Below are 113,710 nucleotides of genomic sequence, written 5' to 3' on the forward strand. Positions count from 1 at the left end.
AAAGTTACGGCGGTCCATAGCGGCAGGGAAACGCCCGGTCCCATCCCGAACCCGGAAGCTAAGCCTGCCAGCGCCGATGATACTACCCACACGGGTGGAAAAGTAGGACACCGCCGAACACACATTAGAAATCGCCCCCCACGTATTCGTGGGGGGCGATTTCCATTTCGCATCGGAATTCGAATACCTGACGCGAATTGTCGGTCATTCCGGCCGGCACGTAAACTCGCGTCGAGAGCAACGGCGGAAGGCAGACGTGGGCGAGGACAAGCAGGGCGGGCGCGACGAGCGTCGCCCGCGGCGGACGTCGAACCCGGGCGGACCGCGGCGTTCCAGCGGCCAGCGCGGCGCCGGCCGGACTTCCGGCCCCGGTCGCGCCAGGCCGGCGCAGCCCCGGACCGGCAACGACGACGCCAGGTCCGACGCCCCGCCGATCCCGCCCGAGATCGAGGCCAAGCAGCTGGCCCCGGAGATCCGCGGCGAATTGACCACGCTGGACCGGTTCACCGCTGACGCGGTGGCCAGGCATCTCGTGGCCGCGGGGGAACTCCTCGAGGAGGATCCGCAGGCAGCGCTCGCCCATGCGCGGGCCGCGCGAGCCCGCTCCGGACGCATCGCCGCGGTGCGAGAGGCGGTCGGGATCGCCGCCTACTACTGCGGGGACTGGGCGCAGGCACTGGCCGAACTGCGGGCCGCGCGGCGGATGGGCAGCAAGTCGCCGCTGCTGGCGCTGATCGCCGACTGCGAACGCGGAGTCGGACGGCCCGAGCGCGCGATCGAACTCGCCCGCAGCCCCGAGGCCGAGCAGCTGACCGGTGACGACGCCGACGAGTTGAAGATGGTGGTGGCCGGAGCCCGCGCCGATCTCGGCCAGCTCGAACAAGCGCTCGCCATCCTGGCCTCGCCGCCGCTGGATCCCACGCGGCGCGGCCCGACGGCGGCCCGGCTGTTCTACGCCTACGCCGAGACCCTGCTCGCCCTCGACCGCAGGGACGACGCGCTGCAGTGGTTCCTGCGCGCCGCGGCCGCCGACCTCGAAGGCGTCACCGACGCCGAGGACCGTGTGACGGAACTCAGCTGACGTGACGACCCTTGGCGCCCAACACGACTGCTTGCTGCTCGACCTCGATGGCACGGTCTTCCGCGGTCATGAACCGACCGTCGGGGCGGTCGACACCCTCGGGGCCATCGGCGCGCGGGTCCTCTACGTCACCAACAACGCGTCGCGCAGCCCGGCCGACGTCGCCGGACACCTCGAGCAACTCGGTTTCCGCGCCGGTCCCGCCGATGTGGTCACCAGCGCCCAGAGCGCGGCCGGCTTGTTGGCCGATCAACTCGACCCCGGCGCCCGGGTGCTCGTCGTCGGCACCGACGCGCTGGCCGACGAGGTGGGGCTGGTCGGCCTGCGGCCCGTCCGCCTCTTCTCCGACGACCCCGTCGCCGTGGTGCAGGGCCACAACCCCCAGACCGCGTGGCCCGACCTCGCGGAGGCGGCGCTCGCGCTACGGGCCGGCGCGCTGTGGGTCGCGGCCAACGTCGACCTGACGCTGCCCTCGGAGCGGGGACTGCTGCCGGGGAACGGATCGATGGTCGCGGCGCTGCGGGCGGCCACCGCCCGTGAGCCACAGGTGGCCGGTAAGCCGCAACCCACACTGATGTCGAATGCCCTGAGTCGCGGCGACTTCCGCACCCCGCTGGTCGTCGGCGACCGGCTCGACACCGACATCGCGGGGGCCACCGCCGCGGCGCTGCCGAGCCTGCTCGTCCTCACCGGCGTCAGCACCGCCGACGACACGCTGCGCGCGGTCCCCGAGGAACGGCCCGACTACATCGGGGCGGATCTACGGGCCCTCGACGCGCCCGCGGAACAGTTGCGCGTCGGGCCCCACGCGGCGTGGGACGTCGAGGTGTGCGACGGGGAGGTCACCGTCTCGGCCACCGGCGCGGACGGCGACGAGCTGTCGGTGCTGCGCGCGACCGCCCACGCGGTCTGGCAGGCGGGAGTGGGCCGCGGTTTCGCAGTCCGCGCGGGTGACGACACCGCCGCCGCCGCACTGCGGCGCTGGTCGCTGCTCACCGCGCCGATCGACTAGCGTGAAGCCCGATGAGCATCCAGCCCGAGCAACTCCGTGACGAGGTAGCGGCGCTGCTCGCCGATCTTCCCGCCCCGGACAGCGGCGATGAGTTGGCGGCCGGCGACATCGACATGATCGCCGCGCGGTTGGAGGAAGCCCACGATCTGCTGGTGCGGGCACTGGCAGCGGTCGAGAAGGGCTGACGGCGGTGACGCGGCGGGCACGCGTCGACGCCGAACTGGTACGGCGCGGACTCGCGCGCTCGAGGCAGCAGGCCGCCGAGCTCATCGGGGCGGGACGCGTGAGCGTGGACGGGATGCCCGCGGCCAAACCCGCGACCGCCGTGGCGGTCACCGCCCACATCGTGGTCCAGGCGGCCGACGAACGCACCTGGGTGTCGCGCGGGGCGCACAAACTCCTCGGGGCGCTGGACGCATTCGGGGTGGACGTCGACGGACGCCGCTGTCTGGACGCCGGCGCATCGACCGGCGGATTCACCGAGGTGCTGCTCGACCGTGGCGCGCGCGAGGTGGTGGCCGTCGACGTCGGCTACGGCCAGTTGGCCTGGTCGCTGCGCTCCGATGCGCGGGTGGTGGTGATCGAACGCACCAACGTGCGCGACCTCACCGCGGAGGCGATCGGCGGTCCGGTCGAGTTGATCGTGGCCGACCTGTCCTTCATCTCGCTGGCCACCGTGCTGCCCGCGCTGATCGCATGCGCGTCACCGGACGCGGATATCGTTCCCATGGTGAAGCCGCAGTTCGAGGTCGGCCGCGAGCGCGTCGGCGCGGGCGGGGTGGTGTCGGACCCGGCGCTGCGCGCCGACGCGGTGCACAGCGTGGCCGGCCGGGCGGCCGGCATGGGCTGGCAGACGGTCGGGGTGACGGCCAGCCCGCTGCCGGGGCCATCGGGCAATGTGGAGTACTTCTTGTGGCTGCGGGCCCGCACCGATGCCGGCCTCCGCGGTGACGACCTCGAGCACGCGGTGCACCGCGCCGTGACGGAAGGACCGCAATGACGTCTGAGCGCACCATCCTGCTTGTGGTCCACACGGGCCGGGACGACGCCACCGATGTCGCCCGCAGGGTGCAGAAGATGTGCGGGGAGCGCAAGGTCGGGCTGCGCGTGCTGGCCGCCGAGGCCGTCGACCGTGGCCCGGTGCACCTGTCCCCGGACGACATGCGCGCGATCGGCGTCGACATCGAGGTGGTCGACGCCGACGAACGCGCCGCCGAGGGCTGCGAGCTGGTGCTGGTGCTCGGCGGCGACGGCACGTTCCTGCGCGCCGCCGAACTGGCCCGCAACGTCGAGATCCCCGTGCTCGGCGTCAATCTCGGCCGCATCGGCTTCCTCGCCGAAGCCGAGGCCGAAGCCATCGACAGCGTGCTCGAACACGTCCTCAACCGCGACTACCGCGTCGAGGAGCGCATGACCCTCGACGTCGTGGTCCGCGCGGAGGGCCGCATCCTCACCCGCGGCTGGGCGCTGAACGAGGCCAGCCTGGAGAAGGGGCCGCGACTCGGGGTGCTCGGCGTGGTCGTCGAGGTCGACGGCCGACCCGTCTCGGCGTTCGGCTGCGACGGGGTGCTGGTGTCCACACCGACCGGGTCGACGGCCTACGCGTTCTCCGCGGGCGGGCCGGTGCTGTGGCCGGACCTCGAAGCGATCCTGGTGGTGCCGAACAACGCCCACGCCCTGTTCGCCCGGCCGATGGTCACCAGCCCGGACGCCGCGATCGCGATCGAGATCGAGGGGCGGGGTCACGATGCGCTGGTGTTCTGCGACGGGCGTCGCGAGATGGTGGTGCCCGCCGGCGGCCGGCTCGAGGTGACCCGCTGCGGAACGCCGCTGAAGTGGGTGCGGCTGGACAGCGCGCCGTTCACCGACCGGCTGGTGCGCAAGTTCCGGCTCCCGGTCACCGGATGGCGGGGGCAGTAACCGCTCGTGCTGTCGGAGATCCGCATTGCCTCGCTGGGTGCCATCAGCAGCGCCACCGCCGAGTTCGACCGCGGCCTGACCGTGCTCACCGGCGAGACCGGCACCGGTAAGACCATGGTCGTCACCGGGCTGCACCTGCTCGGCGGCGCGCGCGCCGACGCCACCCGGGTGCGCTCGGGTGCCGAGCGTGCGGTCGTCGAAGGCCGATTTCTGACCACCGATCTCGGCGATGGCGTGGCCGGGCGCGTCGACGACCTCCTCGAGACCTCCGGCGCCGACCGCGACGACGACGGCAGCATCATCGCCGCCCGCTCGGTCAGCCGGGACGGCCCGTCGCGGGCGTATCTGGGTGGACGCAGCGTGCCGGCGAAATCACTGAGCACCTTCACCAACGAGCTGCTGACCCTGCACGGCCAGAACGACCAGTTGCGGCTGATGCGCCCGGACGAGCAGCGCGCCGCGCTCGACCGGTTCGCCGGGGTGGACAAGCCGATGGCCCGGTATCGCGCCGCTCGTGACCAGTGGCTCACGGCGCGCCGCGACCTGGCCGACCGCCGGCAACGCGAACGGGAGCTGGCCCAGGAGGCCGACCGGCTGAAGTTCGCGCTCACCGAGATCGAGGCCGTCGATCCGGTGCCGGGCGAGGACGACGCGCTGGTCGACGACATCCGCCGGCTGTCCGAACTCGACGCGCTGCGCGAGTCCGCGCAAAGCGCCCGGTCGGCGCTGAGCGGGGAGGACGAGGACCTGGCCGCCGAATCGGTGTCGGCGGCCGACGCCGTGGCGCATGCGAAGTCGGCGCTCGAGAGCACCGACGACACGACCCTGCGCAGCCTGGCCGCCCAGCTCGCCGAGGCGCTGGCGGTGATCGGCGACGTCGCCGGGGAACTGGGCGACTACCTGGGAGCGCTGCCCACCGACGCGAGCACGCTGGAGACCAAGCTGGCCCGTCAGGCCGAGCTGCGCACGCTGACCCGCAAGTACGCCGCGGACGTCGACGGTGTCCTGGACTGGGCCCGGCAGTCCCGGGAACGGCTCGAACAACTCGACGTCTCCGAAGAGGCGCTGGCCGGGCTGGAACGCCGGGTGGCCGAGCTGCAGGCCCACGTGGTGGCCGCGGCGGCCGAGCTGACCAAGGCCAGGGCCAAAGCGGCCAAGGGGCTGGCCAAGGCGGTGACCGCGGAGCTCTCCGGGCTGGCGATGGCCGGCGCCGAGTTCACGGTCGGCATCGCGCCGATGGCGGTCCGCGCCGACGACTCCGCGCCGCTCACCCTGGCCGACGGCACGGTCGTGCACGCCGGCCACGACGGTGTCGATGCCGTCGACTTCGGATTCGCCGCCCACCGCGGCACCGACGTGCTGCCGTTGTCGAAGAGCGCCTCGGGCGGTGAGCTGTCCCGGGTGATGCTGGCCATCGAGGTGGTGCTCGCCGCCTCGGCGGAGGGCACCACGATGGTGTTCGACGAGGTCGACGCCGGTGTGGGTGGACGCGCCGCGGTGCAGATCGGCCGACGGCTGGCGCGGCTGGCGCGCACCCATCAGGTGATCGTGGTGACCCATCTGCCGCAGGTCGCCGCCTACGCCGACGTTCACCTCGTGGTCGACAGCGGCGGGCAGACCCGGAGCAAGGCGAGCACCGTGCGCCGCCTCGACGACGACGAACGCGTAGCCGAACTGGCGCGGATGCTGGCCGGACTCGGGGAGTCCGACAGCGGACGTGCGCACGCGCGCGAACTCCTCGACGCCGCGGCGGCCGATCGGACGGCGCCCGGCTGACGCTGTTACTGATGTGACAGAAGCGAACTTGTGAGGCCATTGTTACGGCGCGCCTCCACCTCTACTTGAGGGTTGGCCGACAATATGGCGGCATGAAGATGTCAGCGCTGCTCACCCGTAATGCCAGTTCACGGCCGGGAATCACCGGCACTGCCCGCGTGGACCGCGACATCGACCGCCTGCTGCGCCGGATCGGGCCCGGTGACATCGTCGTCATCGACGCCCTCGACCTCGACCGCATCACCGCCGACGCGCTGGTCGAGGCGCGCGTCGCCGGTGTGGTCAACGCCTCGCCCTCGATCTCCGGGCGCTACCCGAATCTGGGGCCGGAGGTGCTGGTCGCCAACGGCATCGCGCTGATCGACGAGACCGGGCCCGAGGCGTTCAAGAAGATCAAGGACGGGCACCGGGTGCGGCTGCACAACGGCGGCGTCTACTCTGGGGACCGGCGCCTGATCGCGGGTACCGAGCGCACCGACCACGAGATCCACGAGCTGATGCACGAGGCCAAGAGCGGCTTGGTGGCACATCTCGAAGCGTTCGCGGGCAACACCATCGAGTTCATCCGCAGCGAGAGCCCGCTGCTCATCGACGGTATCGGCATCCCCGACATCGACGTCGATCTCAACCGCAGGCACGTGGTGATCGTCGCGGAGGAACCGAGCGCCGCCGACGACCTCAAGGCGCTCAAACCGTTCATCAAGGAGTACCAGCCGGTGCTGGTCGGGGTCGGCACCGGCGCGGACATCCTGCGCAAGGCGGGGTACCGTCCGGCACTGATCGTCGGCGACCCGGACCGCATCAGCGCCGAGGCGCTGCGCAGCGGTGCCCAGGTGGTGCTGCCCGCCGACGCCGACGGCCACGCCGCCGGACTCGAGCGGATCCAGGACCTCGGGGTCGGCGCCATGACGTTCCCCGCCGCCGGTTCGGCCGCCGACCTGGCGCTGCTGCTGTGCGATCACCATGGCGCGTCGCTGATCGTGACCGTCGGCCACACCGCCAGCATCGAGGAGTTCTTCGACCGCAGCCGTCAGCGCAGCAATCCGTCGACGTTCCTCACCCGGCTCAAGGTCGGCGAGAAACTGGTCGACGCCAAGGCCGTCGCGACGCTGTACCGCAGCCGGGTGTCCGGCGGCGCGATCGCCCTGCTGATCCTGGCGATGCTCATCGCGGTGATCGCCGCGCTGTGGGTGTCGCGGGCCGACGCCGCGGTGATCGAGTGGGTCCAGCAGTACTGGAACCAGTTCCTGCTGTGGGCGCAGGGCTTGGTCAGTTAGGAACTGATCGTGATTTCGCTTCGCACACACGCGATCTCGCTGGCGGCAGTGTTCCTGGCGCTGGCGATCGGCGTCGCACTGGGCTCCGGCCTGCTGTCGAACACGGTGCTGTCGGGCCTGCAGGACGACAAGACCGAACTGCAGAACCAGATCGGCGTGCTCACCGAAGAGAGGAACGCGCTGAACGAGAAGCTCAGCGCGGCCCAGGACTTCAACGCGCAGATGGCCCCGCGCGTGGTCCGCGACGCACTGGGTGGCAAGTCGGTGGTGATCTTCCGCACCCCGGACGCCGAAGACGACGACGTCGACGGGCTGACCCGGATGGTCGGTCAGGCCGGCGGCACGGTCAGCGGCACGGTGGCGCTGACCCCGGAGTTCGTGGAGGCCAATTCCGCAGAGAAGCTGCTGTCGGTCGTCAACTCGCCGATCCTGCCCGCCGGCCAGCAGCTGGCCACCACCTCGGTCGACCAGGGCTCTCAGGCCGGGGACCTGCTCGGTATCGCGCTGCTGAACAACCGCGACCCCGCCGCCCCGAAGGTCGGCGGCGCCGACCGCGAGACCGTGCTGGCCGCGCTACGCGACACCGGGTTCCTGACCTACGGCCCCGAGCCGGTGGGTGCGGCCGACACCGCGCTGGTCGTCACCGGCGGTCCGCTCGGCGACGACGCGGGCGTGCGCGGCGCCACCGTCGCGCGGTTCGCGGCGGGTCTTGCCGAGCACGGGTCGGGCACCGTACTGGTCGGCCGCGACGGATCGGCCTCAGGCACCGGCGCCGTCGCGGTGACCCGCTCCGACCCGGCGCTGTCCGGCGCCGTCAGCACCGTCGACGACGCCGACACCGAATCGGGCCGCATCACCACCGTGCTCGCGCTGGCCGATCTGCTGGGCGGCGCACGGCCGGGGCAGTACGGAACGGGGCAGGGCGCCGGGGCGGTGACCATCGCCCAGTAGCACCGACCGGCGCGCCAACGACGGCATGTCGGCGTCGGTGTTAAGGTGGGGTTCCGTGGGTCGGCAGGCCCCAAAGCTAGGACAAAGCCTAGAAAAGTAAGCCCTGCCCGTCGTCACGGAGGTTGTTCTTGCCCGCGCTACGCAAGCATCCGCAAACGGCCACCAAGCACATCTTCGTGACCGGTGGCGTCGTCTCCTCGCTGGGTAAGGGCCTCACCGCCTCCAGCCTCGGACAGCTGCTCACCGCGCGGGGCCTGCAGGTCACCATGCAGAAGCTCGACCCGTACCTCAACGTCGACCCCGGCACCATGAACCCGTTCCAGCACGGTGAGGTGTTCGTCACCGAGGACGGTGCGGAGACCGATCTCGACGTCGGCCACTACGAGCGGTTCCTCGACCGCAACCTGTCCGGGTCGGCCAACGTCACCACCGGCCAGATCTACTCGTCGGTGATCGCCAAGGAACGCCGCGGCGAGTACCTGGGCGACACCGTGCAGGTGATCCCGCACATCACCGACGAGATCAAGAGCCGCATCCTCGAAATGGCCGAGGCCGATCCGCAGGGCAACCGGCCCGACGTGGTGATCACCGAGGTCGGCGGCACCGTCGGCGACATCGAATCCCTGCCGTTCCTGGAGGCCGCCCGCCAGGTCCGCCACGAGGTGGGCCGGGACAACTGCTTCTTCCTGCACTGCTCGCTCGTGCCGTACATGGCGCCGTCCGGTGAGCTCAAGACCAAACCGACGCAGCACTCGGTGGCCGCGCTGCGCAGCATCGGCATCACGCCCGACGCGCTGATCCTGCGCTGCGACCGGGATGTGCCCGAGCCGCTGAAGAACAAGATCGCGTTGATGTGCGACGTCGACATCGACGGCGTGATCTCCACCCCGGACGCGCCCTCGATCTACGACATCCCCAAGGTGCTGCACCGCGAGGAACTCGACGCGTACGTGGTGCGCCGCCTGAGCCTGCCGTTCCGCGACGTCGACTGGACGCAGTGGAACGACTTGCTCAAGCGGGTACACGAACCGCACGAGACGGTGCGGATCGCGTTGGTGGGCAAGTACATCGACCTGTCCGACGCCTACCTGTCGGTGGCCGAGGCGTTGCGTGCCGGCGGGTTCGCCCACCATGCCAAGGTCGAGATGCGCTGGGTGGCGTCCGACGACTGCGAACTCGACACCGCCGCCGCCTCGGCGCTGGCCGACGTCGACGGGATCCTGATTCCGGGCGGCTTCGGCATCCGCGGCATCGAAGGCAAGATCGGCGCCATCGCGTACGCCCGCAAGCGGGGCCTGCCCGTGCTCGGGTTGTGCCTGGGCCTGCAGTGCATCGTGATCGAGGCCGCCAGGTCGGTGGGGATCACCGGGGCCAACTCCGCGGAGTTCGACCCCGGCACACCCGATCCGGTGATCTCGACGATGGCCGATCAACGCGATGCGGTGGCGGGGGAGGCCGACCTCGGCGGCACGATGCGGTTGGGCGCCTATCCGGCTGTCCTGGAGGAGGGCTCGATCGTGGCGCGGGCGTACGACTCCACCGAGGTGTCCGAACGGCACCGGCACCGCTACGAGGTCAACAACGGCTACCGGGACCGTATCGCCGAGAGCGGTCTGCGCTTCTCCGGCACCTCGCCCGACGGCCATCTCGTGGAATTCGTCGAGTATGACCGCGAGGTGCACCCGTTCCTGGTCGGCACCCAGGCCCACCCGGAGCTGAAGAGCCGGCCGACCCGGCCCCATCCGTTGTTCGCCGCCTTCATCGGCGCCGCGCTGGAGTACAAGGCCGGCGAGCGGCTACCGGTGGAGATCCCCGAGCATCGCTCCAACGGCGCCGGGCACACGGAGGACGCCGGGCTGGCCGGGCAGCTGCTGCAAGAACCCGCGTCCCGTGGCTGAACACGATTTCGAGACCGTCGACAGCCAGACCCTCTACATCGGTAACATCTTCGCGCTGCGCGCGGACGAGGTGCGGATGCCGGGTGGGAACACCGCCCGTCGCGAGGTCGTCGAGCACTACGGAGCTGTCGCCGTCGTCGCGCTCGATGACGACCGCAACGTCGCGATGGTCTACCAGTACCGCCACCCGCTCGGTCGCCGGCTGTGGGAGTTACCCGCCGGGCTGCTCGACATGGGCGGTGAACCGCCGCACCGCACCGCCGCCCGAGAGCTCGAGGAGGAGGCCGGCCTGGCGGCCGAGCAGTGGCGGGTACTGGTCGACCTCGATTCCGCGCCCGGCTTCAGCGACGAGAGCGTGCGAGTGTTCCTCGCCACCGGCATCCGTGAGGTCGGCCGGCCCGAGGCACACGACGAAGAGGCCGACCTGATCGTCAAGCGCGTGCCGCTGCCCGAGGCGGTGCGTATGGTGCTGTCCGGAGAGATCGTCAATTCGATTGCGGTGGCCGGGATCCTGGCCGCCAACACGGTGGGCGACGGCAACGCGCTCCGGCCGGTCGACGCGGTCTGGACCGACCGCCCGAGTGCATTCGCGCGCCGGAAAGGGCACTGATGACCACCTCGGCGGTTGGGCGTTCGGTCCTCGACGACCAGCTGCAGGGGTACCTCGACCATCTGACCATCGAACGCGGCGTGGCCGCCAACACGCTGAGCTCCTACCGTCGCGATCTGCGCCGATACGCCGAGCACCTGACCGGACGCGGTATCGACGATCTGGCCCGGGTCACCGAAACGGACGTCAGCGAGTTCCTCGTCGCGTTGCGCCGCGGGGATCCGGACACCGGGGCGCAGGCGCTGTCCGCGGTGTCGGCCGCGCGGGCCCTGATCGCGGTGCGGGGCCTGCACCGCTTCGCAACCGCCGAGGGGCTGACCGACATCGACGTCGCCCGCGCGGTCAAACCGCCCACGCCGGGCCGGCGGCTGCCCAAGAGCCTCTCGATCGACGAGGTGCTGGCACTTCTGGAAGGGGCAGGGGGCGACAGCGACGCGGACGGCCCGCTGACGCTGCGCAACCGCGCCCTGCTCGAGCTGCTGTACTCGACCGGCGCGCGCATCTCCGAGGCGGTCGGCCTGGACGTCGACGACATCGACACCGACGCCCGCTCGGTGCTGCTCCGCGGTAAGGGCGGCAAGCAGCGTCTGGTGCCGGTCGGCCGGCCCGCCGTCGCCGCGCTCGACGCCTATCTGGTGCGCGGCCGGCCGGACCTCGCCCGGCGCGGACGAGGGACGCCGGCGATCTTCCTCAACGCCCGCGGTGGCCGGTTGTCACGGCAGAGCGCCTGGCAGGTGCTGCAGGACGCCGCCGAGCGCGCCGGAATCACCGCCGCGGTGTCGCCGCACACGCTGCGGCACTCGTTCGCCACCCACCTGCTCGACGGCGGCGCGGATGTGCGGGTCGTGCAGGAGCTGCTCGGCCATGCGTCGGTGACGACCACCCAGATCTACACCATGGTGACCGTGCACGCGCTGCGCGAGGTCTGGGCGGGCGCGCACCCGCGCGCGCGGTAGCGCTGCACGAATTGCTTGACGCAGCAACGAGATTCGCCGACGACCAGGTTTCGTAGTATGGACAATCGGGGGGCCCGGGGATAGTCTTCGGTCGATGTCTGAGCGCGCCGGACACATCGGGAAACCGCCGCGGCTGCCACCTCCACGAGTGGTCCGCGTCGTGGAGAGGGCGCGGACGGTCCTGCACCGTGCGTACACCCGGGCCGTCCCGCCGTTCGCCGGAGTACTGGACCTGACCATGGGCTTCGCCGTCGCCCAGTGCATCTACGCGGCCGCGCGCCTCGGGATCGCCGACGTGCTCGCCGAGGGACCGATGACGGTCGCGGACATCGCGTACCGGGTCGAGGCGGATCGCGCGTCGCTGCACCGCGTGCTGAGGGTGCTGGCGGCTCAGCAGATCTTCCACGAACGGCGGGACGGCCGGTTCGAGATGACCGCTCTGTCCCAGGCCCTGCGTGCCGACGCCACCGTGTCGATCCGCCCACTCCTGTTGATGCTCAGCCATCCGTTCTACTGGGAGCACTTCGGCAGGTTGACCGACGTGGTCCGGACGGGCGAGACCAGCCTGGACGCCGAATACGGCAAGGGACTGTTCGAGTGCCTGCAGGAGGCACCCGACCTCGCGCGCGTGTTCAACGACGCGATGTCATGCGTGACCGCGATGTCGATTCCGCCGGTGCTCGCCGCCTACGACTTCTCGCGGTTCGGGACGATCGTCGACGTGGGCGGGGGTTACGGGGAGATGCTCACCGCGATCCTGGGCGCCGCCAACGCAGCCCGCGGAGTGCTCGTCGAACTGCCCGCGCTGGAAGGGCAGGCGCGCGAGACGTTCCGTGCCGCCGGCATGGAGGGCCGCGCGACCGTTGCGCCCGGATCGTTCTTCGACAGCGTGCCCGGCGGTGGCGACCTCTACGTTCTCAAACACGTCCTCCACGACTGGTCGGATGAGCGAGCGGCGGACATCCTGAGGCGGGTCCGCGAGGCCATGTCCCCGGCCGCGACACTGCTGCTGATCGAAGCGGTCATCCCGCGCGGGAACGGGCTGCATTTCGGCAAGCTGCTCGATCTGGACATGCTGGTCTTCGCCGGTGGACGGGAACGGACCCGCGTCGAGTTCTCGGCACTGCTGCGCGACAACGGCTTTCAACTGAGACGCATCGTGCCCACGGTGACCCACCTGTCGCTCATCGAGGCGACAGTCGCTCCGGCCGCTGCGTCACCTGCAGCATGACCGTGCCGGCAGGCGCCACCGCGATGCCGCGGGCGACGCTGCGCGGCGGCGACGATCCGGCGGCCGCTCCGGACGGACGGAGGTCGAGTGCGGTCAGGATGGTGCCGAGCGCCACGGCCAGTTCCGTGATGGCGAACGAGGCGCCGATACACCTGCGGTAGCCGCCGCCGAACGGCGCGTACTCGAACGGAGACGGCCGGAACCGAAGGAACCGGTCCGGATCGAACCGGTGCGGCTCTGCCCAGATCTGCGGATTGAAATGCAAGGCGTAGAGCGCGACGCCGACCACTTGCCCGGCGGGGTGGATCCGTCCGCCGACCGAGAGTGGTGCGGTCAGGCGCCGCAACACGATCGGCACCGGCGGGTGCATCCTGAGCACCTCCTTGATCACCGCCCCGAGGAACGGGAGCGCGGCGATGTCCGTCGCCGTCGAGCAACCGGCGAGCTCGGCGAGTAGCCGGTCGCGCACCGACCGGTCATGCGCCACATGGTAGAGCGCCCACGTCAGCGTCGACGCCGTGGTTTCGTGCCCCGCGGCGAGGAGTGTCCGCAACTGGTCGAGCGTCTCGGCGTCGGTGCGGCCTCGGCCGGACTCGTCCTTGGCGGACAGCAGCAGATCGAGCATGTCGTCGCCCACCGGGTGCGGCGGCCGCCGCGACGCCATGTCCTCGGACAGCAGGCGGTCGAGGTGGTCGCGCAGGCGCAACAGCCGCGCCCACGGCCCGCGTCCGGCGACGGCGTGGCGCAGCGCAGGTACCAACATGAGCGGTGCGGTGTTGGCCGCCAGGAGGTCTGTCACCGCCCGGGTATAGAGCGCCCGCCGCTGCGGATCGGTGACACCGAACACCACCCTGATCGCCACGTCCAGGGTGATGTCCAGGGCGAGTTCGTAGGCGTCGACGGTGTCGCCGACCTGCAACGGGCCGATCCGATGCGCCGTCGCCTCCGCGATCACAGCGGCATACCTCTTGATCTGTTCACCGTGCAGCGCCGGAGTCAACAGCACCCGCTCGCGGCGGTGTTGATCGCCGGACAGCAGGATCAGCGAAGCCGGTCCGACCACCGGCTCGATCGGGTTGGGCAACGGTGCTCGACATCCAGCCGCAGGTGCGGTGAGGACATCCCGCGCCGCCTCGCTGGTGCCGTGGAACACCACCTGACCGAGCCCCGGAAAGTGCAGTTCGAACGCGCGTTGGGTGGTGGCTCTGTCCGTGAAGAAGCCCACGGGATCGGCTGCCGCTTTAGCGGCCCTCAGGAGGGCGAGAGGCAAGGTGGGGGTCGGGGCCTTCACCACGGTGACACCTCACCTCGGCGTGGTCCCGGCGGAACGATTTTGCTGCGCACCGTCATCGGCGGTGTCATGACTGCGCAATTGTGTCCCGGAGGGTGGTAGATATTCCCTGGCCGCGTGCATCCCAGCTGACGGGTGAGGGCAGGGCCGACAGTGGCATCGCGATGCCTTTGCGCTGGTGGAAGGTTTGCGCATGGCTCTGTCGCTTCCTTTGGCAAACACTTCCCCGGCGTGGTCCCCGCCGTGCTCTTGCGAGCCGGGCAGGCGTCGGACGCGGCGAATAATCCGAAGGAGGCCGGTGGCCAATTTGCGCGATTGCGGTCGCGCTGGGTCCTAGGCCCATCGCATTCGAGCGTGTGTAATTGACTGCTCGGTAAATCGACCGTCGAATGTATTTTCACTCGCATTTCCTGTTCGCGTCTTAACGACATACCAAAACGCCGATTTCTGACCACATATTGAATTTGCGAGCCGGAGTATCGACCGGCAGTCCGATGCTCAGGCTACGCGCGGTGGGCCGGCTCGACGTGTGGTTCCGTTATCTGAATCACCTTTGCAGCCATGTTGTGATATGGATCACAGTGCGAGAAGCGCCGATCCGCGCCGACTCGGGGACGGCTTCCGATCGCCGCTGTTGGCAGGTGCCAGACGCGGTGTTGTCGTCGGCGCGATCGACACCGCTGGGATGGCGCCCGGGCGGTCGGCGCGTATGGCGAGTCATTGCTGTTCTCGGCGGTTCACGGGGCACCCGGAGTGGCAGGCGCACCGCGGTGCCCGGTGCCGGCCATCTCCTCAACAACGAAATCAGAGCATTGATGTTTGCCCACCAGTGACGAAATGGCTGGTAAAACTGTGCGCAGGCGAGCCGAGAGGCGAAGTCGATGTTGATCGAGAAACCATCTCGTCGCTATCACGAAAAAAATTCTGGTGAACCAGATCGGCGAGCGTAACGTATCTCACTCGAGAGGTGGAATCGCATTCCGAGTTCGCCAGTCGATGCCGGAGTGCGGACGACGAGGGGTGTGCGCGAGGGGAGGCCGAACGATGGCCATGGCTACTCCCATCCGGGTGGTCGATCACATCGTCGACTATCTGGCCTCAGGCGGGGTTCGTCATGTTTTCGGGGTGGACGGCGCGAACATCGAAGATGTCTACGACGCCGCCCACTTCCGTGACGACATCACCGCGGTGTTGGCCAAGCACGAGTTCTCCGCGGCGGCCATGGCGGACGGCTACAGCCGCAGCGGCGCCGGGCTGGGCGTGGTGATGGCTACCTCCGGCGGCGGATCGCTCAATCTCATTCCCGGACTGGGTGAGTCGCTGGCCAGCAGAGTGCCGGTGCTTGCGCTGGTCGGTCAACCACCGCTGTCCCTGGACGGGCGGGGGAGCTTCCAGGACACCAGCGGGTGCAGCGGCTCACTGGACGCCGTGGCCCTGTTCTCGGCGGTGTCGGTGTTCTGCGAACGGATCACCACACCCGCCGACATCCGCACCGCCCTACCGCGCGCGGTGCGGGCCGCGTTCTCCGGAGGGCCTGCGGTCCTGCTGTTGCCCAAGGACATTCAGCAGGCAGAGCTCAGCGCCGAACACGCCGCGGTCGGGCGGAACGGCCGTTCTCCCCGGCCGCGGCAGATCGGCGACCCGCGCCCGATCGCGCGGGCTCTCCGTAAGGTCGACGGCCCCGTGACGATCGTCGCCGGCGAACAGGTCATCCGCGACGACGCCCGTGCCGAACTCGAGCAGCTCAGGGCGATCCTGCGGGCGTGTGTCGCGGTGGTGCCCGACGCCAAGGACGCGGCAGGCACCCCGGGCATGGGTTCGTCGTCAGCCCTGGGGGTGACCGGCGTGATGGGTCATCCCGGGACCGCGGAGATCATCGCCGGCAGCTCGGTCTGCCTACTGGTCGGCACCCGCCTGCCTGTCACCGCGCGCGCGGGACTGGACCGGGCGCTGGCCGGGCCGCGACTGCTGTCGATCGGGGCGGCTGCACCGTACATCCCGTGCACGCACATCCACAGCGACGACCTGCAGGCCGCGCTCCCGCTGCTCAGCCGCGGGCTCACCGGGCACGGGCGGCCCCACGGATTGCGTGTCCCCGCCGCGATTCCCCGCACCGAGCTGTCCCCGCCTGCGTTCGAGGGGTCTGGAGTGCGCTACCGCGCGGCGATGAAGGCGCTCGACCGACTGCTGCCCGACGACGTCGACATCGTCGTCGACGCCGGGAACACCGGTGCGGCTGCCATTCATCACCTCCCGTGTCGGCGCCGGGGCCGATTTCTGGTGGCTCTGGGCATGGGGGGCATGGGCTACAGCTTCGGCGCGGGAATCGGTGTCGCCTTCGGGCGGGGCCGCCGCACGGTGATCATCGCCGGTGACGGTGCCTTCTACATGCACGGCCTCGAAATGCACACCGCGATCCAGCACCGGCTGCCGGTGACATTCGTGTTGTTCAACAACAACGCGCACGCCATGTGTGTCACGCGCGAGCAGCTGTACTACCGAGGCCTCTACAGCTACAACAGATTCGATCCCGCGCGCCTCGGCGCAGGGCTGGCCGCCATGTTCCCGGGCATGCCGTCGGTCGACGTCACCGACATCGGGACCCTGGCCACCGCGCTGGACTCCACGCTGCACACCAACGGTCCGTCCGTCGTCGCGGTCGAATGCTCCGCCGACGAGATCCCGCCGTTCGCACCGTTCTTGGCCGCGGGCCAACCCGCGGCCCCCAGCCTGCCCACGACCCTCGAGGAGGAGCGGATCGATGTCCCTGCCAGCGCTTGACGATATCGTCACCCACACCGGCACCGCGCAACCGATCGACGGTGTGATCCGGATCGAGACCTCACCGCGGGAGCGGGCCACCCCGATCATCATGGACATGATGCGGTCGGTGTATCCGCACGACGAGGTGTTCGGCGAGTTCTGCACGGTCAACAGCTATGTCGACTGTCCACCGGACGAGTTGTTCGACTACCTCGCCGACACCCGCAGCCTGGAGGAGTGGACCTACAGCCTGCGCGGTTTCGAGCCCACCGACGAGGACGGACTGTGGCTGGCCTGGGACCGGCTCGGCTCCGAGACCGAGATCTACACCAGGACCGTGTCCAATCGCGATGCCCGCACGGTCGACTATCACTGCGCGTGGGACCAGGGCAGGCATCTGTGGATGATCTACCTGATGCGCGTCGTCGACGCCCGCGTCGTGCTCGACAAGCCGGGCTCGGTGGTGTTGTGGACCAATTGCCACCACCCGTTCTACGACAAGAACCCCTACCCGGAGACCGCGCCGCCGCAGCGGCCCGTGTGGGTCGGCGACTTCTGGGACATGTTCGGCGCCGGGCATCTGCTCGAACTGAAGAACCTCAAGGCGATCGCCGAGTACCGACATCGCAACGGCCTGCCGATCACACCGGCCTGGATGGATTGAGGCACCCGAGATGACTGTCAGCCTGGTCGACGTCTCGACCTATCTCCCCGGCGAACCCATCAGCGCCGAGTACTACGCCAACTTCGCCAGCGCGGACGAACTCCGTGAACACCTCATGTTCCGGGCGCCGAAGTTCCGCCACCATGTGGCCGAGGACGAAACGGCCATCGACATGGTCGAACGGGCCACCGCCGGACTGGTCGACCGGCACGGCCATGACACCATCGCCGACGTCGACATCCTGATCACCCACACCCAGATGCCGGACATGCCGTTCTATGGCGGTGGCGGCGGAATGGCCCACCGGCTGGGCATGAAGCCGCGCACGGTGATCGACCTGCACAACGGCGGCTGCGCCGCCTTCATTCTGGGCCTGCAGCTGGCCCGCACGCTGATCCTGGCCGGCGAGGGCCGGACGGCCCTGATCGCGCTGGCGCAGAACGCCGCCGGGCAGATCTTCGATCAGCCGTTGACCCGCCAGAAGGCGCAGTCGTGCGTACCCGGCGACGGTGCGGCCGTCGGCCTGGTCACCCTCTCCGACGAGTCGCCCGTCCTCGACGTGGAGTGCCGCACGTACGGCGAGTACGCCGGGGACATGACGATCGCGGTCGAACCGTTCCGAAAGTGGTGGCAGCCGGGACCGGGGGAGGGGTGCATCGGATTCACCGAGGCCAAGATCACCAAGGTGCTGGCGCGGGGCAACCGGCAGGTTCCCGAGGTGTCGTACGCGGTATGCGACCGGCTCGGCATCAAGCCCAAGGAACTCGACCTGTTCGTGACCAATCAGCCCAATCGGGTGTTCCTGCGCAACTGGCGTGATGCGCTGGAGTTGCCCAGGGAACGGCACCGCGACACCTTCGACGAATGCGGGAACCTGTTCGCGGTGGGCATTCCGCTCAATCTCGACCGCGCGATCAGCGACGGGCAGCTGCGGCGCGGCGACACCGTGCTGATGGCCGCATTCGCCCACGCCGGGGACTTCGCCGGCGCGGCGGCCGTGCGCTGGGGTGGTCGAGCGGCATGACCCTCACCGCAGACCCGGGGCCCGCGGCGCCGCTGCGGATGCCCGCACCCCAGGGGGTGGCCGCGACGCCGCTGGCGGTCGACCCGATGGCGTTGTCGCTCAACGAGAATCCGTATCCGCCGCTACCTGCCGTCCGGTCGGCGATGACGGAGGCGGTGCAGGCCGCCAACCGGTATCCGGAGTTCCTCCCGGAGTCCCTGCGGCACCTGATCGCCGGTCACATCGGGGTGCCCGACGAGCAGGTCGTCGTCGGCCCGGGCGCGACGGGGGTGCTGCTGCAGGTCATGCACGCCTTCACCTCACCTGGTGATCGGATCGTGCTGCCGTTTCCGGTCTTCGAGGGGTATCCCATCGCGTCCGCGATGACTCGGCTGGAACTGGTCACGGTGCCGCTGCTGGCATCTGGTCACCACGACCTGACGGCGATGGCGGACGCGGCGTCGGGGGCGCGCATCGTCGTGATCTGCCGGCCGCACAGCCCGACGGGCACCGTGGAGGACGTCGCCGATGTCGAGCGCTTCCTGACCACGTTGTCGGAGGACACCATCGTGATCTTCGACGAGGCCTACGTGGAGTTCGTTGCGCCCCAACACCGGATCGACGCCGTCGCGCTCGTCGAGCGGTTCCCGAACGTTCTGGTCCTGCGCACGTTCTCCAAGGCCTACGGGCTGGCCGGTGTGCGGGTCGGCTACGCGGTGGGCTCATGGGGGCTGACCGCCGAACTGTGGGCGATGCAACTCCCATTCGGGATGAGCAGCATCGGGTTGGTTGCGGTGGCGGCGTCCTACCGGGCGGAAGCCCAACTCCGCCGACGGGTCCGGTTGATCACCTCGGAGCGCCGCCACTTGCGGGCGCGCCTGCGCGCGCTCGGGATCGCGACGACTGACGGGCACGCCAACTTCGTGTACCTGCCCGCCGCCGAGCGGCCGTGGCCGGAGGTCTTCGACGGGGCTGACGGGGTCAGGGTCAAGCACTGTGTCGATGGCGGAGTCCGCATCACCGTGGGCGGCCGCTCGTCGACCGGGGCCGTGCTGGCCGCCGTGCGCGGTAAGCGATGACACCGCCGGCTCGGCAGTCGGGATCGGAGGGGTGATGCGCAGTCGTCAGCTGGTCGTGATCGGTGCGGGGCCTTCCGGGGTGGCGACCGCATTGAGTCTGCGTGACAGAGGTTTACGGCCCGTGCTGATCGACCGGGCCGACCACGTGGGTTCGTCGTGGGCGTCGCGCTACGACCGGCTCAAACTCAACACCGGGCGGCGCACCTCACACATGCCGGATCGGCCCTACCCGAGGGGCACCGGCGTCTTCCCGACGCGCGACCAGGTGGTCGAGCACCTCGACCGGCACGCTCACGAAGACGGCATCGAGCTGCTGCTGGGCACGACCGTGACGCGCATCGACCGGCACTCCACCGGATGGGCGCTGAGCACGTCCTCGGGCGATCTCGTCGCCGCGCAGGTGGTGGTGGCCACCGGCTACGAACACAGCCCGCGAATCCCGCAGTGGGAGGGCATGTCCTCCTATCCCGGTGCGGTCACCCACTCCTGTGAGTACCGCAACCCGCGGCCGTACGCCGGCAAGCGGGTGCTCGTCGTCGGCGCGGGCTCCTCGGCGATGGAGATCGTGCACGACGTCGCGACCGGCGGTGCCGAAACCGCCTGGCTCGCCGTCCGCACGGCGCCGCACATCATGATCCGAGCGCTGCCGGGCGGCTTCCCGTCCGATTACATCGCGACGCCGTTGTTCGACGCACCGACACGAATGGCCGACGCGGTCTCCCGGGTGGCGCAGCGCATCGACGTCGGCGACCTGACCGCCTACGGCCTACCCACCCCGTCGGAAGGGGTGTTCGCCCGCGGGAAGCGGCTGGGCCGCGCACCGGTCATCGTTGACCGGGAAGTGGTGCGCGCCATCAAATCCCGGGTGTTCGAGGTGGTTCCCACCATCGAGCGGTTCGACGGCGCCACCGTGACACTGGTCGACGGCAGGCGCCTGCAGCCCGACGCCGTGATCTGCGCGACCGGCTACACCCGCGGGCTCGATCAGCTGGTCGGGCACCTCGGGGTCCTCGACGACAGGGGGCTGCCGCTGGTGTGCGGCGCCGCCCCGGCGGCACCGGGGCTGCGGTTCGTCGGCTTCCTGTCGCGCCCCGGCCTGATCTCCTACGTCGCCAAACAGTCGCGCCACGTCGCCCGGCAGATCGCCGGTGAGCTCGACCGCGCCCCGTCCCTGACCACCTGAGCCCTGCCGTGCTGGAGTCCCTCACCCGGTTGGCGATCGCCGCGCCTCGGCGGGTGATCGCCGCGGCCGTCGCCGTGCTGATCGCCGCCGCGGTCTTCGGCATTCCGGTCACCGAGAGCCTGTCGGGCGGCGGCTTCCGCGATCCGGGCTCTGCGTCCGCGCGCGGATCGGCCGTCCTCGCCACCACCTTCGGCCAGCCGGAGCTGCAGTTGCTGCTCACGGTGACCGCGCCGGACGGTGCGCTCACGGGGGCGGGCGCCGCGGTCGGCGCCGACGTCGTCACCGCGCTGGAACGCTCACCGCACGTTGCCTACGTCCGGGCGCCGTGGGGTGCGCCGGCCCCCGATCTGGTCAGCACTGATGGGACCACGGCGTTGGTCGTCGCGGGTCTCATCGGCGACGAGAGCGAGGCCGCCGCTCATGCCGCCGATCTGTCGTCGGCGCTCGCGGGTCCCACCGGCGGTGTCACCGTGCGCGCCGGGGGATCAGCGGCGGTCAACGCGCAGATCAACGCGCAGACCGAGAACGACCTGCTGACCATGGAGTCCATCGCGCTGCCGCTCAGTTTCCTGGTGCTGGTGTGGGTGTTCGGTGGACTGTTCGCCGCGCTGCTGCCGATGGCGGTCGGCGCGCTGGCCATCCTGGGGTCGATGGCGGTGCTGCGCGGCATCGCGATGGTCACCGACGTCTCGGTGTTCGCGCTCAATCTCGCCGTGGCGATGGGCCTGGCTCTCGCGATCGACTACACGCTGCTCATTCTCAGCAGGTTCCGTGACGAGATCGCCGACGGCGGGTCCCGCGACGCGGCGCTGCTGCAGACCATGTCGGCCGCCGGCCGCACCGTGACGTTCTCCGCCGTGATCGTCGGGTTGTCGATGCTGCCCATGGCGCTCTTCCCGATGTACTTCTTGAAATCCTTCGCCTACGCGGGTGTTGCGGTGGTGGCGTTCACGCTGGGCGCCGCGCTCGTGGTCACCCCGGCCGCCGTCACACTGCTCGGTGACCGGCTCGACGCCGTCGACGTGCGCCGGTTCGCCCGGCGGGTGACAGGACGGCCCCCGCCGACGCGGCGGCCGGTGCCGGAGATGTTCTGGTACCGCGCCGCCCGAGCCGTGACGCGGCGCGGGACGGCGCTCAGCGTGGCCGTGGTGACGGTGCTGGTGTTGCTCGGCACGCCGTTCCTCGGTGTGCGCTGGGGTTTCCCCGACGACCGCGTGCTGCCCGCGTCGGCCGATGCACATCTCGTCGGCGACATGCTGCGCACGCAGTTCACGGCGGACTCCGCGACGACGGTCACGGTCGTGCTGCCCGACGTGACCGGCGTGCCACCCGACGCCATCGGCGCTTACGCGGCCGCCCTGTCACGCGTGCCCGAGGTGCCGTGGGTGTCCTCACCGGCGGGCACCTTCGCGGGCGGGCACCGCACGGGACCGCCCTCGGGGCCGGCCGGCACCGCCGAGGGCAGTGCGTTCCTGACCGTCGCCAGCACCGCCCCGCTCGATTCGGCCGAGTCCGACACCCAGCTCGACCAGTTGCACGCCGTCGCCCCACCGGACGGTCGCGAGGCGCTGCTCACCGGAACGGCGCAGAGCAACCGCGACATCGTCGACGCCGTCGTCACCCGGATGCCGCTGGTGATGGGCGTCATCGGGATCACGGCCCTCGTCCTGTTGTTCCTGCTGACCGGCAGCGTCGTGCTACCGGTCAAGGCGGTGCTGCTCAACATCCTGTCGCTCACCGCCGCGTTCGGGGCATTGGTGTGGATCTTCCAGGACGGCCACCTGGGCGCGTTGGGCACCACCAGCACCGGGACGATCGGTGTGACGGTGCCCGTCCTGCTGTTCTGCATCGCCTTCGGGCTGTCGATGGACTACGAGGTCTTCCTGCTCGCCCGGATCCGCGAATTCTGGCTGCGGTCGGGGCGGACCCGCGCCGACAACGACGAGGCGGTCGCCCTGGGTCTCGCGCACACCGGACGGGTGATCACCGCGGCGGCGCTGATCATGGCGATCTCCTTCGCGGCGCTGATCGCGGCGGAGGTGTCGTTCATGCGCATGCTCGGCGTGGGGCTCACGCTGGCCGTATTGATGGACGCGACCCTGGTCCGATTGGTGCTGGTGCCGGCGTTCATGCATGTCATGGGTCCGGCCAATTGGTGGGCCCCGGCGCCGCTGGCCCGCTGGCACGCCCGGTTCGGCATCCGCGAGCCCGTCACCCCGGCGGCGGCGTGCGCCGTCGCGCATCCACCCGTCCGGTGATGCACGAGGTCTGGCCCCCGGTGCGCCGGAACCGGCAGCGCACTCCGAAGTGATCCGACGGGAAGATCCGCGGATCCGTCTTGGAGATCGGCTCGGTACCCATCAGCTCGATGTCCTCGGCCACCCAGGCGCGGCCCTTGAGCAGCACCCGGTCGAAGCGGACCTGGCGGTGCTTGTGCTTCATGTCGTAGCGCATCAGGTTGATCGAGGTGTCCTCGGTGTAGCCGTCCTCGTCCGGACGCAGATACGGCCACACGTCACGGTAGGGACCGCCGATCCGTCCGTTCTCGTCGTCACGCATGTTGAAATCGCCCATTACGACGGCGTTCTCGGCGTCGCGCAGAGAGCGGAACAGTGCACGTAGCTGCCAGCCTCTGATCCAGCGCGACCGCTTCCCGCTGTCCAGGTGAACCGAGCAGACCGCGGTGCGGCCACCGTCGGTCAGGAAGTCGGCACGCAACACGCCGCGGTTCGCCCTCGTGGGCAGGCGCAGGTAGGCGGCCCGCTGTACAGGCAGCCGCGACAGCAGCAGCATGCCGTAGTTGCCGACGTCGCCGCCGACCACCGCCGCGGCGCGGTAGTCGGCACGGATCCACGGCTGAGCGAGGAAGATGTCGAGGGCTTCGGGGGTGACCTCCTGGAACACCATGACGTCCGGCGGGTCCGCTCTCAGGAGGCCGGCGATGTGACGGAATCGCGCGGCGGCACTTTTCGCGTCGAACCAGATGTTGTAGGTCGACATGCTGAGCGCGTCTCGCTCGACGTGGCCCCCGGCGGTGGCGGTGACCCAGCGGTCCGCGTCGGCGTCGAAGACCCGCACCTCGACGTTGCGTCTGTTCACGCCCGGGGAGTAGCCACCGAAACCGGCCCGGAACCACCGAACGCCGGTTCCCGGCCACGGTGTGCCTCCGGGTGGTCGTGAAGTCACCCGCGGGTCTGCCCGTGTGAGCAGCGCCGCAACGTTAGACTTGGCCGGATGTTCGCCCTGCGTCCCACCTGGTCCGGCGGTCCGGCATGACCGACGACGCCGCAGGTCCGGACGCGCCGGTGCCGGCCGGGCTGACCGGGCGGCCGCCGCGCTCGATCCCGGAACCGGCCCCGCGCAGCGCGCACGGTCCGGCCAAGGTCATCGCGATGTGCAACCAGAAGGGCGGCGTCGGCAAGACCACCTCGACCATCAATCTCGGCGCCAGCCTCGCCGAGTACGGCAGGCGGGTGCTGTTGGTCGACCTCGATCCGCAGGGGGCGCTGTCCGCCGGGCTGGGTGTACCGCACTACGAACTCGACCACACGGTGCACAACCTGCTGGTCGAACCGCGGGTCTCGATCGACGAAGTGCTGATCAAGACCCGCGTCACCGGCCTCGACCTGGTGCCGAGCAACATCGATCTGTCGGCCGCGGAGATCCAGCTGGTCAACGAGGTCGGACGTGAACAGACGCTGGGCCGGGCGCTGTACCCGGTGCTCGATCGCTACGACTACGTGCTGATCGACTGCCAGCCGTCGCTCGGTCTGCTCACCGTCAACGGCTTGGCGTGTAGCGACGGGGTGATCATCCCCACCGAATGCGAGTACTTCTCGCTGCGCGGGCTGGCGCTGCTCACCGACACCGTCGACAAGGTCCGCGACCGGCTCAACCCGAAGCTCGACATCAGCGGCATCCTGGTCACGCGCTACGACCCGCGCACCGTCAACGCCCGCGAGGTGATGGCCCGGGTGGTCGAGCGGTTCGGCGACCTGGTGTTCGACACCGTGATCACCCGCACCGTCCGCTTCCCGGAGACCAGCGTCGCCGGGGAGCCCATCACCACGTGGGCGCCGAAATCCACCGGCGCCGAGGCATACCGGTCCTTGGCGCGGGAAGTCATCTACCGGTTCGGCGCGTGAGCGCGGAGACCGCCGATCAGCCCGAGCAGAGTCGATTCCAGGTACGGCTGAGCAATTTCGAGGGTCCGTTCGACCTGCTGCTGCAGCTCATCTTCGCCCACCGGCTCGACGTCACGGAGGTGGCGCTGCACCAGGTGACCGACGACTTCATCGCCTACACCAAGGAGATCGGCAGCCAACTCGAACTCGACGAGACCACCGCGTTCCTCGTCATCGCGGCCACCCTGCTGGACCTCAAGGCGGCCCGACTGCTGCCGGCCGGCGAGGTCCACGACGAGGAGGACCTGGCGCTGCTGGAGGTGCGTGACCTGCTGTTCGCCCGGCTGCTGCAGTACCGCGCTTTCAAGCACGTCGCGGTCATGTTCGCCGAGCTCGAGGCCGCCGCCCTGCGCAGCTATCCGCGTGCGGTGTCGCTCGAGGAGCGATTCTCGGCCCTGCTGCCCGAGGTGATGCTGGGCGTGGACGCCGATCGCTTCGCCCAGATCGCGGCCGCCGCCTTCACGCCACGGCCAGTGCCCACCGTCGGCACCGATCATCTGCACGCACCGGCGGTGTCGGTGCCCGAACAGGCCAAACGGCTGCTGGCGCTGCTCGAACAGCGCGGTCAGGGCCAGTGGGCGACGTTCACTGATCTGGTCGCCGACTGCCGCGGTGGCATCGAGATCGTCGGGCGCTTCCTGGCGCTGCTCGAACTGTTCCGTGCCAGGGCGGTAGCATTCGACCAGGCAGAACCGCTAGGTGTGCTCCAGGTTTCGTGGACCGGGGACCGGCCGACCAACGAACAACTGGCAACCGTCGACGCGGGGGAGCAGTAGAAGTCATGACCGACGACATCTCCGGTGCCGAGCCCGGCATCGACGTCGCCAGTACCCCCGACCTCGGCGAACCCGAACTCGACGGCGCCGAACTCGCCGCCGTTCTGGAGGCACTGCTGCTGGTGGTGGACACCCCGGTGAGCATCGATGCGCTGGCGTCGGCGACCGATCAGCCCGCCTACCGCATCGCCGCCACGCTGGCCCAGATGGCCAACGACCTCGCGGCCCGGGACAGCGGCATCGACCTGCGCGAGGCCGCCGGCGGCTGGCGGATGTACACCAGGGCCCGCTACGCGCCGTACGTGGAACGGCTGCTGCTCGACGGTGCGCGCTCCAAGCTGACCCGCGCGGCGCTCGAGACGCTGGCCGTGGTCGCCTACCGCCAGCCGGTGACCCGCGCTCGGGTCAGCGCGGTGCGCGGCGTCAACGTCGACGCGGTGATGCGTACCCTGCTGGCGCGCGGGCTGATCACCGAGGCCGGCACCGATCCGGACTCCGGCGCGGTGACGTTCTCGACCACCGAGCTGTTCCTCGAGCGACTCGGCGTGACGTCGCTGGCCGACCTGCCCGACATCGCGCCGCTGCTGCCCGATGTCGACGTGATCGACGACATCAGCGAAACCCTCGGCGACGAGCCGAGATTCGCCAAACTCGGCGGTGCGTCCGCACCCGCGAACGCACCGGTGACCTTCGACGTGGACCGGGAGCAATGACTGACGACGACGGCGTACGGCTGCAGAAGGTGCTCTCCCAGGCGGGGGTGGCGTCCCGCCGGGTCGCCGAGAAGATGATCCTCGACGGCCGGGTCGAGGTGGACGGCCGCATCGTCACCGAACTCGGCACCCGGGTCGACCCGTCGGTCAGCGAGATCCGGGTCGACGGCACCCGCGTCGTGCTCGACGACACGCTGATGCACCTGGCGATCAACAAGCCGCGCGGCATGCATTCGACGATGTCCGACGACCGCGGGCGGCCGTGCATCGGAGATCTGGTCGAGCACCGCGTGCGTGGCAACAAGGGGCTGTTCCACGTCGGCCGTCTCGACGCGGACACCGAAGGACTGATGTTGTTGACCAACGACGGCGAACTGGCCCACCGGCTGATGCACCCGTCGTTCGAGGTGCCCAAGACCTATGTGGCCACGGTGCTCGGCACGGTGCCGCGCGGGCTGGGCAAGAAACTGCGCGCCGGGGTGGAACTCGACGACGGGCCCGCCCGCGTCGACGATTTCGCGGTGGTCGACGCGCTGCCCGGCAAGACCATGGTGCGGGTGACCCTGCACGAGGGGCGCAAGCGTATCGTGCGTCGACTGCTGGCCGCGGTCGGATATCCGGTGCAGGAGCTCGTGCGCACCGACATCGGCGCCGTGACGCTCGGCGACCAGCGTCCCGGCAGCATCCGCGCGTTGACGCGCAAAGAGATCGGCGATCTGTACAAGGCGGTGGGAATGTGACCGGAGTGGTTCCGGGTGAGCGGCCGGGCGCTGTCCCCGGCGACGTCTCGGGCGACATGGTGATCGCCGTGGACGGGCCGGCCGGCACCGGAAAGTCGTCGGTGTCACGAGGTTTGGCGCGCGCACTGGCCGCGCGCTACCTCGACACCGGGGCGATGTACCGCATCGTCACCCTGGCCGTGCTGCGGGCGGGCGCCGACCTCGCCGACACCGCGGCGGTGACCGACGCCGCCGCTGCGGCCGATCTGACGGTCGGCTACAACCCCGACGAGGACCGGTCCTACCTTGCCGGAGAGGATGTTTCGAGCGAGATCCGCGGTGACGCGGTCACCGGCGCGGTGTCGGCGGTGTCGGCGGTGCCCGCCGTCCGGACGCGGCTCGTCGAACTACAGCGACTGCTGGCCGCCGGGCCGGGCAGCGTGGTGGTGGAAGGCCGCGACATCGGCACCGTGGTGCTGCCCGACGCCGACGTGAAGATCTTTCTCACCGCCTCGGCCGAGGAGCGGGCGCGCCGGCGCAACGACCAGAACATCGCCAACGGCCTGCCCGACGACTACGCCACGGTGCTGGCCGACGTGCAACGCCGCGACCACCTGGACTCGACCCGCGCGGTGTCCCCGCTGCGCGCCGCCGAGGACGCGGTGGTGGTGGACACCAGCGACATGACCGAGGGTGAAGTGATCGCACATCTGCAGGATCTGGTGCACCAGCGGGCGGGGGTGCGGCCATGACCGACTCCCAGGACGGCACCTGGGTCGACGAGCGCGACTGGGAACTGGGTGCTGAAGAAGTCGCGGAGGCCATCGAGGAGGCCTCCGCCGCACCGCCGGTGCTCGCGGTCGTCGGCCGCCCCAATGTCGGCAAATCGACACTGGTGAACCGCATCCTGGGCCGGCGCGAGGCGGTGGTGCAGGACATCCCCGGGGTCACCCGTGACCGGGTGTCCTACGACGCCACCTGGTCGGGACGGCGGTTCATCGTGCAGGACACCGGCGGTTGGGAGCCCGACGCCAAGGGCCTGCAGCAACTCGTCGCCGACCAGGCGACCGTGGCGATGCGCACCGCCGACGCGATCGTCCTGGTGGTCGACGCGGTCGTGGGCGCCACCGCCGCCGACGAGGCGGCCGCACGGATGCTGCGCAAGTCGGGTAAGCCGGTGTTTGTGGCCGCCAACAAGGTCGACACCGAGCGCGGTGAGGCCGACGCCGCGGCGCTGTGGTCGCTCGGCATGGGGGAGCCGCACCCGGTCAGCGCGATGCACGGCCGCGGGGTCGCCGACCTGCTCGACCGGGTGCTCGAGAAGCTGCCCGAGGTCTCCGAGGTGGGGCCGGGTGGCGGCGGGCCGCGCCGCGTGGCACTGGTCGGAAAACCCAACGTCGGGAAGAGTTCGCTGCTCAACCGGCTCGCGGGCGACCAGCGGTCCGTGGTGCATGACGTGGCGGGCACCACCGTCGACCCGGTCGACTCCCTGATCGAACTCGGCGGGCGGACCTGGCGGTTCGTCGACACCGCCGGCCTGCGTCGCAAGGTCGGCCAGGCCAGTGGTCACGAGTTCTACGCGTCGGTGCGCACCCACGGTGCGATCGACGCGGCCGAGGTGGTGCTGGTGCTCATCGACGCCTCCCAGCCGCTCACCGAACAGGACCAGCGGGTCTTGACCATGGTGATCGAGGCGGGTCGCGCGCTGGTGCTGGCGTTCAACAAGTGGGACCTCGTCGACGAGGACCGGCGCTATCTGCTGGAGCGGGAGATCGACCGGGAGCTCGTCCAGGTGCAGTGGGCGCCGCGGATCAACATCTCCGCGATGACGGGCCGCGCGGTGCAGAAGCTGGTGCCCGCACTCGACACCGCGCTCGCCAGCTGGGACATGCGCATCCCGACCGGGCGGCTCAACACCTTCTTCAAGGAGATCGTCGCCGCCACACCGCCACCCGTGCGGGGTGGCAAGCAACCCAGGATCCTGTTCGCCACCCAGGCCACCGCGCGGCCGCCGACGTTCGTGCTGTTCACCTCCGGCTTCCTGGAGGCGGGTTACCGCCGGTTCCTGGAGCGGCGGCTGCGGGAGACCTTCGGGTTCGAGGGCAGCCCGATCCGCATCAACGTGCGGGTGCGCGAGAAGCGGGGTCAGCGCTCCCGCTAAGTTCGCCCGGTGTCCGTTCTCGAGATGATCCTGATCGCGCTGGCCGGGGTGGGGGCGGGCGCCATCAACGCCGTCGTCGGCTCCGGCACCCTGATCACGTTCCCGACGCTGGTGACGCTGGGCTTCCCGCCGGTGACCGCCACCATGTCCAATGCGATCGGGCTGGTGGCGGGCGGCGTGTCGGGCACCTGGGGGTACCGCCGGGAACTGCGCGGACAGGGGAAGCGGCTGGCGTGGCAGGTGCCCGCCTCGCTGCTCGGCGCCGGGCTGGGGGCGTGGCTGCTGCTGCACCTGCCCGAGCGGGTGTTCATCACCGTGGTGCCGGTGCTGTTGATCGCCGCGCTCGTCCTGGTGGTGGTCGGGCCGCGGATTCAGGCGTGGGCCCGCCGGCGCGCCGAGGGGAGCGGCCGGTCGGTCGACCACATCGGGAGCGGCCGGCTCGCCGCCCTCGTCCTGGGAACCTTCGCCGTCGGGGTGTACGGCGGGTATTTCACCGCGGCGCAGGGAATCCTGCTCATCGCGATCATGGGAGCGCTGCTGCCCGAATCGATGCAACGGATGAACGCCGCCAAGAACCTGCTGTCGCTGATCGTCAACATCGTCGCCGCGGTCGGGTTCGCCTTGGTGGCGTTCGACCGGATCAGCTGGGCGGCGGCCGGCCTGATCGCCGCCGGATCGCTGCTCGGCGGGTTCCTCGGCGCACACTACGGACGCCGGTTGTCACCGAACGCGCTGCGGGCGGTGATCGTCGTGGTGGGTCTCGTCGGGCTGTGGCGGCTACTGACGGTGTAGATTGTCCAAGAAGCCACGCGCGAGCGTGGGCACACCTCAAGAGTGGAAGGGGGCAGACATGGCCGAACGTGCGTATCGCACCGCGCCGTCCGCCCTATCTGCACTCGAACCCTTCTGGCCGTCACGCCGGTTGATGGCATTCGACGAGTGGTGTCGCGCGCGAGTCTGATCGCGTCCGTCAGCCCATCCGGTCGCCGTCCTCGCGGTGCCCACTAGTCGAAAGCAGCCGAACCCATGCGTTCGCTACTGATCTTCACCCTCGTCGGCGTCGGAGCCCAGCTCGTCGATGGCGCGCTCGGGATGGCCTTCGGGGTCACCGCTTCGACGCTGCTGGTGCTCAGCGGCGTCGGCGCAGCCCAGGCGAGTGCGGCCGTGCACCTCGCCGAGGTCGGCACCACACTCGCCTCGGGCATCTCGCACTGGCGGTTCAAGAACATCGACTGGCCGATGGTGCTCAAGCTCGGTGTGCCCGGCGCAATCGGGGCCTTCGCCGGCGCCACGGTGCTGTCGTCGTTGTCGACCAAGCACGCCGCGCCGCTCATGGCCGCGATCCTGGTGGCCATCGGCGCGTACGTGCTGTTGCGGTTCTCGCTGCGCAACCCGCCGGTCATCCGCCACGGGTCCACGCCGCACAGCGCCAAGTTCCTGTCCCCGCTGGGCCTGTTCGGCGGGTTCATCGACGCGTCCGGCGGTGGCGGCTGGGGTCCGGTGACCACCAGCACGCTCCTGTCCCGCGGCAAGACCGCGCCGCGCACCGTGATCGGCTCGGTCAGCGCGTCGGAGTTCCTGGTCGCGGCGTCGGCGTCGCTGGGCTTCGTGGTCGGCCTGCGTGACGAGTTCGTGCAGAATCTGCCCGTCGTCCTGGGCCTGGCCGCCGGCGGTGTGATCGCCGCGCCGATCGCCGCGTGGCTGGTGAGCCGGATCAGCCCCGCGTTGCTGGGCACCGCGGTGGGCGGCGTCATCGTGCTGACCAACAGCCAGAAACTGGTGCACTACTTCGGTATCCACTGGCCCTGGTCGACCCTCATCTACAGCCTGATCGTGGTGGCCTGGGCGACGCTGGTGGCGCTGGCCTGGCGCAATTCCCGCGCCCCGAAGTACCTGCCGGCCGAGCCCGGGCCGGATACGTCGGAGCCGGCCCGCGAGAGTGAGGAATTGGCGGCCATCCCGGAGACGCCGCGCTAGAACGTCCGGCGCGCCTTCTCCTGGGCGAGGACGTCGTCGAGGTCCGACAGTCGGCCCATGTTCTGCACGGCCCGGCGAGTGCGCACATTGCCCTCCAGCAGCGCGCGATGGCGGTGCACGAACGCCCAGTAGCCGGCGGTGAACGGGCAGGCGTCCTCGCCGAGCCGCTTCTTCGGGTCGTAGGCGCAGCTACCACAGTGGTCGCTCATCTTGTTGATGTAGGCGCCGCCGGCGGCGTACGGCTTCGTGGCGAGCTTGCCGCCGTCGGCGTGCTGACTCATGCCGACCACGTTGGTGGGCATCACCCACCGGAAGCCGTCGACGTAGGCGGTGGCGTACCACTCGGTGAGGTCACGCGGGTGGTAGCCGCGCTGCAACGCATGGTTGCCCAGCACCATCAGCCGCTGAATGTGATGGGTCCAGCCGCGGTCCCGCAGGCCCATCAGCGCGTGCCGTAGGCATTCGGCGGTGACGGCGTCGGCGTCGAGTTCGGTCCACCAGTCCGGTAGCGGCGTGCGGGCGCCGAGCTCGTTGTTGTCGACGTAGCGCTCACCGAAGTGCCAGTACAGATGCCACATGTACTCGCGCCAGCCCAGGATCTGCCGGATGAAGCCCTCGACTGCCGCCAGTGGCGCCTGCCCGGTCCGGTAGGCCTGCTCGGCGGCGTGCACGGCGTCGAGCGGGTGCAGCACGCCGAGGTTGAGCGGCACCGACAGCAGCGAATGTGACATCGCCCAGTCCTGTCCCATGATCGCGTCCTCGTAGCGGCCGAACGTGGGCAGCCGGTGCTCGATGAAGCGTTTCAGGGCACGCTGTGCTTCGGCGGGTGTGACCGCGAACAGGCGGGGGCCGTCCGCGCCGACCGTGTCGAGCGCGAGAGCGTCGAGGTCGCGGCGGACCTGCTCGTCGATGTCGTCCTCCCGCGGCTGGTACGGCTTGGGGACGTCGAGGGTGGCCTGCTTCTTGGGCGGGGACTCGCGGTTCTCCTCGTCATAGTTCCAGCGGTTGCCGACCGGGTCGGGACCGTTCATCAGGACGTCGAAGCGGCGGCGCTGGTCGCGGTAGAAGTCCTCCATGCGGAAGCGGGTGCGGTCGCCGGCCCACTGTTCGAAGTCCGCGCGGGGAAGCGCGAAGGTGGGGGTGGGCAGGACGTCGGCGACCAGCCCCTGCTGTTGCAGCCGGTGCACGAATCGCTCCGCGGCGAACGACGTCGGCTGGTGCACGAGGACGGGGCGACCGAACCGTTCGAGTCCGTCGGTGTAGGTGTCGGACTTGATCAGGGTGGCGCGCTCGCCGAGATCACGATCGGCGTGCCGCAGCGCGGACAGCACGATGTGCAGTTTCTGCCGGTGATAGCGCCGCTTGCGCAGGGCGTGGTCGGCCTCGATGAGCAGGACCTCGCGGTGGGAGTGCTCGCCGCCATGAACGGCCGGTCCGAGTTGATCGGCGAACAGCCAGAGCGGGGTGTCGTCGCGGGTCACCTCCTCGAGGCTACGACGGTTGCGGCGCGGCCACGGCGCGACGACGCCCCGCGTCAGAGCCATGTCACGAATGGACTCTCCGGGCGAGGGTATTGCTGCCGCCGAGAGGGTGTGGCTGACGATGAGTGTTGTGTTGTTGGGTCCGATGAGCCGGTGTGCGAACTGTCGACGCGTGCCTCCCAGGGGCCAGCGGTGGCCGTATCTGGCAGGCAGCGACCGATTTTGCTGCCTGGACTGTCTGTACGGGTTACACCCGGAGTTGGAGGACCAGGCGCAGTAGAGCGCAGCGGGCAGCGGCGAGTTCGCCGCTGCCCTGCGCGCGAGTCATTCGAGGCGTTCGACCACCTCCTGGTACTGGCTCATGATTTGCGCGAGTCCCTCGTCGACCCACGCGTCGTTGACGCTCACGTGCGAGGCGATGAGCTGGACACGATTGATCATCTGCTGGAATTCCTTGGCGCGGCGCAACGTGTCGATTTGATTCGCGGTGCCGCGCACGACGATGAAGCCGTTCACCTGACCGCCGGTCGGACCGACGATGGTGACGTCGAAGCGCTCGATCGCTCCTTCCTGCTGCAGGCGTGTGTAGTACTGCACGGTCTCGCCGTACACCTCGAGGGCTTTCTTCTCCCGTCCGGGTACCGGTTCTCCGAACATCGTGCACAGTGCGGCCTCGGCCATTTCCATCCCCTTCCACGAACCCCCCTTGGCCGGATTATCGGCCGCGCCGGCGACGACGGTCGGGCTTCGGCAGCGACGCTGCCGCGACGTTGTCGGGGTCAAGAGAATGTGGGACCACCACGTGGTTTCGGGTCGCTCCGGGTGTCCGGCCGAGCAGGGGAGAACGGCGCGGAGAGCATGAGTCGACAACGGCGTCGACCCCGAGCGGCGCCCGAATCCATCGCCGGCGGGCCCGGCGGACAGCGGCGTGCGGTGCCGTTGGGATTCCCGCGGTGCCGTGCGGTAGGCTCACGTGCTGCCGCAGGAGAAATCCGGCGGCAACGGGCTGTGGCGCAGCTTGGTAGCGCACTTGACTGGGGGTCAAGTGGTCGCAGGTTCAAATCCTGTCAGCCCGACACACGTGAAGGCGGTCCCGGAGTCATCCGGGGCCGCCTTTCTCGTATCCGGCGGGCGGCAGCGTGCTCCGAAGTTGTGAACAACCATCACAATCTCCTCACAATTCACTGTGAAATCACGGGTAACAATGACGGTGACCGAAGACCGACCACCATGGCAGGGCGGGATTTCAGTGCAGATTGTCAAGGGTTTGGGTGTCGCGCTGACCGCCGCCGCGCTGTCGGCCACGTCGATGACGGTCGCCACACCGAATGCCCATGCGAGCAGGGTCAATTGGGATGCGATCGCGCAGTGTGAATCCAGCGGGAACTGGGCGATCAACACCGGCAACGGGTTCTACGGCGGCCTGCAGTTCCTCCCGGCCACCTGGAAGGAACACGGCGGCGTCAGTTCCCCGGAGAAGACTCCGCGCGAGTACCAGATCCTCATCGCCGAACGGGTCCTGCGCACCCAGGGCATCGGCGCCTGGCCGGTGTGCGGTGCCTTCGCGCTCTCCCCGAGGTCCACCGCCCCTCCCGGTACGGGCAGCACCTGCCGGCTCATGTCCGGCATCGTGCTCGGCGTCGTCAACCTGAACCGGATGTGCGTCGGACTGACGAACCAGGCCCGCGCCGTCGCCTCCGTCCTGGCCGGCTGACAGCCCGCTCACCCGATTCGCTGTGTTGTCGAAACCGCGCCGTTGACGCTGCACGCGGAGTTATCCTCGGCTCTCTGAGGCGTAACCGCGTCGGGGTCCGCGCAACCGTCCCAGGGGTCGTAATTCTCGCTCGAGAAGGGGGACCACAGTGAACGGATCGGTGAAGAGGCTCGCGCTCGGCAGCGCGATGGCGGTCGTCGCCTCGATCGGTCTGGCTGCCGCGCCGGCGAGCGCGCAAGACCGCAATGTGCTCATCATCAACGAGACGCGGCACACGATGGTGGAGTTCTACGCCTCCAACATTGGCCGACAAACCTGGGAGGAGAACATCCTCGGCGAAGACGTGCTACCGGTCGGCCAGTCACTCAACATCAACTTCTACGACGGCACCGAGGCCTGCCTGTACGACTTCCGCGCCATCTTCGACGATGGCGACGAACTGGTGCGCAACCGCATCGACGTCTGCGCTATCAGTAGCTACCGCTACACGGAGGAGTGAGCGGTATCAGCCGACCGCGGCGTGCGCGCGGCGGGTAGTTGACTGCGGGATGGTGGCTTCCCTCGGTCATGAAGAACATGCCGCCTGTTTAGCGCGGCCGATTCAAGGTCGATCGCTTCCACTGGGAAGCGCGACGCTGCCGATTCCGACGCACTTACTGACATGTACCGGAAGGCCGCCGAGAATCAACTTCGCGAGCGAGGAGGGTGCACATGCTCAGGAGATTGATGATCAGCGGAGCCGCAGCCGCAGTTCTATCCGTTCCGCTTGCCAGCGTGGCATGGGGTGACCCTCCCGAAGACCCGGGGTCCGACGGTGTGGGTGCCGGCGGCATTCCGCGGGTCCTCGGGGACAACGTGGGCACCACCGGTCCATTCCCGCCGGGCGCCGGGGCCGAGGGAATCGGCGGGTTCAGCGACTTCGCTCAGCAACCGGGTTTCTCCTCACCTGAGTACATCAACGACCAGTTCCCCGACACGGACCGCACGCCGGGCGGGGCGATCAAACGGCAGTCCCCCGCGTGCGGCAACGGAAGTGGCCCGAAAGGCACCGACTTCGAGCAGACCTGCCCTTGAACGGCGTTGGCGCTCGCAGGTTTACTTCGGCTAGCCAGTACCGGCTTCGTGATTGTGAACTCGCTCGGCCCAACGCCGCACTGGCGGAAGCCACAGATCGCGCCGTCCGACGCATGTGAGCGCCTTACAACTGCACCCTGACCGACGAGTTCTGCCGAAACGGGCTCGGGCGGGTGCCCCGGGCGTACGGTCCGGGCATGCCGCTGCGTTACGTCGACCCGCACCGGAAGCACAGTCGCTGGTACACGGCGATCGAGAGTTTCAGCCGGTCCCGGCCGGGACAGTTCCTGGCGCACCACTTCTGGCCGCGGATCGACCCGTGGCTGTACCGGACCACCGGCGGGCGCTATCCGTCGGTGCTCGGCGGCCCGTCCACCGCTCCGCTGCGCACCACGGGAGCGAAGTCGGGTCAGCCCCGCGAGCACCAGATCACGTATTTCCACGACGGGCCCGATCCGATCGTCACCGCCTCGAACTACGGCGGGCCGAAGAACCCGCAGTGGTACCACAACCTCAAGGCGCACCCGGAATGCGAACTGGGCGACGAGAAGTTCGTCGCGACCGAGATCACCGACCCCGACGAGTATGCCCGCGTCTACGGCCTCGCCGAGCAGGTCTACGCGGGCTGGCGCGACTACCGCGAGAAGACCGCACCCATCGGCAGGCACATCCCGGTGTTCCGGCTCATGCCACGGCCGTGAAGCTCATCAGAGACGGGTGTGTCCCGCTCAGGACTTGTCGTCCTTATCCCTGTCATCGTCATCGGAGCCCTCGTCGGAGTCGTCATCGGAGTCGTCGTCGGAGTCTTCGTCGTCATCGGAGTCGTCGTCCTTCGACTCGCTTCGCGACTGACGGTCGTCACTCGAGTCATCGTCCGCGTCATCGCGTTTCGCCGACTCGCCCTCGCCGGCCGACGCGGCCTTGTCGGCGAACTTGGTCAACAACGCCGCGAGCTGCCGGGCGTCCTCCGGTGTGAGCCGGTCGGTGAACACCTGCTCGTTGTCCTCGCCGCGCCGTTCGACATGCACCGCACCGTCTTTGGCGGCGACGTCCCACCGGCCATCGTCACCATCTCGTTCGTCGGCCATGGTTTCCCCTTCCCCGTTGAAGTCGGATAGAGATCTGTACCCGTCACCGCACAGACTGAATCCGACGCGTCACCCGGCAGGCGCGGTGAGCACCCGGACCACCTCTTGGAGCGGATCCGGCGACGTCGCGATCTCTCCGACGTAGGGGTGGGACAGTTCGAGGACGAGGAACAGGTTGCTCGCAACGATGATCCCGACGATCGCCACCATCGGATAGTGCATGGCGGGCTTCTCGACGCCGTAGATGATGACGGTGCCCAGCACCATCGCGCTGGTGAGCAGGATGACCGCCCACAGCGCCCACGGCGGTCCGGTGTCTTCACGAGCGGTGAGCAGGCGGACCGTACGCGCCTGGCTGATCGCGTCGAGGCCGGCCCTCGACGTGGTCAGCGCATCCCGCTGAATGTCGGTCGTGGCCTGCACCTCCCGGTAGGCCGTATGCAGTCGCGCCAGGGCGCGGTCGGCCTCAGCGGAATGGTCGTCACCGGCCCGTGTCCACTCCGCGACGGCCGCGTTCGTGTAGTCGAGCAGGCTCTGACGGATGCGATCCCGGTCGGCGGCCGCGAACACGTCGACCTCGCGTGCCATCTGTACCGCCGCAGCGCCTTCGGCGCGCGCTGCGCCGTCGGCGGTGTTGATCTGCCCCCACATCGCGGACACCACGAACCCGATGAAGAACGCGTAGACGAAACCGATGAAGCCGTAGGTGAACTTGGTGACGTCGTTGTGCTCATCGCCGGTGAGGACGGGAAATCGCCGCCGGATGTGCCGCTGAACGAGGACCGCTCCACCGGCGATGACGACGATGAGGCCGAGAAACAGCAGCCACGAGGGTATGACCGTAACGATCCATCGACTCACGGGGGCGACTCCATCGTGGTATTCGGTTGTGGGGCAGTGGCTCTGGCGCGGACGGCGATCAGTCCGCCCCCGATCACCAACGCCATACCCACGTAGGTGAGGACCGTCGGCCGGTGATGCCAGACGATCCAGTCGATCACGGCGGTGAACACGATGACCGAGTAGATGAACGCGCCCAACTTCTCCGCCGGTGCATAGCGATACGCGATCACGATGAGGATCTGGGACAGGACCTGTGCCACGCCCAGTGCTATCAGCCACGGCCACGCGCGCGAAGGAATCGGCGCCCAGTCGGCGAGCGCGATCGGGACCGACAGGACCGTCGACAGCAGGAAGTAGTAGAAGAGGATCCTGGTCACCGGCTCGGTGGCGCCGAGCCAGCGCACCGACATCATCGCCACCGCCAACAGCAGGGCGCCTGCGAGAGCGGACAACTCACCGCCGGTGAACCCGTGGCTCTGCGGCTGCAGCACCAGCACCACCCCGGCGAAGCCGACACCGGCGCCGAACCACGTCGGCGCGGCGACGCGCTGACGGGTGACGGCCCAGGCGATCAATGGCATCCACAGCGGAGCGCTGTAGGTCAGCACCGTGGCGTTGGCCAACGGGATCTCCCTGATCGCGAAGAACAGCGCATACCAGCACCCGGTGCCGGTCGCAGCGCGCAGCACATGCAGTCCGAGCCGTTCGGTACGCAGCTCAGACCAGCCGCCACGCACCGCCACGGGCAGCATGAACAGCAGGCAGATCGCGTTCTGGAACAGCAGCAGCACTCCGGTGGAGGTGTACTGGCCGCCGACCTTCGCCACCGTGCCCACCATCGCGACGCAGAAGAACGCCGCGGTGGTCAACGCCGCTCCGGTGGCGAGGTTCTCCTCCCGGTAGCCGACTCGGTCAGCGGGCAACGTGACCACCGGGGGTCGGACTCAGTTGCGGCGTCGAGCGCTTCATCACATCGTTGAGCATCCGGGGTGCGACGATGTCCAGCATCCTCAGCGACAGGGTCTTTCGAGGCGCGATCCGCACCGGCCGACGTCGCGCCGCATCCACCATCCAGTCGGCGGCCTCGTCGGCGCTGAGTGCGGCCATACCGTCGTAGGCCCGCGTGGGCGCGATCATCGGCGTGGCGACCAGTGGGTAGTAAATCGTCGTGGAGCACACGCCGGAGTCGCCCAGCTCGTTGTCGATCACCCGGCTCACCGCACTCAGCGCGGCCTTGGAGGCGTTGTAGACGCCGAACAAGGGTGAGGACTCCGGCATCACCCGCCAGCTCGACACGTTGATGATGTGTCCGTCTCCGCGAGCGGCCATTCCCGGCGCGAGGCCACGGATCAGCCGCAGCGGCGCGTAATAGTTCAGTGCGATGGTGCGCTCGACGTCATGCCACCGATCGAGCGAGTCGAGCAACGGTCGGCGAATCGACCGGCCCGCGTTGTTGATCAGGACATCGACTCGGCCTGCGGCCCGCACGAGCTCGTCGACCGCGTCGAGATCCGCCAGATCGGTCGGCATGGCGACCGCATCCCCGCCCCCCGCGGTGATGGCCGCGACCACGTCGGTCAGCAGATCGTGGCGCCGCGCCACGGCGAGCACCGTCGCCCCGCAGTCCGCGAGCTTCCCGGCGGCGGCCGCCCCGATCCCGGACGATGCTCCCGTCAACAGGATTCGTTTTCCGTGCAGGGATATCGGCGACCGCGGCACCAGACGGGGCAGCGGCCGCATACCCGCCAGCCGCAGGGCCCGCCGCACACCGAGCTCGGTCATGGGCGATTTCCTCACTCGATGGTGGAGGCAGCATATTTCGCCGGTCGCCCGTCACGGACGCGATTGCGCCAACTGTGCGAGACAGGCCCGAGTCGGGTAGTCCTACTCATCGCGTGGTGGCCGCCGACCGGGCATTCTGAACCCATGACGCTTCCGAAGCCAGGCATCGACGAACGCCCGGCCGCCGACGACATCGCCGCCGGTCGGGACCGCGCCGTCGATGTCGCTCGCCTGGGCGCCCTACTCGTCGTGATGTTCGGCCACTGCGCCCTGCTGCTCGCGACGATCGACGAGCGCGGCGTTCGGATCGGCAACATCCTGGGCGCGTTGCCGGTGACCCAGCCGATCACGTGGATCGTCCAGGTGATGCCGCTGTTCTTCCTCGCCGGCGGCGCCGCGGGCGCGTACGGCTGGCGAGCCGGCACCGCCTGGGGGACGTGGCTGTTCACCCGAGCCCAGCGGTTGTTCCGGCCGGTGTTCTGGTACCTCGCGGCGTGGGCGCCGGTCCTGCTCGTCGTGCGCCTGACCCTCGGCGCCGGATCCGCGCAGGCGCTGGGTCGTGAGATCGTGGCACTGCTCTGGTTTTTGGGCGTGTATGCGGTCACGTTGGCGTTCGTGCCGCTGCTCACCCGCATGTCCACCGGCCGCACCATCGCCGCGGTGGTCGCCGGACTGCTGGTGGCGGCCGCGGCGGTCGATGCGGTGCGCGCTGCCGCCGGAACCCCGGAGGCGGGAACGCTGAACTTCCTGCTTGTCTGGTTGACTCCGATCGCCATCGGCGTGGCCTACGCGCGTCGGCTGATCCGCCCCCTGGTCGCCGCAGCGGTGGGCGTGGCGGCCTTCGCCGCCCAACTCGTCCTGGCGCTGACCGGTGTCTATGAGGTGGCGCTGGTGGTGACCGGCGTGGAGCGGTTCTCCAACACGTCGCCGCCGACGGCGTTGCTGGCGCTGCAGTGCACGTGGATGTCATGCGTATTCGTGCTGGCCGCGCCCGCGGTGCGGCGGTGGGCCGCACGACCCCGCGTCTGGCACCTGGTGGCGGTGGGGAACGGGGGAGCGATGACGCTGTATCTGTGGCACATCCCGGCGATTGCGGTGGCCGCGTTCACGCTGCATGCGGTCGGCGTCGACGCCTACGACGTCCACGCGCCCGGATTTTGGTGGGCGCTGGCGCTGCGCGCCGTCGTGTTCGCGGTGGTGATGACGGTGCTGTTCCGGTTGCTCGCGCCGCTGGAACATCGGCGCCTGCCGTGGTGGGACGCCCCGGCGCGGGCCGACGGGGCCGGGTCCGTCGCCGCGGGAGTGCTGGTGTGCGCCGCCGGGGTCGCGCTGGTGCTGCTGGCCAAGAACGGGATGACCGGTGCCGCGGGATGGTCGTCGCTCGGGGCGTTCGTCGTCGCGGCCGCCGCCGCCCGGGTGTGCGCGGCCGGTCGGCAAAGCGCCCACCGGTAGCGGTGTCGGCGGCCGGCGCGGCGGATATCGTGGCGAGGTGGCTGCCGGGGACCGCGCACGCTGGGACGGCAGGTACGCGATGCTCGGTGCACCGTCGGCCGGGGCGATCGGTGTGCCGGCCTGCTTCGCGCCGGTCGCCGCGGAGTTCCCGCACGCCGGGTCCGCGCTCGACATCGCCTGCGGGCAGGGGCGCTTCGCGGTGTGGCTGGCCGCCCGCGGGATGCACGTGTGGGGCGTCGACATCTCCGCGGTGGCCGTCGCCCACGCCGCTGCGTTAGCCCGTCACCACGATGTGGTCGCACACTGCCGATTCGATGTCACCGATCTCGACGACGGTCTCCCGCCGGGTCCGCCGATCGACGTCCTGGTGTGTCATCTGTTCCGGGACCGGCGCCTCGACGATGCCCTCGTCGCGCGCCTCGTGCCCGGTGGGCTGCTCGCGATCGCGGTTCTCAGCGAAGTCGGCGCCGCGCCGGGGCCGTTCCGCGCCCGCCGCGGTGAGCTGATCGCCGCCTTCGGGCATCTGAACGTCATCGCCGCTGGTGAGGGAGATGGAACAGCGTGGCTGCTCGCCCGTCGCTGACCGGTGACCGTCGTCGCTTCTGCCTGCGATATTGATTTCCGGCACATCCGGGTATCCCCTTGCCATGGGTGATTCGCTCGCTTCGTTACCGACAGCCGTCCGCTCGACCGTCTCCGGCGTCCTGGGCGACCCGCTGAGGGTGTTCGGGGAGACCGGACCCGTCTACGAGGCGGACGTGAGCTTCGACGGAGACGCGCGCGTGCCGGGTCTGACTCAGCTCCTGCGGCCGGGCCGGACCTACACGACGTTCGTGCGCATCGCGCCGGTCAGCGCGGACGCGGTGGTGCGCACCGTCTGCGTCAAGTTCCCCGACGCCTACGGACCGGGCAACGACCAGGATTTCCTGTTCGCCTCGTCCGGCGACGGGGCGCCGCTGCACCATGTCGCCGTTCCCAGCGCCCGCGCGGACAATCGGCTCTACTCATCGCTGTGGCTGTACCTGGCCGGTATCCGACCGGTCGTGTTCGGTGCGGCCGCAGCCTCCGGGTCCGATGCTGGCCTGATCGGCGCCGGCGACCGGCTGGACTTCCTCATCGGCGGGGTGATCGGCCGGTTCCGCCGAGTCGGGGAGATCCGCCTGGGCAGCGAGATCCCGCACGCCTCGGTGAGTTATGCGGCCAGCCACAGCGGGGGAGGGCTGCGGCCGTTGCCGCCCGCGCTGTTCTACCGCGGCTGACCGTGACGGCCTCGCATGAGGCACGATGTCGGTGATGCGTTCTCTGCGTGTGCTCCTGGTTCTGTGCGCCATCGCGCTGTTGGTGATCGCCGGCTGCGCGCAGGCCGAGGACGCCGCGGCCCGGCCCGGCCCGGAGGAACGGTTGCGCGTCACGGTGCTCGGCGAGCAGACACACGACCCGACGTCGTTCACCCAGGGCCTCGAGGTCGACGGATCGGCGCTGTACGAGACGACCGGACTGGTCGGCCGGTCGCAGCTGCGTGAGTTGGATCCCGCCACCGGACAACTGCGCCGGTCCGCACCGCTGCCGCGGGACTACTTCGGCGAGGGGATGACGGTCGTCGAGAACCGGATCTGGCAGCTGACCTATCGCGACGGCGTTGCGATCGAATGGGACAAGGCCACCTTCACGCCGCGGCGTGAGGTGCCGGTCGACGGTGAGGGCTGGGGCGTGTGTTTCGACGGCGCCCGGATGATCCGCAGCGACGGCACGAACCTGCTGCGGTTCGTCGACCCCGCGGACTTCACCGACACCGGCGCGGTGCCGGTGACGCGGTCCGACGGCACACCGGTCAACGGGCTCAACGAACTCGAATGCGCCGACGGTCAGGTGTGGGCGAACGTGTGGCCCACCGATCAGATCGTCCGTATCGACCCCGGCAGCGGAGCGGTCACCGCGTCGGTCGACGCATCGGTGCTGCGGCGGGGACATCCGGACGTCGACGTGCTCAACGGCATTGCGGCCGTGGGCAATGGCGAGTTCCTGGTGACGGGGAAGAACTGGCCGACGATCTACCGCGTGAGGTTCGACCCGGCCCCTGACGATCTTTGTGGCCAAGGTCACTAATTGATCTCGATGTCCGACACGTCGGCGCGGAGCCGGAAGTTCTCCCGCGCCCGGGCCGACACTGGGCGCATGCGGGTCGAGGAAACCATGTGGGACGTATTGCTTCCGAAGGATGTCGACGATCGGTGCGGGTACTCCCCGCGCGCGGCACTGGCCGAGCTGGTGGCCAACCGCCTACCCTCCTACAAGCGTCTGCTGCGGGTGGTGACGTGGTCGCCCGACGCGGGTCACCTGTTCCGGCCCACCCCGAACTTCCGGCGCTACGCCGTGTGTTACGAGGTGGAGCTGGCCACCTGACCTACTGGGTCGCCTGCGAAAAATACTGCGTCACAACGCCGTTCTCCGGATCGAACAGGCGCGGGCCGACGGTCTCCCAGCCGCCGAGATCGTCGATCGACGAGAGCCGTTGCAGCGCAACGAAAGTGCTGGCCACCTGCTTGACCCCCGGCGCCAGCAGATCGCTCGAGTAGTCGTTGTTCTCTTGGCCTATGACTGGAGCGTGGGGCAGCCGGCGCTCACGAGGTCGGCGGAGGGCCGGAAATACCCCGGCGAGTCGGGTGGATGTTCGGCAAACTTTCCGCGCGGCGTCAGCCGGCCCAAGACACCGGCTGACGCCGGCGGGACACGCGGTCGAGGCGTTCGCGGGCCGAGGCGACGTCTGCGGCGAGGGGGAGTTCGCCCTGCGGGTCGCAGATCCGTAGCATCCGGCGGACCTCGGAACCGGGAACGATCACCCAATCGACGTCGATGCGCGTACAGCTGACGCTCATGTAATGCAGTGCGCTGAAGCCCTGTGTGCCGAAGAACCGCACGGCGGTGAGGTCGACGATCAGTTGGCACGATGTTGCGGTGTGCCGCTCCACGTAACGACCGAGGTCGCGCCCGTTGGTGGCGTCGATCTCGCCGTCGGCGGTGATGATCGAGAGGATGGGAGTCAGTGACCGCAGAGCGAAGACGGCGCGGCCCCGCCGCTCCGGCGCCTCGACCGCGGTGGGGTCTGGACGGAACACCCGGACTGTTCCCATGTCAGCCATGCGAAGACTCCCTCGATTGTCCCGTGTCCCCGACTGGCGACCGGCCCCCGCTACGGCGCATTCTGAACTGGCTGACGCGCCTGTCGCGGTTGACATCGTCGCCGGCTGTCTCTTCAACCTGTGACGCAGATTACTACGGATTGCGTCGCGTGACTATAAGGCTTATGCACTTCTCAGAATCGCGTCTACCAGGTAATTTGCTGTCGCGTCAGGCCGCGGGTCGGATGCGGGAAGGGCCGATGGTCTGCACTGTCGACGGATCGAGTGGTTTCGAAATTGGTGCGGGTCGACCCGCGACGAACCGGGTGCCGGGGGCGTAGAGTGAGCCGTATCCCGTTTCGGGAGGCGACACCGTTTAGTGCAAAGCGGACCGCTGCAGGCGGCACTCCGATCGAGCCCACGGTCCTTCTCGCCGTCAGTCCACGCAGGAAGAAACCCTGCTGCTGACAACAGCTTCGTTCAGCCCACCCCGCAAACGCCGCATCGCCGGCGCTCACTTCGCGTCCGCACCGAGTCCGGAAGGACCCGAGATGACGATCACCGATACACCTCTGACCACTCGCGTGACCACCCGCGCGCCCTCACCGCGGGCCCAGGATGATTACGCCGACGTGCCGGACATGTTCCGGCTGATGTACGCGTTGCCCGCCGAATCCCACGAATTCGCCCGACAGCGCGAGGCCATCGTCACCCGATGCCTGCCGCTGGCCGATCACATCGCGTTCCGGTACCACCGCAAGGGCGAGAACTTCGACGATCTCGTGCAGATCGCCCGAGTCGGGTTGATGCACGCGGTGAACCGCTTCGACGCCGAGACGGGCACCAATTTCCTGTCCTACGCGGTGCCGACGATGCTCGGCGAGATCCGACGACACTTCCGCGACAACGGCTGGGCCATGCACGTGCCACGCCGGCTCAAGGACCTGCACGTCCAGATCACCCGCGTGACACCGCAACTGACCCAGACCCTGGGGCGTGCACCGACCGCCACAGATCTGGCCGCAGAACTGGGCGCCGACCGGCAGGAAGTGGTCGAGTGCCTGGTGGCCGGCGACGCCTACAGCGTCCGTTCGATCGACAGCCCGGTCGCGGGGAGCGACGATCCGGGACGCTCGCTCGCCGACACCATCGGCAGCGTCGACGCCGACATGGAGCACATCACCGACCGGGAGTCGCTGCGCCCGCTGCTGGCCGCACTGCCCGAGCGGGAACGCATGGTGATCAGCCTGCGGTTCTTCGCCGGGATGACGCAGACCCAGATCGCCGACCGGATCGGTGTGTCACAGATGCAGGTGTCGCGGATCCTGGCCAAGACGCTGAGCCAACTGCGCGACGGCATGACGGCCTGACGGCCGTTCGCGCCCGCTGCGGACGGGTGTGACGTCCAGCACGGTGCGCTCAAGCACAGGTTTGGTGCTTGATCACTTCTGGGAACTAATCCCTCCGAACGCCTCGGCGTCGAGGCGGTGAACAGGAGGGACAGCCAGATGGCCGACAACAACAGTGGTAACACCGGACCGGAAGAAGCCGTGAAGGGCACCGTTGAGGGCATTAAGGGCAAGGCCAAGGAGGTCGCCGGCGCGGTGCTCGGCCGCGACGACCTGTACCGCGAAGGTCAGGCCCAGCAGGACAAGGCCGATGCGCAGCGCGACGCCGCCAAGAAGGAGGCCGAAGCCGAGGCCGCACGGGGCTCGGCCAAGGTGGCCGAAGAGCGGCAGAAGTCCGAGCAGACCGGGAACTGAGGTCTCTCACGAGTGGCCCGCGCCGAAACGGCGCGGGCCACTCGACGTTCCGGGCTGGGTGGCCAACGCGGCGCGGGCGAAGCGGCGCACTTCCTCCTTGGCGACCTTGCCGTTCGTCGTCAGTGGCAACGTATCGACGAACAACACGTGACGGGGCCGCTTGAACGCGCTGAGCCGAGACCGCACATGGGTGACGAGTTCGTCCGCGGCGGGACGGTCTTCGGCGGCTGCGACCACGACCGCGCAGATCGCCTCGCCCCAATAGTGGTCGGGCACGCCGACGACCGCGGCCATCTCGACGCCGGGATGCTCGACGAGCACGTCCTCCACCTCGCGCGACGACACGTTTTCGCCACCGGTCACCACGATGTCCTTGAGGCGGTCGACCACGTACAGCAGGCCGTCGTCGTCGATCCGGCCGATGTCACCGGTGGGCAGCCAACCGTCCGGGCTTGTTGCCGGCCGGTCGGGCCAGTACCGGGCCGCCACCTGGGCGCCCCGCACCTCGATCTCACCCACCTCGCCAGACCGCGGGCCGGTACTGGCGATGCGCACGGCAACGCCCGGATGGGGGCGGCCGGCCGCGGCCAGCAACCCGGGTGAGCCGGCCAGCGCACGCCGGTGCGTGTCGGGATCGAGGAACGTGACGTTGCCTCCGGTTTCGGTCATCCCATAACCCTGGTGGAATTCCACGTCGAGGCGGTCGAGGGCGCGGCGGAGCAGATCGGCCGGCACAGCAGCGGACCCGTAGGCCACCGCACGCAGCGTCGGCAGCGTCGTCCCCGTCTCGTCGAGGTGAGCCAGCAGCGCGTGCAACATGGTCGGCGCCAACGAGCACGACGTGACCCCGTGGGCGCGAACGGTGGCGGCGAATTCGTCGGCGCGGAAACGATTCGCCAGCACCACGGTGGCGCCGACGGCGTGCTGAACCAGCATGTTGTACCCGGCGATGTGGCACATCGGGAACGGCAGCAGGTACACCCCGCCGGGCGGCACCGCGCGCCCGATCACCGACCCCTGCACCGCGGCCAGCACCGAGCGGTGGGTGTGCGCAACGCCTTTCGGGGTGCCGGTCGAACCGCTGGTGAACAGCAGCCACGCCGGATCGTCGGGATCCGGCAGCGAGGTCACGTCGGAGTCGCTGTCGGCGGCCGGCCCCCACTGCGGCGAGTCGAGGGTCAGAGTGTGGCGCGCGTGCGGCACTGCGCCGAGGCGGTCGAGATGCGTTGCGTCGCCGACGACGACGGTGGGGTGGGTGAGGGCGAGCTGAGCCTGCTGCTCCGCGGGAGCGAGACGCTGGTTGATGAGTGTGAGGATCCGGCCCGCCCGGGGGACCCCGTAGTACAGCACCGCGTACGCGACGCTGTTGTCCCCGACAATCGCGATCCGGTCACCGGGATCGCTGTGCACCGATATCCACGCCGCCACCGACCGCACCATCCGGTCGAACCGCCCGAACGTCACCGCCACCCCGTCTGGGCCGATGACCGCCACCCGGTCCGGATGGGCGCCGGCCCCGTGTGACACCAGGTCCGGGAGGAGCCGGGGCAGCCGGGCGGGTGTGGTCATACCCAAGATCTACCCGACGAACTGCCGCGCGGGTCAGTAGGGGATGGTCACCGTCAGCGTGGTGCCCACACCGGCCGGACTGGCGACCTCCAGGCGACCGGCGACCGCTTCGACGCGGTCCTTGAGTCCGATCAACCCGGATCCCGCCGACGCGTCGGCACCGCCGATGCCGTCGTCGGCGACGGAGAGCCGCAGCGTGTCGTCGTCGGCGATGACGCACACCGTCACCGCGCCGGCGCGTGCGTGCTTGGCGGCGTTGGTCAGCGCCTCGGCCACCACGTAGTACGCCGCTACCTCCACGGATTCGGGTAGCCGGCCGTCGACCCGGACGTCGAGTTCCACCGGGACTGGGGAGCGGCGCGCCAAGGTGCGCACAGCGGGACCGAGACCACCGCGCGACAGGATGGCCGGGTGGATGCCACGGGACAGCTCCTGCAGATCGCGGTGCAGGCCGGCCAGTCCGGACACCACCTTGTCCAGTGCCGCATGGACGTCGTGCGCGTCGGCGGGCAGCGACGCGTCGAGCGCGCGCACCTCCAGCCCGAGTGACACGATGCGTTGCTGGGCGCCGTCGTGCAGATCGCGTTCGAACCCGCGACGGGCGTGATCGGCGGCGGTGATGATGCGTTTGCGAGAAGCCTGCAGTTCGGCTCGGGTCTCGGCGTTGGCGATCGCGGTGGCGACCAGGTCGGCGAAGTCACTCACCCGCGCCTCACATTCCGCTGGGATCGGGTCGGCGGTGGTGGACCCGACCAGCAGGGCACCGCGCACCCGGCCGTCCACGATCACCGGCGCCCCGACACCGGCGCGGACACCGAGCCCGCGCAACCGGTGAGCGATCGGTCCGTCGGAGGACGAGTAGTCGTCGATGCGGGCCGGCTCCGCGGTGCGACGGATCCGTGCGCACAACGTGTCCCCGGACGTGGGCAGCCGCTCGCCGACGGTCAGCGCGCCGTCGCGCACGCTGTCCCGGCCGGCCAGCACCACGCACGTGTCATCGCTGTCGAAGTCGACGAGCGTCACGTGTTCGACGTCGAGGCCGCCGGCCAGTTCGGTCACCGCGGCCGGATAGACCTCCGCGGGGTCGGCGCCGCGCGCCACCAGCGTGGCGACGCGGCGCAGCGCGGTCTGCTGATCGGCGAGCGCGCTGATCTCGGCATGGCTGGCCTCGAGCTCGGCGGTGATCTGCTGCCGGTCCCGGGTCGCCACCAGCAGCGACTCCAGCGATCCGAGCATGCGCTGGACGCGCTGCCGCGCATCCCGTTTCAGGTTCGCGGGGACCAGCAGCGTGCCGATCCGCGTCGCGCCGTCGGCGAGCGGGATCGCGGTGCGCTGCGCATCGCCCGGCAATTCCCCGAGCGCGAGTTCGGCGAACGGCAACTCGAGCACCTCGGCGATGCGCCGGCCGGCGTTGTCCAGTGCGGCCCGCAGGTCCCCCGTGCCGAGCGTCGAGCGGGCGAGTTCGGCGGAAAGATCGGCCTCCAACCGCCGCTGCTCGGCTTCGGCAGCGCGCAACCGCGCCTGTCCGGCGAGCACATTGGCCAGCAGCGCCATCGGCAGGAAGACGAACACCGCGGGCGCCAGGCTGTCGGTGCCCTCGAGATGGAAGTACACGTACACCAGCGCGCTCGCCAACGACGTCGACACCGCCAGCCCGAAGCCCCAGCCGGCCGAGACCACCAGGACACCGAGCAGGAACAGTGCGCCGAAGGCGTTCTCCGGGGCGACCCGCTTGAGCTGCAGCACCAGCAGGGTCTCGGCGACGATGAACGTCACCGCGACGACGACACCGAGCCACAGCGGCGGCGCGGTGGGGCGCAACACCACCTTGAGCAGCCGGCTGGGCACCGATTGCGGGTCGCCGGTGTAGTGCACCGGCTGATGGTACGGCGCGCACCTGGACATCGCTTACCGCTAGCCGGTAGCCGGCTTGGCGGTCAGCGTTGACGACTCCGAGCTTCCCGAGGCGCAGGGTTAGGGGCAGGTCGAAGGGAGAGACGCCATGACAATCGCCGCCGATGAGCGCTGAGATGCCGGCGGCACCGGCCGTCGGACGGCCGGTGCCTCGCGTCGAGGCCCGCGACAAGGTGACCGGCGCCGCGCGGTACGCCGCGGACACGGTCCTCGACGGCGTCGCGCACGCGGTGCTGGTGCAGTCGCAGATCGCCCACGGCGAGGTGCGCGCGGAATCGCTGACGGCAGGCGCACAGCGCGTGTCCGCCGCCCCGGGGGTCCTGCACGTGCTCACCCCGCTGAACTGCCCGCCGCTCGCGCTGTTGCCGACGGAGCTCACCGACGACCTCCCGCTGGAACGCCGCCCGCCCCTGTCGGACCTCTCGGTGCAGCACGTCGGACAGCACCTGGCCGTCGTCGTCGCCGACACGCTCGAGAACGCGGCGGCGGCAGCGGAGCTGATGAGCCTGGAGTACGACGTGCGGCCGGCGCTGTCGTCGGCCCGAGCGGTCCTCGACCAGCCGGACGGGCCCGACGGCGCCGAGCCGGTGCGGCGCGGCGCCTACCGGCCGGACCACTTCGTGAAACTCGAAGAGGAGAAGCTGCAGGACCGGCGCGGCCTGCACGCCGCGCCCGAGTCGCCGGTGCGAATGGACGCGCAGTACCGGACGCCGGTCAACACCCACTACCCGATCGAGTTGGCCTCGACCATCGCGGTGTGGGACGACGACGCGCTGACCGTCTACGACAGCACCCGATGGCTCACCGGCGAACGCGCCGCGCTGGCCGCCTGGCTCGGATTGCCCGAGGAGCGAGTGCGGGTGGTGTCACCGCTGGTGGGCGGCGCGTTCGGCTCGAAGAGCTTCCTGTGGATGCACGTGGTGCTGTGCGCCGTGGCGGCGCGTGAGGTGGGCAGGCCGGTCAAGCTCGTGCTGACCCGCGCCCAGATGTTCAGCTCGACGGGGCATCGCCCGCGCACCGAACAACGCGTCACGCTGGCGGCCCGCGCTGACGGCGTGCTGGCCAGCACCGAACAGCACACGCTGACCGAGACCTCGACGGTCGCGCATTTCTGCGAACCGGCCGGCTTGTCTGCGCGGACCCTGTATCACTCACCCCGCCTGGTGGTGTCGCACACCGTGGCCCGCATCAACGCGCCGACGCCCTGTTTCATGCGGGGTCCCGGCGAAGCGCCCGGGCTGTTCGCGCTCGAAGTGGCGATGGACGAACTCGCGGCCGCCGCGGGAGTCGACCCGCTCGAGGTGCGGCTGTGCAACCACGCCGACCACGATCAGGCCAGCGGCCGGCCGTGGTCGGGTAAGCACCTCATCGAGTGTTACCGGCAGGGCGCCGAGCGGTTCGGATGGAGTGAGCGGCCACGCGCGGCCCGGGCGATGCGCCGCAACGGGGTGCAGGTGGGCTGGGGTATGGCCACTGCGACGTATCCCGGTCGTCGCATGCCCGCGAGTTGCCGGGTCCGCACGCGTGTCGACGGCAGCGTCGAATTCGCCTCGGCCACACATGAAGTCGGCACCGGTGTACGAACGGTGATGACGCAGATCGCCGCCGACGGGTGCGGCCTGCCGCTCGCCGCGGTCACGTTTCGGTCGGGTGATTCCCACTACCCCGACGCCCCGTACTCCGGGGCGTCGCAGACCAGCGCGACGGTCGGCTCGGCGGTGCAGCTGGCCGCGGGGACCTGGAAGCGCCGGCTGCTCGACTGGGTGATGTCGGTGGACGGTGTCCGCGCGGCGGCCGACGGGCTCGATATCCGCGACGGTGCGGTGGTCGGGCGCGACGGGCGGCGTGTGCTGTCAGTGGCCGACGTGCTGCGGCATGGCGGTGAGGCGCTGTCGGAGGTGTTGTCGTTCACCGTGCGCAGTGAGGGTGCCACGGACGGCGCCGCGGTGTCCCAGTCGTTCGGCGCTCACTTCTGCGAAGTGACGGTCGACGAGGAGATCGGCAGGGCGACCGTCACCCGGTGGGTCGCGGTAATGGACTGCGGCCGGGTGCTCAACCCGGCGCTGGCCCGCAACCAGGTAATGGGCGGTATCACGTTCGGGCTGGGCATGGCACTGATGGAACAGGTCCCGTACGACCCGAACACCGCGCAGCTGATCGGGGAGTACTACGTGCCGACCCATGCCGATCGGCCCGATTTCGACATCAGCTTCGTCGACGTGCCGGATTACGCGCTCGACCCTGTCGGCGTGCGGGGGATCGGTGAGATCGGTGGCTGCGGAGTGCCCGCCGCGATCGCCAATGCCGTGCACCACGCGACGGGGAAGCGGCTGCGAGAGCTGCCGATCACAGTGGAGATGCTCATGAGCGCAAGCGATTCGGAGGATTCGTGACCGACCATAGGGTGGAGTTGACCGTAAACGGGGTGCGACGGACGGTGGCGACGGACGTCCGCTCGACGCTGCTCGACACGCTGCGGGAGCGAATGCACCTGACCGGGACCAAGAAGGGCTGCGACCACGGGTTGTGCGGGGCCTGCACGGTATCGGTCGACGGGGAGCGCGTGCTGAGCTGCCTGACTCTTTTGGCGTCGGTGGACGGCGCCGAGGTACGGACCATCGAAGGCGTAGCCGAGGGCGACGAACTGCACCCCGTGCAGCAGGCCTTCGTCGACCACGACGCGTTCCAGTGCGGCTACTGCACGCCCGGACAGATCACGTCGGCGGTGGCGCTGCTGCGCGAGCATGCCCGCGGCGACCTGTCCGCAGTGTCGTTCGACCGGTGTCCGGGCGCGGGTGATGAGTTGTCCTACAGCGAGATCCGAGAGCGCATGGCCGGGAACATCTGCCGGTGCGGGGCGTACGCCAACATCGTCGCGGCCATCGCCGCCGTCGCGAAGTCCGCGCCGTGAGGCCGTTCCGCTTCCACCGGGCGGCCAGCGTCGACGACGCCGTGCAGATGTGCGCGGTCACCGGTGGCCACTACTACGCGGGTGGCACCAACCTGCTGGACCTGATGAAGAACGGCGTCGAGACGCCGGCCGATCTGATCGACGTGCGACGGCTCGCCCTCGGCGAGATCAGGGAGAACTCCGACGGCGCAGTGGTGCTGGGCGCGACCGCGACCAACAGTGCGGTGGCCAACCATCCGCTGGTCCGCACCCGGTACCCCATGCTCTCGCAGGCCATCCTGTCCGGCGCCACCACACAGTTACGCAACATGGCCACCGTCGGCGGGAACCTCATGCAGCGGACGCGATGCCCGTACTTCATGGACCCGGCATTCACCGCGTGTGACAAGCGGTCACCGGGATCGGGGTGCGGCGCCCGCGCCGGCCTGCACCGCGAACATGCGATCTTCGGGGCGGACGGAAGCTGTGTCGCCGTGCAACCCTCGGATATGGCGGTCGCGCTGCGGGCCCTCGACGCGTCCGTGCATGTTCACGGTCCGGACGGCTCTCGGGTGATCGCGGTGGCGGACTTCTTCCGGCTGCCCGGTGACGAACCCGGCCGGGACAACACACTGCGGCCGGGGGAACTGATCACCGCCGTGGTACTGCCGCCGTCGCCATTTGGGGCGCACAGCTGGTACCTGAAGGTGCGCGACCGGCACAGTTACGCCTTCGCGTTGGTGTCGGTCGCCGCAGGGCTGGAGGTCGTCGACGGTGTGGTGCGCTCCGCGTCGCTGGCCATGGGGGGTGTGGCCGCGCGGCCGTGGCGGGTGCCCGCCGCCGAGGCCCTCATGGTGGGGCAGACGCCGAGCGTCGCAACCTTCAAGGCGGCAGCCCAGGCGTTCATGACTGACGCAGAGCCGTTGCCGCAGAACGCCTTCAAGGTCGACCTCGGCTACCACAGCGTGGTGCGCGCGCTGCGGACCGCCGCCGTGGGCGGCGGTGTCGTCAGCGCATGACGTTTTCGGGGCGCTAGTTGTCGTCCTCCCCGTCGTCCCCGTTGTCCTCGTTGTCGTTGTTGGTGGTGGTGAGGTAGCGGTGGGGGTGGTGGGTGTGGTTGATGCGGTGTTGGCCGGTGTCGAGGTGGGGTGGGGGGATCCATTCGGTGCGGCCGTTGCGGCGTTGGGTGGTGTAGCCGGTGTGTTCGATGAGGTGGTTGTCGGGGTGGCAGGCCAGGGCGAGGTCGGTGATGTCGGTGCGGCCGCCTTTGGCCCAGTCTTGTTGGGCGTGGTGGGCGTGGCAGTTGTAGAAGTTGGCGGTGCAGCCGGGGCGGGTGCAGCCGAGGTCGCGGGCGAATAGGGCGAGGCGTTGGGCGGTGGTGGCGCAGCGTTTGGCGCGGCCGAGGTAGAGGGGTTCTTCGGTGTGGTCGTCGAAGACGGCGAGGTAGTGGCGTGCGCCTGCGGCGTAGCGGATGAGGTCGCGGACGGGCAGGCGGGTGCCGCCGGCGGTGCGGGCGTAGCCGGCGGCTTTTTCCAGGTCGTCGAGGGTGGTGGTGACGACGATGCTGGCGGGTAGGCCGTGGCGGGTGCCCAGGGCGCCGGAGGACAACGCGAGCCGCAGGCCGGCTTTGAGTGCGTCGTAGTCGCGTTGGCTTTTGGTTTCGCGCTCCAGCCAAGGGAATACGGGAGGGTCGGGGGCCGGATCGGACAGGGCCGGGTGGTCATCGGGCGGGTCGGACGGGGCCGGGTCGTTGGTGATCACGGTGTGTTCCGGCGCGGCGTCGGCTGGGTCGTCGGCTGGGGTGTTGTCGGTGGGCTGGGCGGGCTCGTTGTCGGGCTGGGCGGGCTCGCCGTTGTAGTGGGCGATGAGGGCGTCGAGCAGGGCGCGGCCTTCGGGGTCGAGGAGGCCGGTGAGGGTGCTCATGCCGTCGCGTTGTTGGGGGCCGATGCGGATGAAGCGTTTGCGTTGTTGTTCGTCGTAGTCGGGTTCGGGGCCGTCTTCGTCGATGCAGTCCAGCAGTGTTTTGGCGGCCTTGTCGAGCTGGTGGGGATCGAGGCCGGCGGCGAGGCGGGCCAAGGTGTGTTCGGTGTCGGTGCGGGTCTGGTTGTCGACCCACAGCGGCAGGCTGGTGAGGAAGGTTTTGATGTGGCGGACGTGGGCGGGGCTGATGTCGCCGCGGGCCAGGGCGGCGGCGGTGGCGGCCATCTGCGGCTCGAGTGTCTCCCCGGACAAGGTCCAGCGGGGGCCGAGGCGGGCGGCGTCGTTGATCCGGGCGGCGGCCGCGTCGGGGGCCAGGTGCAGCAGCTCGACCAGGACATTCTTGGCCGAGGCCCCATCGAAGTCATCGAAGGTGAGGGTGTGGCACAACGCGGCGAGCACGGTGTGGCCGAGGGCGTGTTGGCGGTTGAGGGCGCGTTCGTAGCGGGCGGCCAGGTGGGCGACTTGGCGGCCGGTCAGCAGCTGGTAGGGCAGGGCGGCGAGCGCGTCGGTGGCGCGTTCGAACGCGGTCACCGTGGCGTCGACGTCCTCCCATTCCATGTCTCGAACACTAGTTCGAGGGTCCGACAAAACCGGGCCGCCGAGTGACTACAGGAACCAAAGTGACACAAATTCTTTCGCACTACTTGCAGTGCACGTTCACCCGTCCGCGAGCGTGCGCAGAATGCCGCGAAACACCGGCGTGTCGAGCATCAAACACGCACGCTCGCGCGGAAGTAGAGGACGCGCGGAAGTAGAAGAGAGGCCGGTACGCCCGCTGCTAGAGGACGCGGCCTAGCTGGCGACGCTGTCGGTCGCCAGTTCCTTCGCCCAGCGGTAATCGGCCTTACCGGCCGGAGAGCGCACGATCTTCGATGTCCGGATGAACGCCTTCGGGATCTTGTAGCGCGCGATGGACCGGCTGCACACCTCGACGAGTTCGTCGTCGGAGGCCGACGCGTCGTCGGCGAACTGCACGATCGCCACCACCTCGCTGCCCCAGCGTTCCGACGGCCGCCCCACCACCACGACGTCGTACACGCCGGGGTGGGCGGCGATCGCGCGTTCGACCTCCTCGACGAAGATCTTCTCGCCGCCGGAGTTGATGGTCACCGAATCGCGGCCCAGCAGCTGAATCCGACCGTCCGGCAACACATTTGCGCGATCGCCCGGAACGGACCAGCGCACGCCGTCGATCGTCGGGAAGGTCTTGGCGGTCTTCGCCTCGTCGCCGAGGTAACCCAGCGGGATGAGATTGCGCCGCGCCAGCCAGCCATGTCCCTCCCCGGGTTGCAGCACCCGGTCGAAGTCGGCGGACACCACCGCGGTGTCGTCCTGCGGGGTGAACGTCGCGGCCGCCACCTCCGCACCCGCACTGGCATACGTGCTCATCTGCGCACCGGACTCCGACGAACCCACCGCATCCAGCACGATCACGTGCGGTAGCGCGGCCAGGATGCGTTCACGCACCGTCGGTGACAGTGGCGCACCGCCGTTGGTGAGCGTGACCAGGCCGGACAGGTCGTAGTCACCCTTCTCGATTTCGTCGAGCAGCGGACGCGCGACGGCGTCACCCACCATCGGAATGCTCAAGACCCGCTCGCGTTCCGCCACCCGCAGGGCATCGTCGGGATGCAGTCGGTCGACGTGATCGGGGATGGCGAGCCGGCCGCCCATCGTGATCGCGTTGTACGCCGCCCACTGCGCGGCACCGTGCATGAACGGCGGGATCATCAGCAGGGCCATGGCGCCCGCGCCCGCGCGGGCCCGCTCGGCCAGTTCCTCGTACGAGGACAGAAACGTGTCGCTGCCGAACGGTCGGCCGCCCATCGAGGACAGGAAGATGTCGTGCTGGCGCCACAGCACGCCCTTGGGCATCCCGGTGGTGCCGCCGGTGTAGAGGATGTAGAGGTCGTCGCCGGACGGTTCGGGCATTCCACCCTCGGGTGCGGCCGTGCCGATGATCGACTCGTAGGCGACCGCTCCGGGCAGCAGTTCGTTGCCTGAGTCGTCGGCGACCTGGATCAGGATCTGCAGATCGGGAAGCTGATCACGTACCTCGGCCACCTGCGGTGCGAACTCGGCCCCGTACACCAGCGCCTTGGCGCCGGCGTCGGTGAGCAGGTACACCAGTTCCTCGCCGACGTAGCGGTAGTTGACGTTGAACGGCGCGACCCGGGCCCGGTAGCTGCCGATCATCGCCTCGAGGTACTCGTTGCCGTTGCGCAGGTAGATCCCGAGGTGGTCCTGGCCGGATTCGTGGCCGCGCAACTGGTCGCGTTCGGTGTGACAGCCCAGCCCCGCCGAGGTGAAAAAATGCGCGACGCCGTCGACGCGCGCGTCCATCTCGGCGTACGTCAGGCGCCGGTCGCGCCAGACCAGGAACGTGTGGTCCGGCACGGCCGCCGCAACGGACGCGAACACGGTCGACAGGTTGAAGTTCACACCGCCGGTCGTCATGGCAGTGACCATACATCGGCCGATTGGCCGTATGGTCGCGGACGCGTCACGCCGGGTGAAGGCCGCTACCGGTCAGCACGGTGGGCTGCCAACCCTGGGCGCCCACGCACAGCAGCGGACGTCCGTCCGGCGCCTGCGCCGTGGACTGCGGACCGGGGCACGGCGCCCCGATGTCCTGTACGCCGTAGAGCGCGTAGGTCGACGTCCAGAAGCCGGTGTAGACCGGCGGCCACTGGTTGGGGATCCACTTGCACTGCAGCGGTTCGCCCCCACGCCCGCGGCCGAACACGTTGCGCTCCCAGCTGTAGCAGGGGGCGCCCAGCTTGGCCTCGTAGTTGATGCCGGGGACGTCGGTCGGGTAGCGGCCCGGATCGTCGTGATAGTCGTTGGCCGGAACCGCCAGGGCGCCCGGCGCCAGCCCCACAGCGGCGGCAGCGATCGACGCGGCGACGCACAGTTCACGAAACATGTCCACCCTCACCGGTTCATCATCGGACCCCGCCGGGGAAAGAGTAGCCGGTGGCCGATCGCGGGCGACGGCTTTCCCGCGGCTTACTGCGTGGGCTCGGCCGGGCCGGTGTCCGGGGTGGCGTCGAGGACGCTGACCGCGATGCCGTAGGGGAGGAACCGAACCTTGCGCGTCGGGTCGGTGTTGTCCTTGTTCGCCCGCAGCGCGTCGAGCTCGGTCGGGTACACCTGCTCGATGCGGGCACCACCGGCGGCGTCGACGGTGAAGATCGCCCACACGCCGTCGCCCGTCTCGCCGGCGGTCTCCGGTTCGGTCCGCGGCCGGGCGAACCGGCCCAGCTCGTCGATCAGCGCGTTGAAACCGGCGCGCTCGCCGGAGGTGGTGAAGAACCGGCTGACGCCCTCGAGGGCCTCGCGCGCCACGCGATCCAGATCCTCGGGGTCGAAACCGAAGGGGCCGTTGCTGCTCATGGGTGTCCTCCTCGTACGCGGGCCGCACCTCTCACGGTACTCACCGTGGACGCGCCGGTGCCCCCTCAAACGCTCCGCGGTCGGTCGGGGATCAAAATGACCCTCATGGCCTCCACTCGAGCTGATCTGCTCGCCGCGGTCGAGCGCTCGCCGCGGCTGGTGTCGGCACACGACCGCACCGGCTGGGTCGGGCTCTACACGCCCGACGCGCTGATCGAGGACCCGGTCGGCGCCCGCCCGCACCGCGGCACCGGGGCGATCGACCGGTTCTACGCGACGTTCATCGCGCCCCGCGACATCACGTTCCACCGCGGAGTCGACGCGGTGGTCGGGAACACGGTGATCCGCGACCTGGACCTGGAGGTGGGGATGTCCGGCGGCATCGCGATGCGGATCCCGGCATTCCTGCGCTACGACCTGGCGCCGGTCGGCGGCGACCTCAAGATCACCCGGCTGCAGGCGTTCTGGGAGCTGCCGGGGATGGTGGGGCAGTTCGTCCGCAACGGCCCCCGCGCAGTGCCCGCCGGGGCGGCGCTGGCGGCGACGCTGCTGCGCAATCAGGGCGCTGCCGGGGCGGCGGGATTCCTGGCCGGGCTGCAGGGAGCGGGCGGGCGTGGCAAACGGGAGTTCGTCGCATTCCTCGGCGACGCCCGGGCGGGTAATGAAGTCGCGGTACGGCGCCGGCTTGCCAAAGGCGCGCGGATCACACTGGGGGAGGACCGCCCGCTGGGCGGTACGGATCTGCTCGGGTGGCTGGCCGAGGCGCAGTGGGACAAGGTGATCGCGGCCGGCTATCACGTCGTCGCGGCCGTCCGCGCGGACACCGGTCCCGGCGTCGTCATCGCCGACGTGGAGACCCGGCCGTTCGTGATCACCCGGCTGCGGGTGTTCACCGAGGCCGGTGTCGGTGGCGGTTAACCACGACACCTCGCGGGTAGACCTGCCCCGTGAACACCCGTGGTGATGACGACGAAAAGAGCGAATCCGACGTAGGCGACGACCAGAAGGTCGCCTCCTCGCGTGCGGGTAAGGAAGACAGCGAGGGCGACGACGGCACCTATGTCGGCCGCACCTTCAGCGATGACGCGCTCGACGACGAGCAGACCGGTGCGGAGGCCCGGGCCCAGCAGCAGGGCGGCTGAACCACGGTGTCGGCGGCCGGGTTACCGCAGGTGTGGCCCCGGACATGAGACGGTATGACCACCATGCCTGACCACCAGTACATGACCTACGAGGACTTCGGTCGCAAGTTCTTCGAGGTGGCCGTCACCGAGGAACGCGTGGCCGGGGCGATCGGCGAGATCGCCGGCGACGCGTTCGAGATGGGTCCGATGGGGCAGGGCCCCGGCGGCATCGCGAAGGTCACCGCGCGGGTGAAGATCCTCACCCCGCGCGTCACCCGGCATCTCGGCGAGATGATCACGTTCGCGATCCGCATCCCGCTCGAGATCGACATGGTGATCGACCTGCGCATCGACAAACCGCGGTTCGTCGTCTACGGCGAGATCTCGTTGCGGGCCTCAGCGCTCGCGGCCGAACCGCTGCTGCTGATCCTCGACGTCAAGAAGCCACGAGCCTCCGACATTTCGATCCACGTCACATCGAAGTCCCTTCGCGGCGAGGTGGTGCGCATCCTGGGCGGCATCGATGCGGAGATCAAGCGGTTCATCGCTGCCCACGTGGCCGGCGAGATCGACAGCCCCGAATCGAAGAAAGCTCAGGTCATCCCCGTCGCGGACATGATCGATGAGTCGTGGGACGGCCCGTTGCCGGATGACGTCGAGAGCGCCGACCCGTAGTAGGGTGCGCCGGTGCGTCATAGAAAGCTCGGCATCCTGGCAATCACCGTCGGTATCGCGATCGGCGGCGTGACGGCAGCGCCCGCATCCGCCCAGACTGCCGAGGACGCGTTCATCGCCGCGCTCGCCGACGCCGGTGTGGCGGCACCCGACCCGGCGAACGCCGTGGCGCTTGGGCAGTCGGTGTGCCCGATGCTCGCCGAACCGGGTCAGACCGCCGCCGACGCCGCCGCCAGGGTCGCCGACACCGCCGGCATGCCGCTGGGTGCGGCGACGATGTTCACCGGATTGGCGATCTCGATGTTCTGCCCGGCCGTGGTGGCACGCATCGGCGAGGGTGACATCCCGCAGCTTCCGTTGGGTCTGTTCGGCTTCTAACCGGCGACCGGCGTCAAGAACGGCCGGCGGGCGTGCTGCCCGTGCCCGGTGGCCAGTCCGCGCATGTGCCGCCACACCCACGGACGCAGCATGTTGTGGGTCCACAGCACCTGCGAGTACATGCTCGCCTGCAGCGACGGTTGCGCGGCCGATGCGCTCGCGGCGGCCCAACCGTGGTTGCTGCCCGGCAGTCCGAGCGCTTCCGCGGCGGCCAGGGCGAACAATTCGTGACCCCGCGGCGAGCCGTGCACCCGATCGGAACTCCACGTGTCCGGCTGGCGCATCGACTCCGCACCGAACAGGTCGACCAGCCGGAAGCCGTGCCGCTCGGACGCGTTGGTGATCACCTCGTTGATCTCGCGCACCCGGGGTGCCAGCACCCGCCCGACGGGCAGGATCGCGGCGATGTCGGGGAACGTGGTGGTGACCACGGTCGCGCCCGAATCGCCCAGCCGGGCGTACACCTCGTCGAGGTCGGCGAGTGCCTTGCCGAACAGCCGACCCGGCCGCGTCGCATCGTTCATCCCGACGCAGATCGTCACCAGATCCGGCTGCATCGCGAGCGCGTGCGGCAATTGGTCGTGCAGCACATCGGCGATACGGCGGCCCCGCACGGCGAGGTTCGCATACGCCAGCCCTGGATAGAGTTCGTCGAGCCGCGCAGCGAGTCGGTCGGCGAAGCCGATCAACGTCCCGTCGCTGCCGGTGTCCCACAGCCCCTCGGTCTGGCTGTCGCCGAGTGCAACGTAACGCGAGTAGCCGATCACGGGCGAAACTTTATCGCGCTCAACCTGTTTGCGCCGAGCGGTCACCGGCCGAACGGTCCGGCCAGCGCCTTGGCGACGATCTCGTAGGCGGTGTTCTCCTCGGGATGCACACCGGGGAAGAAGTAGTAGCCGTGCGGCATCCCGTCGGGGAAGTAGTCGACGGTCCGCCCGCCCGCCGCGCGGATCCGCTCCGCGAAGGCCCTCGCCGAGTCGACGATCGGATCGTGGGTGCCGGCGGTGATGACCGCCGGCGGGTAGCCGGTCAGGTCGCCCTCGATCGGGCTGACGTACGGGTGGTCCCACCGGGTCGGGCCGACGTAGGCGCCGCGGATGAAACCGGCGAAGGCCATGTCGTAGACGATGCCTCGCGGCGCCTGGGTGCGGAACGACTCCCAGCGTTCGAACTGGAAGTCCGGCATCGCGCCCAGCATCACCACCGCGTCGGGCACCCGCCCGCCGTCGTCGCGGCACCGCAGCGGCAGGGCGGCGGCGAGATTGGAACCGGCCGAATCGCCGGCCACCGCGATCCAAGTGGTGTCGCCGCCGAGCTGATCGCCGTGTGCGGCCACCCAGCGGTAGACGTCGTAGGCGTCGTCGAGCGGGGTGGGGAACATGAATTCCGGTGCGCTCCGATAGTTCGCGGACACCACCAGCGCCGAGTTGGTGAACGAGAGCTTGCGCGCCAGGAAGTCGCAGTCCTCGGACGCGCCGACGGTGAATCCGCCGCCGTGGAAGTAGACGATCACGGGCAGCCGCTCCCCATCGGGCGCCGAGGACGGACGGTAGAGCTGACAGCGGGCGACGCCGTCGCGCACCGGGAGATACACCATGTCGACGTCGACGTCGGGCACCGCGTCGACGCCGCTGGGCGGCACCAACGCCGGGTCGGGTTGATGTCCGTCGCCGATGTACCCGCTGCGGACCGGCGCGATCATCAGGTCGCGCAGCGCCACCGGTTGCCGGTTGTTGGCGATCACCCGGTACATCGGCAGCGCCGGGTCGTCCGGGGCGACATAGCTGAGTCCGTCGATGTGCACCGGGGCGGTGACGTCGATCTGGCCGGCGGGGATCGAGCGCAGCGCAGCGGGAATCACTGCAGCAGACTACGGGCGGTGACGCCGGCACGGGTTCGATCGGGCCGCGGCGGGTACGCCTGTCCGAGACGAGAGAAAGGACGGCCGATGCCGAACGAACTCAAGGGTCGCAGGATCGCCTTCCTCGCCGCGGACGGCGTGGAGAAGGTGGAACTCGAAGAGCCTCGCGCCGCGGTGGAGCAGGCCGGAGGCGCGGCAGAACTGCTGTCGCTGAAATCGGGCGAGATCGAAGCGCGCAATCACGATCTGGAACCGGCGGGCAGCTTCCCCGTCGACCGCACGGTCGCCGATGCGAAAGTCGAGGAGTACGACGCCCTCGTGCTGCCCGGTGGCACCGTCAACCCGGACAAGCTGCGGCTCGACGAGTCGGCGGTCGCATTCGTGCGGGACTTCGTGCGCTCCGGCAAGCCGGTCGCCGCGATCTGCCACGGACCGTGGACGCTGGTGGAGGCCGACGTGGTCCGCGACCGCACCCTGACGTCGTACCCGAGCATCCGTACCGACCTGCGCAACGCCGGCGCCACCGTCGTCGACCAGCAGGTGTGCATCGACGGAAACCTGATCACCAGCCGCTCGCCCAAGGATCTCCCGGCGTTCTGCCAGGCGATCACCGATCAGTTCGCCAACACCCCGGCGCACACCTGAGTCTCAGCGCCACCGCACGACGCGCGTGAGCGTGCGTGGCGAGGCCAGCTGGGCCACAAGATGCTCGAGCCGCGCCCGGGGGACGTCGAGCTGCCACTGCGGCAGCGTGCCGGTGAGGCGGATGACCCCGGGCGCGAACGACACCCCGGTCAGCCGGATGCCGTGTGGGAGATCGGGCAGGCGCAGCCGGTAGGCCGGGGTCCGCACCGGCACCGCCCACCGGGCGCGCCGCACGGTCAGTCCCCGGGGCCGGATCCGCACCGTCGAGTCCACCAGGTCGACGTCCACTCGCAGGTGTCCCGCGCCGGGCCGGCGCGCCCAGCGCAGCCGGGCCACCCCGTCCGGCCCCACTTCGCCGGCCAGCCGCGGCACGTGGCCGCCGAACAGCTCGCCGAAGGCGCCGGCGGCGACGTCCACCTCCAGCTCGACCGGCGCGGCAACCAGCGTCGGTGGCATCGACGGCCGGATGTGCACATTGCGCAGCACCGCCCGGGCGTGGCTGAATCGCCCGCCGTCCCAGCGCACGTCGCGCGCCGCAACACGCACGTCACCGACCTGACCGACCGTCAGCGCGCGCAGGTCGAGCCGGGAATCGAACTCGGTGACCGTCAAGGTCACCGCACCGACGTCCGAGGCAAACGTGAGCCGGCGACCCGAGACCAGGCCCTGCACGGTGAGGAACAGCGTGCGGTAGGCGACCGCCGCGCCCGTGGCCATCGGGGTGAACGTGGCCGTCGCCCACCACGAGAACAGTGCGTCCAGCGGCCGCGCGAGGTCCGGGCGGCGCAGCGGCTCGGATTGCGACACGCGACCAGCATGGCATCGCCTGCGTAAGGTGGGGTCGATGACCTCCGTGGTAATCATCGGCAGCGGGTTCACCGGTTTCGAGTGCGCCCGGCATCTGGCCCGCACGCTCGGCAAACGTGACCCGTCCGTGGAGATCACGATCATCTCGCCGGTCGACTACATGCTCTACACACCGCTGCTGCCCGATGTGGCGGGCGGTCTGGTCGACGCCCGCTTCGTCACGATTCCGCTGGCCAACAGTTTGCGCGGGGTGCGCGCGGTCCGCGGCCGGGTCGACGGTGTGGACTTCGACCAGCACACCCTGACCTTCGTCGATCCCGAGGGCCGCACCCACAGCAGGTCGTGGGACCGGCTGGTGCTCACCCCGGGATCGGTCACCCGGCTGTTCGACGTGCCGGGGCTGGCCGAGCACGCGCGAGGTCTCAAGTCCACCGCCGAGGCGCTCTATCTGCGTGACCACGTGCTCGAACAGCTCGAGCTGGCCAACATCGACGACGATCCGGCGCTCGCGGCGGCGCGCCGCACCATCGTGGTGGTCGGCGCGTCCTATTCGGGGACCGAACTCGCGGTGCAGCTCCGGGCGCTGGCCGACGCCGCCGCCGATCAGATGGGCTTCGACCGCGACAGTGTGCGGTTCGTCCTGCTGGACCTCGCCGAACAGGTGATGCCCGAGGTCGGCGAGAAACTCGGCGACGCCGCGCAGCGGGTGTTGCGCCGCAAGGGTATCGACGTCCGGCTCGGCGTCACGCTCAAGGAAGTGCACCCCGACCACGTGGTGCTCAGCGACGATTCACGCGTCGACACCCACACCGTCGCCTGGGTCACCGGGGTGACCGGTGCGCCGCTGATCGAACAGCTCGGCCTGCCGACCGAGCGGGGGCGGCTCAAGGTCGACGCCGACCTGCAGGTGCCGGGACATCCGGATGTGTTCGCCGCCGGGGACGCGGCGGCGGTGCCGGACCTCACGCAACCCGGGTCGATCACCCCGCCCACCGCCCAGCACGCCACCCGGCAGGGGAAAGTGTTGGCGCGCAACGTCGCTGCCAGTCTCGGCTACGGGACCAAGAAGCTCTACAAGCACCGCAACATGGGCCTCGTGGTCGATCTGGGACCGCGCTACGCGGTGGCCAACCCGCTGGGCGTGCAGTTGTCCGGGATGCCCGCCAAGGCCGTCACCCGCGCCTACCACCTGTACGCGATCCCGCGCTTCGTCAACCGGTGGGCGGTGTCGCTGGCTTACGTCACCGATGTCTTCTTCCCCCGCTCGGTGGTGTCGATCGGGCTGTCCTCGGCCGAGGACGCGCAGTTCTCGGCCAGTGAGGGCATCCCGATGCCGAAGGCCGATTGATTCAAAACCGGTGCAGCGGGAACAGGATCTGCATGGCTACTTACCGTGTGCTGAACCCGAAGGGCGATGTCGTCGAGACCAAGGACATCGAGAGCGCCGACGACGCGCACGCCTGGTTCGTCGACCAGGTGCCCGGCAGTGAGCTCGGTTGGCGGATGGAAGTCAAGGTCGAGGATGACCGCTGGGACTTCATCGACGACAGCGAGGGCGACCGCTCGTACTGACCGTAGAGTGGCCCCGTGCCGAAACGCAGTGCGGGCGTACTGCTCTACCGCGTCGTCGACGGCATCGTCGAGGTGCTGCTCGCCCATCCGGGTGGGCCGTTCTGGGCACGCCGCGACGACGGCGCGTGGTCGATTCCCAAGGGCGAGTACGCCGAGGACGAGGATCCGTGGGCGGCCGCCTGCCGCGAGTTCACCGAGGAGCTCGGTGTCGCGGCACCCACCGGTGAGGCCGTTCGCCTGGATCCGGTCCGGCAGGCCGGTGGCAAGGTCGTGACCGCGTTCGCCGTGCCCGGCGACCTCGACCCGCAGACCGCGGTCAGCAACACCTTCACCCTCGAATGGCCGAGGGGGTCGGGCAGGGTCAGGGAGTTCGCCGAGGTGGACCGGGTGGCCTGGTTCCCGGTGGCGGGGGCCCGGGTGAAGCTGCTCGCCGGTCAGGTACCGGTGCTCGACTCGCTGATGGCGCTGCCTGCGCTGAGTACGTACTCCGAGGGTGCGGACGCACCAGCCGGGTAGGCCGCGTCTCGATCGCGTTGACGGTCAGTGCCCGGCCGTGGAACCGCCAGCCGGCCGGCGTCCGGCGGTACTCATCGTCGTACCGCAGATGCCAGACGACGTCGGTGACGGTCCCGTCGGCGACGCTCCAGTGGTGCGCGAGACCGGTGATCCGGCCGAGTGCGTACCCCGGCTCGGTGCCCGCCGCGTACACCTCTCCGACGATGGCGTGTTCGGTGCGGTCCACGCCGGCCAGGCCCGCCATCGCCGCCGCCACGCCGTCGTGGCCGTGTAGATGGCGGACGGGCTCCAGCGCGCGCGGCGGGTCGGGCAGTCGCAGTTCCGCGGTTTCGGTGAACAACCGCACGACATCGTCGAAGCGCCGGTCATCCACCGCGGCGGCGTACAGGTGGACCAGGTCGGCCAGCGCGAGCCGGTCGGCGGCGGCCAGGCTCATGCGATCAGCCCGAGCCGCTGCGCGCACGCCGACAGCACGTCGGTGGCCTCGGCCACCGAGGTCACCGGCGGCATCGCCAGCACCGCGCGGTGCGCGCCCAGGCCCGCGAGCCGGTCGGCGCGTTCGGCGTCGATCTTGGCGACCGAATGTCCCAGGGACAGTTCGAGAGCGTCGGGGTCGCGACCGGATCGTTCGGCTTCTGAACGCATGTCGTCGACCAGGCCGGTCAGCGTGTCACCTGACACCCCGAGCGGCTGGAATCCGTCGCCGAGCCGGCCGGCCCGCCGGGCCGCGGCGCGGCTGTGGCCACCGATGTGAATCGGAATGCGACGGTGCGGTTTCGGGTACGACATCGCGTCTTCGAAGTCGTAGAACTCGCCATGGAAACCCGCCCCGTCGGGACGGTTCTGCCACAGCGTGCGCAGCACCTCGATCTGCTCATCGACGCGACGTCCCCGGTCGGCGAAGTCGGCGCCGCACGCGTGCAGCTCCTCGGCCAGCCAACCGGTGCCGACCGCCAGCCGCACGCGCCCGCGGGCGAGCGTGTCGACGGTGGCGACGCGCTTGGCCAGCACCACCGGATGGTGGTTGGGCAGCACCAGCACGCCCGTCGCCAGCCCGAGCCGTTCGGTGTGGGCGGCCAGGAACGCCAGCAGGTCGAGCGGGTCGGGCACCGGAACGTCGGCGGCCAGTTCGACCCGGCCGGACGGGTCGTAGGGGTACACGCTGCGGTACTGCGTCATCAGCACCGTGTGCTCGACCAGCACGATCGACTCGAAGCCGCACGCTTCGAGGTGACGGGCGAACGCCGCCATCCACACCGGATCGGCGGTCACCCCCGCGGCGACCGGGGCGACGACGGCGTACTTCACGGCAGACCGTTGCTGCGCCGGATCGCCTCTCGGCACTCGCGTCGGGTCATGTCGGTCTGCTGCATGCACACGCGCACCGGCGATTCCTCCACGACGGGCAGCACCTCATCGGCGGGATCCGGGGTGAGCGTCGGCGGAGGGACGTCGCCGGGGGTCAGCGACCAGATCGACGCCCCCGTCGTCTGCAGCGTCTCGCAGTACGCGGTGGCGCCGTCGGCGGTGGTGGAGGTGCTGCCCAATGGCGCGCATCCGGCTCCGACCACCGCGACCGGGGCAGCCGTCGTGGTGCTGGTCGTCGCAGGCGGGGGCGTCGTGGTGGCGGGCGGCGGTGGCGCGGCGGTGGTGGTCGTCGTGGTCGTCACGGTGGGCGCCGATGTGGGCGTGGCCGCCGTCGACGTCGGTGCGGCGGTCGGTCGTTCGTCGGCGCGGCGGAACTCCGCGACCGCGACCGCGATCGCGGCCACCAGCAGCACCGCCAGCACGACGGGGACCAGCACCGCGGGGCGCAGCAGCGAACGGCGCGGTTCCGGTGGTGCCGGTGCGGCCACGGGCAGCCACTGCTGGGTCGCGCCCGGATCTCCGTGCCCGAGCTGGTGGGTCAGCGCCCGGGCGAAGTCGGCGCAGCGTTCGAAACGGTCGCCGGGGTCCTTGGCCAGGGCGCGGGCGAACACCGGGTCGGCGGCGGCGAGTTCGGCGCGGTGCGCACCGGGGGCCGGGGGAGCCGACGACAGGTGCTGGCTGATCACCACCGCGGGATTGGAGTGGGAGAACGGCGGTTTCCCGGTCAGGAGGTGAAAGGCGGTGGCCGCCAGCGCGTACTGGTCGGCCCGCCCGTCGAGCTCACCGCCCATCAGCTGTTCGGGGGCGGCGTAGGAGACGGTGCCGACGGTCATGTTCGTCGCGGTCAACCCGCTGATGTCGTTGACCCAGCGGGCGATGCCGAAGTCCGCCAGCAAGATTCGGTGCTCACCGGATTCCGGCCGGGTGAGCAGGATATTGGCCGGTTTGACGTCGCGATGCAGCAGTCCACGCTGGTGGGCGTAGTCGAGCGCATCGGCCACGGCGCGGACGATCGCGGCGACCTCCTCGGGTGGGAGGCCGTCGGTGTGGCGGTCGCGCAACAGCTGCGCCGCGTCGGTGCCCTCCACGTAGTCCATGGAGATCCAGATCTGGCCGTCGCACTCGCCGCGGTCGTGCACGCCGACGATGTGCGGATGCCACAGCGTCGCGGCGATGTCGGCTTCCCGGTTGAACCGCTCTCGGTACTCGGTGTCCGCTGATACGGTCGCCGGCAGCACCTTCAGCGCGTCGCGCCGGGGTAGCCGGGGATGCTGGGCCAGATACACCTCGCCCATGCCGCCGGTTCCCAGCAGTCGCACGATGGTGTACCCCGCGAAGGTCGCCCCCTCGGCCAACGGCATGGCGCGATAGTACAGATCGCCGTTCGCGGGGAGGGCGAATGTGAAGAGGACACGAGCGGAGGACGAGTCGGTGGCAACGGTTCAGGTGGGCGGACAGCAACTGCCCGGCACATTCACCAATCACTTCCTGGCGCACCTGCAGGTCGCCGCGGCGGCGCGGTTCGCCGCGGGTAAAGGGTTCTTCCTCACCACCACGCAGTCCGACGGGAACGGCGAACGCACCGTCAGCCACTGGTTGCACCCCGGACTGCCGGTCAGCTTCGGCTTCGACATCGCCGACGGTGACGGCGGCCGGTTGTCACCGGTGGCGGTGGACACCGCCGAGGTCGACGAACTCACCGCGGCGATGGACACCCCTTACGGGGTGCGCGGCAGTGACGGCGTGTGGTGGCCGTTCGCCGAACACCTGTAGCGGCTACAGGTCCAGCGTGAGGCGGTCGCCGGCCGCCCGGGACACACAGGTCAACATCAGGCCCGCGGCCCGCTCCGGGTCGGTCAGCAGCGTGTCGCGATGGTCGACGTCACCGTCCTGCACCCGGGTGCGGCAGGTGCCGCAGAACCCCTGCTGACACGAGTAGGCCGTGTGCACGCCCGCTCGGCGCAGCGCGGCGAGCAGGGTCTCGTCGGCGGCCACCGGCACCGAGGCGCCGGTGGAGGCAACGGTCACCGTGAACGGGGCGCCGTCGACGACCGGCGGCGCGGCGAACCGCTCGAAGTGCAGTTCGGCGCCACGCCCGGCGGCGGCGAGCGCGATGCGGATCGCGGTCAGCATCGGTGCCGGTCCACAAGCGTACACACCGGTGCCGTCAAGCCGGTCGCCCAGCAGTTCCCGAACGTCGGGGATGCCGCCGGTGTCGTCGGTGCGGATCCGCACCCGGTCGCCGTAGGCGCTGACCTCGTCGAGGAACGGCAGGCTGTCGCGGGTGCGGCCGGTGTAGACCATCGACCAGTCCACGCCGAGGCGCTGCGCGACCGCGAGCATCGGCAGAATCGGCGTGATCCCGATCCCGCCGGCGACGAAACGCAGGCGCCGGGCCGGTGACCCGTAACCGGGCACGGTGAGCGGGAAGGCGTTTCGCGGGCCATGGGTGTGCACCGTCGAGCCGACCGGCAGCGCGTCGTGCGCCTCGACCGAACCGCCACCGCCGCCGGGGATCCGGCGCACCGCGATGCGGTATGCGCTCGCCGCCGGGTCGCCGCACAGCGAGTACTGCCGAATGCGGCCGCTGGGCAGGTGTAGGTCGAGATGCGCGCCGGGATACCAGCGCGGCAGCGGGTCGGCGCCGGTGGCCGCGAGGGTGAGCGCAACGACGTCCTCGTCACGGGCCACGACCCGCCGCTCGACCACGGTCAGCGTCAACCGGTTGTCGCGGGCGGCGGGTGGGGAGATGTCTCGAACCCGGCCGGACAGCGCCCACAGCGCGGAGATCGCCGCGTCGGCGACCCCGAGCGACACGTCGTGGCGCAACCCGCCGAACGCGCTCGGCGGCGTGTGCCGGAACCGGTCGAGCAGTGCCATCTACAGGTGTGCGGCGCGCGCCGCGGGGGAGCCGGCCAGGTACGCGACGGCCTGTGCCGTCGACCCCATCTCCGCCGGGGAGAAGCCGGGACGGAAGTACATGAACGTGTTGGCGCCGAACAGTTTCCGGTACCGCGGCAGCAGGCCCAGCGCGGAGTCGCGCATCCGCATCCGGTTGAAGCGCCACCAGCTGATGTCGGTGTGCGGGTCGTGCTTGACCAGATACCACGCCGCGCGCTGGAAGAACACGAAGATCAGGGGTACGGCCAGCGACATCGCCCGGATGCGGTCGAGGTAGCTGTCGTGGAAGTACACCGCGACGTCGTGTGCGACGCTGCGGTGCTCCACCTCCTCGCTGCCGTGCCAGCGGAACAGATCGGCCATCGTCGGGTCGGCGCCGTGCTCGTCCCACGTGCAGTTCAGCGCGAAGTCGCCCATCACCGCGGTGTAGTGCTCGATCGCCGCGATGAGCCACAGCCGGTCGCACAGGTGGTTGAGCCGGCGTTTGGGATCCGTCGAGGTGGTCGGCGCCAGCACCTTTCCGAAGACGTACTCGATCTGGTCGAGCACCGGCGCCGGGTCGATGCCGTGCGTCTCGAGGTAGGAGTGCAGCACCTGTTCGTGGACGTCGGCGTGAGTGGCCTCCTGCCCGATGAACCCCCGCATGTCGTCGGCCAGCTTGGGATCGTGCACCAGCGGCAGGGCCTCGTTGAAGGTGTCGACGAACCACCGTTCGGCGGCCGGCAGCACGATGTTGAGCAGGCTGACGACGTTGGACGCCACGGGGTGGCCGGGGATCCAGTGCAGCGCCACGCCGTCGACGTCGAACGCGACCCTGCGGGCCTGGATCTGCACCGGCCCCGGATCGACCTCCGGGAAATCTCCTTGTGCTCCCGCCATGCCGGGGAGTGTACAAGTACATGGGAACGCAGGTTTCGGCTAACCGTCTTGTGTCAATACGCACCGCTATGGCCGGGATCACAGACGCTCTCGAATGGGCCAAGCACCAGATCACCTCCCGGGTGCCCAAGGCCGACCTGGATCAGCGCGACTCCGACTACATCCTCGAGCAGCTGCCGGGCACCTGGCTGCTGGCCTCGCTGTACTTCCGCGCCGACGTGCGCGGGCTCGACCGCATCCCCAAGGACGGGCCGGTGCTGCTGGTCGGCAACCACAGCGGCGGCAACCTGCCGCCGGACACCTTCGTGTTCACGCTGGCGTTCTGCTCCTACTTCGGCGTGGAGCGGCCGTTCTACCAACTGGCCCACAACCTGGTGGTGTCGATGCCGGGGCTGGGCTGGCTGCGCAAGTTCGGCACCGTCGCGGCCAACCATGAGAATGCCAAGCTGGCACTGGAATCCGGCGGCGCGCTGCTGGTCTACCCGGGCGGCGACTATGAGGTGTTCCGGCCGTCGTGGGAACGCCACCGGGTCGATTTCGGCGGCCGCAAGGGATACGTCAAGCTCGCCCGCGAAGCCGGCGTGCCGATCGTCCCGGTGGCCAGCGTCGGCGGCCAGGAGGCGGCCCTGTTCCTCGATCGGGGCCAGTGGCTGGCCAAGCTGCTGATGGTCGACAAGACCGCCCGGCTCAAGAGTGTGCCGATCCTGCTGGCGCCGCCGTGGGGCCTGGCGGTCAGCGACCTGATCCCGCGCCTGCCGCTGCCCACGAAGATCGTCATCGAGGTGCAGGAGCCCATCGACGCCGAGGACATCGCCGGCGCCGACGACGACGTGATCAACGACAAGGTGCTGGCCAGCCTGCAGTCCGGGGTGGACCGGCTGGCCGCGGAACGCCGCTTCCCGGTGATCGGATAGGGGCGTCGATGAGGCTCGAACGGCGCTGCATCCTCGATGCCGATCGCGACACCGTGTGGAAGACGGTCAGCAACCCGGACTGCTATCCGGAGTTCATGGCCAGCCTGGAGCGCTGGGAGACGGTCACCGACGGACCGGTCGGCGTCGGCTCCCGATTCACCGTGCACTGGAAGGTGGGTTCGGTGCCGATCGGCGGGGTCATCGAGATCGTCGAACTCGACGCGCCCCGCGACCTGGCCTGGATCGGCATCACCGGTATCACGCTGCGTGGGCGGTTCCGCCTGCGCGACGCCTCCGACGGGCGGACGAAGGTGACGTTCCGCCTGGCCTACGAGGCGCCCGGCGGACTGCTCGGCCTGATCGCCGACCGGGTCGCCGCCCGCCAGGTCGGCCGCAACATGTCCGAGACGCTCAAGCGGCTCAAGACCCTGGTGGACGGCTGACCCCGCCGTTTGGCGTTCCCGGCCGCGGGTAAGCGTCGCCCATGGCAGACACATCCAAGCTGGCCTTGGTCACCGGCGCGTCCACGGGCATCGGCTTCGAACTGGCCCGGCAGTTCGCCGAGCACGGCTACGACCTGGTGATCGCGGCCGACGAGGCCCAGATCCATGTGGCGGCACAGGAATTGCTGCAGACCGGCCGATCGGTCACACCGGTCGAGGTGGATCTGCGCTCGGAGGACGGCGTCGCCTCGCTGTATCAGACCGCCACGGCGGACGGGCGCCACCTCGACGCGGCCGCGCTCAACGCCGGCATCGGGCGGGCCGGCAAGTTCATCGACGGGGATCTCGGGGAGGACCTCGCGATCATCGACCTCAACGTGCGCTCCACCGTCCACCTGGCGAAACTCGTACTGCGGGATATGGCCGACCGCGGTCGGGGACGCCTACTGTTCACGTCCTCGACGGTCGCCGCGGTGCCCGGATCCGAGCAGAGCATCTACAACGCGTCCAAGTCGTTCGTGCAGAGCTTCGCCGAGGCGCTCCACGACGAGATGCGCGACACCGGGGTGACCGTGACGTCGTTGATGCCCGGCCCCGTCGACACCGAGTTCTTCACCCGCGCCAAGATGCGCAACACCGCCATCGGCGGGCCGGTGCCGAAGGACGATCCGGCGGACGTGGCGCGGCAGGGTTACGAGGCGCTGATGCGCGGCGACCGGAAGGTGGTCGCGTCGTCACTTATGTCGAAGGCGTTCGGGGCGGTCAACACGGTGCTGCCCGACTCCGTCAAGGCGAAGGTGAACCGGCTGATCGCCCGGCCGATGGGCCGTTAGCTCAGCCGACCGGCGGCGGCGTCCCCGCCCCGGGCGCACCCTGGATCGGGACGATGGGGGTCGGCGTGACCGTGGTGATGCCGTTGGCGCCGACTCGCGGGCCACCGGCCGGCTGCGTGGCCTTGAGCCGATCGGCCGCGGCCTGGCTGCAGTCCAGCATCAACAGCATCCGGCCCTGCGACGTCAGCTTCTGCTGGTCGACCAGGCAGCTGGACTGCGGCAACACGCTGCCGAACGACCCGCCGAACGTGGCCTTGACCCCCTGGGCACGCAGCAGCTGCAGCGCCTTGTTGTAGGGCTCGCCGACGACGTTGTAGCTCCCACCCGGCTGCGACGCGGCAACACCGGCGCTGATCACCGCTGCGGATCCGGCAGCCAGCACACCGGCGCCGAGCATCACGAGCTTCTTCACATGGCCTCCGTCAGTTGCAGTGCGCTGCGAACATATCGCAGCGGTGACGAATGTGAAACCGGAGGAAGGGGCCGCGGCGTTACACCGGCGGATGCGTCAGATCGTGCATGACGGCGCCGAGCGCCGCCGCCCGAGGATCGGTGAACACGTCCTCGACCAGGCGTTGTCGTCCGTCCGGGCCGCGCAGCGGCACTCGCCAGTTCGGGTACTCGTCGCTGGTGCCGGGCTGGTTCTGGGTCTTGAGGTCACCGACCGCGTCGGCCAGCGACAGCGCGAGTAGTCGCGACGGGGTGCGGCCCAGATAGCGGTGCAGGGCGAGGACCACTTCGTCGACGTCGGTGTCGGGCGTGTCGGCCGCCAGCACCCCGCTGCGGCGCAGCTCCGCCAGCCACGCCGCCTGCGCGGCCCGGTCGTCGGCGAGTTCCTCGTCGGCCGGCCTGGTCAGCAGCCCCAGCTCGTCGCGAAGCCGCACGTGCTCGCCGGCGAGGTAGCCCGCCGTCGGGGGCAGGTCGTGGGTCGTCACCGCCGACAGGCAGAACTCCCGCCAGCGCTCCGCGGGCAGCGGCCCGCTTCGGTTCTCCCCCGAGTCGGCCCCCTGCCCTTCGGGCGAGAGGTACCCCCGGCGCTCCTGCCCGCCGGCTCCGGGTGAGTCGCGGTCCTGTTCGAACCACAGGATCGACGTCCCGAACAGCCCGCGGTCGGCGAGGTAGTCCCGCACCCACGGTTCGACCGTGCCGAGATCCTCACCGACCACCACCGCCCCGGCGCGGTGTGCCTCCAGCGCGACGATGCCGATCATCGCCTCGTGGTCGTAGCGGACGTACGTGCCGGCCGTGGGCGCCGCGCCGCGGGGGATCCACCACAGCCGGAACAGCCCGATGATGTGGTCGATGCGGACTCCGCCCGCATGCCGCAGCACTCCGTTGACCAGCGCGCGGAACGGTGCGTAGGCCTGCTCGACGAGTTGGTCGGGCCGCCACGGCGGCTGGGACCAGTCCTGGCCGAGCTGGTTGAACTCATCGGGCGGGGCGCCCGCGGTGACGCCGAGGGCCAGCACGTCCTGCAGCGCCCATGCGTCGGCGCCGTTCGGATCCACCCCGACGGCCAGGTCGTGCATCACGCCGAGGTCCATCCCGGCGCCGATCGCGGTGGCCTGCGCGGCGGTCAGCTGATCATCCAGCTGCCACTGTAGCCAGCGGTGGAAGTCGACCTTCTCGGCGTGCTGGGCGGCGAACGCGGCGACCGCCTCGCTCGCCGGGTGCTGCAGGTCGGCCGGCCAGTCGTGCCAATCGCCGCCGTAGGTCTCGGCGAGCACGCACCACACCGCGAAGTCGTCGAGGCTGCGGCCCTCGCGGGCCCGGTACCCGGCGTAGGCCAGCTCGCGGCCGGCCGACCGCTCGACGCGGTACACCGTCTCCAACGCCGCCCGCTTGGCCCGCCACGCGGTGTCGCGGTCGATCAGTTCCCTGCGGCGCGCCCGGGCCTGCACCTCGGTGCGGGTGCGGCGCAGGCGTCCGCGGTGCCGGACCGCCGCGTACTCGGCGATGGCCTCCGGGCGCAGATACAGCGGATTGACGAACCGCCGGGAGGTCGGCAGGTACGGCGACGGTTCCATCGGCGCCACGGGTGCGGCCGCATGCAGCGGATTGACCAGCACGAAACCGGCGCCGTGCCGGGTGGCCGACCATACCGCGAGGTCGGTCAGGTCTGTGAGATCGCCGACGCCCCACGAGCGTTCGGACCGCACGCTGTAAAGCTGGGTGGCCAACCCCCAGCTGCGCCGCGAACCCAGGCGGGCGGGCACCGGCAGCCGGGCGGGGGTGACGATCAGGGGCGCGTCGGTCTCGAACGCTGCGACCCTCAGGTGCACCCGGTGATATCCCATCGGCAGGTCTGCGGGCACCTCGAAGCTCGCCTCGCCGACCAGCCGCCCGTCGAGGTCATACGGCGCGGTGTCGTTGCGCAGTTGGCGCAGCCCGGTGCGCGTCGACCCGTCCTCGAGCGTCACCCACACCTCGACCTCGTCGCCGTGGGTGACGTGCACCCAGAACGTCGTCGTGGATCCGGTGCGGGCGACGATGGTCGGCGGTAGCGACCGTTCCCAGTGCCTGCGGTCGTGTGCCGCCAGCGCCGCGGCGCGCTCCCGGTCGTCGTCCGCCGCGACGCCGAGCGCGGCGAGCACGGCGATCAGCGTCGACTCGGGCACCGCCACCTGCGTGCCGGACCAGTCCTCGTAGTGGGTGGAGACGCCGTAGCGGCCGGCGAGTTCGACCAGGGACGCGGACAACTCGGTCATGGCTGACCATCTTGCCGGGTGCGGCGATGCGGGGCAGGTCGGCGGCGGTGGGGTAGCGCTGTCGGCACGGGCGCAGGGGTTCCCGTTCGCGGGCGTTGTAATCCGCGTCGTGAAGGCCTCGCCGGCTGATCGGTAGGGTCATCCCCATGGCGTCCGGGGTGCTCGACCAGGTCGCGGCCTCCACCCGCCGGGCCAGGGTCGCCGTCGCGGCCCAGTTCTTCACGAACGGCGCGCTGTTCGCGAACCTGCTGCCGCGCTTCCCGGAGATCAAGACCGACCTCGCGCTGTCCAACACGTTCTACGGTCTGGCCGTCGCGGCGTTCTCGGCGGGCGCGTTCGTCGCGGGTCTGACGGCCGGTGCGCTGATCCGGCGGTTCACCTCGGCGCGGGTGGCGGTCGGCGGGACGCTGGGCATCGCGGTGTTCATGGTTCTCGCGGGCCTGGCGCCCTCGGGGTTGCTGTTCGCTGCCGCGCTGTTCGTCGCCGGCGCCGCCGACGCGGTCACCGACGTGGCGCAGAACGCGCACGCGTTGCGGGTACAGCGCAGCTACGGCCGGTCGATCATCAACTCGGTGCACGCCGTCTGGGCCAGCGGTGCGGTGGTCGGCGGGTTGATGGGCGCGGGCGCGATCGCGTTGCACATCCCGCGCGCCGTGCATCTCGGTGTCGCCGCCGTGCTGTTCGGCGCGGTGGTGCTGGTGGCGTACCGATTCATGCTGCCCGGCGCCGACCACGACGACCATCCGGCGGCCACGGCCCCGGTGCGCGGCGGCGCCGGCCGCCGGGGCTACCTCGTGCTGGGCGCGCTGACGTTGATCGCCATCGCCGGTGCGCTGGTCGAGGATGCGGGCAGTTCATGGGCCACCCTGTACCTGCGCGACGGCGTCGGGGCCCCGGCCGCGGTCGCCGCGTTCGGGTACGTCGCGCTGGTCAGCGCGATGTTCGTCGGACGCCTGATCGGCGACCGGCTCGTCGACCGGTTCGGCGACGTCGCCGTCGCCCGCACGGGCGGGGTGCTGGCCGCCGCCGGGATGGGCGCCGCCCTGGCATTCCCTTCCGTGCCCGTCACCATCGCCGGGTTCGCGCTGGCCGGTCTCGGCGCGGCCACCTGGATCCCGGCGGCGATGAACCATGCCGACCAGCTGCCCGGATTACGGCCCGGGACCGGCCTGACGCTGGTGACCTGGCTGCTGCGGATCGGCTTCCTGGCGTCCCCGCCGGTCGTCGGGCTGATCGCCGACCACGCCGGCCTGCGCATCGGGCTGCTGACGGTCCCGGTTGCGGGATTGGTCGTGGTGGCGGCCGCCGGCGCGCTCAGTGCGCGAAGCCGGTCAACTCGATCGTGAGCACGCCCGCGACGATCAGCGCGATCCCGGCGCCCATCACCGGGTTGAGCCGCTCCCCGAACAGGAACCGGGCCAGCACCGCGACCAGCGCGACACCGCACGCCGTCCACACGCCGTAGGCGATGCCGACCGGCATACCCAGCCGCAGCGTCAGCCACAACAGCGTGAACGACGTCAGATACCCGAGGACGACCGGCGCGAGCCACGCCTTCCGGCGGAAACCCTCCGAGGCGCGCAGGCCCAGCGTCGCCAGCACCTCGAGAGCGATCGCGGCGCCCAGCGTGGCGTACATCACGGCGCGTCCACCGCCTTCCGGCGCGGATGCGATCCGAACTCCACGAGCAGCACCCCGGCGATGATCAACGCGATACCCGCCGCGATCGGCCACGTGAACGGGTCGCCGAAGATGCGGGCGGCCAGCACCGCGGTGGCGGCGGTGCCGGTGGCCCCCCAGATCCCGTAGGCCACGCCGACCGCCATGCCGGCCCGCAACACCGCGGTCAGCAGAATGAACGCCCCCAGGTACCCGGCGACCACCAACATCAGCCACAGGTTGTGATCCTGCGACGCGCGCAGCGCGAGTGTGGCGGCGACCTCACTGGCGATCGCTGCCACCAGCAGCGCTGACTTTCGCACCGGGCCAACCTATCTGAAGAGGTGAGTAGCCTGGTTCAGCCGGCTGTTGCAGCGGCGAGGACGAGTGAAGAAGGTGATGTGCGGTGACGGCCGAACCCGTCGTCGACACCGTTCACGGGCCCGTGCGCGGGTCCGACGACGGTGTCGTGATGTCGTGGAAGGGCGTGCGCTACGCCGCCGCCCCGGTGGGCGAACTGCGGTGGCGGGCACCCGAACCGCCGCAGCGCTGGTCGGAGGTCGCCGACGCCCGGCGGACCGGCCCGGTGTGCCCCCAGTCGACGGACCCCCGCATCCCGATCGACCTCGGCGGTCCGCAGGACGAGGACAGCCTGCGGCTCAACGTGTGGGCGCCGTCGGGGACCGCCGCCGGGGCCGGCAAGCCGGTGATGGTGTGGGTGCACGGCGGCGCTTACGTACTGGGGTCGGCCAATCAGCCGCTCTACCACGGCCGGGCACTGGCCGTGGGCGGCGACGTCGTGGTGGTCGCCGTGAACTACCGTCTCGGGGCGTTCGGCTTCCTCGACCTGTCCTCGTTCAGCACCGCCCGCACCCGGTTCGACAGCAATCCCGGTCTGCGTGACGTGCTGGCCGCCTTGCGCTGGGTGCGCGAGAACATCGCGGCGTTCGGAGGCGACCCCGACCGGGTCACGCTGTTCGGGGAATCCGCCGGCGGCGGCATCGTCACCAGCCTGATGACCAGCCCGGCCGCCGCCGGACTGTTCACCGCGGCGATCGCGCAGAGTTCCCCGGTGACGTCGGTCTACAGCGCCGATCGTGGCCGGCGGACCGCCGAGGCGTTCCTGGACCGGCTCGGGGTGCACCCGGCCGACGCCGACCGTCTGGCCGCGGCACCGCTGCCCGCGATCCTCGCGGCGTCCAAGCAGTTGTTCGACCACGTACCGGTGAGCACGCCGGGAACTCTGGCGTTCGCCCCGATCGTCGACGGCGACGTGCTACCGGAGGTTCCCGCGCACGCCGCGCGCAACGGCCGGTCGCTGCCCGTCCCGCTGATCATCGGGACCAACAAGCACGAGGCCGCGCTGTTCCGGTGGATGCGCTCACCGCTGATGCCGATCACGCCGCAGGCCATCAACGCGATGTTCGCCGAGATCGCCGCCGAGCAGCCCACCGCGCAGATCCCGTCGGAGGAGGAGCTGGTCGCCGCGTACCCGGGTCTGCGTGGCAAGGCTCGCGGACTGGGTGTGGCGCGCGACATCGGCTTCCGGATGCCGTCGGTGTGGTTCGCCGAGGGCCACAGCGCGATCGCCCCCGTCTACCTGTACCGCTTCGACTTCGCGACGCCGATGCTGCGGCTGATCCGGCTGGGGGCCGCCCACGCCACCGAGCTGCCCTACGTCTGGGGCAATCTCGTCGCCGGGCCCAAGGATCCGACGTTCAAGCTCGGCGGGCTGAAGGCCGGCACCGCCGTCTCGGAGCGCATGCGGGCGCGCTGGACGGGATTCGCCGCGGCCGGCGAGCCGGGTGGAAGCCCGCGGTGGCGGGCGTACCGGTCCGACGACCGCGCGACGCTGGTGATCGACGGCGACGACGCCGTCGTCGACGATCTGGACGGTCCGCTGCGCACCGCGTGGGGTGATCAGGTCCTCAGTTTCCAGTAGCGCCGCTCGCTACACTCCGATCGGAGGTGGTGAGCATGGACGCGATCCGGGCGTTCCTCGACGTGTTGCCGCCGCAGATGCGCGATCCGGTGCTGTTCGCGATCCCGTTCTTCCTGCTGCTGTTGATCGTCGAGTGGACCGCCGCGCGCCGGCTCGAACACCTCGAGTCCGACGAGCGCGCCCCGTCGGGCGCCTACGCCGCCCGCGACGCGTGGGCCAGCATCTCGATGGGCCTGGTGTCGATCGCCACCATGGGCGCCTGGAAGTTCGTCGCACTGCTCGGCTATGCGGCGCTCTACGCCTACGTCGCGCCGTGGCAGCTGTCGGCCACGCAGTGGTACACGTGGGTGATCGCCATTCTCGGGGTGGACGTGCTGTTCTACGCCTATCACCGCACCGCGCACCGGGTCCGGCTGATCTGGGCCACCCACCAGGCCCACCACTCCAGCGAGTACTTCAACTTCGCGACCGCGCTGCGCCAGAAGTGGAACAACAGCGGCGAGATCCTGATGTGGCTGCCGCTGCCGTTGCTCGGCGTGCCGCCATGGATGGTCTTCGCGAGTTTCTCCCTGAGCCTCATCTACCAGTTCTGGATCCACACCGAGCGCATCGGTACCCTGCCGCGGCCGATCGAGTTCCTGTTCAACACCCCGTCGCACCATCGCGTGCACCACGGCCGCGACCCCCAGTACCTCGACCGCAACTACGGGGGCATCCTCATCATCTGGGACCGTCTGTTCGGCACCTTCCAACCCGAGATCACCCGGCCCCACTACGGCCTGACCAAACCGGTGAACACCTACAACATCTGGCGGCTGCAGACGCACGAGTACGCCGCGATCGCCCGCGACGTGCGGCGCGCGACCCGCTGGCGCGACCGACTCGGATATGCGTTCGGCCCGCCCGGCTGGCAGCCGGCCAGTACGGATCACGTGAGCGAAACGGCCGCGATGCGTTCGTGATTTCGCCCTCCGGCGCAGCAGTATGGAGGCATGGATGTCAAAGAGGTTCTGCTGCCCGGCGTCGGTCTGCGGTTCGAGTTCGACAACCGTGACGGTGACCGGATCGGTGTGGTGGCCCGGCGCACCGGCGATTTCGAGGTCGTCGTGTACCCGAAGGAGGATCCGGACTCGGCGCAGCAGGTGTTCCGGCTGACCGGTGAGGAGGCCGAGGCGCTGGCGCAGATCCTCGGGGCGCCCCGCATCGCCGAACGCTTCGCCGATCTCACCCGCGAGGTGCCCGGGCTCAACGCCGGCCAGGTGTCCGTGCGCCCGGGCAGCCCGTTCGTCGACCGGCCGCTGGGCGACACCCGCGCCCGCACCCGCACCGGCGCGTCGATCGTCGCGATCGTGCGCGACGAGGAAGTCTTGGCCTCACCCGGGCCCGCCGACCTGCTGCGGGCCGGCGACGTACTGGTGGTGATCGGCACCGAGGAGGGTCTGGCCGGGGTGGACACCATCGTCAGCCAGGGCCATCGAGGCGAGGGGCACACGGCCGGCCCGCCGGCCCGGGGCTGACCGGTGGAGGTCTCCGCGCTGCTGTTGTTCGAACTCGGCGTCATCCTCACGGTGCTCACCGTGCTGGGGACCGTCGCGCGGCGCCTGGGCCTGTCGCCGATCCCGCTGTACCTGGCGGCCGGGTTGGCGCTCGGCGAGGGTGGACTCATCGCGGTGCCCGCCGCGGGGGAGTTCCTCGAGACCGGTGCGACCATCGGCGTGGTGCTGCTGCTGCTCACGCTGGGCCTGGAGTTCTCGATCGGGGAGTTCGCCACCAGCCTGCGCAGGCATCTGCCGTCGGCGTGGGTCGACATGATCCTCAATGCGGCGCCCGGCGCCATCGCGGGCTGGCTCATCGGGCTGGACGGTGTGGGCATCCTTGCCCTGGCCGGGGTCACCTGGATCTCGTCGTCGGGCGTCATCGCTCGGCTGCTGTCGGACCTGCGCCGGCTGGGTAACCGGGAGACGCCGGCCGTGCTGTCCATCCTGGTGCTCGAGGACTTCGCGATGGCCGCCTACCTGCCGCTGCTGGCGGTGCTGGCCGCGGGTGGGACATTCCTGCAGGCCCTGTTCGGCATGGCCGTCGCGATCAGTGCGCTGGCGTTCGCGTTCGTGGTGTCCTACCGGTGGGGCCATCACGTCGGGCGCCTGGTGGCCCATCCCGACAACGAGCAGCTGCTGCTGCGCATCCTCGGCCTGACGTTGATCGTCGCCGCGCTCGCCGAGTTCATCCACGCCTCGGCCGCGGTCGGCGCCTTCCTGGTGGGGTTGACGCTGACGGGGGAGGCCGCCGATCGGGCGCGCACCGTGCTCAGCCCGCTGCGCGACCTGTTCGCCGCGATCTTCTTCCTCGCCATCGGGGTGGCGGTGCATCCGGCCGACCTGCTGCCGATGCTGCCCGCGGCGCTGGCGCTCGCCGTGGTCACCTCCGGCACCAAGGTGATCACCGGGCAGTACGCGGCGCGGCGTGAAGGCGTCGGCCGGCCGGGTCAGCTGCGCGCCGGGACCGCGCTGATCGCCCGCGGCGAGTTCTCGCTGGTGATCATCGGGCTGGTCGGGGCGACCGTCGAGGGACTCGAGGCGGTGGCGACGCCGTACGTGTTCATCCTCGCGATGATCGGCCCGGTGCTGGCCCGGTTCAGCGGTGCGCGGGTGCGGGTCCGGCGCGCCGGATAGTCTCCGCGGTGTGCAGACGGTATTCGACACACCGGTCGAGGCGAAGCGCATCGACGTCGCGTTGGCGGGCAGCAGGTTCGGGTCGATGTGGCTGGATGTGCCGCGCCCGCAGTACCCGCAGCTGACGGGGAACGCCACCGCCGACCTCGTGGTGGTGGGCGCCGGCTACACCGGACTGTGGGCCGCGCTGCACGCCGCGCAGCGCGGAACCGACCGGCGCATCGTCGTGGTGGAGTCCGACCGGGTCGGCTGGGCCGCGTCGGGCCGCAACGGCGGCTTCGTCGAGGCCAGCCTCACCCACGGCGCCGAGAACGGGAAGTCACGCTGGCCCGAGGAGTTCGAGCAGCTCGAGGCGCTCGGGCTGGACAACCTCGACGGGATGCAGGCCGACATCGAACGGCTCGGCCTCGACGTCGACTGGGAACGCACCGGGATGCTCACGGTGGCGACCGAACCGCACCAGGTGGCGTGGCTGCGCGACGCTGCCGTAGCAGGTGAGGGGAAGTACCTCGACCAAGCCGCCGTCACCGCCGAGCTGCGGTCGCCCACCTATCGGGCGGGCCTGTTCAGCCCGCACACCTGTGCCATCGTCCACCCGGCCAAGCTGGTGCTGGAGCTGGCCCGCGCGGCGGCCGACGCCGGGGTGCAGATTCACGAGCACACGGCTGCCACGGCGCTGGACACCTCCGGGGACACGGTGGTCGTGCACACCGCCGCCGGCCGAGTGACCGCGAAGCGGGCGCTGCTGGCCACCAACGTCTTCCCGAGCCTGCTGCGCCGCAACCGCTGGCACACGGTGCCGGTGTACGACTACGTGCTGGCCACCGAACCACTGAGCGCCGAGCAGCTCGCGCGCATCGGCTGGCAGCACCGCCAGGGTGTCGGCGACAGCGCCAACCAGTTCCACTACTACCGCCTCAGCGCGGACAACCGGATCGTGTGGGGCGGCTACGACGCGGTCTACCACTTCGGGCGCAAGGTCAAGGCCGCATACGAGGACCGGCCGCAGAGTTACCGGCGGCTGGCGGCGCACTTCTACCTCACCTTTCCGCAGCTCGACGACGTCCGGTTCGACTACCGCTGGGCCGGCGCGATCGACACCAACACCCGGTTCTGCGCGCACTGGGGTCTCGCGCGCGGCGGTCGCGTCGCCTACGTCAACGGGTTCACCGGGCTCGGAGTGGGCGCCGCCCGCTTCGCCGCCGATGTCTGCCTGGACCTGCTCGACGGCGCGGACACCCCGCGCACCCGGCTGCGGATGGTGCGCGAGAAGCCGTTGCCGTTCCCGCCCGAACCGGTGGCCGCGGTGGGCATCAACGCGACCCGCTGGTCGCTGGACCGTGCCGACCACAACGCCGGCAGGCGCAATCTGCTGTTGCGCACGCTGGATACACTCGGGCTCGGATTCGATTCGTGATCCGTTCGTAACGGCCGTGCCGGACCGCTCGATAAAGGGAACACGAGCGGCCGCTGCAACCACGGTCGCACCGCCGTAGCCTGGGTGACCAGGACACCCCCGCGGGGAGGGAGTACTCGTGCGCCGACGTCTGCTGAGCGTGCTGGCCGCCGCGGCGGCGCCTGTCGTGGCGCTGCTGGCGCCGGCGGCGCCCGCCCAGGCCGATCCGGGGGTGCTGGTGTTCCCCGGCATGGAGATCCGGCAGGACACCAACGTTTGCACGCTCGGCTTCGTCGACCCCGCGCAGCGCATCGCGTACACCGCGGGGCACTGCCGCGGCAGCGGTCCGGTCAGCGACCGCGCGGGCAATCACATCGGCAACCAGACCGCGTTCAGCGACAACACCCCCGACGGCGCCACCATCGACATCAACCACCAGATCTCGGATTGGCAGACCATCGCACTGGCGCCCGACGTGCAGGTCAACAACGTCCTGCCGGGTGGGCGGCCGCTGGTCACGGATGCGTCGGTGGCGGTGACCCCGGGCATGCCGGTGTGCCACTTCGGCGTGATGACCGGGGAGAGCTGCGGCACGGTCGAGGCGGTGAACAACGGCTGGTTCACGATGGCCAACGGCGTGGTGAGCCGAAAAGGCGACTCCGGCGGACCGGTGTACTTCAACGCCCCCGACGGCCGTGCGGTGATGATCGGGATGTTCAACAGCACGTGGGGTCAGTTCCCCGCGGCGGTCTCCTGGCAGGCGGCCGTCCAGCAGGCCGGCGGGGACATCGTCACCGCCGCCGGCGCTGCCTGACGGTCACCGCAGCAGTTCGAAGACCGGGATCGACGCGGCCGCCGCCCGTAGTTCGTCGGCGTCGGAGTCCGGGGTAAGCCCGCCGACGTGGTTGCTGACCTCCCAGTACCACCGCTGCAGGTAGCGGCGCAGCAGCGGTGGCTTGTCCGCATCGGCGACCTCGGCGATCCCCACCTCGCGGCGCCGCCAGCGCGGCCCCACCATCACGGTCCCGGCGGCCCGCGCGTTGCGCGCCCACTGCGTGTTGCCGCGCGGTGAGACCACGTAGTCGCGGCCGTCGACCGACAGCACGTTGACCACCACCGCGCGCAGCGCGCCGGTGCTGCGGCCGCGAACCCGCAGCGCTTGGGTGCCCGCGACGCTGATGCCGAGGTCGGCCAAATGCCGGACCACCTCGTTGCCCGCGCGGGCCAGCGTGCCGGGTTCGTCGTAGCGCATGGTCGTCCTTTCTTTCGAGAGCGGTGCTCTCGCTTCAGATTGGCATGCCGCGGTCGGTAAAACAAGAGCACCGATCTCGTTTCATGTCACACTGGCCCCATGGGGAAGCGCAAGGAGACCCGCGACCGCATCGAAGCGCAGATCATCGAGCTGGGCCGCCGCCATCTCGTCACCGAGGGTGCCGCGGGGCTGTCCCTGCGGGCGATCGCGCGAGAGCTGGGCATGGTGTCTTCGGCGGTGTACCGGTACGTCGCCAGCCGCGACGAACTGCTGACGCTCCTGCTGGTGGATGCGTACTCGGAGCTGGCGGACGCCGTCGACGCGGCACGGGCGGCCGGGGGTCCGTGGGAGGGCCGGCTGCGGGCGATGGCAGGGGCAGCCCGGCAGTGGGCGGTCGAGCGGCCCGCCGGTTGGGCACTGCTCTACGGCAGCCCGGTCCCCGGTTACCGTGCTCCGCGCGAGCGCACCGTCGGCGCGGGCACCAGGGTGGTGGGCGCGTTGTTCGGCGTCATCGCCGACGGAATCGCGGCCGGCGACATCCCCCGGTCCGCAGTGGCCGTGGCGCCGCCCCTGTCGTCGGAGTTCGACGCGCTGCGTGACGAATTCGCCTTCAGCGGTGACGATTCGGCCATGTCGAAGGCGCTGCTGGTGTGGGCGGCACTCATCGGCGCGATCAGCCTCGAGGTGTTCGGCCAGTACGGACCCGACACGTTCGGCGACCCGCGCGCCGTGTTCGACCTGCAGATCGACCTGCTGCTCCAAATACTGAAGTCTTGACTTATATAAGCCAGGGCTTTACCTTCAGGTGGTGCACGCGTTCGACGTCCTGGGAGACCCGGTGCGCCGCCGCATCCTCGAACTGCTCGCCGACGGCGAGTTGCCGGCGGGCGCGATCGGCGACACCATCTCCGCGGAGTTCGCGATCACCCAACCCGCGGTCTCGCAACATCTGAAGGTGTTGCGCGACAACGGTTTCACCACCGTACGACCCGAGGGGCAACGTCGGCTCTACGCCGTCAACGGGGCGGCGCTGCGCGACGTGGACGAGTGGCTGGCCACGTTCCGCCGGTTCTGGACCCCGCATCTCGACGCGCTCGGCACGGAGATCGCGCGCGGCAAACGCGAAAGACGAAGGAGGGCACCATGAAAGACATCGACGTCGACCATCAGATCAACGCGGTCACGCGCACCGTGGGCACCCGCACGATCGATGCGGGGGAGGCGCGCATCGTCACGATCAGCCAGGTCTACGACACCGACCAGGACGACCTCTGGGAGGCGATCACCACCGCTGATCGCATCGCGCGCTGGTTCCTGCCGATCAGCGGCGAGTTGGCGGTCGGCGGCTCCTATCAGTTGCAGGGCCACGCCGGCGGCACCGTGCTCACCTGCGACCCGCCGAAGAACTTCACCGCCACGTGGGAGTCCGGCGGCAGCGTCAGCTGGATCGACGTCAGCGTGGTCGGCGAGGGCGCCGACCGGGCCAGGCTGATCGTCGAGCACATCGCCCAGGTCGACGACGACGTCTGGAATCAGTTCGGACCCGGTGCGGTCGGCATGGGCTGGGACTCCATGGTGCTGGGGCTGGCGCTGCACCTGTCCAGCGGCGCATCCATCGATCCGGCCGAAGGGCAGGAGTGGACCACCACCGAGGAGGGGCGGCGGTTCCTGAAACTGTCCAACGAGCAGTGGTACGCCGCAGACGTGGCCGCCGGTGCGGATCCGGACGCGGCGCGCGCGGCGGCGCAGCGCTGCCTGGCCGCCTACTACGGCGAGGAAAACTAGAACACGTTCTCGCGCGCGGGCGGGGTGGGCGATATCCTCGAACCGATGCTTGACCAGACACCTGTCCAGGTTGCGTGGGTGACGCGGGATCTCGAGGCGACCGCCGAGGCGCTGAGCACCATGCTGGGCGCCAGGAAGTGGGTGCGTATGCCGAACGTCCACTTCGGTCCGGACAGCTGCCGCTACCGCGGCCGGCCCGCCGACTTCGTCGCCGACGTCGCGCTGAGCTACGCGGGCGACATGCAGTTGGAGATCATCGCCCCGGTGCGCGGCGAGAGCCTGTACTCGGAATTCCTCGACCGGTCCGGCCCCGGCATGCACCACATCTGCCTGGAGGCGGCCGACAGGCCGGCCTTCGACGCGGCGGTGGCCGATGCGCAGCACCGCGGCGCCGAGTTGGTCGCCGACGGAACGATGGCCGGTGGCATGCGGTTCGCCTATCTGGGCGCGCCGGCGGCCGGTGTGCCCTACATCGAGATCGCCCATCTCTCGGACGACATCCGCGCGTTCTTCGACCACGTCAAACAGGAGCAGCAGTCATGAGCACCGACATCCCCGAGACCGTCGACGCCGCCACGGTCGAGAACTGGTCCGACGACGTCGACGTCGTGGTGCTCGGCTTCGGCATCGCCGGCGGATGCGCGGCGGTGAGCGCGGCCGCGGCCGGCGCCCGGGTTCTGGTGCTGGAGAAGGCCGCCGACGCCGGAGGCACCACGTCGATGGCCGGCGGCCACTTCTACCTCGGTGGGGGCACCGCGGTGCAGAAGGCGACCGGTCACCAGGACACGCCCGAGGAGATGTACAAGTACCTGGTGTCGCAGGCCCGCGACCCCGAACACGACAAGTTGCGCGCCTACTGCGACGGCAGCGTCGAGCACTTCGAATGGTTGGAGGCACTCGGATTCGAGTTCGAGCGCACCTACTATCCCGGCAAGGTCGTCGTGCCACCCGGAACCGAAGGCCTGTCCTACACCGGCAACGAGAAGGTGTGGCCGTTCTGCGAGCAGGCCGTGCCCGCGCCGCGCGGACATTCGGTGCCCGTCCCCGGCGAGCTGGGCGGCGCCGACATGGTGATCAAGCTGCTGGTCAAGCGCGCCGCCGACCTCGGTGTGCAGATCCGCTACGAGACCGGCGCGACCAATCTCGTCGTCGAGGGCGACCGGGTGGTCGGCGCGCGCTGGAAGCACTTCGGCGACACCGGCACGGTGCGGGCCGGCGCGGTGGTCATCGCCGCGGGCGGGTTCGCGATGAACCCCGACATGGTCGCCGCGCACACTCCGGCGCTGGGACAGAAGCGCAAGACCAAACACCACGGCGAAGTCGAGCCCTACATCCTCGGCAACCCGAACGACGACGGGCTCGGCATCCGGATGGGCGTCTCGGCGGGCGGGGTGGCCAAGGATCTGGACCAGCTGTTCATCACCGCCGCCGCGTATCCGCCGGAGATCCTGCTCACCGGGGTGATCGTCAACAAGAACGGGGAGCGGTTCGTCGCCGAGGACTCGTATCACTCCCGCACCTCCGCGTTCGTGCTGGAACAGCCCGACCAGACGGCCTATCTCGTGGTCGACGAGGCGCACATGCAGATGCCCGAGATGCCGCTGATCAAATTCATCGACGGCTGGGAGACCGTCGGGGAGATGGAGGCGGCGCTCGGCATCCCCGAAGGCCGGTTGGCCGCCACGCTCGAGCGCTACAACGCCAACGCCGCGCGCGGTGAGGACCCCGACTTCCACAAGCAGCCGGACTACCTGGCCCCACAGGACACCGGGCCGTACGCGGCGTTCGACCTGTCGCTGGGCATCGCGATGTACTCGGGTTTCACGATGGGCGGGCTCGCGGTGACCGTCGACGGCGAGGTGCTGCGTCAGGACGGCTCGACGGTGCCGGGCCTCTACGCGGCGGGAGCGTGCGCGTCGAACATCGCCCAGGACGGCAAGGGATATGCCAGCGGAACGCAGCTGGGAGAAGGGTCGTTCTTCGGGCGGCGGGCGGGGGCACACGCCGCGGATCTCGCCCGGCGGCAGGTCAGCTCGAGCTAGAGGGCGTGTCGGCGCCGACCTCACCGAGCCGCCACTGCCCACCGCCGAGCAGCGCCAACTCCTGCTCGTGGTGGCCGATCACCGTGCCGCGATGCGCAACGCTGACCAGGATCGTGTCGGGTAGCTCCTCGCGCACCATCTGATACAGCATCGTCTCCAAACCCACATCCAGCGCGGAGGTGGCCTCGTCGAGGAACACCGCCTTGGGCTTGGTCAGCAGGATCCGGGCGAACGCGACGCGCTGCTGTTCGCCGGGGGAGAGCACTTTGACCCAGTCCTGCTCCTCGTCGAGCCGCGCCACCAGATGCGGCAGCGCCACCTTGGTCAACATCGCCCTGAGCTCGTCGTCGGAGAAGTCGCCGACCTCCCCCGGGTAGGACAGCACCGCCCGCAGATCGCCGAGGGGCACGTACGGCATCTGCGACAGGAACATCGTCTCGTTCGGACCGGCCGGACAGCGCAGCGTGCCGGTGGTGTACGGCCACAGCTGCGCGAGACTGCGCAGCAGCGTCGTCTTTCCGGTGCCCGAGGTACCCGTGACCGCGAGCGTGTCGCCGCACTCCAACCGCAGGTCGATCGGATCGATCAGCTGGGTGCCGTCCGGTTTGCGCACCTCGACGTCGTCGAGCTCCACCACGCCGTTCGCGCTGGCGGCCACCGCGAGCGTCGGCAGTTCGCGGCCTTCGTCGTTGGCGACCACCAGGCCGTGCAGACGCACGATGGCGGCGCGATATCCGGCGAAGTCGTCGTAGGCGTTCCGGAAGAACGACAGGCCGGTCAGGATCGAGCGAAAGGCCGTCGCAGTCTGCCCCAGTGCGCCGAGGGTGATCTCGCCGTTGTAGAACCGCTGGAACTGCACGACGTACGGAATGAGCTCCTGAGCTTGGGTGACCGACAGGTTGAAGCCCGCGAAGCCCATCGTGCGGTTGATGTACTTGCGGTAGTTCGTCACCACCGGGGCGAACAGGCGCCGCAGCCCCGAGCGTTCGGCGGCCTCGCCGCGGTAGAACGCCACCGCCTCGGACGCGTCCCGAAGTCGGACCAGGGCGTATCGGAATGCGGCGTTGTACTTCTCGTTGTTGAACGAGAGCCGGATGAAGGGCCGGCCGATCCGGAACGCGATCACCGTCGCGATGAAGACGTAGACGATGCCGATCCAGAAGATCGCCTTGGGCAGCGTGTAACCCACGAACGGCACGGTCAGGGGCCCCGAAAGGTTCCACAGGATCGCCGTGAAGGAGATCATCGAGGCGATCGAGGAAATCGCGCCGAACAGCAGCGTCGTCTCCGAGCCCTGGTTCGGACGGTTGGGCTGCGAGTTGACGCCGGCGGTGAAGATGTCGATGTCGGCCTGGATGCGCTGGTCGGGGTTGTCGATGGTGGCGTCGATGAACCGGGACCGGTAGAACGCCTTGCCCTCCAGCCAGTTGCCGGTGAGCCTGTCGGTCAGCCAGACGCGCCAGCGCAGCATGAATCGCTGTGCGAGATAGAGGTCCAGCATGACCAGCGCGATGTTGATCGCCGCGAGGATTGTGAAGACGAGCATCGACAACCAGAAGCCGTCGCCGCCGGACTGCCGTACCGCCTCGTCATCGCTCCCCAGCCCCGCCGCGATGACTTGGAAGCTGGTGGACATGTCGTTGCCCTGGTAACTGAACAGGACCGACAGCCGGACGCCGGTGATCACGGACAACAGCAGGCCGCCGAGCCACACCCAGACGATCACGCTGTCGCGGCCCACGAAGTAGTCGCGGGTGACCCGCCAGAACTGTCCGCCCCATTCGGTGTAACGGACGATCAGGACGAGGATGACCATGGTCGCCACCGCGGCGTACACCCAGCCTTTGGCGATCCATTCCAGCGAGGTCCACAGCTCGCTGCCCCAGTCGAGCGTTGGGGTGAATGTTTCCGACTCCACCCGGGAAAGGTACCGTGACCGCCCGGTTTCAGCCGGTCAGGCCGGTCAGCGGGTCGCGGTGAGTCGGCTCAGCCGCCACGCCCCGTCGCCGTTGAGGTCGAGCCGGTGGCCGTGGAACCGCGCCACCGTGTCGCGATGGGTCACACTGACCACGACCGCCCGCGGCAGTCGCCTGCGCAACAACTCGTAGAGCATGGACTCGAGTCCCTCGTCGAGCGCCGAGGTGGACTCGTCGAGGAACACCGCCTCTGGCACGTTGACGAGGACGCGCGCGAACGCGATGCGCTGCTGTTCGCCCACCGACAGCACTCGTGACCAGTCCGCCTCCTCGGTGAGCCGGACGGCGAGATGGGGGAGCGCCACGTCGACGAGCGCGCGCTGCACGTCGCGGTCGGCGACGGCACCCTCGGCCTGCGGATAGGACACCGCGGCGCGCAGATCGCCCAACGGCAGGTACGGCAACTGCGGGACGAACATCGCCTGTGTCCGGCCGCCGGGCAGCGTGACCCGGCCGGTGGCGAACGGCCACAGCCCGGCGAGGCTCTGCATCAGCACGGTCTTGCCGATCCCGGACGGTCCGTGCACCAGCAAGCCGGCGCCCGGCGCCACAGACAGTTCGAGGTCGCGGATCAGTGGGCGGCCGTCAGGGGTGCGAACGTCGAGCCCCGACACATGGAGCGCCCCGTCGCCCGCCTCGGCGGTGGCGACGTGGGCGAACGCCCGGGCCCGGGCGTTCTGCGTGACCAGCCCGTCGAGGCGGATGGTGGCCGCGCGGTAGCCGGCGAATTCGTCATAGGCGTTGCGGAAGAACGACAGCGAGTCGTGGATGACACCGAATGCCGTGGCCGACTGCATGACCGCGCCGAATGTGATCTGCCCGGCGAACAGCCGCTGCGCCTGCACGATGAACGGCAGCGGGTTGATCGCCTGGCTCATCGACACGTTCCACCCGACGAACAGCAGCATCCGGTGCAGCCACCGGCGGTAATTCGTCATCACCGCGTCGAGCCGGTGCTCGAGCAGGCGGCGCTCGGCGGGCTCGCCGCGGTACAGGCCGACCGCACCGCCGGCGTCGCGCAGCCGCACCAGGGCGTACCGGAAGCCGGCGTTGCGCAGTTCGTTGCGAAAACTCAGCCGGATCAGCGGCCGCCCGACGACCACGGCGACCACCGTCACCACGGCGACGTAGCCGAGCACGATCCAGAACAGGGCCCGCGGCAGCGTCGCCCCGAGCACGGTCAGCGGCCCCGACAGCTGCCAGAGGATGGTGCCGAACGCCGCCGTCGACAGCACCGCCTGGACGGCGCCGAAGAGCAGGACGTTGCTCGAGCTGAAGCCGGGATTGTTGGGCTGACCACCGACCCCGGTGGTGAAGATGTCGATGTCGGCCTGGATCCGCTGGTCCGGGTTGTCGACGGGCTGGCGGGAGAACCGGCCCCGGAAGTAGGCCTGGCCATCGAGCCAGTCGCCGATCAGCCGGTGGGACAGCCAGATTCGCCACCGCATGATGAACCGCTGGGTGAGGTAGAGGTCGATCAGCAGCCGCGCCACGAAACAGGCGGCCAGCACCGCGAACACCACCATCGTCGCCCAGAACCCCGCCGCGCCCGCGGCGCTGTCACCGGCGAACGCGACCTGCAGCGCGGTGAACAGATCGTTGGCGTAATAGCTCAGCAGCACGCTGATCCGCACCAGCACGATCGTCGACACCAGCAGCGCCGCCAGCACCGCCCACACCGGGATGCTCTGCCGACCGGTGAAGTAGTCGCCCGACACCCGGCGGAACTGACGGCCCCACTCGGTCACCCGGCTCAGCAGGAACAGCACAGCCACCACGGACGGTGCGGTGACGGTGAAGACCTCGAGCACCCACAGCGCCGAGCGCGCGAACTCCGTGCTCCAGTCGATCGACGGCCGGAAGACCAGCGTGTCCACCGGGGTCAGGCGAAGGTGGTGCGCAGGTAACCCGCGAGCGCCTCGGTGTCCAGGCGGTGCGCGGCGAAGCCGAGGTAGCCGTCGGGCCGGATCACGAACACCGAGGTGCCCGCGGTGGAGTAGCTGCGCGCGAAGCCGCCGTCGTCGTCGCGCAGCAGCGGCAGCACGGTGGTGTCCACATCGGCGCTCGGTGCCGCGATCACATAGACGTCGAGGCGGCCGTGCGCGGTCCGCACCGCCGCCTCGGCGGCCGCCTCGAACCGCGCGACGTCCTCGGCGCCGGCGTCACCGTCGGCGTAGAACAGCGCCGTGTGCTCGCGGCCGAGCAGCGAGAACAACCGCAGCGGGCCGCTGACGGCGGCGCGCGTCAACCCCGCCGCGTCCGGTGCCCGTCCGCCCGGCAGCGGTTCGGGCACCGGGCCGGCCGATGCGACGATCGGGCTGTCGGCGTAGCTGATCAGCAGCTGGGCCTCGCGGAGCAGGACGTGGGTCAGGTCCGTGGAGTCGGCGCCGATGCCCTGGCGGGCGCTGCGCACGGTCCGGCCCACCACCTCTTCGCCGACCGGCCTCCGCTCGGCGTCGTAGCTGTCGAGCAGCGTGGGCGCGGCGTCGCCCGCCACCGCGAGCGCCAGCTTCCACGCCAGGTTGTGCGCGTCCTGGATCCCGGTGTTCATCCCCTGAGCGCCGGTCGGCGGGTGGATGTGGGCGGCGTCGCCCGCAACGAACACCCGGCCGCGCCCGTAGGAGTCGACGATGCGGTGGCTGATCCTGAACACCGACGACCAGCGCAGGTTGCGCGCGGTGGTCGGTTCGGGGGACAGCCGGTCGAGCACCGCCTGAATGTGCGACAGCTCCGGCGCCCGGGACCCTTCGAAGCCGTGGGCGACGCCGCCGTGGGAATCGGTGGCCAGCTCGTCGGGTACGAGCATGGACATCCGGTACCGGTTGCGGCCGGGCAGGGGGATGCACACCAGCAGATCGTCGGTCTTGCCGTCGGTCTGGTGCATCGACCGGATCGCATAGCCGCGCGGCTGCGACCAGTCGACCTCGACGTCGCCGAGCATGTACTGCTCCTCGAACGCGGCGCCCTCGAAGGTCAGCCCGAGCGTCTTGCGCACCACGCTGTGGGCACCGTCGGCGCCGATCAGGTAGAGCGCCCGCACGGTCTGCGGCCCGTCGCCGGTGTCGACGGTCGCGGTGACCCCGTCGGCGTCCTGGGCGAACCCGGTGAGCCGCTCACCGCGCCGGACCATGACGCCGCGCAGCGCGAGCTCGTCGCGCAGGATGCGCTCGGTGGCGTACTGCGGGATGCACAGCGAGCCGAACGGCACGGCGGCCGGCAGTGCCAGGTCCAGCCGCGTCACCGCCTCGCCGTTGACGTAGACGCACTGCCCGCGCATCTCGATGCCGGCGTCGAGGACTGGGCGCAGCACCCCCATGTTCTCGAACACCTCGAGCGTGCGTGCCTGCACGCCAACGGCTTTGGCGTACTGCGGGGGTTCGTGCAGTGGGTCGATGACCCGGCAGCCGACGCCGCGCCTGGTCAGTTCGATGGCGGCGGTCAGCCCGACTGGGCCGGCGCCTGCGATGAGGACCTCGGTGTCAACGGTGTCGGCCACGCGATGAGTATGGCGGGGCCGGTCGACGCGTGTCGCGGCTTTCAAGATCGCGAAAAGTCGTGGACCGGACGGCGCGACGCTGGCCATGCTGGAGTCATGCGGCTGCGCACCCACCCCGACGTCGGCGAGTTCATCTCGTCGGCGGCCGGTTGGTACCGGCGCAGACCCGTCGTGCACACCGTCGAGTTGACGCTTCTGCGCGAAGGTGTGCCCGGTGACGATCAGCCGCTGTTGCTGACCGTTTGGGAGGGCGACGACCTGATCGGTGCGGCGATGCAGACACCGCCGCTGCCGATGCTGTGCGGTGGGCTGTCGGTCGCACCCCTTCCGGAGGTCGCGGGCGCGATCGCCACCGAGTCGACGATTCCCGGCGTGCGCGGCCCCCGCGAGGTCGCCGAGCCGTTCGCGCGGGCGTGGCGCGACGCCACGGGTGCGGCGGTGACGACGGGCGACACCGAGCGGCTGTACCGGCTCGCGACGCTCACCCCGCCGGCCGGCGTGCCCGGCGGGCCGCGGCTGGCCGGGCCTGCGGACACCCCGGTGCTGGTCCACTACCGGTGTGAATTCGCGGCCGAGGCGTTCGGCCACGTGCCGGACCGGCGGCGCGCCGAGGACTCGCTCGCGGTGGCCGACCGGGCGGGCAACGTCCACCTGCTGTGGACGGCCCACGGCGCGCCGGTGAGTATGGCCGGGGTGCGGGCACCCGCCGCGGGGGTGTCCCGCATCGGCCCGGTGTACACCCCGCCGGAGGTCCGCGGCCGCGGCTATGGCGCGGCCGTCACCGCGGCCGCGTGCCGGTGGGCGCTGGCCGCCGGCGCCGAGCAGGTGGTGTTGTTCGCCGACCTGGCCAACCCGACGAGCAACGGGGTCTACCAGCGGCTCGGATTCGTGCCGGTGGGTGATTCGGTCTCCATCGACTTCCGCGTACCGTAAACGTGTGCCCAAGACGACGACACGCACTTCCGGCCGCCTGAGCGGCAAGTTCTGGAAGCTCCTCGGTGCGAGCACGGAGAAGAACCAGGGCCGGTCACTGGCGCAGGTCAAGGGGTCGGCGGACTTCGCCGCCAAGGCCGCCGACCTCGACGACGAGCAGTTGCGCAAGGCCGCGGAACTGCTGCGGCTCGAGGACCTGTCGGAGTCCACCGACATCCCGCAGTTCCTCGCGATCGCGCGGGAGGCGGCCGAGCGCGCGACCGCGCTGCGTCCGTTCGACGTCCAGCTGCTCGGCGCACTGCGGATGCTGGCCGGCGACGTCGTCGAGATGGCCACCGGAGAGGGCAAGACGCTGTCGGGCGCGATCGCCGCCGCCGGGTACGCGCTGGGCGGGCGCCGCGTGCACGTCATCACCATCAACGACTACCTGGCCCGTCGCGACGCCGAATGGATGGGCCCGCTGCTCGAGGCGCTCGGGCTGCGCGTCGGCTGGATCACCGCGGACTCCACCGCCGAGCAACGCCGCGAGGCTTACACCTGCGATGTGACGTACGCGTCGGTCAACGAGATCGGGTTCGACGTGCTGCGCGATCAGCTCGTCACCGACGTGGCGGACCTGGTGTCGCCCAACCCCGACGTCGCGCTGATCGACGAGGCCGATTCTGTGCTGGTCGACGAGGCGCTGGTGCCGCTCGTGCTGGCCGGCACCAGCCACCGCGAGACGCCGCGCGTCGAGCTGATCCGCATGGTGGGGGAACTGACCGCCGGCAAGGACTACGACACCGACACCGACAGCCGCAACGTGCACCTCACCGACGAGGGCGCGCGCAAGCTCGAGGCCAAGCTCGGTGGCATCGATCTGTACTCCGAGGAGCACGTCGCCACCACTCTCACCGAGGTCAACGTCGCCCTGCACGCCCACGTGCTGCTGCAGCGCGACGTGCACTACATCGTCCGTGACGACGCCGTGCACCTGATCAACGCCTCCCGCGGCCGGATCGCCCAGCTGCAGCGCTGGCCGGACGGGCTGCAGGCCGCGGTGGAGGCCAAGGAGGGCATCGCCACCACCGAAACCGGTGAGGTGCTCGACACCATCACCGTGCAGGCGCTGATCAACCGGTACCCGACGGTGTGCGGAATGACCGGCACCGCGCTGGCCGCCGGTGAACAGCTGCGCCAGTTCTACAAACTCGGGGTGTCGCCGATCGAGCCGAACAAACCCAACGTCCGCGAGGACGAGACCGACCGGGTGTACGTCACGACGGCGGCCAAGATCGACGCGATCGTCGAACACATCGAGGAGATCCACGCGACCGGTCAGCCCGTCCTGGTCGGCACCCGCGACGTCGCCGAATCCGAAGAGCTGCACGAGAAACTGGTCAAACACGGCATTCCCGCAGTGGTGCTCAACGCCAAGAACGACGCGGAGGAGGCCCGGGTCATCGCCGAGGCGGGCAAGCTCGGCGCAGTCACCGTCTCCACGCAGATGGCCGGCCGCGGCACCGACATCCGGCTGGGCGGCTCCGACGTCGACGACCAGGACGCCGAACACCAGCGGGTCGCCGAGTTGGGCGGGCTGCACGTGGTGGGCACCGGCAGGCACACCACCGAACGACTGGACAACCAGCTGCGCGGCCGGGCCGGGCGACAGGGCGACCCGGGGTCGTCGGTGTTCTTCTCCAGCTGGGAGGACGACCTCGTGCTCGCCCACCTCGAATCGAACAAGCTGCCCATGCAGACCGACGAGAACGGCAGGGTGCTGACCGACAAGGCCGCGGCGCTGCTCGACCACGCCCAGCGTGTCGCCGAGGGCCGGCTGCTCGACGTGCACGCCAACACCTGGCGCTACAACCAGCTGACCGCCCAGCAGCGCGCGATCATCGTCGACCGCAGGAACACCCTGCTGCGCACCGCCACCGCGCGTGAGGAACTCGCCGAGCTCGCGCCGAAGCGCTACGCCGAACTGTCCGAGGAGCTCTCCGAGGAGAAGCTCGAGCAGATCTGCCGGCGGATCATGCTCTACCACCTCGACCGGGGCTGGTGTGAGCACCTGGCGTACCTGGCCGACATCCGCGAGAGCATCCACCTGCGTGCGCTGGGTCGGCAGAACCCGCTCGACGAGTTCCATCGGATGGCCGTCGACGCGTTCGCCTCGTTGGCCGCCGACGCCATCGAGGCGGCGCAGCAGACCTTCGAGACGGCCCCGTCGATCGAGGACGAGCCGGGGGTGGACCTGTCGAAGCTGGCCCGTCCGACGTCGACGTGGACCTACATGGTGCACGACAACCCGCTGGCCGACGACACGATGGCGGCGCTGAGCCTGCCCGGGGTGTTCCGCTAGGTTTAGCCGCATGGACCAGGCGTCGGGGCCCACCGCCCGCGACCGGGTGCTGACAGTGCCCAACGTGCTGTCGGTGCTGCGCCTGGCGCTGGTCCCGGTGTTCCTCTGGCTGCTGTTCGGCATCCACGCCAACGCGTGGGCCGTCGGCGTGCTGATGTTCAGCGGGTTTTCCGACTGGGCGGACGGCAAGATCGCCCGGCTGGTCGCCAACCAGTCCTCGCGGCTGGGGGAGTTGCTCGACCCGCTGGTCGACCGCATCTACATGGTGACGGTCCCGATCGCGCTGGCCGTGCACGGCAGCGTGCCCTGGTGGTTCGTGGTGACGCTGTTCGCCCGCGACGCCGTGCTGGCCGCGACGCTGCCGCTGCTGCGCAGCCGCGGCCTGGCCGCGCTGCCGGTGACCTACCTCGGCAAGGCGGCGACGTTCGCGTTGATGTCCGGCTTCCCGCTGGTGTTGCTCGGGCAGTGGGACGCGCTCTGGAGCCGGGTGGTGCTGGCGTGCGGTTGGGGATTCCTGGGGTGGGGTCTGGCGCTCTACCTGTGGTCCGGGGTGCTCTACCTGATTCAGGTCGACATGGTCCGGCGGCGCCTGCCGAAGGTGCCGCGCCATGGCTGACAGTCGCGCGACGCCGTCACCGTCAGGGGACCGCGCGCTGGGCGGGTTCGATCCCGAAGCCGGTCTGCGCCACCACGATGCGGGCGCCCCGAAGAAGATCCCGGTGCCGTCGCTGCTGCGCTCGCTGCTGTCCGATCACCTCGATCCGGGCTACGCCGCGGCCGCCGAGGCCCGCCGCGGCGGCGCCCGGCGCCGTCGGGCGGCCGACTGGGGATGGCAGGTGGCTGCGGCGCTGACCGTCGCGACCGTGTTCACCGTCGCCGCCGCCCAGGCCCGGATCGCCGCGCCGGAGAACCGGGAGGCCCAGCAGGTGCTGGCGGGCAGTGTGCGGGCCGCCGAGGCCGCCGACGACGACCTCGCCGAGCGGCGCAGTGCGCTGGCCGCGCAGGTGACCACCGAGCGTCGTACCCGTCTGGAAGGTGACGCGCTGGGCCGTCGGCTGCTGGCCGACCTCGACACCGCCGATGTCGCGGCCGCCGCGACGCCGGTGATCGGGCCGGGGCTGACGATCACCGTGACCGACCCCGGTATGTCCAAGGACCTGTCGGACGTCTCCAAGCAGCGGGTGGCGGGAAGTGCGCAGGTGATCCTCGACCGCGATCTGCAGCTGGTGGTCAACTCGCTGTGGGTCAGCGGTGCGGAGGCGATCGCGGTGGACGGGGTGCGGGTGGGGCCCAACGTGACGATCCGGCAGGCCGGTGGGGGCATCCTCGTCGACAATCAACCGGTGACCAGTCCCTACGAACTGCAGGCGGTCGGCCCGCCGAAGGCGATGGCCGACGGCTTCGACCGCAGTGCGGGCCTGCAGCGGCTGCGGCTGCTCGAAGCCTCCTACGGCGTCGGGGTCACGGTGAGCGCCGCCGAGGCGCTGACCCTGCCCGCCGGCTCGGTGCGTGAGGTCAATTTCGCCACGCAGATCGGATCCAGATGATCGGACTGTCATGATCGGAATCGCCGCGCTCGTCGTCGGCATCGTGTTGGGGCTGGTGTTCCGCCCGAGTGTGCCGGATTTCGTCGAGCCCTACCTGCCCATCGCGGTGGTGGCGGCGCTGGACGCCGTGTTCGGCGGTCTGCGCGCCTACCTCGAGCGCATCTTTGACGCCAAGGTGTTCGTGGTCTCGTTCGTCTTCAACGTGCTGGTCGCGGCGCTCATCGTCTACGTCGGCGATCAGCTCGGCGTGGGCACGCAGCTGTCGACCGCGATCATCGTGGTCCTCGGTATCCGCATCTTCGGCAACGCCGCCGCGCTGCGGCGCCGGCTGTTCGGGGCCTGACCGTGACGACCCCCTCGGACCCCGGCGCGGGGCACGGCAGGCACGAGAGCCACGAGCACGGCCGCCACGAGATGCCGCCGCGCGCGGCCGGGTTGCGCCCGGCGGCGCTGACCGGGCGGCTGCGGGGTGGTCGCACCCAGCTGGCGTTCGGTGCGCTGGCGATGCTGCTGTGTGTCCTGCTCGGTGTCGCGATCGTCACCCAGGTGCGGCAGAACGAGTCGGGGGACTCGCTGGAGACGGCGCGGCCCGCCGACCTGCTGGTGCTGCTGGACTCGCTGCAACAGCGCGAGGCCGCGCTCAACAGCGAGGTCGCCGAGTTGCAGCGGACGCTGGACGAGCTCGCGGCGTCGGGCAGCAGCGATCAGGCCGCGATCGAGAACGCCCGGTCCCGCCTGGCGGCGCTGTCGATCCTGATCGGCACCGTCGCCGCAACCGGTCCGGGTGTGATCCTGACCATCACCGACACCACTCCGGGCGTGCCCGCCGAGACCATGCTCGACGTGATCAACGAGCTGCGGGCGGCCGGCGCGGAGGCCATCGAGATCCAGGGCGGGTCGGGCGCCCAGCGGGCCGCGGTGCGCGTCGGGGTGGATACCTGGGTGGTCGGCGCGCCCGGTGCGCTGGTCGTGGACAGCGTCACCCTCAACCCGCCGTATACCGTTGCCGCGATTGGCGATCCGCCGACGCTGGCGGCGGCGATGAACATTCCGGGCGGCGCGATGGACAGCATCGAGCGGGTCGGCGGGTCCATGGCCATCCAGCAGTCCGAGCGGGTCGACGTGACCGCCTTGCGGCAACCGAAAGACCGCCAATACGCTCAGCCAGTGAAGTAGCACGCCGGCCATCCGGCCGTGCGCATGCCGTCGACTGCGTAGAGGAGCCCCGTGAGCGACATCCCAGCCGAGCTGTACTACACCGAGGAACACGAGTGGGTGCTGCGCACGGGTGACGACACCGTCCGGGTCGGGATCACCGACTACGCGCAGGCGGCGCTCGGCGACGTGGTGTTCGTCCAGCTGCCCGACGTCGGCGCCGAGGTGGCCTCCGGCGATTCGTTCGGCGAGGTGGAGTCCACCAAATCGGTGTCCGACCTGTACGCGCCGGTCAGCGCGAAAGTGCTTGCCGTCAACGCGAATCTGGAGGGCAGCCCGGACCTGGTCAACTCCGACCCCTACGGCGAGGGCTGGCTGGTCGACCTGCAGCTCGACGCCGATGACATGGAGGCCGCGCTGGGCGGCCTGCTCGACGCCGACGCCTACCGTGCCGTGGTGACCGAGTGAGGTGTTGTTAGGGTTTGCAGACCGGGCCGGGCAGTCGGACCGGCGGTGACATGAACCGAGGCGGATCCGGCGGTGGTGGACACAATGGTGTCCGCTGCGCGGTACGGTCGACGTGACACGTTGAACGAGTACCGGCCGGAGAGCGCCAAGCAGCCAGTGAGGAGCAGCGGGTGACGGAACAGGACAAGAACTCTGGGGCAGACCAGACGTCTGAAGAAGTCACCGTCGAGACCACTTCGGTCTTCCGCGCCGACTTCCTCAACGAACTGGACGCCCCGGCGGCGGCCGGCACCGAGAGCGCGGTCTCGGGTGTGGAAGGCCTGCCGGTGGGTTCGGCGTTGCTCGTCGTCAAACGCGGGCCCAACGCAGGTTCCCGGTTCCTGCTCGACCAGCCGACGACGTCGGCCGGTCGCCATCCGGACAGCGACATCTTCCTCGACGACGTCACGGTGAGTCGTCGGCACGCCGAGTTCCGTCTCGAGAGCGGCGAGTTCCAGGTCGTCGACGTCGGCAGCCTCAACGGCACCTACGTCAACCGGGAACCGGTCGATTCCGCGGTGCTGGCCAACGGCGACGAGGTGCAGATCGGCAAGTTCCGCCTGGTCTTCCTGACCGGCCCCTCGTCCGGCGACAGCGGCTCGAGCAGCTAGACGCCCGATGACCCCCCGCGCGAGGAGGAGATGAGCCAGCCCGACCAGCCCGCACTGACCGGGATGTCGATCGGCGCGGTGCTCGATCTGCTGCGGCCGGACTTCCCGGACGTGACGATCTCCAAGATCCGGTTCCTGGAGGCCGAAGGGCTCGTCACCCCGGAGCGCACGGCCTCGGGTTATCGGCGGTTCACCGCCTACGACTGCGCGCGGCTGCGTTTCATCCTGACCGCGCAGCGCGATCAGTACCTGCCGTTGAAGGTGATCAAGGCACAGCTGGACGCCCAACCCGACGGTGCGCTGCCGGAGCCGAAGGTGGTGTACTCCGTGCCGCGGCTGGTCCCGGTGGGCGACCCCGGCGACGCCGCGAGGGTGGCCGCCGTCGCACCCACCCAGGTGCGGCTGTCCCGCGAGGATCTGCTGGAGAAGTCGGGCATCGGCGAGGATCTGCTGGGCGCGCTGGTCAAGGCCGGCGTGATCACCACCGGTGTCGGCGGTTTCTTCGATGAGCACTCCGTGGTGATCGCTCAGTGCGCCCGTGCGCTGACCGACTACGGTGTGGAGCCGCGGCACCTGCGCGCATTCCGTTCGGCGGCCGACCGGCAGTCCGACCTGATCGCCCAGATCGCCGGACCGGTCGGCAAAGCCGGTACCACCGGCGCCCGGGACCGGGCGGACGACCTGGCCCGCGAGGTGGCGGCGCTGGCGATCACGCTGCACACGTCATTGATCAAATCGGCCGTACGCGACGTACTGGATCGCTGAGGATTAGACTCGGATTCGACGGCTTGTTCGTCGCGTCAGGTCCACGATCTAGAGGCGCAAGCACCGAAGGACGACAAGCACACTGGTGCGAAAGGGCAGACACAGATGGCTGAGGTTCGTGTGGTCGGCATTCGCGTGGAGCAGCCCCAGAACCAGCCGGTGCTGCTGCTGCGCGAGTCCAACGGGGACCGTTATCTGCCGATCTGGATCGGGCAGTCCGAGGCGGCCGCCATCGCGCTCGAACAGCAGGGTGTCGAGCCGGCGCGGCCGCTCACCCACGACCTGATCCGCGACGTCATCGCCGCCCTCGGCCATTCGCTGCGGGAGGTGCGCATCGTCGACCTGCAGGAGGGCACCTTCTACGCCGACCTGATCTTCGACCGCGACATCAAGGTCTCGGCGCGGCCGTCGGACTCGGTGGCGATCGCGCTGCGCGTCGGCGTCCCGATCTATGTCGAGGAGGCCGTCCTGGCCGAGGCCGGGCTGCTGATTCCCGACGAGAGCGACGAGGAGTCGGGGGGCGCGGTTCGCGAGGACGAGGTCGAGAAGTTCAAGGAGTTCCTCGACAGCGTGTCACCCGATGACTTCAAGGCCACCTGAGCGCGTCGGCGCACACCGGGCATCCCGGCGAGGTGTTGGTCACGGATGCGTCTCAACTGGGCGGCACGACGCCGACACGCGGTGTGAGTGTCTGCCAACCGCGATTCCGGCGGCCATACTTTGGGGGCGACGAGCAGTCAGGACCGGAGTGAAAAGCGTATGCTCGAACGCATTCGGGCTTGCGGGTAACGGCACCGAACTGCACGTCGCGGCAGGGTGGTAGTGGGCGAGTTCGAACGGCGAGAGGATTCGATAGTGGGCGACACGCCTCGGCAGGGAGAGCTGGATCTGTCGACCGATAACGCTCCGGCGGAGTCGGTCACCCGGGCGACCAGCGAACCCGTGCAGGCGGGGCTGTTCCCCGATGACTCCGTCCCCGACGAACTGGTCGGCTACCGCGGGCCCAGCGCCTGCCAGATCGCCGGCATCACCTACCGGCAGCTCGACTACTGGGCACGCACCTCGCTGGTGGTCCCCTCCATCCGCGGCGCGGCGGGCTCGGGCAGTCAGCGGCTGTACTCGTTCAAGGACATCCTCGTCCTCAAGATCGTCAAGCGGTTGCTCGACACCGGCATCTCGCTGCACAACATCCGGGTGGCCGTCGATCATCTGCGCCAGCGCGGCGTCAGCGACCTGGCCAACATCACGCTCTTCTCCGACGGCACCACGGTCTACGAGTGCACGTCCGCCGAGGAGGTGGTCGACCTCCTGCAGGGGGGACAGGGCGTGTTCGGTATCGCGGTCTCCGGCGCGATGCGCGAGTTGACCGGCGCCATCGCCGACTTCCCGGGTGAGCGGGCTGACGGTGGCGAGTCCATCGCGGCGCCCGAGGACGAACTGGCGTCGCGGCGCAAGCACCGCGACCGCAAGATCGGCTGAGCCCGAAATCTCTTGTCAGCGTTCATATTTGCGCTGACCGAACGAAACCCTGCCCCAGTCAAGGGTTTTGGCTGCCGGTGACCTCGGCCACGTACGGTTGACCCATGGATTCAGCCGATCTGAGCCTCGACGAGCAGGTGTCGCTGCTGTCGGGCGCCACCGCCTTCCGGACGCGGGCCCTTCCCAGCCACGGGGTCGGTTCGCTGCTGATGGCCGACGGGCCGCACGGTCTGCGGGTTCCGGCAGGCGACGGCGACCACCTCGGCGTCGGCGGGAGCCGGCCGGCCACCTGTTTCCCACCGGCGGTCACGCTGGCCGGTAGCTGGGATGACGATCTGGCCCGTGAGGTCGGTGTCGCGATCGGCGTGGAAGCGCGGGCCCTCGGCGTGGACGTCGTGCTGGGGCCGGGCCTCAACATCAAGCGCCACCCGTTCTGCGGACGCAACTTCGAGTACTTCTCCGAAGATCCCGTGCTGTCCGGCCGCATGGCCGCCGCGGTGGTCGACGGCATCCAGCGCACCGGCACCGGGGCCTGCCTGAAGCACTATGCGGTCAACAACCAGGAGGGTCACCGCTTCGTGGTGGACGCCGTGGTCGACGAACGCACCCTTCGCGAGCTCTACCTGGCCGGATTCGAGTACGCCGTGCGCGCGAGCCGCCCCTGGACGGTGATGGCCGCCTACAACCGCGTCAACGGCGTCTACGCCACCGAGCATCGCGTGCTGCTCACCGACATTCTGCGCACCGAATGGGGTTTCGACGGGCTGGTGATGTCGGACTGGGGTGCGGTGAGCGACCGGGTGCGGTCGCTGGCGGCCGGTCTGGATCTGGAGATGCCCGGCAGTGCCGGCCTGTTCGACGGTGAGGTGCGCGACGCGGTGCGTTCCGGGCGGCTGCCGGCCGCGGCGGTGGCAGCCGCTGCGCGGCGCGTCGCCGATCTGGCCGCGCGTGCCCCTCGCACTGCTCAGGGCAGCATTCCGGTCGAGGAGCACGACGCCTTGGCCGCCCGGGTGGCCGCGGAGTCCACGGTGCTGCTGCGCAACGACGGCACGCTGCCGCTGACCGGCACCGAACGCGTCGCGCTGATCGGTGCGTTCGCCGAGAAGCCGCGTTATCAGGGCAGCGGTAGTTCCCTGGTCACGCCCACCCGCGTGACGTCTGCGCTGGCCGCACTGCGTGAGCGCGGTGCCGACGTGGTGTATGCGCCCGGCTACGACGCCGAGCGGTCGGAACCGGATGGGGCGCTGATCGAGCAGGCCGTCGCCGTCGCCCGCGACGCCCAGGTCGCGGTGGTGATGGTCGGGCTGCCCGCGGTGCACGAGAGTGAGGGATTCGACCGGACCACACTGGCCCTGCCGGAGCAGCACGACGCGCTGGTGGCCGCGGTGTGCGCGGCGAATCCGCGCACCGTGGTGGTGCTGTCCAACGGGGCGCCGGTGCTGATGCCGTGGCATGGTGACGCCGCCGCGATCGTCGAGTCCTACCTCGGCGGGCAGGCCGGCGGCGCGGGCCTGGTGGCAGCGCTCCATGACGACATCGCGCCGGGCGGGCGGCTCGCCGAGTCCTTCCCGGCCGCGCAGCGCGACGTCGCCGCCGACCGCTGGTTCCCCGGCGTGTCACGACAGGTGACCTATCGGGAGGGCCTGTTCGTCGGGTATCGCCACCACGTCAGCAGCGGGGTGGCGCCGCTGTTCCCGTTCGGGCACGGATTGAGCTACACCGAGTTCGCGTGGACCGACGCCGCGGTCGACCGCGGCCGGGTGGCGCCGGGTGAGGGCGTCACGGTCACGGTCCGGGTCACCAACGTCGGCGCCCGCGCCGGATCCGACGTCGTGCAGATCTACCTCGCCGACCGGACGGGTGTGGTGCTGCGCCCCGAGCGTGCGCTGGCCGGATACGCCAAGGTGCGGCTGGCGCCGGGGGAGACGCGGGATGTCGCGGTCGCGGTCGCGCCGCGCGCGTTCGAGTACTACGACGTCGACGCGGCCGGTTGGCGCGCCCCGCGCGGGCGGTACGAGCTGTTGGTCGCACGGTCCAGCGCCGACGTCGTGCACCGGCTGGACGTGGAGGTGACCGGCGGCGTGACGCGGGCGGCGGAACCCGCGGACACTCCCGCCGTCGCGGCCGCCGACCGCGACTTCGTCCGACGGCTGGGCCACCCGCTGCCGCCCGTGCTCCCGGCGCGTCCGTTCACCCGTGACTCCACGCTCGGCGAGTTCTCGGCGACCTGGGCGGGCCGGGCCCTGATGTGGGTGATCACCACCGGTGCCCTGCGCAGTCGGGCGACCGGCGCGGATCCGGCCGTCCGCCGGATGGTGGAGCGCTCGATCGCCGAGATTCCGTTGCGGTCGGTGGCGATCTTCTCGCGTGGCGTGCTGCGGCTGCCGGTGGTCGATGCCGTCGTGGCCCTGGGCAACCGCGATCGGGCTGCGCTCGCCGCGCTGGTCAGGCGGTCGGTGCGGCGGGTGACGTCGCGGTGAACGCGGCCGGCCCCGACCGGCTAGACTGGGCGGCGCATCGCCCGTGTGCGGGAGAGTTCCGTGACAGCCAGTCCCGGACGCCGAAGGAGCAACACCTCTCCGTCAACCTCTCAGGCACCCAGGACCGTCCACGGCCCCGATGCCTCTGGAAAGCGGTGGACGTTGCCCGTCCGCCCGCCCATGGGGAAAGGCGTGCCGGGCTCCGACGCCCCCGCTGAATCTCTCAGGCGCCCGGTGCGGGTCGACGACAGAGGGAGAGGAACCGACTGCGGTTCTGCCCCCGGAGGAGACCCACCCGTGCTCGACGCCCATCAACCTCGTTTCGCCGACCGGCACATCGGACCGGACGCCGACGCCGTCGGCACCATGCTCGACACGATCGGCGTCTCCTCGCTCGACGACCTGGCCGTCAAGGCGCTGCCCGCCGGCATCCTCGACACGCTGTCGTCCGACGGCGTCGCCCCGGGGCTGGAGGTCCTGCCCGCGCCCGCGTCGGAGACCGAGGCGCTGGCCGAGCTGCGGGCGCTCGCAGACTCCAACACCGTCGCGGTGTCGATGATCGGGCAGGGGTACTTCGACACGCTGACCCCGCCGGTGCTCAAGCGCAACATCCTGGAGAACCCGTCCTGGTACACGGCGTACACGCCGTACCAGCCGGAGATCAGCCAGGGCCGGCTCGAGGCGCTGCTGAACTTCCAGACCATGGTGTGCGACCTCACCGGGCTCGAGGTCGCCGGCGCGTCGATGCTCGACGAGGCGACCGCCGCGGCCGAGGCGATGACGCTCATGCAGCGCGCGGTGCGCAGCAAGTCGACCCGACTGGCCGTGGACGCCGACGTGTACCCGCAGACCGCCGCCGTACTGGCCACCCGGGCGCGGCCGCTGGGCATCGAGATCGTCACCGCCGACCTGCGCAACGGCCTGCCCGAGGGTGACTTCTTCGGCGTCGTGGTGCAGCTGCCCGGTGCCTCGGGTGCGCTGGTCGACTGGGCGCCGCTGATCACCGAAGCCCATGAGCGCGGCGCACTCGTCGCCGTCGGGGCCGATCTGCTGGCGATGACGCTCGTCACCCCGCCCGGTGAACTCGGCGCCGACGTCGCGTTCGGCACCACGCAGCGGTTCGGGGTGCCGATGGGGTTCGGCGGACCGCACGCCGGTTACCTCGCGGTGCCGGCCAAGCACGCGCGGCAGCTGCCGGGACGCCTCGTCGGGGTGTCGGTCGACGCCGACGGTGCGCCGGCCTACCGGCTCGCGTTGCAGACCCGCGAGCAGCACATCCGCCGCGACAAAGCCACCAGCAACATCTGCACCGCCCAGGTGCTGCTCGCGGTCATGGCCGCGATGTACGCGAGTTATCACGGCGCCGAGGGACTGACCGCGATCGCCCGGCGTGTGCACGGGCACGCCCGTGCCGTGGCGACCGGGCTGGCCGAGGCGGGCGTGGAAGTGGTGCACGACGCCTTCTTCGACACCGTGCTGGCGCGGGTGCCGGGCCGGGCCGCCGAGGTCCGCGAGGCCGCGAAGGCTCGCGGCATCAACATCTGGCAGGTCGACGCCGACCACGTGTCGGTGGCGGCCGATGAGGCCACCACGGCCGGCCACGTCGCCGACGTGCTGGCCGCGTTCGGGGCCGACCGCGGCGGCCGGCCGTTCACCGGTCCCGAAATCGCTACCCGCACATCGGGTTTCCTCACCCACCCGGCGTTCACGCGGTACCGCACCGAGACCGAGATGATGCGGTATCTGCGCTCGCTGGCCGATAAGGACATCGCGCTGGACCGCAGCATGATCCCGCTCGGGTCGTGCACGATGAAGCTGAACGCCGCCGCGGAGATGGAGCCGATCACCTGGTCGGAGTTCGCGCGTCAGCACCCGTTCGCGCCGCAGTCCGACAACCCGGGGTTGCGTCGGATGATCGCCGACCTGCAGAGCTGGCTGACCGGCATCACCGGCTACGACGAGATCTCGTTGCAGCCCAACGCCGGATCGCAGGGGGAGTACGCCGGCCTGCTGGCCATCAAGGCCTTCCACGAGGCCAACGGCGCACCGGACCGCGACGTGTGCCTGATCCCGTCGAGCGCGCACGGCACCAACGCCGCGTCGGCGGCGCTGGCGGGGATGCGGGTCGTGGTGGTCGGTTGCCGCGCCAACGGTGACGTCGATCTCGACGACCTGCGGGCCAAGGTCACCGAGCACGCCGAGCGCCTGGCCGCGTTGATGATCACCTACCCGTCCACCCACGGTGTCTACGAGCACGACGTCGCCGACATCTGTGCAGCCGTGCACGACGCGGGCGGGCAGGTGTACGTCGACGGCGCCAACCTCAACGCGCTGGTCGGACTGGCGCGGCCGGGCCGGTTCGGGGGCGACGTCAGCCATCTCAACCTGCACAAGACGTTCTGCATCCCGCACGGTGGCGGTGGCCCCGGCGTCGGTCCGGTCGCGGTGCGGGCGCATCTGGCGCCGTACCTGCCCGGCCACCCGCTGGCCGACGAGCTCGGCGATGATCTGACCGTGTCGGCCGCCCCGTACGGGTCGGCCTCGATCCTGCCGATCACCTGGATGTACATCCGCATGATGGGCGCGCCGGGGCTCCGGGCGGCAACGCTCACCGCGATCGCCTCGGCCAACTACGTCGCCCGCCGACTCGACGAGTACTACCCCGTGCTCTACACCGGCGAGAACGGGATGGTCGCGCACGAGTGCATCCTCGACCTGCGCCCGATCACCAAGCAGACCGGCGTCACCGTCGACGATGTGGCGAAACGTCTGGCGGACTTCGGGTTCCACGCACCGACGATGAGCTTCCCGGTGGCCGGGACGCTGATGGTGGAGCCGACGGAAAGCGAGTCGCTGGCCGAGGTCGACGCGTTCTGCGCGGCGATGATCGCGATCCGCGCCGAGATCGATCAGGTGGGGTCGGGGGCGTGGCCCGTCGAGGACAACCCGCTGCGCAATGCGCCGCACACCGCGGAGTGCCTGCTGGTCGACGAGTGGACGCACCCCTACACCCGCGCGCAGGCGGCGTATCCGCTGGGCAAGGCGTTCCGGCCGAAGGTGTGGCCGCCGGTGCGGCGCATCGACGGCGCGTACGGGGACCGCAACCTGATGTGCTCCTGCCCGCCGCTCGAGGCTTTCGCGTGAGCGGACGCCACCGGCCTGAGCGTTCGCGTGAGCGGACGCTCAGAGTGGTGGCGAATCCGGACGCGGCCGAGGTGGCGTGACCGTGCGCCGTGCGCGGCGCGCGGTCTGCTCAGGCAGGCCCGTCAGCGTCGATGGCCCCGCCATCGATCGGCCTAAAGGGTGGCGTTCCTCTTCCACATAGTCGGCCACCTCGCTCACTTCAATACGCCCGTATCGCACGAGCAGGTCGACGGGGTTGAGACCGAGGTTGCGCGCCGCGGTCAGGAGTGTGTCCGTAGTGGTCAGCGCGCCTCTGGCCTGCCGGTCGTAGTACGTCGAGCGGGACATCTCGACCGCGGCGAGGACCTCATCGAGCGTCAGTTTGCGGCCGGTGAGGTAGGACAGCACGAGGCCGAGATCCTTGTCGGCGTCAGCACCGGTGGGCATCGCCGAGTTCACGATGTCCGCGTCTCTGACAGCACCGCCATGCGTTTCTCGATGTCGGCGACCAGGTCGGCACTGTCCTCGGTGACATAGAAGTGCCCGCCGGGGACGGTGCGCAGCGCGAAACCGGCGGTGGTGAACTGGCTCCACGCCGCGATGCTGTCGTAGGCGACCGCGGTGTCCTCGGCGGCCGCATAGGCATAGATGGGGCAGGACACCGTGGTGCCTTCGGGGCAGCTGTAGCTCGTGATGGCGCCATAGTTCCGCAGGGTCTTGAGGACCGTGGATCCGAACGCGCCGCCGAGGAAGTTCGTGTCGGTGCCCGCCATCGCGGCGACCATGCCGAGCAGTTCGTCGTCTGAGCCCTGATGGAGGTATTCGTAGCCGCCGTGTCCGGGGGCCGGTGAGGCCGAGACGAACAGCGCGGCAAGCGGTTTCCCATCTCGCTCGAGGCGGTGCGCGATGTCGAACGCGATGAGCCCGCCCATGCTGTGGCCGAAGAAGCACACATCGGTGTCGGGGATGTTGGGTTGCAGCATCGCGTAGATCTCGTCACTGAGCTCGGAGATGCTGCTGAGCTCGGTGACGTCGTGCCGACCCACCCGGCCCGGGTACTGGACGGCGACGCGCTTCGTCGCGGTCCGAAACGATCTGGAGAACCGCACGTAGTCACGTGCGGAGCCGCCGGCGTGCGGGAAGATGAACAACGTCCCGTTGTCCGGCGCACCCGCGCTGTGCGGTGCCTTGGCATTGGTCATTCGTCCCCCTGATCCTGCGCACGCCCCGGGATGAGCCGTGGGCGCATCGCGTCGCCGCGGCGTCGCGGTCGACGACCAGATCATCGCCTACGCGACCGTAAAAGTGCAGTACATCGGTGGTTTTGTCGCGAAGTCTCCGACAAGCTCCGGCGTTTCCGGGGGCTGCGGCGCGTTGCTGGCGGCAGCCCACACCGCTCGCCCGGGGATCCAGAAAAGATTCCGGGAGTCCGGATGTTTAGCAATCGTGCGAACGGGTAAGGCCCCTCCGAGCGAGGGGCGAGTGTGCGATTGTGACCCTCGCCATAACAGCGTGTGCGGCGACTGACATGGGTGCATGCGCGTCAATTATGCGACGCCGTGCATCCAGGCGGCCCTCGCGGCGATTCTTGCCCGTGGCAAGCATTCGATGCGGCGAACCCGACTGGACCGTGCGGCGGCTGTCTGACCAATCACGTTGTGCGGCAATCCGTTTGTTCGATTCGGTCATGGCCGGAGTGGCCGTTCGAGCATCTGGGCGAAAACCGTAAAGACGCAAGCCATGGTGCCGATTGCAAGGATTCTCACGTACTGAAATGTGATGAATGTTGGCAATTCGTTCTATTGAGCAATTTGTGAACCGGAATTCTTTGGTGCTATTCACGGCTGGCGATTGGAATTGTGTGAGCCCGTGCAGTGCCGATATGCCGATGCGGCCGCGGCGGGCGGTCGTCGTCGCACGGGTACTTCCGGCTGACGCGTCGCTGGGCTTAGCTGATACCTGAGCCAATTCAAAGAACTTCGTTGCCATAGTAGCTCCCTTTGCAACGAGTTACCCACGATCGCGTCGCCCGGGGTAGGGCGGGGGGACACGAACGAGACCCGCGAGCAGATGCCCTCGCAGCGGAAGTGATCACGAATACACGTGTGAAACTCTCAGCATCGGCCTCGATACTCTCAGCCTCGAGCGCTCGGAAGCCGGCGAGGACTGACCACGGCCACGTCCGCCGAGTTTACGATTCAGCTCCTCAATTACGGGTCTGAACTGCAGATATGGGCGGACGCACCCGGCTTGTCGGTCGGCCCGCACTGAGCGCGGGCCGCGCCGTGGCGTTCTCAGTAGCAAGGCGATCAGTTGGCGATGCTGAGAGGGGAGTGTGCGTTCCACCTCCTGGGTCGGGGTCGGCGGGCGGCGCGGCTCGCGGGAGGCGACGGTCGGCCGGTTCGGGACGTCGATCGCCTGACTGGAAGCGTTGCTGAATTGCGGGCGGGCTGACGCGGCTCGATTTGCTTGACGACTGTCAAACCGGCTGGTAGCGGCGTCGAGCGCAAAGCGCTTAGCTCGACGACATTTTTCGTTGGTAAGCACTCGCGTTGAAATCGTAATTAAACCGTTCGAACCTCGGAATTCCCGTTGTACGGTATGGCTCTCGGCGAGCGGTGAGGGGACGCGAGCGCACAGCAATTCGTCGGGAGGGAATGCAGGGGGATCCGTGACACGGAAATGTCAGCACCACGCGCGTGGCCGGACCACGCCCGCCGGAACCGCCTCCTGCGTGACAGTGCGCGTCCTCTGAGCTCCGATTGATCGAAAGATGGGTACGAACATGAGCACATCGTCTCTTCCCGGCCTGCTCGAGGAACGAGCCCGCCGGCAGCCCGACGACACGGCTTACGTCTTCCTCGATTACGAGGTCGACCCCGCCGGTTTCGTCGAAAGCCTCACGTGGTCACAGCTGCACAACCGGGCGCTGGTGCTGGCCGAGGAACTGGCGATCTACGGCGCCTGCGGTGACCGGGCGGCGATCATCGCCCCTCAGGGCCTCGATTACATCGTCGCCTTCTTCGGCGCACTGGAGGCCGGCCTGATCGCGGCGCCGTTGTCGGTGCCGCACTTCGGCGTTCACGACGAGCGCATCTCAAGCGTGCTCAAGGACTGCGCGCCGTCGGTGATCCTCACGACGTCCTCGGTTTCCGCCGAGGTCGCCCGCTACGCCGAGGGTGCGGGCCGGCGCGCACCGGCGGTGGTCGAGGTGGACTCCCTCGACCTCGATGCGCCCGCCCTTCCGAGGCAGCGCAACCGGTATCCGCGCATCGCGTATCTGCAGTACACGTCCGGGTCCACGCGGGTGCCCGCCGGTGTCGTCGTCACCCACGAGAACGTGCTGGTCAACGTCGATCAGGCCTTCCGGGACTACTTCGGCTGCAGCGGATCCACGCCGCCCGGGATGTCGTTCGTCTCGTGGCTGCCGTTCTACCACGACATGGGATTGATCAAGGGGGTGTGCGCCCCGCTGGTCAGCGGTCGGCGCGCCGTGCTGATGAGCCCGATGGCGTTCCTGCAGCGCCCGGCCCGCTGGATGCAGCAGCTCGCGGCCAATCCCGGAGCGTTCTCCGCCGCACCGAATTTCGCCTTCGAACTCGCCGCCCGCCGGACCACCGACGAGGACATGGCGGGTCTGGACCTCGGCGGCGTGCTCGGCATCTGCAGCGGTAGCGAGCGCGTCCACGCCGCGACCGTCCGGAGGTTCACCGAACGGTTCGCGCCGTTCGAGTTGAGCCCGGCTGCCGTCAAACCGTCGTACGGGTTGGCCGAGGCGACGGTGTACGTCGCAACCACCCAACGGGGCGCGGCGCCCAACATCGTGCGGTTCGACTACGAGAAGCTCTCGAGCGGTCACGCGATGCCGTGCGAGAGCGCCGCGGCCGGGGGCACCGACCTCCTCGGCCACGGCACGTCACGGTCGACGGTGATGCGCATCGTGGACCCGGAGACCTGCACCGAGAATTCCGCGGGCAAGGTGGGCGAGATCTGGGTCAACGGCCGCAACGTGGCGCAGGGGTACTGGCAGCGCCCGGAGGAGACCGAACGTGTCTTCGGCGGGCGGCTGAGCAATCCGTCCGCGGGCACTCCGACCGGTCCCTGGCTGCGCACCGGAGATCTCGGCGTGATCTCCGACGGTGAGCTGTTCATCATCGGCCGCATCAAGGATCTGCTGATCGTCGACGGATCGAACCACTATCCGGACGACATCGAGGCCACGGTCCAGGAGATCAGCAACGGGCGCGTGGCGGCGATCTCCGTACCGGGCGACGGCGCAGAACACCTGGTCACCATCGTGGAGGTCAAAGAACGCGGGACCGCCGAGGAGCGGGACGAGCGGCTGCGCACCCTCAAGCGACAGATCACCGCGGCCATTTCGACCACGCACCGCGTCCGTGTCGCGGATCTGGTGTTCGTCGGTCCCGGCTCCATCCCGATCACCACCAGTGGCAAGATCCGCCGCTCGACGTGTGTGGAGCGCTACCGGCTGGACGACTTCGACCGGTTGGATCGCCGGGCATGAGTGCTCCGGCGATCGACGAGGCGAGCCTGCGGGACTGGCTGATCGAGTACCTGGTCGGCAACGTCGGATGCGAACGCGCGGAGATCGATCTCGACGCCTCCATGTCCGCGCTGGGCGTCAGCTCCCGCGATGCCGTGGTGCTGTCCGGCGAACTCGCCGAACTGCTGGGCCGTCCGGTTTCTCCGGTCGACTTCTGGCAGCATCCGACGGTCAACGACCTCGTCGAGTTCCTCAGCGCCCCGGCGCCGCACGCGGGCGAGGAACACCACGCCGGAGCTCATTCCTTCTCGGCCAACGAGCCCGTCGCGGTCGTTGGACTGGGATGCCGTCTGCCGGGCGGGATCTCGGGACCCGACGCCCTGTGGGACTTTCTGATCGACGGTGGCTGCGCGGTCGGTGAGGTGCCCCCGGAGCGGTGGGAGCCGTTTGACGACGGAACACCGGAGATCAGATCCGCGCTCGAGCACACCACGCGGTACGGGTCCTTTCTCGACGACATCGACGCCTTCGACGCGGACTTCTTCGACATCTCGCTGCGTGAGGCGGCGAAGATGGACCCCCAGCAGCGCCTGCTGCTGGAGGTGACCTGCGAGGCGCTCGAACACGCAGGCATCCCCGCGGCGTCACTGCGTCGCACCCAGACCGGTGTCTTCGCCGGCGCCTGCTTCAGCGAGTACGGCTACCTCGGATCGACGGATCTGCCGCATGTCGACGCATGGAGCAACACGGGGGGCGCGCTGAGCATCATCGCCAACCGGCTGTCGTACTTCCTCGACCTGCGCGGCCCGTCGCTGACCGTCGACACTGCCTGCTCGTCGTCGCTGGTCGCGCTGCACCTGGCCTGCCAGAGCCTGCGCACGGGCGATAGCGACCTGGCCCTGGCGGCCGGGGTCAATCTGCTGCTCTCCCCGGCGGTGTTCCACGGGTTCGACCAGGCGGGCGCATTGTCGCCGACCGGGCTGTGCCATGCGTTCGACGCCGCCGCAGATGGTTTCGTCCGCGGCGAGGGTTGCGGGGTGGTGGTGCTCAAGCGGTTGCGCGACGCACTGCACGACGGTGACCGCGTGCTGGCCGTCGTCCGTGGCTCGGCGGTCAACCAGGACGGCCGGT

112 protein-coding genes, 1 tRNA gene, 1 rRNA gene, 1 pseudogene and 1 riboswitch (1 of these 116 cut by a window edge) are annotated in these 113,710 nt (G+C 69.9%); of the genes and pseudogenes, 81 read left to right on the plus strand and 34 right to left on the minus strand.

The genetic code is table 11. The features are described from left to right. Positions 1 to 5 precede the first annotated feature (5 nt). The 13 genes from rrf to E4P42_RS15520 all read left to right on the plus strand — a co-directional run bounded on the left by rrf (position 6) and on the right by E4P42_RS15520 (position 12,712). A 5S ribosomal RNA gene (rrf, locus tag E4P42_RS15465) occupies positions 6 to 119 on the plus strand. 137 nt (positions 120 to 256) lie between these two features. After that, entirely contained in the window at positions 257 to 1,081 is an 825-nt protein-coding gene (locus E4P42_RS15470) for a tetratricopeptide repeat protein (RefSeq protein ID WP_135126963.1), read from the plus strand. Position 1,082: 1 nt separating this feature from the next. Then, on the plus strand, positions 1,083 to 2,093 hold the full coding sequence (locus tag E4P42_RS15475; protein ID WP_135126964.1) for an HAD-IIA family hydrolase: 1,011 nt from the start codon (positions 1,083 to 1,085) through the stop codon (positions 2,091 to 2,093). An 11-nt stretch (positions 2,094 to 2,104) separates the two neighbouring features. Further along, positions 2,105 to 2,278 carry a hypothetical protein gene (locus E4P42_RS27005; RefSeq protein WP_167759500.1) on the plus strand — a complete coding sequence of 58 codons (174 nt, stop codon included), beginning with the start codon at positions 2,105 to 2,107 and terminating at the stop codon, positions 2,276 to 2,278. 5 nt (positions 2,279 to 2,283) lie between these two features. Next, positions 2,284 to 3,093, plus strand: a complete 810-nt coding sequence (locus E4P42_RS15480; RefSeq protein ID WP_135126965.1) for a TlyA family RNA methyltransferase — start codon at positions 2,284 to 2,286, stop codon at positions 3,091 to 3,093. Next, on the plus strand, positions 3,090 to 4,013 hold the full coding sequence (locus tag E4P42_RS15485; protein WP_135126966.1) for an NAD kinase: 924 nt from the start codon (positions 3,090 to 3,092) through the stop codon (positions 4,011 to 4,013). Before E4P42_RS15480 ends, E4P42_RS15485 begins: the two co-directional genes overlap by 4 nt. Positions 4,014 to 4,019: 6 nt before the next feature. Then, complete coding sequence (gene recN, locus E4P42_RS15490; protein WP_135126967.1) at positions 4,020 to 5,789, plus strand: DNA repair protein RecN; 1,770 nt, start codon at positions 4,020 to 4,022, stop codon at positions 5,787 to 5,789. 92 nt (positions 5,790 to 5,881) lie between these two features. After that, positions 5,882 to 7,066, plus strand: a complete 1,185-nt coding sequence (steA, locus tag E4P42_RS15495; RefSeq protein WP_135126968.1) for a putative cytokinetic ring protein SteA — start codon at positions 5,882 to 5,884, stop codon at positions 7,064 to 7,066. 9 nt (positions 7,067 to 7,075) lie between these two features. Further along, a complete protein-coding gene (locus E4P42_RS15500) occupies positions 7,076 to 8,017 on the plus strand; it encodes a copper transporter (protein WP_135126969.1) in 942 nt (313 codons plus the stop codon). Positions 8,018 to 8,145: 128 nt separating this feature from the next. Further along, entirely contained in the window at positions 8,146 to 9,915 is a 1,770-nt protein-coding gene (locus E4P42_RS15505; RefSeq protein WP_135126970.1) for a CTP synthase, read from the plus strand. Beyond that, on the plus strand, positions 9,908 to 10,525 hold the full coding sequence (locus E4P42_RS15510; RefSeq protein ID WP_135126971.1) for an NUDIX hydrolase: 618 nt from the start codon (positions 9,908 to 9,910) through the stop codon (positions 10,523 to 10,525). The genes E4P42_RS15505 and E4P42_RS15510 overlap by 8 nt, the downstream gene beginning before the upstream one ends. Continuing rightward, the gene (gene xerD / locus E4P42_RS15515) at positions 10,525 to 11,481 is read left to right on the plus strand and encodes a site-specific tyrosine recombinase XerD (RefSeq protein ID WP_135126972.1); all 957 of its coding nucleotides are present in this window, start codon (positions 10,525 to 10,527) and stop codon (positions 11,479 to 11,481) included. Before E4P42_RS15510 ends, xerD begins: the two co-directional genes overlap by 1 nt. 94 nt (positions 11,482 to 11,575) lie before the next feature. Beyond that, positions 11,576 to 12,712 carry a methyltransferase gene (locus tag E4P42_RS15520; RefSeq protein WP_135126973.1) on the plus strand — a complete coding sequence of 379 codons (1,137 nt, stop codon included), beginning with the start codon at positions 11,576 to 11,578 and terminating at the stop codon, positions 12,710 to 12,712. Here the strand turns inward: E4P42_RS15520 and E4P42_RS15525 are convergent. Next, entirely contained in the window at positions 12,666 to 13,937 is a 1,272-nt protein-coding gene (locus tag E4P42_RS15525; RefSeq protein ID WP_245234043.1) for a cytochrome P450, read from the minus strand. The two genes, E4P42_RS15520 and E4P42_RS15525, sit on opposite strands and share 47 nt — an antisense overlap. Positions 13,938 to 15,053: 1,116 nt before the next feature. On the opposite strand from E4P42_RS15525, the gene E4P42_RS15530 reads away from it, so the two are divergent. Genes E4P42_RS15530 through E4P42_RS15555 form a run of 6 tightly spaced genes read left to right on the plus strand, consistent with a single transcriptional unit; the run spans position 15,054 to position 22,953 of the window. Then, positions 15,054 to 16,784, plus strand: coding sequence for a thiamine pyrophosphate-binding protein (locus E4P42_RS15530; protein ID WP_135126974.1), 1,731 nt, complete (start codon positions 15,054 to 15,056; stop codon positions 16,782 to 16,784). After that, a complete protein-coding gene (locus E4P42_RS15535) occupies positions 16,765 to 17,430 on the plus strand; it encodes an SRPBCC family protein (protein ID WP_135126975.1) in 666 nt (221 codons plus the stop codon). The genes E4P42_RS15530 and E4P42_RS15535 overlap by 20 nt, the downstream gene beginning before the upstream one ends. Before the next feature lie 10 nt (positions 17,431 to 17,440). Then, a complete protein-coding gene (locus E4P42_RS15540; RefSeq protein ID WP_135126976.1) occupies positions 17,441 to 18,454 on the plus strand; it encodes a 3-oxoacyl-ACP synthase III family protein in 1,014 nt (337 codons plus the stop codon). After that, a complete protein-coding gene (locus tag E4P42_RS15545; RefSeq protein WP_135126977.1) occupies positions 18,451 to 19,512 on the plus strand; it encodes a histidinol-phosphate transaminase in 1,062 nt (353 codons plus the stop codon). The genes E4P42_RS15540 and E4P42_RS15545 overlap by 4 nt, the downstream gene beginning before the upstream one ends. Before the next feature lie 34 nt (positions 19,513 to 19,546). Next, positions 19,547 to 20,695 carry an NAD(P)/FAD-dependent oxidoreductase gene (locus E4P42_RS15550; RefSeq protein ID WP_135126978.1) on the plus strand — a complete coding sequence of 383 codons (1,149 nt, stop codon included), beginning with the start codon at positions 19,547 to 19,549 and terminating at the stop codon, positions 20,693 to 20,695. Positions 20,696 to 20,703: 8 nt separating this feature from the next. Next, complete coding sequence (locus E4P42_RS15555; RefSeq protein WP_135126979.1) at positions 20,704 to 22,953, plus strand: MMPL family transporter; 2,250 nt, start codon at positions 20,704 to 20,706, stop codon at positions 22,951 to 22,953. On the opposite strand, the gene E4P42_RS15560 is transcribed toward E4P42_RS15555, so the two are convergent. Continuing rightward, a complete protein-coding gene (locus E4P42_RS15560; protein WP_245234044.1) occupies positions 22,907 to 23,794 on the minus strand; it encodes an endonuclease/exonuclease/phosphatase family protein in 888 nt (295 codons plus the stop codon). The genes E4P42_RS15555 and E4P42_RS15560 overlap by 47 nt on opposite strands. A 173-nt stretch (positions 23,795 to 23,967) precedes the next feature. On the opposite strand from E4P42_RS15560, the gene E4P42_RS15565 reads away from it, so the two are divergent. From E4P42_RS15565 to E4P42_RS15605, 8 genes are all read left to right on the plus strand, one after another. Next, on the plus strand, positions 23,968 to 24,840 hold the full coding sequence (locus tag E4P42_RS15565) for a ParA family protein (protein ID WP_135126980.1): 873 nt from the start codon (positions 23,968 to 23,970) through the stop codon (positions 24,838 to 24,840). Further along, positions 24,837 to 25,655 (plus strand): segregation/condensation protein A, encoded by an 819-nt coding sequence (locus E4P42_RS15570; RefSeq protein ID WP_135126981.1) that lies wholly within the window; start codon positions 24,837 to 24,839, stop codon positions 25,653 to 25,655. The genes E4P42_RS15565 and E4P42_RS15570 overlap by 4 nt, the downstream gene beginning before the upstream one ends. Positions 25,656 to 25,660: 5 nt before the next feature. Next, entirely contained in the window at positions 25,661 to 26,368 is a 708-nt protein-coding gene (scpB, locus tag E4P42_RS15575; RefSeq protein ID WP_135126982.1) for an SMC-Scp complex subunit ScpB, read from the plus strand. After that, on the plus strand, positions 26,365 to 27,108 hold the full coding sequence (locus tag E4P42_RS15580) for a pseudouridine synthase (RefSeq protein ID WP_135126983.1): 744 nt from the start codon (positions 26,365 to 26,367) through the stop codon (positions 27,106 to 27,108). The genes scpB and E4P42_RS15580 overlap by 4 nt, the downstream gene beginning before the upstream one ends. A gap of 56 nt (positions 27,109 to 27,164) precedes the next feature. Next, positions 27,165 to 27,839, plus strand: a complete 675-nt coding sequence (cmk, locus tag E4P42_RS15585) for a (d)CMP kinase (protein WP_135127065.1) — start codon at positions 27,165 to 27,167, stop codon at positions 27,837 to 27,839. Continuing rightward, a complete protein-coding gene (gene der, locus E4P42_RS15590; RefSeq protein WP_135126984.1) occupies positions 27,836 to 29,248 on the plus strand; it encodes a ribosome biogenesis GTPase Der in 1,413 nt (470 codons plus the stop codon). Before cmk ends, der begins: the two co-directional genes overlap by 4 nt. Positions 29,249 to 29,272: 24 nt before the next feature. Continuing rightward, positions 29,273 to 30,040: a sulfite exporter TauE/SafE family protein gene (locus tag E4P42_RS15595; RefSeq protein ID WP_371287043.1), complete on the plus strand. Its 768-nt coding sequence runs from the start codon at positions 29,273 to 29,275 to the stop codon at positions 30,038 to 30,040. Positions 30,041 to 30,274: 234 nt separating this feature from the next. Then, on the plus strand, positions 30,275 to 31,225 hold the full coding sequence (locus E4P42_RS15605) for a sulfite exporter TauE/SafE family protein (RefSeq protein WP_135126987.1): 951 nt from the start codon (positions 30,275 to 30,277) through the stop codon (positions 31,223 to 31,225). Here E4P42_RS15605 and E4P42_RS15610 read toward each other — a convergent pair. Beyond that, complete coding sequence (locus E4P42_RS15610) at positions 31,222 to 32,769, minus strand: cryptochrome/photolyase family protein (protein ID WP_135126988.1); 1,548 nt, start codon at positions 32,767 to 32,769, stop codon at positions 31,222 to 31,224. The two genes, E4P42_RS15605 and E4P42_RS15610, sit on opposite strands and share 4 nt — an antisense overlap. A 261-nt stretch (positions 32,770 to 33,030) precedes the next feature. Beyond that, positions 33,031 to 33,489 (minus strand): hypothetical protein, encoded by a 459-nt coding sequence (locus tag E4P42_RS15615; protein ID WP_245234045.1) that lies wholly within the window; start codon positions 33,487 to 33,489, stop codon positions 33,031 to 33,033. Positions 33,490 to 33,708: 219 nt separating this feature from the next. Between E4P42_RS15615 and E4P42_RS15620 the strand changes: the two genes are divergently transcribed. The 5 genes from E4P42_RS15620 (at position 33,709) to E4P42_RS15640 (ending at position 36,195) form a co-directional block, all read left to right on the plus strand. After that, positions 33,709 to 33,782 (plus strand) — tRNA-Pro (locus tag E4P42_RS15620). Between the two features lie 179 nt (positions 33,783 to 33,961). Further along, a complete protein-coding gene (locus E4P42_RS15625; RefSeq protein WP_135127067.1) occupies positions 33,962 to 34,420 on the plus strand; it encodes a transglycosylase family protein in 459 nt (152 codons plus the stop codon). A 148-nt stretch (positions 34,421 to 34,568) separates the two neighbouring features. Further along, the gene (locus E4P42_RS15630) at positions 34,569 to 34,919 is read left to right on the plus strand and encodes a hypothetical protein (protein WP_135126989.1); all 351 of its coding nucleotides are present in this window, start codon (positions 34,569 to 34,571) and stop codon (positions 34,917 to 34,919) included. A 275-nt stretch (positions 34,920 to 35,194) separates the two neighbouring features. Further along, complete coding sequence (locus E4P42_RS15635; RefSeq protein WP_135126990.1) at positions 35,195 to 35,494, plus strand: hypothetical protein; 300 nt, start codon at positions 35,195 to 35,197, stop codon at positions 35,492 to 35,494. Positions 35,495 to 35,691: 197 nt separating this feature from the next. Beyond that, complete coding sequence (locus E4P42_RS15640) at positions 35,692 to 36,195, plus strand: nitroreductase/quinone reductase family protein (protein WP_135126991.1); 504 nt, start codon at positions 35,692 to 35,694, stop codon at positions 36,193 to 36,195. A gap of 27 nt (positions 36,196 to 36,222) precedes the next feature. Here E4P42_RS15640 and E4P42_RS15645 read toward each other — a convergent pair whose 3' ends face one another. The 4 genes from E4P42_RS15645 to E4P42_RS15660 form a co-directional block, all read right to left on the minus strand. Continuing rightward, the gene (locus E4P42_RS15645; protein WP_135126992.1) at positions 36,223 to 36,582 is read right to left on the minus strand and encodes a hypothetical protein; all 360 of its coding nucleotides are present in this window, start codon (positions 36,580 to 36,582) and stop codon (positions 36,223 to 36,225) included. A 69-nt stretch (positions 36,583 to 36,651) separates the two neighbouring features. Next, positions 36,652 to 37,443 carry a DUF4239 domain-containing protein gene (locus tag E4P42_RS15650; protein ID WP_135126993.1) on the minus strand — a complete coding sequence of 264 codons (792 nt, stop codon included), beginning with the start codon at positions 37,441 to 37,443 and terminating at the stop codon, positions 36,652 to 36,654. Next, positions 37,440 to 38,348 carry a DMT family transporter gene (locus E4P42_RS15655; RefSeq protein ID WP_135126994.1) on the minus strand — a complete coding sequence of 303 codons (909 nt, stop codon included), beginning with the start codon at positions 38,346 to 38,348 and terminating at the stop codon, positions 37,440 to 37,442. Before E4P42_RS15655 ends, E4P42_RS15650 begins: the two co-directional genes overlap by 4 nt. Continuing rightward, positions 38,338 to 39,207: an SDR family oxidoreductase gene (locus tag E4P42_RS15660; protein WP_135126995.1), complete on the minus strand. Its 870-nt coding sequence runs from the start codon at positions 39,205 to 39,207 to the stop codon at positions 38,338 to 38,340. Before E4P42_RS15660 ends, E4P42_RS15655 begins: the two co-directional genes overlap by 11 nt. 144 nt (positions 39,208 to 39,351) lie before the next feature. On the opposite strand from E4P42_RS15660, the gene E4P42_RS15665 reads away from it, so the two are divergent. From E4P42_RS15665 to E4P42_RS15685, 5 genes are all read left to right on the plus strand, one after another. Then, positions 39,352 to 40,659, plus strand: a complete 1,308-nt coding sequence (locus E4P42_RS15665; protein WP_135126996.1) for an acyltransferase — start codon at positions 39,352 to 39,354, stop codon at positions 40,657 to 40,659. Between the two features lie 37 nt (positions 40,660 to 40,696). Further along, positions 40,697 to 41,242, plus strand: a complete 546-nt coding sequence (locus E4P42_RS15670) for a bifunctional 2-polyprenyl-6-hydroxyphenol methylase/3-demethylubiquinol 3-O-methyltransferase UbiG (RefSeq protein WP_135126997.1) — start codon at positions 40,697 to 40,699, stop codon at positions 41,240 to 41,242. Between the two features lie 64 nt (positions 41,243 to 41,306). After that, positions 41,307 to 41,918: a hypothetical protein gene (locus E4P42_RS15675; RefSeq protein ID WP_135126998.1), complete on the plus strand. Its 612-nt coding sequence runs from the start codon at positions 41,307 to 41,309 to the stop codon at positions 41,916 to 41,918. A 25-nt stretch (positions 41,919 to 41,943) separates the two neighbouring features. Further along, positions 41,944 to 42,765 (plus strand): glutaminyl-peptide cyclotransferase, encoded by an 822-nt coding sequence (locus E4P42_RS15680; protein WP_135126999.1) that lies wholly within the window; start codon positions 41,944 to 41,946, stop codon positions 42,763 to 42,765. A gap of 69 nt (positions 42,766 to 42,834) precedes the next feature. Then, positions 42,835 to 43,062, plus strand: coding sequence for a hypothetical protein (locus tag E4P42_RS15685; RefSeq protein WP_245234046.1), 228 nt, complete (start codon positions 42,835 to 42,837; stop codon positions 43,060 to 43,062). A 1-nt stretch (position 43,063) separates the two neighbouring features. Here the strand turns inward: E4P42_RS15685 and E4P42_RS27590 are convergent, their stop codons facing one another. Both E4P42_RS27590 and E4P42_RS15690 read right to left on the minus strand, forming a co-directional pair. After that, a complete protein-coding gene (locus tag E4P42_RS27590; RefSeq protein ID WP_256371156.1) occupies positions 43,064 to 43,198 on the minus strand; it encodes a hypothetical protein in 135 nt (44 codons plus the stop codon). Positions 43,199 to 43,352: 154 nt separating this feature from the next. After that, positions 43,353 to 43,799: an STAS domain-containing protein gene (locus E4P42_RS15690; protein WP_135127000.1), complete on the minus strand. Its 447-nt coding sequence runs from the start codon at positions 43,797 to 43,799 to the stop codon at positions 43,353 to 43,355. A 530-nt stretch (positions 43,800 to 44,329) separates the two neighbouring features. Here E4P42_RS15690 and E4P42_RS15695 point away from each other — a divergent pair. Continuing rightward, positions 44,330 to 45,148: a SigB/SigF/SigG family RNA polymerase sigma factor gene (locus E4P42_RS15695; protein WP_135127001.1), complete on the plus strand. Its 819-nt coding sequence runs from the start codon at positions 44,330 to 44,332 to the stop codon at positions 45,146 to 45,148. A 138-nt stretch (positions 45,149 to 45,286) separates the two neighbouring features. Further along, positions 45,287 to 45,541 (plus strand): CsbD family protein, encoded by a 255-nt coding sequence (locus tag E4P42_RS15700; RefSeq protein WP_135127002.1) that lies wholly within the window; start codon positions 45,287 to 45,289, stop codon positions 45,539 to 45,541. 6 nt (positions 45,542 to 45,547) lie between these two features. Here E4P42_RS15700 and E4P42_RS15705 read toward each other — a convergent pair whose 3' ends face one another. Then, the gene (locus tag E4P42_RS15705) at positions 45,548 to 47,110 is read right to left on the minus strand and encodes an AMP-binding protein (RefSeq protein WP_135127003.1); all 1,563 of its coding nucleotides are present in this window, start codon (positions 47,108 to 47,110) and stop codon (positions 45,548 to 45,550) included. Positions 47,111 to 47,143: 33 nt separating this feature from the next. Then, positions 47,144 to 48,985, minus strand: coding sequence for an ATP-binding protein (locus tag E4P42_RS15710; RefSeq protein ID WP_371287042.1), 1,842 nt, complete (start codon positions 48,983 to 48,985; stop codon positions 47,144 to 47,146). Between the two features lie 143 nt (positions 48,986 to 49,128). Between E4P42_RS15710 and E4P42_RS15715 the strand changes: the two genes are divergently transcribed. The 3 genes from E4P42_RS15715 to E4P42_RS15725 are packed head-to-tail and all read left to right on the plus strand — an operon-like array spanning position 49,129 to position 52,933. After that, the gene (locus tag E4P42_RS15715; protein WP_245234047.1) at positions 49,129 to 51,417 is read left to right on the plus strand and encodes a xanthine dehydrogenase family protein molybdopterin-binding subunit; all 2,289 of its coding nucleotides are present in this window, start codon (positions 49,129 to 49,131) and stop codon (positions 51,415 to 51,417) included. Further along, entirely contained in the window at positions 51,414 to 51,935 is a 522-nt protein-coding gene (locus tag E4P42_RS15720; protein ID WP_135127005.1) for a (2Fe-2S)-binding protein, read from the plus strand. The genes E4P42_RS15715 and E4P42_RS15720 overlap by 4 nt, the downstream gene beginning before the upstream one ends. Then, complete coding sequence (locus tag E4P42_RS15725; RefSeq protein WP_135127006.1) at positions 51,932 to 52,933, plus strand: xanthine dehydrogenase family protein subunit M; 1,002 nt, start codon at positions 51,932 to 51,934, stop codon at positions 52,931 to 52,933. Before E4P42_RS15720 ends, E4P42_RS15725 begins: the two co-directional genes overlap by 4 nt. 13 nt (positions 52,934 to 52,946) lie before the next feature. Here the strand turns inward: E4P42_RS15725 and E4P42_RS15730 are convergent, their stop codons facing one another. From E4P42_RS15730 to E4P42_RS15745, 4 genes are all read right to left on the minus strand, one after another. Then, positions 52,947 to 54,452 carry an HNH endonuclease signature motif containing protein gene (locus E4P42_RS15730; RefSeq protein WP_135127007.1) on the minus strand — a complete coding sequence of 502 codons (1,506 nt, stop codon included), beginning with the start codon at positions 54,450 to 54,452 and terminating at the stop codon, positions 52,947 to 52,949. Positions 54,453 to 54,686: 234 nt separating this feature from the next. Beyond that, the gene (locus E4P42_RS15735) at positions 54,687 to 56,363 is read right to left on the minus strand and encodes an acyl-CoA synthetase (protein WP_135127008.1); all 1,677 of its coding nucleotides are present in this window, start codon (positions 56,361 to 56,363) and stop codon (positions 54,687 to 54,689) included. Between the two features lie 34 nt (positions 56,364 to 56,397). Then, the gene (locus E4P42_RS15740; RefSeq protein ID WP_135127009.1) at positions 56,398 to 56,820 is read right to left on the minus strand and encodes a hypothetical protein; all 423 of its coding nucleotides are present in this window, start codon (positions 56,818 to 56,820) and stop codon (positions 56,398 to 56,400) included. Positions 56,821 to 56,903: 83 nt separating this feature from the next. After that, positions 56,904 to 57,290, minus strand: coding sequence for a hypothetical protein (locus E4P42_RS15745; RefSeq protein WP_135127010.1), 387 nt, complete (start codon positions 57,288 to 57,290; stop codon positions 56,904 to 56,906). Positions 57,291 to 57,395: 105 nt separating this feature from the next. On the opposite strand from E4P42_RS15745, the gene E4P42_RS15750 reads away from it, so the two are divergent. From E4P42_RS15750 to E4P42_RS15765, 4 genes are all read left to right on the plus strand, one after another. Continuing rightward, positions 57,396 to 58,208 (plus strand): nuclear transport factor 2 family protein, encoded by an 813-nt coding sequence (locus E4P42_RS15750; RefSeq protein WP_135127011.1) that lies wholly within the window; start codon positions 57,396 to 57,398, stop codon positions 58,206 to 58,208. Between the two features lie 29 nt (positions 58,209 to 58,237). Then, positions 58,238 to 58,432 carry a hypothetical protein gene (locus E4P42_RS15755; RefSeq protein ID WP_135127012.1) on the plus strand — a complete coding sequence of 65 codons (195 nt, stop codon included), beginning with the start codon at positions 58,238 to 58,240 and terminating at the stop codon, positions 58,430 to 58,432. 63 nt (positions 58,433 to 58,495) lie between these two features. Continuing rightward, positions 58,496 to 59,089: a hypothetical protein gene (locus E4P42_RS15760; protein WP_135127069.1), complete on the plus strand. Its 594-nt coding sequence runs from the start codon at positions 58,496 to 58,498 to the stop codon at positions 59,087 to 59,089. Between the two features lie 12 nt (positions 59,090 to 59,101). Then, positions 59,102 to 59,467, plus strand: coding sequence for a DUF732 domain-containing protein (locus E4P42_RS15765; RefSeq protein ID WP_245234049.1), 366 nt, complete (start codon positions 59,102 to 59,104; stop codon positions 59,465 to 59,467). Here E4P42_RS15765 and E4P42_RS15770 read toward each other — a convergent pair. Then, positions 59,464 to 60,234, minus strand: coding sequence for an SGNH/GDSL hydrolase family protein (locus E4P42_RS15770; protein WP_135127013.1), 771 nt, complete (start codon positions 60,232 to 60,234; stop codon positions 59,464 to 59,466). The genes E4P42_RS15765 and E4P42_RS15770 overlap by 4 nt on opposite strands. Before the next feature lie 41 nt (positions 60,235 to 60,275). Continuing rightward, complete coding sequence (locus E4P42_RS15775; protein WP_135127014.1) at positions 60,276 to 61,328, minus strand: alpha/beta hydrolase; 1,053 nt, start codon at positions 61,326 to 61,328, stop codon at positions 60,276 to 60,278. An 87-nt stretch (positions 61,329 to 61,415) separates the two neighbouring features. Here E4P42_RS15775 and E4P42_RS15780 point away from each other — a divergent pair, with 87 nt between their 5' ends. Next, a complete protein-coding gene (locus tag E4P42_RS15780; RefSeq protein WP_135127015.1) occupies positions 61,416 to 61,973 on the plus strand; it encodes a type 1 glutamine amidotransferase domain-containing protein in 558 nt (185 codons plus the stop codon). A gap of 3 nt (positions 61,974 to 61,976) precedes the next feature. Here E4P42_RS15780 and E4P42_RS15785 read toward each other — a convergent pair whose 3' ends face one another. Further along, positions 61,977 to 62,780 (minus strand): LmeA family phospholipid-binding protein, encoded by an 804-nt coding sequence (locus E4P42_RS15785; RefSeq protein ID WP_135127016.1) that lies wholly within the window; start codon positions 62,778 to 62,780, stop codon positions 61,977 to 61,979. A 37-nt stretch (positions 62,781 to 62,817) separates the two neighbouring features. Between E4P42_RS15785 and E4P42_RS15790 the strand changes: the two genes are divergently transcribed. Genes E4P42_RS15790 through E4P42_RS15800 form a run of 3 tightly spaced genes read left to right on the plus strand, consistent with a single transcriptional unit; the run spans position 62,818 to position 64,868 of the window. After that, positions 62,818 to 64,128, plus strand: a complete 1,311-nt coding sequence (locus E4P42_RS15790) for an NAD(P)/FAD-dependent oxidoreductase (RefSeq protein ID WP_135127017.1) — start codon at positions 62,818 to 62,820, stop codon at positions 64,126 to 64,128. A 32-nt stretch (positions 64,129 to 64,160) separates the two neighbouring features. Next, on the plus strand, positions 64,161 to 64,352 hold the full coding sequence (locus tag E4P42_RS15795; protein WP_135127018.1) for a hypothetical protein: 192 nt from the start codon (positions 64,161 to 64,163) through the stop codon (positions 64,350 to 64,352). Positions 64,353 to 64,367: 15 nt separating this feature from the next. Continuing rightward, entirely contained in the window at positions 64,368 to 64,868 is a 501-nt protein-coding gene (locus E4P42_RS15800; RefSeq protein ID WP_135127019.1) for an NUDIX domain-containing protein, read from the plus strand. A gap of 91 nt (positions 64,869 to 64,959) precedes the next feature. On the opposite strand, the pseudogene E4P42_RS15805 reads toward E4P42_RS15800, so the two are convergent. From E4P42_RS15805 to E4P42_RS15815, 3 genes and pseudogenes are all read right to left on the minus strand, one after another. Then, positions 64,960 to 65,304 (minus strand): annotated as a pseudogene (locus tag E4P42_RS15805) (nuclear transport factor 2 family protein); the annotation flags it as partial. Continuing rightward, a complete protein-coding gene (locus E4P42_RS15810; RefSeq protein WP_135127020.1) occupies positions 65,301 to 66,176 on the minus strand; it encodes an LLM class F420-dependent oxidoreductase in 876 nt (291 codons plus the stop codon). The pseudogene E4P42_RS15805 and the gene E4P42_RS15810, both read right to left, overlap by 4 nt. Beyond that, entirely contained in the window at positions 66,173 to 67,597 is a 1,425-nt protein-coding gene (locus tag E4P42_RS15815; RefSeq protein WP_135127021.1) for a serine/threonine-protein kinase, read from the minus strand. The genes E4P42_RS15810 and E4P42_RS15815 overlap by 4 nt, the downstream gene beginning before the upstream one ends. Before the next feature lie 70 nt (positions 67,598 to 67,667). Between E4P42_RS15815 and E4P42_RS15820 the strand changes: the two genes are divergently transcribed. Next, entirely contained in the window at positions 67,668 to 68,009 is a 342-nt protein-coding gene (locus tag E4P42_RS15820; RefSeq protein WP_135127022.1) for a hypothetical protein, read from the plus strand. A 3-nt stretch (positions 68,010 to 68,012) separates the two neighbouring features. Here E4P42_RS15820 and E4P42_RS15825 read toward each other — a convergent pair whose 3' ends face one another. Beyond that, a complete protein-coding gene (locus E4P42_RS15825) occupies positions 68,013 to 69,116 on the minus strand; it encodes a PDR/VanB family oxidoreductase (protein ID WP_135127023.1) in 1,104 nt (367 codons plus the stop codon). Then, entirely contained in the window at positions 69,117 to 70,016 is a 900-nt protein-coding gene (locus E4P42_RS15830; protein ID WP_135127024.1) for a metal-dependent hydrolase, read from the minus strand. Between the two features lie 68 nt (positions 70,017 to 70,084). Here E4P42_RS15830 and E4P42_RS15835 point away from each other — a divergent pair, with 68 nt between their 5' ends. Genes E4P42_RS15835 through E4P42_RS15845 form a run of 3 tightly spaced genes read left to right on the plus strand, consistent with a single transcriptional unit; the run spans position 70,085 to position 72,206 of the window. Continuing rightward, on the plus strand, positions 70,085 to 70,930 hold the full coding sequence (locus tag E4P42_RS15835) for a lysophospholipid acyltransferase family protein (RefSeq protein ID WP_135127025.1): 846 nt from the start codon (positions 70,085 to 70,087) through the stop codon (positions 70,928 to 70,930). Positions 70,931 to 70,938: 8 nt separating this feature from the next. Next, on the plus strand, positions 70,939 to 71,373 hold the full coding sequence (locus E4P42_RS15840; protein WP_135127026.1) for an SRPBCC family protein: 435 nt from the start codon (positions 70,939 to 70,941) through the stop codon (positions 71,371 to 71,373). A gap of 41 nt (positions 71,374 to 71,414) precedes the next feature. Beyond that, a complete protein-coding gene (locus E4P42_RS15845; protein ID WP_135127027.1) occupies positions 71,415 to 72,206 on the plus strand; it encodes an SDR family oxidoreductase in 792 nt (263 codons plus the stop codon). A gap of 1 nt (position 72,207) precedes the next feature. Here the strand turns inward: E4P42_RS15845 and E4P42_RS15850 are convergent, their stop codons facing one another. Further along, positions 72,208 to 72,618: a hypothetical protein gene (locus E4P42_RS15850; RefSeq protein WP_135127028.1), complete on the minus strand. Its 411-nt coding sequence runs from the start codon at positions 72,616 to 72,618 to the stop codon at positions 72,208 to 72,210. Between the two features lie 79 nt (positions 72,619 to 72,697). Beyond that, the gene (gene malQ / locus E4P42_RS15855; RefSeq protein ID WP_135127029.1) at positions 72,698 to 74,914 is read right to left on the minus strand and encodes a 4-alpha-glucanotransferase; all 2,217 of its coding nucleotides are present in this window, start codon (positions 74,912 to 74,914) and stop codon (positions 72,698 to 72,700) included. Between the two features lie 146 nt (positions 74,915 to 75,060). On the opposite strand from malQ, the gene E4P42_RS15860 reads away from it, so the two are divergent. Beyond that, positions 75,061 to 76,260, plus strand: coding sequence for an MFS transporter (locus E4P42_RS15860; RefSeq protein WP_135127030.1), 1,200 nt, complete (start codon positions 75,061 to 75,063; stop codon positions 76,258 to 76,260). On the opposite strand, the gene E4P42_RS15865 is transcribed toward E4P42_RS15860, so the two are convergent. Together E4P42_RS15865 and E4P42_RS15870 are read right to left on the minus strand one after the other, a co-directional pair. After that, positions 76,229 to 76,552 (minus strand): multidrug efflux SMR transporter, encoded by a 324-nt coding sequence (locus E4P42_RS15865; RefSeq protein ID WP_135127031.1) that lies wholly within the window; start codon positions 76,550 to 76,552, stop codon positions 76,229 to 76,231. The genes E4P42_RS15860 and E4P42_RS15865 overlap by 32 nt on opposite strands. After that, positions 76,552 to 76,896, minus strand: coding sequence for a multidrug efflux SMR transporter (locus E4P42_RS15870; protein WP_135127032.1), 345 nt, complete (start codon positions 76,894 to 76,896; stop codon positions 76,552 to 76,554). Before E4P42_RS15870 ends, E4P42_RS15865 begins: the two co-directional genes overlap by 1 nt. An 83-nt stretch (positions 76,897 to 76,979) precedes the next feature. On the opposite strand from E4P42_RS15870, the gene E4P42_RS15875 reads away from it, so the two are divergent. The 6 genes from E4P42_RS15875 to E4P42_RS15900 all read left to right on the plus strand — a co-directional run bounded on the left by E4P42_RS15875 (position 76,980) and on the right by E4P42_RS15900 (position 83,397). Further along, positions 76,980 to 78,515 (plus strand): carboxylesterase/lipase family protein, encoded by a 1,536-nt coding sequence (locus tag E4P42_RS15875; protein WP_135127033.1) that lies wholly within the window; start codon positions 76,980 to 76,982, stop codon positions 78,513 to 78,515. A 35-nt stretch (positions 78,516 to 78,550) separates the two neighbouring features. After that, a complete protein-coding gene (locus tag E4P42_RS15880; protein ID WP_135127034.1) occupies positions 78,551 to 79,477 on the plus strand; it encodes a sterol desaturase family protein in 927 nt (308 codons plus the stop codon). 30 nt (positions 79,478 to 79,507) lie between these two features. Beyond that, positions 79,508 to 80,032, plus strand: a complete 525-nt coding sequence (locus tag E4P42_RS15885; RefSeq protein WP_135127035.1) for a cation:proton antiporter regulatory subunit — start codon at positions 79,508 to 79,510, stop codon at positions 80,030 to 80,032. A 3-nt stretch (positions 80,033 to 80,035) separates the two neighbouring features. Continuing rightward, positions 80,036 to 81,187: a cation:proton antiporter gene (locus E4P42_RS15890; protein WP_135127036.1), complete on the plus strand. Its 1,152-nt coding sequence runs from the start codon at positions 80,036 to 80,038 to the stop codon at positions 81,185 to 81,187. A gap of 10 nt (positions 81,188 to 81,197) precedes the next feature. Next, positions 81,198 to 82,604, plus strand: coding sequence for an FAD-binding oxidoreductase (locus tag E4P42_RS15895; RefSeq protein ID WP_135127037.1), 1,407 nt, complete (start codon positions 81,198 to 81,200; stop codon positions 82,602 to 82,604). Between the two features lie 118 nt (positions 82,605 to 82,722). Beyond that, the gene (locus E4P42_RS15900; protein WP_135127038.1) at positions 82,723 to 83,397 is read left to right on the plus strand and encodes a hypothetical protein; all 675 of its coding nucleotides are present in this window, start codon (positions 82,723 to 82,725) and stop codon (positions 83,395 to 83,397) included. Positions 83,398 to 83,400: 3 nt separating this feature from the next. Here the strand turns inward: E4P42_RS15900 and E4P42_RS15905 are convergent, their stop codons facing one another. Beyond that, positions 83,401 to 83,835, minus strand: coding sequence for a nitroreductase/quinone reductase family protein (locus E4P42_RS15905; protein ID WP_135127039.1), 435 nt, complete (start codon positions 83,833 to 83,835; stop codon positions 83,401 to 83,403). 99 nt (positions 83,836 to 83,934) lie between these two features. Between E4P42_RS15905 and E4P42_RS15910 the strand changes: the two genes are divergently transcribed. From E4P42_RS15910 to E4P42_RS15930, 5 genes are read left to right on the plus strand one after another with little or no spacing between them, the layout of a single operon-like run. Beyond that, on the plus strand, positions 83,935 to 84,612 hold the full coding sequence (locus E4P42_RS15910) for a TetR/AcrR family transcriptional regulator (RefSeq protein ID WP_135127040.1): 678 nt from the start codon (positions 83,935 to 83,937) through the stop codon (positions 84,610 to 84,612). Between the two features lie 31 nt (positions 84,613 to 84,643). Next, positions 84,644 to 84,982: a helix-turn-helix transcriptional regulator gene (locus E4P42_RS15915; protein ID WP_135127041.1), complete on the plus strand. Its 339-nt coding sequence runs from the start codon at positions 84,644 to 84,646 to the stop codon at positions 84,980 to 84,982. Further along, entirely contained in the window at positions 84,979 to 85,620 is a 642-nt protein-coding gene (locus E4P42_RS15920; protein ID WP_135127042.1) for an SRPBCC domain-containing protein, read from the plus strand. The genes E4P42_RS15915 and E4P42_RS15920 overlap by 4 nt, the downstream gene beginning before the upstream one ends. Before the next feature lie 45 nt (positions 85,621 to 85,665). Next, entirely contained in the window at positions 85,666 to 86,163 is a 498-nt protein-coding gene (locus E4P42_RS15925) for a VOC family protein (protein WP_135127043.1), read from the plus strand. Beyond that, the gene (locus E4P42_RS15930; RefSeq protein ID WP_135127044.1) at positions 86,160 to 87,662 is read left to right on the plus strand and encodes an FAD-binding protein; all 1,503 of its coding nucleotides are present in this window, start codon (positions 86,160 to 86,162) and stop codon (positions 87,660 to 87,662) included. Before E4P42_RS15925 ends, E4P42_RS15930 begins: the two co-directional genes overlap by 4 nt. On the opposite strand, the gene E4P42_RS15935 is transcribed toward E4P42_RS15930, so the two are convergent. The 3 genes from E4P42_RS15935 to E4P42_RS15945 are packed head-to-tail and all read right to left on the minus strand — an operon-like array spanning position 87,649 to position 93,134. Then, a complete protein-coding gene (locus E4P42_RS15935; RefSeq protein WP_135127045.1) occupies positions 87,649 to 89,580 on the minus strand; it encodes an ABC transporter ATP-binding protein/permease in 1,932 nt (643 codons plus the stop codon). The two genes, E4P42_RS15930 and E4P42_RS15935, sit on opposite strands and share 14 nt — an antisense overlap. A gap of 45 nt (positions 89,581 to 89,625) precedes the next feature. After that, positions 89,626 to 91,515, minus strand: coding sequence for an ABC transporter ATP-binding protein/permease (locus E4P42_RS15940; protein ID WP_135127046.1), 1,890 nt, complete (start codon positions 91,513 to 91,515; stop codon positions 89,626 to 89,628). A gap of 5 nt (positions 91,516 to 91,520) precedes the next feature. Next, on the minus strand, positions 91,521 to 93,134 hold the full coding sequence (locus E4P42_RS15945) for an FAD-dependent monooxygenase (RefSeq protein ID WP_135127047.1): 1,614 nt from the start codon (positions 93,132 to 93,134) through the stop codon (positions 91,521 to 91,523). A 96-nt stretch (positions 93,135 to 93,230) separates the two neighbouring features. On the opposite strand from E4P42_RS15945, the gene E4P42_RS27195 reads away from it, so the two are divergent. From E4P42_RS27195 to gcvP, 13 genes are all read left to right on the plus strand, one after another. Then, positions 93,231 to 94,067 carry a GNAT family N-acetyltransferase gene (locus tag E4P42_RS27195; protein ID WP_135127048.1) on the plus strand — a complete coding sequence of 279 codons (837 nt, stop codon included), beginning with the start codon at positions 93,231 to 93,233 and terminating at the stop codon, positions 94,065 to 94,067. 4 nt (positions 94,068 to 94,071) lie between these two features. Further along, on the plus strand, positions 94,072 to 96,408 hold the full coding sequence (secA2, locus tag E4P42_RS15955; protein WP_135127049.1) for an accessory Sec system translocase SecA2: 2,337 nt from the start codon (positions 94,072 to 94,074) through the stop codon (positions 96,406 to 96,408). Positions 96,409 to 96,418: 10 nt separating this feature from the next. Further along, on the plus strand, positions 96,419 to 97,024 hold the full coding sequence (locus E4P42_RS15960) for a CDP-alcohol phosphatidyltransferase family protein (RefSeq protein ID WP_135127050.1): 606 nt from the start codon (positions 96,419 to 96,421) through the stop codon (positions 97,022 to 97,024). Continuing rightward, positions 97,017 to 97,955, plus strand: a complete 939-nt coding sequence (locus E4P42_RS15965) for a DUF881 domain-containing protein (protein WP_135127051.1) — start codon at positions 97,017 to 97,019, stop codon at positions 97,953 to 97,955. The genes E4P42_RS15960 and E4P42_RS15965 overlap by 8 nt, the downstream gene beginning before the upstream one ends. Before the next feature lie 10 nt (positions 97,956 to 97,965). Next, entirely contained in the window at positions 97,966 to 98,298 is a 333-nt protein-coding gene (locus tag E4P42_RS15970) for a small basic family protein (RefSeq protein WP_135127052.1), read from the plus strand. A gap of 71 nt (positions 98,299 to 98,369) precedes the next feature. Then, on the plus strand, positions 98,370 to 99,131 hold the full coding sequence (locus tag E4P42_RS15975; RefSeq protein WP_135127071.1) for a DUF881 domain-containing protein: 762 nt from the start codon (positions 98,370 to 98,372) through the stop codon (positions 99,129 to 99,131). A 51-nt stretch (positions 99,132 to 99,182) separates the two neighbouring features. Next, entirely contained in the window at positions 99,183 to 99,578 is a 396-nt protein-coding gene (gene gcvH / locus E4P42_RS15980; protein ID WP_135127053.1) for a glycine cleavage system protein GcvH, read from the plus strand. Positions 99,579 to 99,748: 170 nt separating this feature from the next. Further along, positions 99,749 to 100,228, plus strand: coding sequence for a glycogen accumulation regulator GarA (gene garA / locus E4P42_RS15985; protein ID WP_135127054.1), 480 nt, complete (start codon positions 99,749 to 99,751; stop codon positions 100,226 to 100,228). A gap of 30 nt (positions 100,229 to 100,258) precedes the next feature. Then, on the plus strand, positions 100,259 to 100,993 hold the full coding sequence (locus E4P42_RS15990; RefSeq protein WP_135127055.1) for a MerR family transcriptional regulator: 735 nt from the start codon (positions 100,259 to 100,261) through the stop codon (positions 100,991 to 100,993). Positions 100,994 to 101,098: 105 nt separating this feature from the next. Next, on the plus strand, positions 101,099 to 101,593 hold the full coding sequence (locus tag E4P42_RS15995) for a bifunctional nuclease family protein (RefSeq protein WP_135127056.1): 495 nt from the start codon (positions 101,099 to 101,101) through the stop codon (positions 101,591 to 101,593). A 255-nt stretch (positions 101,594 to 101,848) separates the two neighbouring features. Continuing rightward, a complete protein-coding gene (locus tag E4P42_RS16000) occupies positions 101,849 to 102,472 on the plus strand; it encodes a MerR family transcriptional regulator (RefSeq protein WP_135127057.1) in 624 nt (207 codons plus the stop codon). A 104-nt stretch (positions 102,473 to 102,576) separates the two neighbouring features. Further along, complete coding sequence (locus E4P42_RS16005; RefSeq protein ID WP_135127058.1) at positions 102,577 to 104,952, plus strand: glycoside hydrolase family 3 C-terminal domain-containing protein; 2,376 nt, start codon at positions 102,577 to 102,579, stop codon at positions 104,950 to 104,952. Positions 104,953 to 104,990: 38 nt separating this feature from the next. Further along, positions 104,991 to 105,089, plus strand: a riboswitch (glycine riboswitch). Positions 105,090 to 105,249: 160 nt separating this feature from the next. Beyond that, complete coding sequence (gene gcvP / locus E4P42_RS16010; protein ID WP_135127059.1) at positions 105,250 to 108,096, plus strand: aminomethyl-transferring glycine dehydrogenase; 2,847 nt, start codon at positions 105,250 to 105,252, stop codon at positions 108,094 to 108,096. 39 nt (positions 108,097 to 108,135) lie between these two features. Here the strand turns inward: gcvP and E4P42_RS16015 are convergent, their stop codons facing one another. Further along, entirely contained in the window at positions 108,136 to 108,534 is a 399-nt protein-coding gene (locus E4P42_RS16015) for a hypothetical protein (protein WP_245234050.1), read from the minus strand. Beyond that, complete coding sequence (locus E4P42_RS16020; RefSeq protein ID WP_135127060.1) at positions 108,531 to 109,277, minus strand: thioesterase II family protein; 747 nt, start codon at positions 109,275 to 109,277, stop codon at positions 108,531 to 108,533. The genes E4P42_RS16015 and E4P42_RS16020 overlap by 4 nt, the downstream gene beginning before the upstream one ends. A gap of 1,583 nt (positions 109,278 to 110,860) precedes the next feature. Between E4P42_RS16020 and E4P42_RS16025 the strand changes: the two genes are divergently transcribed. Together E4P42_RS16025 and E4P42_RS16030 are read left to right on the plus strand one after the other, a co-directional pair. Beyond that, positions 110,861 to 112,600, plus strand: a complete 1,740-nt coding sequence (locus E4P42_RS16025) for an AMP-binding protein (RefSeq protein WP_135127061.1) — start codon at positions 110,861 to 110,863, stop codon at positions 112,598 to 112,600. Then, a protein-coding gene (locus E4P42_RS16030; RefSeq protein WP_135127062.1) for a type I polyketide synthase crosses the window boundary here: on the plus strand, positions 112,597 to 113,710 show its beginning. Its footprint extends 3,626 nt past the window's final position; the window shows 1,114 of its 4,740 coding nt (coding positions 1-1,114); it begins with the start codon at positions 112,597 to 112,599; its stop codon lies beyond the right edge, outside the window. The genes E4P42_RS16025 and E4P42_RS16030 overlap by 4 nt, the downstream gene beginning before the upstream one ends.

This window comes from Mycobacterium sp. PS03-16, assembly GCF_004570325.1.
Lineage (GTDB): Bacteria > Actinomycetota > Actinomycetes > Mycobacteriales > Mycobacteriaceae > Mycobacterium.

What these genes read in the sequence shown, in the direction of transcription:
- E4P42_RS27005 (WP_167759500.1), top strand. Translation starts at nt 2,105, where the DNA reads ATGAGCATCCAGCCCGAGCAACTCCGTGACGAGGTAGCGGCGCTGCTC.
- E4P42_RS15485 (WP_135126966.1), top strand. Translation starts at nt 3,090, where the DNA reads ATGACGTCTGAGCGCACCATCCTGCTTGTGGTCCACACGGGCCGGGAC.
- steA (WP_135126968.1), top strand. Translation starts at nt 5,882, where the DNA reads ATGAAGATGTCAGCGCTGCTCACCCGTAATGCCAGTTCACGGCCGGGA.
- xerD (WP_135126972.1), top strand. Translation starts at nt 10,525, where the DNA reads ATGACCACCTCGGCGGTTGGGCGTTCGGTCCTCGACGACCAGCTGCAG.
- E4P42_RS15520 (WP_135126973.1), top strand. Translation starts at nt 11,576, where the DNA reads ATGTCTGAGCGCGCCGGACACATCGGGAAACCGCCGCGGCTGCCACCT.
- E4P42_RS15530 (WP_135126974.1), top strand. Translation starts at nt 15,054, where the DNA reads ATGGCTACTCCCATCCGGGTGGTCGATCACATCGTCGACTATCTGGCC.
- E4P42_RS15535 (WP_135126975.1), top strand. Translation starts at nt 16,765, where the DNA reads ATGTCCCTGCCAGCGCTTGACGATATCGTCACCCACACCGGCACCGCG.
- E4P42_RS15540 (WP_135126976.1), top strand. Translation starts at nt 17,441, where the DNA reads ATGACTGTCAGCCTGGTCGACGTCTCGACCTATCTCCCCGGCGAACCC.
- E4P42_RS15545 (WP_135126977.1), top strand. Translation starts at nt 18,451, where the DNA reads ATGACCCTCACCGCAGACCCGGGGCCCGCGGCGCCGCTGCGGATGCCC.
- E4P42_RS15550 (WP_135126978.1), top strand. Translation starts at nt 19,547, where the DNA reads ATGCGCAGTCGTCAGCTGGTCGTGATCGGTGCGGGGCCTTCCGGGGTG.
- E4P42_RS15565 (WP_135126980.1), top strand. Translation starts at nt 23,968, where the DNA reads ATGACCGACGACGCCGCAGGTCCGGACGCGCCGGTGCCGGCCGGGCTG.
- scpB (WP_135126982.1), top strand. Translation starts at nt 25,661, where the DNA reads ATGACCGACGACATCTCCGGTGCCGAGCCCGGCATCGACGTCGCCAGT.
- E4P42_RS15580 (WP_135126983.1), top strand. Translation starts at nt 26,365, where the DNA reads ATGACTGACGACGACGGCGTACGGCTGCAGAAGGTGCTCTCCCAGGCG.
- cmk (WP_135127065.1), top strand. Translation starts at nt 27,165, where the DNA reads ATGGTGATCGCCGTGGACGGGCCGGCCGGCACCGGAAAGTCGTCGGTG.
- der (WP_135126984.1), top strand. Translation starts at nt 27,836, where the DNA reads ATGACCGACTCCCAGGACGGCACCTGGGTCGACGAGCGCGACTGGGAA.
- E4P42_RS15595 (WP_371287043.1), top strand. Translation starts at nt 29,273, where the DNA reads ATGATCCTGATCGCGCTGGCCGGGGTGGGGGCGGGCGCCATCAACGCC.
- E4P42_RS15605 (WP_135126987.1), top strand. Translation starts at nt 30,275, where the DNA reads ATGCGTTCGCTACTGATCTTCACCCTCGTCGGCGTCGGAGCCCAGCTC.
- E4P42_RS15610 (WP_135126988.1), bottom strand. Translation starts at nt 32,769, where the DNA reads ATGGCTCTGACGCGGGGCGTCGTCGCGCCGTGGCCGCGCCGCAACCGT.
- E4P42_RS15640 (WP_135126991.1), top strand. Translation starts at nt 35,692, where the DNA reads ATGCCGCTGCGTTACGTCGACCCGCACCGGAAGCACAGTCGCTGGTAC.
- E4P42_RS15645 (WP_135126992.1), bottom strand. Translation starts at nt 36,582, where the DNA reads ATGGCCGACGAACGAGATGGTGACGATGGCCGGTGGGACGTCGCCGCC.
- E4P42_RS15660 (WP_135126995.1), bottom strand. Translation starts at nt 39,207, where the DNA reads ATGACCGAGCTCGGTGTGCGGCGGGCCCTGCGGCTGGCGGGTATGCGG.
- E4P42_RS15665 (WP_135126996.1), top strand. Translation starts at nt 39,352, where the DNA reads ATGACGCTTCCGAAGCCAGGCATCGACGAACGCCCGGCCGCCGACGAC.
- E4P42_RS15675 (WP_135126998.1), top strand. Translation starts at nt 41,307, where the DNA reads ATGGGTGATTCGCTCGCTTCGTTACCGACAGCCGTCCGCTCGACCGTC.
- E4P42_RS15680 (WP_135126999.1), top strand. Translation starts at nt 41,944, where the DNA reads ATGTCGGTGATGCGTTCTCTGCGTGTGCTCCTGGTTCTGTGCGCCATC.
- E4P42_RS15685 (WP_245234046.1), top strand. Translation starts at nt 42,835, where the DNA reads ATGCGGGTCGAGGAAACCATGTGGGACGTATTGCTTCCGAAGGATGTC.
- E4P42_RS15690 (WP_135127000.1), bottom strand. Translation starts at nt 43,799, where the DNA reads ATGGCTGACATGGGAACAGTCCGGGTGTTCCGTCCAGACCCCACCGCG.
- E4P42_RS15695 (WP_135127001.1), top strand. Translation starts at nt 44,330, where the DNA reads ATGACGATCACCGATACACCTCTGACCACTCGCGTGACCACCCGCGCG.
- E4P42_RS15700 (WP_135127002.1), top strand. Translation starts at nt 45,287, where the DNA reads ATGGCCGACAACAACAGTGGTAACACCGGACCGGAAGAAGCCGTGAAG.
- E4P42_RS15705 (WP_135127003.1), bottom strand. Translation starts at nt 47,110, where the DNA reads ATGACCACACCCGCCCGGCTGCCCCGGCTCCTCCCGGACCTGGTGTCA.
- E4P42_RS15715 (WP_245234047.1), top strand. Translation starts at nt 49,129, where the DNA reads ATGAGCGCTGAGATGCCGGCGGCACCGGCCGTCGGACGGCCGGTGCCT.
- E4P42_RS15730 (WP_135127007.1), bottom strand. Translation starts at nt 54,452, where the DNA reads ATGGAATGGGAGGACGTCGACGCCACGGTGACCGCGTTCGAACGCGCC.
- E4P42_RS15735 (WP_135127008.1), bottom strand. Translation starts at nt 56,363, where the DNA reads ATGGTCACTGCCATGACGACCGGCGGTGTGAACTTCAACCTGTCGACC.
- E4P42_RS15740 (WP_135127009.1), bottom strand. Translation starts at nt 56,820, where the DNA reads ATGTTTCGTGAACTGTGCGTCGCCGCGTCGATCGCTGCCGCCGCTGTG.
- E4P42_RS15745 (WP_135127010.1), bottom strand. Translation starts at nt 57,290, where the DNA reads ATGAGCAGCAACGGCCCCTTCGGTTTCGACCCCGAGGATCTGGATCGC.
- E4P42_RS15750 (WP_135127011.1), top strand. Translation starts at nt 57,396, where the DNA reads ATGGCCTCCACTCGAGCTGATCTGCTCGCCGCGGTCGAGCGCTCGCCG.
- E4P42_RS15760 (WP_135127069.1), top strand. Translation starts at nt 58,496, where the DNA reads ATGCCTGACCACCAGTACATGACCTACGAGGACTTCGGTCGCAAGTTC.
- E4P42_RS15780 (WP_135127015.1), top strand. Translation starts at nt 61,416, where the DNA reads ATGCCGAACGAACTCAAGGGTCGCAGGATCGCCTTCCTCGCCGCGGAC.
- E4P42_RS15790 (WP_135127017.1), top strand. Translation starts at nt 62,818, where the DNA reads ATGACCTCCGTGGTAATCATCGGCAGCGGGTTCACCGGTTTCGAGTGC.
- E4P42_RS15795 (WP_135127018.1), top strand. Translation starts at nt 64,161, where the DNA reads ATGGCTACTTACCGTGTGCTGAACCCGAAGGGCGATGTCGTCGAGACC.
- E4P42_RS15815 (WP_135127021.1), bottom strand. Translation starts at nt 67,597, where the DNA reads ATGCCGTTGGCCGAGGGGGCGACCTTCGCGGGGTACACCATCGTGCGA.
- E4P42_RS15825 (WP_135127023.1), bottom strand. Translation starts at nt 69,116, where the DNA reads ATGGCACTGCTCGACCGGTTCCGGCACACGCCGCCGAGCGCGTTCGGC.
- E4P42_RS15830 (WP_135127024.1), bottom strand. Translation starts at nt 70,016, where the DNA reads ATGGCGGGAGCACAAGGAGATTTCCCGGAGGTCGATCCGGGGCCGGTG.
- E4P42_RS15835 (WP_135127025.1), top strand. Translation starts at nt 70,085, where the DNA reads ATGGCCGGGATCACAGACGCTCTCGAATGGGCCAAGCACCAGATCACC.
- E4P42_RS15840 (WP_135127026.1), top strand. Translation starts at nt 70,939, where the DNA reads ATGAGGCTCGAACGGCGCTGCATCCTCGATGCCGATCGCGACACCGTG.
- E4P42_RS15845 (WP_135127027.1), top strand. Translation starts at nt 71,415, where the DNA reads ATGGCAGACACATCCAAGCTGGCCTTGGTCACCGGCGCGTCCACGGGC.
- malQ (WP_135127029.1), bottom strand. Translation starts at nt 74,914, where the DNA reads ATGACCGAGTTGTCCGCGTCCCTGGTCGAACTCGCCGGCCGCTACGGC.
- E4P42_RS15860 (WP_135127030.1), top strand. Translation starts at nt 75,061, where the DNA reads ATGGCGTCCGGGGTGCTCGACCAGGTCGCGGCCTCCACCCGCCGGGCC.
- E4P42_RS15865 (WP_135127031.1), bottom strand. Translation starts at nt 76,552, where the DNA reads ATGTACGCCACGCTGGGCGCCGCGATCGCTCTCGAGGTGCTGGCGACG.
- E4P42_RS15880 (WP_135127034.1), top strand. Translation starts at nt 78,551, where the DNA reads ATGGACGCGATCCGGGCGTTCCTCGACGTGTTGCCGCCGCAGATGCGC.
- E4P42_RS15885 (WP_135127035.1), top strand. Translation starts at nt 79,508, where the DNA reads ATGGATGTCAAAGAGGTTCTGCTGCCCGGCGTCGGTCTGCGGTTCGAG.
- E4P42_RS15905 (WP_135127039.1), bottom strand. Translation starts at nt 83,835, where the DNA reads ATGCGCTACGACGAACCCGGCACGCTGGCCCGCGCGGGCAACGAGGTG.
- E4P42_RS15910 (WP_135127040.1), top strand. Translation starts at nt 83,935, where the DNA reads ATGGGGAAGCGCAAGGAGACCCGCGACCGCATCGAAGCGCAGATCATC.
- E4P42_RS15920 (WP_135127042.1), top strand. Translation starts at nt 84,979, where the DNA reads ATGAAAGACATCGACGTCGACCATCAGATCAACGCGGTCACGCGCACC.
- E4P42_RS15925 (WP_135127043.1), top strand. Translation starts at nt 85,666, where the DNA reads ATGCTTGACCAGACACCTGTCCAGGTTGCGTGGGTGACGCGGGATCTC.
- E4P42_RS15930 (WP_135127044.1), top strand. Translation starts at nt 86,160, where the DNA reads ATGAGCACCGACATCCCCGAGACCGTCGACGCCGCCACGGTCGAGAAC.
- E4P42_RS27195 (WP_135127048.1), top strand. Translation starts at nt 93,231, where the DNA reads ATGCGGCTGCGCACCCACCCCGACGTCGGCGAGTTCATCTCGTCGGCG.
- E4P42_RS15960 (WP_135127050.1), top strand. Translation starts at nt 96,419, where the DNA reads ATGGACCAGGCGTCGGGGCCCACCGCCCGCGACCGGGTGCTGACAGTG.
- E4P42_RS15965 (WP_135127051.1), top strand. Translation starts at nt 97,017, where the DNA reads ATGGCTGACAGTCGCGCGACGCCGTCACCGTCAGGGGACCGCGCGCTG.
- E4P42_RS15970 (WP_135127052.1), top strand. Translation starts at nt 97,966, where the DNA reads ATGATCGGAATCGCCGCGCTCGTCGTCGGCATCGTGTTGGGGCTGGTG.
- E4P42_RS15975 (WP_135127071.1), top strand. Translation starts at nt 98,370, where the DNA reads ATGCCGCCGCGCGCGGCCGGGTTGCGCCCGGCGGCGCTGACCGGGCGG.
- E4P42_RS15990 (WP_135127055.1), top strand. Translation starts at nt 100,259, where the DNA reads ATGAGCCAGCCCGACCAGCCCGCACTGACCGGGATGTCGATCGGCGCG.
- E4P42_RS15995 (WP_135127056.1), top strand. Translation starts at nt 101,099, where the DNA reads ATGGCTGAGGTTCGTGTGGTCGGCATTCGCGTGGAGCAGCCCCAGAAC.
- E4P42_RS16005 (WP_135127058.1), top strand. Translation starts at nt 102,577, where the DNA reads ATGGATTCAGCCGATCTGAGCCTCGACGAGCAGGTGTCGCTGCTGTCG.
- E4P42_RS16020 (WP_135127060.1), bottom strand. Translation starts at nt 109,277, where the DNA reads ATGACCAATGCCAAGGCACCGCACAGCGCGGGTGCGCCGGACAACGGG.
- E4P42_RS16025 (WP_135127061.1), top strand. Translation starts at nt 110,861, where the DNA reads ATGAGCACATCGTCTCTTCCCGGCCTGCTCGAGGAACGAGCCCGCCGG.